Source organism: Nocardiopsis alba (genome assembly GCF_000710955.1).
GTDB classification, from domain to species: domain Bacteria; phylum Actinomycetota; class Actinomycetes; order Streptosporangiales; family Streptosporangiaceae; genus Nocardiopsis; species Nocardiopsis alba.
On the sequence record NZ_BAZE01000004.1, the window covers coordinates 1 to 114,434 of the forward strand.

Genomic DNA, 114,434 nt, shown 5'->3' on the forward strand with positions numbered 1-114,434 from the left:
TAAAGGTCACTCAACCCGACCCGGCGACCCGAAGATCAGCCTGGGAAGGGTAAACCTAGAAGAAATCCTGACCGGTCACTCTCGTGACCAATCAAAGGAACCCTCCACACCGAAGTGTGGTCGGGGCCAAAACAAACATGGCTTAAAGAAAATCAAACACGCGCTGTTGAGTTCTCAAGAAACAATCACGCTTCCCGTACAAGCTCCGGAACCAGTGTCCCGCTCTGCTCTTCCGTGGAAGGCTTTGTTCGCGTTCGCACCGTTTCCGGTGTTTCCCGCTGTGTTGTGTCTTTACTTTATCAGGTCTTCCGTGTCCCGCAACTCGGCGGTTTTCGGTGTTCCCGATCGGGGTAAAACCCGATTTCGCTTTTCTTTCAAGTTCCGCGTTTCCGCGTCCCTTTTCGGAAGAAGCGACTCTGCGAGTTTACATGCTCCGAGCACTGCTCGAACCAGGCTTGATCGAAGAGGGTGTCGAAGAGCGCGGCCCGGGTCCGAGTCGATCATCGAAGACCGCTCACCGTTCCGCAGCGACTCGGTGAGTCTAGGCAACCGGTTCGGAGACGTCAAATCCGCCCGAACCCCTGGAGGAGAACCCCGTCGTGCCCGGACGTCCCGCGCGCTGGCGCGGTACGGCGCCCCGCTTCCTCCGGTCTCACGAGTACCGAGGTCGCATGCGCTCATTGGTCGTTCGACAGTCATCCTGCCCGGCGGCGAACCCGTCAAACACGATCCGGCGGATTTTTCTCAGGACCGTGGAACGCCCCGGGGGCGACGTGGAGTGAGCTCCGCGTCGCCCCCGGATGGAACGATTCAGACCAGTGTCGCCAGCTCACGGGCGAGTGCTCGGAAGGCGATCCCCCGGTGGCTGATGGCGTTCTTCTCCTCCGGGGACAGCTCCGAGGTGGTGCGCTCCTCCCCTTCGGGGACGAAGACCGGGTCGTAGCCGAACCCGTTCTCTCCTCGACGCTCCCTCACCAGGCTCCCGCGGAGCACGCCCTCGGTCTCCCGCTCGGTGCCGTCGGGCATCACCAGCACGGCCGCGCAGACGAACTCCGCCCCTCGACGCTCGTCGGGGGTGTCGGCCAGCTGATCCAGCACCAGGTCCAGGTTGGCCCGGTCCTGGTCCCCTTCACCGAAGCGCCCCGCCCAGCGGGCGGAGAGGACACCGGGCATCCCCCGCAGTTCGTCGACGCTCAGACCGGAATCGTCGGCGACCGCCGGCAGCCCGGTGTGCGCGGCGATCGCCCGGGCCTTGAGCCGGGCGTTGCCGACGAAGGTGGCCTCGGTCTCGGGGACCTCGGGCGCGTCGGGGAAGGAGTCCAAGGCCAGGACCTCGGCCGTCACCCCCGCGTCGGCGAGGATGGCGCGCATCTCCGGCACCTTCTTGGCGTTGCGCGTGGCCAGGACGAGTTTCACGGTCTCTCCCCCTACTCCGCCAGGGCCTTCTTCTGGATACCGGACAGTTCCTCGCACCCGGTGGTGGCCAGGTCGAGGAGCTTGTCGAGCAGGGCGCGGTCGAAGGCCGCCCCCTGCCCCTCGGCGGTGCCCTGGATCTCGATGAACCTTCCGTCCCCGGTGATCACGACGTTCATGTCGGTATCGGCGACGGAGTCCTCCAGGTAGTTCAGGTCCAGCCGGGGCTGGCCCTGGACGACGCCGACGCTCACCGCGGAGAGCGAGCCGGTGAGGGGGTTGTTCTTGAGCTTGCGCTTCTTGCGCAGGTACTTCATCGCGTCGGCGAGGGCGACGTAGGCACCGGTGATCGCCGCCGTACGGGTGCCGCCGTCCGCCTGGAGCACGTCGCAGTCGAGGGTGATGGTGTGCTCGCCCATCGCCTTGAAGTCGACCACGGCGCGCAGCGAGCGGCCGATGAGTCGGGAGATCTCGTGGGTGCGGCCGCCGATCTTGCCGCGGACCGATTCGCGGGCGCCTCGGGTGTCGGTGGCGCGCGGGAGCATCGCGTATTCGGCGGTGACCCACCCTTCGCCGGTCCCTCGACGCCAGCGGGGCACACCGTCCTCGACGGTGGCGGCGCAGAGCACTCGGGTGTCTCCGAACTCGATGAGTGCGGATCCTTCCGCCTGGCGGAGCCAGTTGCGGGTGATGTTCACAGGGCGGAGTTGGGTCGGAACGCGTCCGTCAGGTCGGGCCATGGGTACGAGCGTATATCCGGACCGGGGCCCGTGCCGCTCAGGCGCCGACCCGGTGCACCTGTCCGCCTCGTGCCAGTTCGATGGCGCCGTCGAAGGTGGAGCGGGCCTCGGCCAGGGTGATGTCGTCGTCGTTCCACGGGACCAGGTGGGTGAGCAGGAGCTTGCGCACTCCGGCCCGGTTCGCGTGCTCGCCGGCCTCGCTCCCGGTGAGGTGCATGTCCTTGGGGTGTTCCGTGTGGTCGTGGAAGGCGGCCTCGCAGAGGAACAGGTCGACGTCGCGGGCCAGTGCGACCAGGGAGTCGCAGGAACCGGTGTCGCCGGAGTAGGCGAGGCTGACGCCGTCGTGTTCGAGGCGGATCCCGAAGGCGTCGACGGGGTGGTTGACCCGGTCCACGCGCGCGGTCATCGGACCGATCGAGAATTCGCCCGGGGTGAGTTCGTGAAAGTCGAAGACCTCGGTCATCCCGGGTTCGGGGTCCAGGCCGTAGATCTCGGCCAGGCGGTCGGCCACCCCTCGGGGCCCGTAGACGGGGATGCGCGGTTTGGTGCCGTCGGGCGCGTACATGCGGGCGACCCAGTAAGCGCACATGTCGGCGCAGTGGTCGGTGTGCATGTGGCTGAGGTAGACGGCGTCGACGGAGTAGAGGTCCACATGACGTTGGAGGGCGCCCAGGGCTCCGTTGCCCAGATCCAGCAGCAGCCGGAAACCGTCGACCTCGACCAGGTAGCAGGAGGCCGGGCTGTCCGGACCGGGGAAGCTCCCGGAGGACCCGATAATCGTGAGTCGCACGTCGTCGTCGCCTTCTCGGTCGGCCGCGCTGCTTCCGGGCCCCGTCGGAGTGCTCGGGGAGGGCGGATGGCGGCTGGTTCTGCGGATGTCCCGTTGTTACGGGTGTACCCCAATGGCCGCCCGGGTGGTACAAAATGTGTCCTGCATCTCAGGCGACGTGCATCACGTGTGAATTTTTCACACCAAATGATCACATATGACCGTTTTGCTTGGTCCGAGTTCAGGACACTCCCCCACACTCAGACATGACCGGTTCGGGTGAACGAGACCTCTCGTGGGACTTCCGGGCACGACGAAGGCCGGTCGCGCGACGCGACCGGCCCCGTGTCGGGTGCTCTCTCGGCCTCAGGCCCAGAGCTGCCCCTCCAGCCGTTCCTCGGCCTCTTCGAGGGTGCCCTCGTAGGCGCCGGTGGACAGGTACTTCCATCCGGCGTCGGCGATGACGAACGCGATGTCGGCGGAGCGCCCCTCCCGTTCCGCCTTGCGGGCCATCCCCAGAGCGGCGTGCAGGGCTCCTCCGGTGGAGACCCCCGCGAAGATGCCCTCCTGATCCAGGAGTTCCCGGGTCCGTTTGAGGGCGGCGTCGGCGGGCACGGAGAAACGGGTCGTGAGCAGGGACTCGTCGTAGAGCTCGGGAACGAACCCCTCGTCGATGTTGCGCAGACCGTAGACCAGCTCGCCGTAGCGGGGCTCGGCCGCCACGATCCGCACGTCGGGCTTGTGCTCGCGCAGGTAGCGGCCCACCCCCATGAGGGTGCCCGTGGTGCCCAACCCCGCCACGAAGTGGGTGATCTCCGGGAGGTCGGCCAGCAGCTCGGGCCCGGTGGTCTCGTAGTGGGCCCGGGCGTTGGCCGGGTTGCCGTACTGGTAGAGCATCACCCAGTCGGGGTGGGCCTCGGCCATCTCCTTGGCGACGCGGACGGCCTCGTTGGAGCCGCCGGCCGCGTCGGAGAAGTGGACCTCGGCGCCCCACATGGCGAGGAGCTGTTTACGCTCGGCCGAGGTGTTCTCCGGCATCACGCAGACCATGCGGTAGCCGCGCAGCTTGGCGACCATGGCCAGGGAGATACCGGTGTTCCCCGACGTCGGCTCCAGGATCGTGCACCCCGGAAAGAGCAGGCCGTCCTTCTCCGCCTGCTCGATCATGAAGAACGCGGCGCGGTCCTTGATCGAACCGGTGGGGTTGCGATCCTCCAGCTTCGCCCACAGCCGGACCTCGGGCGAGGGTGACAGCCGCGGCAGACCGACGAGCGGTGTGCCGCCGAGGGAGTCGAGTAGGGAGTCGTAGCGCATGGCGTCCCTAGAGGCTTCCGCCGGCGACCGCCGGCAGGACGGTCACGTTGTCGCCGTCCTTGAGTTCGGCCTCCAGACCACCGACGAAGCGGACGTCCTCGTCGTTGAGGTAGACGTTGATGAAGCGGCGCAGCTTGCCGTTCTCCACGATGCGGGCGCCGATCCCGGGGTAACGGCTGTCCAGGTCGGTGAAGAGCTCGGCGAGCGTGTCGCCCTTGCCCTCGACGACCTTGGCGTCGTCGGTCAGGTTGCGCAGGATGGTGGGGATGCGGACCTCGATGGCCATGAAGGTGACTCCGTATGACGGTCGTTGTTGTGCGTTCATGTCCAACAGGCGTCCCACCGCCGTCATTCCGGGCGGTGGACCTGCCGGGGGCGTTACGGGCGGGCGTCGGTCCCGACGATCTCCACCGGCTCCTCGGTGACCTCGCCATCGACGATCCGGTAGGAGCGGAACTCGACGGTGTCGGCCTCCCTGGTGGAGACCAGGACGTAGTGCGCGTTGGGCTCGGAGGCGTAGGAGATGTCGGTACGCGAGGGATAGGCCTCGGTCGCGGTGTGGGAGTGGTAGATCACGACGGGTTCCTCGTCGCGGTCGTCCATCCCGCGCCAGACCTTGAGCTGTTCGAGCGAATCGAAGCGGTAGAAGGTCGGCGACCGTTCGGCGTTGAGCATCTCGATGAACCGCTCCGGGCGGTCGGACCCCTCGGGTCCGGCGACGACACCGCACGCCTCGTCGGGGTGATCGCGGCGGGCGTGGGCGACGATCTGGTCGTAGATCGAGCGGTCAATCCTCAGCATGGCTCCAGGGTACCCGCGCACTCTTTTCTACCAACCAAGTGGGTATTGTTGCGTCCGCCTCTCCTCCGGACGGGGCCCCGACCCTGGTGGGGCGACCGCCGACCGTCACTCCGCAACGCATAGGCTCGCCCCTATGAGCGAGGACAGCAGCAGCGCGCTGCTCACCGACCACTACGAACTGACGATGCTCCAGGGGGCCCTCCACAGCGGAGCCGCCACACGCCGGTCGGTGTTCGAGATGTTCGCCCGACGCCTGCCGGAAGGCCGCCGATACGGGGTCGTGGCGGGCACCGGACGCTTCCTGGACCTACTGGAGCGCTTCCGCTTCGGCCCGGAGGAACTGGACTTCCTGGCCGAGAACGAGGTCGTGGACGAGGCCACCCTGAACTGGCTCGCGGAGTACCGCTTCTCGGGGAACGTGTGGGGCTACGGCGAGGGCGATGCCTATTTCCCGGGATCACCGATCCTTGTGGTGGAGGCCACCTTCGCCGAGGCCGTGATCCTGGAGACACTCGCGCTGTCGGTGTACAACCACGACAGCGCGATCGCCTCCGCGGCCAGCCGGATGTCGGTGGCCGCGGGCGACCGCCCCCTCATCGAGATGGGGTCGCGCCGCACCCACGAGCGCTCCGCCGTGGCCGCCGCCCGCGCCGCCTACGTGGCCGGGTTCGCCACCTCCTCCAACCTGGAGGCGGGGCGCACCTACGGGGTGCCGACCGGCGGGACGGCCGCGCACGCCTTCACCCTGCTGCACGACAGCGAACGACACGCCTTCGAGACCCAGCTGGAGTCCATGGGCACGGGGACCACCCTGCTCGTGGACACCTACGACGTCGAACGCGCGGTGCGACACGCGGTGGAGCTGGCCGGCCCCGGCCTGGGCGCCGTGCGCATCGACTCCGGAGACCTGTCCACGACCGCCGCCCGGGTCCGTGCCCAACTGGACGGTCTCGGCGCCACCGAGACCCGGATCCTGGTCACCGGCGACCTGGACGAACACTCGATCCGCGCCCTGGCGGTGGCACCCGTGGACGGTTACGGAGTGGGTACTTCACTGGTGACGGGTTCCGGGGCGCCGACCGTGTCCCTGGTGTACAAGCTGGTCGCACGCGCGCGCGGCCTGGACCACGACGCCCCCTTGGAGCCGGTCGCGAAGCGTTCGGTCGGCAAGCCCAGCCGGGGCGGCCGTAAGTGGGCGGTCCGCCGACTGGACGAGAAGGGGATCGCGACGACCGAGGAGGTGTACCCCCACGACCCGGGCCGGGTGGTCGGAGGACGACCTCTGCTGCGTCCTCTCGTGGCCGACGGCGAGATCGTGGGGCGCGAGACGGTCCAGGACGCCCGCGAGCGTCACAGCGCGACCGTGGCCGAGCTTCCCGAGGAGGCGCTGCGCACCTCCCGAGGGGACACCGCCCTCCCGACGATCTTCCTCTGACCCGTGAACCACAGACCGACGTTCCGAGAAGGACGAGGTGTCCCGACATGACCAGAGCACTCATCGTGGTGGATCTACAGAACGACTTCTGTGAGGGGGGAAGCCTCGGGGTGAACGGTGGGGCCCGCACCGCGGCCGCCGTCACCGAGTACGCCCGCACCGGTGGCTACGACCACGTGGTGGCCACCCGCGACCACCACATCGACCCCGGGGACCACTTCTCCGAGAACCCCGACTTCGTGGACAGCTGGCCGCGTCACTGTGAGGCGGGCACCCCCGGGGCGGAGTTCCACCCCGAATTCGACTCCTCGGTGGCCGAGGAGGTCTTCAGCAAGGGGATGTACTCGGCCGCCTACAGCGGTTTCGAGGGCACCGCTTCGGACGGCGAGACGACGCTGGCGGCGTGGTTGCGCGACCACGGCGTGGACGAGGTGGACGTGGTGGGGATCGCCACGGACCACTGTGTACGTGCCACCGCGATGGACGCCGCCGAGGAGGGCTTCCGCACCCGGGTGTTGTTGGAGCTGACCGCGGGGGTGTCCGGCGCCGGCGTGGAGACCGCGCTGGAGCGACTGCGCGACGCGGGCGTGGCCCTGGAGGGCCGGCCGCCGGTCGGCTGAGCGCGGAGCCCGTCCTCGTGAACGGCCGTGTCCCTCGGGGCACGGCCGTTCGTGGTCCCACCGCCCGGGGTCATCCCCGGGACGCGGCCCGCCGTTCGAGCAGGGTGCGCAGGATCGACTCGGCGTGGGTCCACAGGACGGCGCCGCCGATCCCGGGAACGACATGGCGCACGGCCCCGGGTACACGCTCGGTGAGCGTCGCACCGAGGTCCGGGGAGTGGGACGCGTCCTGCTCTCCGTACCAGACGTCGACCGGGACGGTGATCGCGGAGAGGTCCAGGTTCCAGGGGCTCATGGCCAACACGGTGTCCCTCGCGTAACCCGCGCCGCCTTGGACGAAAGCCTCGGTCATCGCACTCCGATAGGCGTCGGCGAACATCGGGGCCTCGTAGACCTCCCGGTCGGACTCGGCGCTTCCCGCCAGGACCATCTCCTCCATGGCCGCGGGGTCGAACTCCGCGAAGAGCGCCTCGGCCCGGTCGGGGGCGGAGGCGGCCAGGGCGACCATGTCGCGCGGCCCCGGGGGGAGCACGTCGGCGAAGACGGGGGCGGCCACCTCGTCGGCGGCCGAGACCAGGGCGAGCGCGTCGGCCGCGCCCGAGGCCGCGCAGGCCAGGGCGAACGGTGCTCCCTGGGAGTTCCCGACGACCGCCGTACCGTTCAGGTCGCGCAGGGAACGGAGCTCGCGCACGTCGTCGGCGAAGTCGGCGAGGCTCCGCCCCGGCCGCGGGGAGGAGGCTCCCAGTCCGGGCCGGTCCACGGCCACCAGGCGTACACCGAGTTCGGCGAGCAGGTGCGTACCGAATCCGAGACGGCCGCTCGTGGCCGCGCCCGGACACAGCAGGACGGGCACGCCGTCTGGCGCGCCCCACTCGCTCCATCCGAGAGAGCGTCCGTCGGCCAGTGTGCTCCGACCCCGACGTTCCGGGGCGGTGACTCCGAGTTCCATTCCCCGAACCCTAACGAAGGGTCCGGGGAGGGTGCCATCGATATTCGTCGAGGTCGGGCCGGGTGATCAGTCGATGCCGATGGCGGAGCGGACGTCGCTCAGCACACGGCGGGCCCGCGAGCGGGCGCGCTCGGTGCCGGAGTCGAGGATCTCGTCGAGTTCGGTCTTGGAGGCCATGAGCTCCTCGTAGCGCTCGCGCTTGGGGCCGAGCTCGGCGTTCACCGCCTCGAACAACTCCTTCTTGAGGTCGCCCCAGCCCATACCGCCGGCCTCCAGACGTTCCCGCACCTCGGCGACCTTGGCGGCGTCGGCGAAGTGGGTGAGCAGCTGGAAGGGGATCGAGGAGTCCGGGTCCTTGGGGTCCTCGACGGGGGTCGAGTCGGTGGGGATCCGGTTGATGGCCTTGCGGAGCCTCTTCTCCGGCAGGAAGAGGGGAATGTGGTTGTCGTAGGACTTGCTCATCTTGCGACCGTCGGTGCCGGGCAGGATGCTCGCGTCACTGTCGTCGATGACGCCCTTGGGGATCGGGAAAGCGTAGGAGTCCCCGTAGCGGTGGTTGAAGTATCCGGCCAGATCGGCGGTGTACTCGATGTGCTGGGACTGGTCACGGCCGACGGGGACACGCTCCCCCTCCATGATGAGGATGTCGGCGGCCATGAGGATGGGGTAGTTGTACAGCCCCATGTTGATCCCGGCGTCGAGGTCGGTGTTGCCGGCCTCGGTGTTGCGGTCGCGTGCGGCCTTGTAGGCGTGCGCGCGGTTCATGAGCCCCTTGGGGGTGAGGGTGCTCAGGATGGTGGTGAGCTCGAAGGTCTCGGGGATGCTGGACTGGCGGTAGATGACGGTGCGCTCGGGGTCGAGCCCACAGGCCAGCCAGGTGGCAGCGCCCGACCGGATACTGTGCCGGAGCTCGTCCGCGTCCTTGATGATGTTGAGCGCGTGGTAGTCCGCGATGAAGTAGAACGTCTCGGACGCCTCGGCCGCGGCGGCGGCGAGGGCCGGCTTGATCGCGCCGATGTAGTTGCCCAGGTGGAAGTCACCGGTGGGCTTGATCCCGGTCAGGTAGGTGTTGGCTGCCATGGGCCAAGCCTATCGGCGTCATCCACCCTTTTTCCGCCCGCCGATGAGCTCGACCAGCGCCGCCGCGCGGGCCTCGTCCTCTCCCGGCCGCAGCCGGTGGTCGCGCCGGAGGGTGACCAGACCGTGCACCGAGGCCCAGACCACCTCGGCGAGGGTCTCGGGGTCGCGGCCGTCGGCGTGGGGGGCGACGACCTCCAGGATCACCGCGAACGCGGCCTTCAGCGGCTCCGGGGTCTCCTCCACCGCGAAGGCCAGTGGGAGGTCCCTGCCGAACATGGCCTCGTAGACCGCGGGGCCCGCCTCGGCGAACCTCATGTAGGCGCGGACGACCGCGGACAGTTCCGGCTCTCCCTCGGGGACCTCGGACCGGGCCTCGTCGAGGACGTCGGCCAGTTCCGCGAAGCCCTCGACGGCGATGGCGGCGATGATGGCGTCACGGTTGCGGAAGTGGTCGTAGAGCACCGGTTGGCTGTACTCGATGAGGGTGGACAGGCGCCGGGTGGTGACGGCGTCCCACCCTTCGGTCTCGGCCAGGGCCCGGGCCTTGTCCAGGATGAGTCGGTGGCGCAGTTCTCGCTCACGCGCTCGGCGGTCCGTCGTGCTCACCCCTGAATCCTAGCGCCGCTGGATTTCCCCCTCTCAGGGATCTAGCATCGCTAGGAATGCTGTCGTCGCTAGGAGAGAGTCATGGGTCCACGGGACCTGGCGTGGTGGGTCGCGATCGTCGCGGCCGCCTGTATGTCCGCGGCCATCATCGTGATCGGAGCCCGTTTCCTCCTCGCCCCGGAGAGCGGAGCAGAGGGCTTCGGGCTTCCGTCCGAGGCGGGTCCCTTTCTCGCGGCGAAGGGGGTCCGCGACATCGGAACGGGTCTCGTGGGGGCGGTCCTCCTCACGACCCGGAGGTTCCGGGCCGCGGGGTGGGCCCTGATCGCCCTGGCCTGGATCCCCTTGGGCGACGCCGTGGTGGTCCTGGCCTGGGACGGACCGGAGATACTCGCCTACGCGATGCACGGGGGCACGGCCGCGGCCATGATCGTGGTCGGCACGATCCTCGTACGCGGGCGGGCGCGGGACCGGAGCCCTTCGACGGCCCGGGAGACCTCCGTGGACGCCGAAGGGTGAGCCCCGACGTGAGGACGGCGCCTCGCGGGGTGCGAGGCGCCGTCCTTCGAGCGGTGTGCCCGATCAGGCCCGGGCGGAGCCGCCGCGGAAGGCGGTCCAGTGCTCGGCCATGCGAACGGCCTGCCCCTGGGTGAAGTGGGTCATGCAGGCGTCGTCGCTGTAGTTCATGAAGTTGGTGACCGGGTCCTTGCCGGGCCGGTCGGGGCAGGTGTCGCGTCCCACCGGACAGCCGGAGGCGGCCTCGCGCTCGTAGGGGGTGTCGTCCACGTAGTCCCCCGGGCTCTCGCACCCGTTCTGGAACGTGTGGAACAGCCCCAGCCAGTGACCGACCTCGTGGGTGCCGGTGTGCCCCTCGTTGAAGCGGTCACGATCGCCGCCCGGAAGGGTGTCGTGGGCGATCGCGACCCCGTCCCGTTCCGGTGCCGCCCGATAGTCCTGCGGGAAGGTCGAGTAGCCGAGCAGTCCGCTGCCCAGGTCGGCGGTGTAGATGTTCAGCGTCTCGGGTCCCCCTTGACGCAGTTGGGAGCGGATCGTGTCGTCGTACTGCCTGAACCGGTGGAACCAGTCGTCGTTCACGCTCCGGGTGACATCGGAGAGTTCGAACCGGAAACCGGTGTCGGTGCCCTCCGACCCCTGCGCGTAGTCGCCCCGGTAGGCCCGGTTCATGACATCGATCTGCTCGCGGACGCGGGCGTCGGTGACGTTCCCGCTGCCGTCCTCGGCGGAGATGACGTGCACGACCACCGGAACCGTGTAGGGCGGCGCGATCTGCCGGTCCCGTGAGGGACCCAATGCCTCACGGAGGCGTTCCTCGTACTCGGCCGCCTGTTCGGGGGTGACCTCCACCTCCCCCTCGGCGCCCACCCCCGGGTCGGCCACACGCATCGCGGCGGTCGACTCGGAGACGGGCTCCGTCCCGGGCGGACAGTGGGCGGCCTGCGCGACCGCCCCCGTCCTTTCGGGCTCCGCGCCGGTCGATGACACGGTCGGATCGGGCGGTGTGCCCACCACCAGGCCGGTCAACGCGAGCGCGCACAGGGACAGGCCGGACCAGAGCGCGGCTGAGCCGCCGCGAGAGCTTCGTCCAATCACCTCACGGACTGTAGTTATGACAGAACGCAACGAAGTCGAATCCAACGCGGTCTTGCGAAGTATTTGCCCGATTCGACCGATCAGTGACTATTTCTGCCCTACGGCCCAGGCACGGAGCTTGGCGATCCTCTCCCGGATCTGAGGCGGGCTGGCCTGCGCGACCGGCGGCCCGCCACAGGCGCGCCGCAGTTCGTTGTGGATCACCCCGTGCGGCTTACCCGTCCGGTGGTGCCAGGCCCCCACCAGGCCGCTGAGCTCTCGACGCAACTCGGCCAGGACCTCGTGCGTGGGACCCGACTCCTCCTCGGGTTCGCTCTCCCGCCTGGCCTTGGCCTTGAGCTCACTCGCCCGGATGTCCGCCTTGCGCTTGCGCAACAACTGCGAGACCTGGTCGGGTTCGAGCAGCCCCGGCAACCCGAGGAAGTCCTCCTCCTCACTGGAGCCGGCCGCGCCACCGCCGTACTCCAGACCGTCGTAGAGCGCGCGGTCGAACTCGGCCGCGGACTCCATCGTCTCGAAGGGGAGCTCCTCCCCCGCGTCCGGAGAGTCCTTCTTCTTGTTGGCCTCCCGGAGAAGGTCCTCCTCCGGGTACTCGTCGTCGGAGGGGGTCTTGTCCAGGACGTGATCGCGCTCGCGCTCCATCTCCCCCGCGTACTCCAGGAGCGTGGGGACCGAGGGCAGGAAGACCGAGGCGACCTCTCCTCTCTTGCGCACGCGCACGAAGCGACCGATCGCCTGGGCGAAGAACAACGGCGTGCTCGTCGAGGTCGCGTACACACCCACCATCAGGCGGGGCACGTCCACACCCTCGGAGACCATGCGCACCGCGACCATCCACCGGTCGTCGCCCGCGGCGAACCGGGAGATCTTCTTGGAGGCGGTCGGGTCGTCGGAGAGCACCACCGTGGCGCCCTTGCCGGTGATCTGACGCAGGATGCGCGAATAGGCCCGGGCGTTCTCGTGGTCGCTGGCGATGACCAGGCCGCCCGCGTCCGGATGCGTCTTGCGCACCTCGGTCAGACGCCGGTCGGCCGCCTGGAGCACCTTCTTGATCCAGTCGCCCTTGGGGTCGAGCGCCGCCCGCCAGGCCTGGGAGAGGGCGTCCTGGGTCAGGGGCTCGCCCAACCTGGCCGCGAGCTCGTCACCGGCCCGGGTCCGCCAGCGCATCTCTCCGGAGTAGGCCATGAAGATGACCGGCCGCACCACCCCGTCCTCCAGCGCCGGCGCGTAACCGTAGCTGTAGTCCCACGAACAGCGCCGCACCCCGGCCCCGTCCTGGACGTAGTCCACGAACGGGATGGGGTTGATGTCGGAGCGGAAGGGGGTGCCGGTCAGCGACAGACGGCGGGTGGCCGGGTCGAAGGATTCACGGACCGCGTCGCCCCAGGAGAGGGCGTCCCCCGCGTGGTGCACCTCGTCGAAGATCACCAGGGTCTTGCGGGCCTCGGTGCGGTTGCGGTGCAGCATCGGATGCGCGGCGACCTGGGCGTAGGTGACGGCCACACCGATGTACTGACGCCCCAGCGCCCCCTGCCCGTTCTTGAAGTCCGGATCGATGGCGATACCGAAACGGGCGGCGGCCTCGGCCCACTGCTTCTTCAGGTGCTCGGTGGGACACACGATGGTGATGGCCCGTACCGCGTGCCTCTGCAACAGCTCGCTCGCCAGGGTGAGGGCGAAGGTGGTCTTGCCCGCGCCCGGCGTGGCCACCGCGAGGAAGTCGCGCGGCTGCCTCCGGAAGTACTCCTCGAAGGCCTCCCGCTGCCAGGCCCGAAGGCCGCTCAGGCGGTCCTCCATCGTGGTCTGCGTCACCGTCATGCGTCCTGTCCCCCGTTACTCACCTGCTCGAGATTAGCGGCCGTCGGGCACCACGCCGGGAGCACCGAGCGTGGTGCCCCGCACAGCCGACCACCATCTCACCGACCCACGACGAGCGGCACGGTGCCCCTCGCACCGCGCCGCTCCGAGATTCTCCGTTAAAGCCCCTCCTCCGACACCGGGGCCTCCTCGGCCCCGGCCCCGTCCTCGGTCCCGGGAAGCCCTCCGTCCGCGGGAACACCCTCCTCGGGTGTTCCGGCCGGCTCTTCGCCACCGAAGCTCGACGTGTCCACCGCGCCGTCGTTGAAGGGCATGTGCGGGGAGATCGCCGGGAAGGCGAAGAACCACAACAGGGCCGCGGCCCCCGCCAACAGGCCCAGCGCCATGATGAACTTCGAGATCCAAGGGCCCGGCAGAATCCGCCAGATCAGACCGTACATTCGCGTCCCCCTCCTAGGCTTCCGGCGCCATGTGCGCGATGGAGTCCGGCATGCCGTCGGACTTGGGCGTGGTCTCGGTCAACTCGGCCCAGACGATGAGTCGATGGGTGTTGTTGAGCTTGGGCGCGCAGGTGGTGAGGGTGAGCAGCGCGCGTGCGGGGTCCTCCTCGGAGGCCTCTTCGAAGGGGTCGGGGGTGACCACCCAGAAGTCCTCGGGCAGGACGGTCTCCTCACGGAAGACCTCGTAGGTGTAGAAGTTCTCGCCGTCCTCCAGGACCATGACGTCGCCCTCGGCGAGCAGGTCCAGGTCCCAGAACAGGCCGGGGGTGCGGTGCGCGGCGATGCCGTAGTTGCCCAGTCCCCCGGGGGAGCTGTCGAACTGGGTGTAGCGGCCCGGGCTGTACCGGATGTCGTCGGGCTCGGTGCCGTTGACCACCACCCAGTCCAGGTCGAGGCTCGGGACGTACAGACGACTGTCCGCGCTCCCCGGGAGCGGCTCGGAGTCGGGCCCCCGCTCCTCGGACCAGGCGTCGTCGAGGCCGTCCGCCAACTGCTGCTGCTCGCGATCGGTCTCCCATTGAGAGCCGTACACCTCATAGGACGCGTAGAAGAGCATGAGCAGGCCGGCGGTCAGAAGGATCTCGCCGAAGAACCTGACGAACCCGCGGGCCACGTCTGCGCCCGTGGCCCTGCGTCGAGGGGCGCGCCGTCTTCCACCGCGTGACGGGCGGGGGCGGCGCCCTTCGTTCCCGGGACGGGGCTCGTCTAGCGACTGCCGTTCAGTTCTGGACACCAATACGACCTACTCCCGTGGACGCTTTCGTGCATCCGGGTGACCGGAGGGGGACGAGGAGCGGGACCCCCGAACGCGGATGCGGCAGGACTTCGACCTCATGTCGGATACACGGCGCCGGGCGACGGCACGGTGGACACGGGGTGTGGGGGCGCCCTGCCCGGCTACCTGTTCCTCCGGAGAGTACCGTCACACGAGGGGCGTACGCGGCGACGCGCCCCGAAACGCACGAGAACGCGGGGACCGTCCGCTCTCGTCCACGGCCGTCCCGGAAACGGAGCGGAACGGGCTCCCGAGGGAACGACCTCGACGAACGCCCTTCTCGGACACGACGAAGGCCCTGGCTCACCCGTGAGGGTGGGTCAAGGCCCCTCGTTCGCGATCACGGGGACCGCGATTACTTCATCATCTCCTCGTAGGCCTTCTTGCACTCCGGGCACACGGGGAACTTCTTCGGGTCGCGGTTGGGCACCCAGACCTTGCCGCACAGGGCGATCACCGGGTCGCCGGTCACCGCGCTCTGGGTGATCTTGTCCTTCTGCACGTAGTGGGCGAACCGCTCACGGTCACCATCGTCGTGCGAGACATCCGGCCGGGTCTCACTGTCCGGAAGCACCTTGTTCAGGACGTCCATCGACATCGTCCTCACACCTTTCAACGTCTGTTGTCCACGGTATAGGGTGCCGCGATCCGTCTCATCTCGTCACGTGGAACCCGTCAGTTCATCGTGGGATCGTCCGGATAGGTCGACAGCAGCGCCAGACGACCCCCTTGACGACGCAGCACCCGCGGCCACAACCCCTCGGGCGTCTCCCCGAAGAGGTCGCCGAGGTGGGCGTCGACCACGAACCAGGCACCCTCCTCGATCTCCCCGGCCAACTGTCCCGGCCCCCAACCGGCGTAGCCGGCGAAGACGCGAAGCCCGCTCAGGGAGGGGCCGAGCACCTCGGGGGGCGCGTCCAGATCCACCACGCCCACACCGTCCAGAACGCTCCGCCCGCCCGGGGCCTCCAACGGGACCCAGCCGGGAGGGGCCTCGTCGGGTGCGGCCCTCCCCAGCGCTATACCGGAGTCGGTACCCACCGGGCCGCCGGAGAACATCACCGCGGGAGAGCCGGCGTGGTCTCCCCAGCCCTTCATGACCTCGTCCACGGGCAGTTCCAGCGGACGGTTGAGGATCACCCCGAGGGCGCCGTCGGTGGCGTCATCGACGATGAACACCACCGAACGGCGGAAGGAGTCCTCCTGGAGCAGGGGCGCGGCCACCAGAAGGCGCCCGGTCAGTGTCGACTGGTCCATGCTCCACCTCTACCCGAAAAGAGGGGCGTGGGAGGCCCCTTCTCCTCGAAGGACGGGTACGGGATCAGTCCTGGTCGGCGACGCCGCGCTGGGCGACCTCGCGCACCGCGTTGGCCACGTGGTTGGAGAGGTCCGAGTGGAAGACGCTCGGGATGATGTAGTTCGGGCCCAGCTCGTCGTCGGTGACCACGTCGGCGAGGGCCTTCGCGGCGGCGACCATCATGTCGGAGGTGACGTTGTGGCTCTGGGCGTCCAGGAGACCGCGGAAGAAGCCCGGGAACACCAGGACGTTGTTGATCTGGTTCGGGTAGTCGCTACGACCGGTCGCGACGACGGCGGCGTGCAGGTGGGCGACGTCCGGGTCGACCTCGGGGTCGGGGTTGGCCAGCGCGAAGATGATCGAGTCCTCGTTCATCTCGGCGATGTCCTCGCCGGAGAGCAGGTTCGGGGCCGAGACTCCGATGAACACGTCCGCGCCGGCGACGGCGCCCTTGAGGTCACCGCTGTAACCGGTGGGGTTGGTGTTCTCCGCGATCCACTGGAGGTTGCTGTCCAGGTTCTCGCGACCCGCGTGCACGGCTCCGTGCACGTCGCTGACGATGATGTCGCGCGCGCCCGCGTGCATGAGCAGCTTGAGGATCGCGGTGCCCGCGGCGCCCGCGCCGGACATGGCGATCCGCACCTCGGACAGCTTCTTGTTGACCACGCGCAGGGCGTTGCGCAGGGCGGCCAGGACGACGATGGCGGTGCCGTGCTGGTCGTCGTGGAAGACCGGGATGTCCAGGAGCTCGCGCAGGCGGGCCTCGACCTCGAAGCAACGCGGGGCCGAGATGTCCTCCAGGTTGATGCCGCCGAAGCCGGGGGCGAGCAGCTGCACGGTGCGGACGATCTCGTCGACGTCCTGGGTGTCCAGGGCGATCGGCCAGGCGTCGATGTCGGCGAAGCGTTTGAACAGGGCCGCTTTACCCTCCATGACGGGCATGGCGGCCTCGGGGCCGATGTTGCCCAGGCCCAGGACCGCGGAGCCGTCGGTGACCACGGCGACGCTGTTGCGCTTGATGGTCAGGCGGCGGGCGTCGTCCTTGTTGGCCGCGATCGCCTGGGAGACGCGGGCGACACCCGGCGTGTAGGCCATGGAGAGTTCGTCGCGGTTGCGCAGCGGCACCTTGGACTTCATCTCGATCTTGCCGCCGAGGTGCATCAGGAAGGTGCGGTCACTGACCTTGTGGACCGTGACCCCGTCGACCGAGCCGAGGGCGTCGACGATGGCCTGGGCGTGCTCGGTATCGCGGGCCGCGCAGGTGACGTCGATGCGGATGCGCTCGTGTCCAGCGGCCGCCACGTCCAGAGCGGTGATCATGCCGCCGACCTGCTCGACCGCGTTGGTGAGGCTGCCGACCGCGCTGCCTCCGGCGTCCAATTCGAGGCGGACGGTGATGGAGTACGAAACGCTGGGAAGGGTGGCCACGTATTGCTCCTTGGCTTTTGCTGGTGTCATGCGTCCGCGGGGCGCACCGGCGGCCCCTCCCGTGGACGTACCGGCCGACTGTCACCCCGGGTCCGGGGACGGCCTGCACTCCGTGGCCCGCCCGTCGGGTTGTCGTCGGCGTCCGCGCGCCGGTCCCGTGACGGTGGCGCATCCCGCCGAGAACGCCCGATGATCGGGTGTTCTGAACGCGGGCTCGGCTGACGGCCGGGGGCTGGCCGGGATCCCACAACCGAGTCGCCTCACCTTACCCGAGTCAAGGGAGTGACGTCAGCACAAGGTGACAATTACCGCCATCGGAAAAAATCGCATAAATTCCCGACTATTCCGCAAGGGTTTACCCCGCGAACCTCGCCACCCGATCGGTGGCCGCGCGCACCACCAGATCGGCGCAGGCCCCCGTGGACAGCGCCGTGGAGTCGATCACCAGGTGGTAGTGGGCCGGATCGGCGGCGTCGGCCCGGTAGAAGCGGCGGACGTAGGCGGACCGGGCCCGGTCGTTGTCGTCCAAGAGGCGTTCCGTGGGAGGCCCCTCCTCCCGGGCACCGACCGAGAGGCCCTCCCCGTTCCCGTCCTCCCACAGCCGTCGGGCCTGGAGCAACCGGGCCTCGCGGTCACCGTCCAGGCGGACGTGCAGAGCACCCGGGCGCTCGGCCAGGACCACCGCGGCCGCCCGGCCGAGGATCACGCCGCCCGTGCGGGCGACGTCCTGGATGACGCGCTCGGTCTGCTCCACGAACTCGTGGTCGTAGAGGAGTCGCCCTTCGGCGTCCGTGGCCCCCACGTACGGGGTGTCGACGCTGCCGAAGGTGACCGTGGGCAGCCGGGCCGCGCCGGCGAGAAGACGTTCGAAGCCGCCCGCGGAACGGTCGTCGCGCTTGAGCGCCTCGGCGAAGGAACAACCGATCCGCGAGGCCACGACCGTCGGGATCGCCCGATCGAGGAAGGGGAGCTCCAAGGCGGCCGCCACGGCCGGACCGATCACGCTTCCGCCCGCCCCATAGGTGGCCGAGATCGTGACCACGGGGCCGTTCCCGTCGTTCGTCACCATGGGACACCTGCCCGATCACCACGCGGACCGCGCCTGCCGCGGGCCGCTGTCGTTGCTCTCCTACCCGGTGAGGCGACCACCACCCCACCCGTCTTCAAAACAGTAAATACGTGACGATTTATCACTCTTGGGCAGGAAAGACAGCAGATAACCAGCGGGTTTCCATCCACCAACATCTCGGTCGGCCGCGCGGACGGATCGACCCCTCGGGGTGAGGAAGGCTCTCACCCCGAGGGGTCGTGAACGATCGGACCTACGCTCCCGTCAGAACAGAGCCGAGGTCAGCCTGCGGCGGGCCGCGCCGACCCTCGGGTCGCCCGGGGGAAGGAGGTCGAACAGGGAGAGCAGGTGCTCTCGGACCTTGTTCCGATCATCGTCGGTGGTGCGCTTGACCGTGGCGATCAGACGGTCGAACGCCGCCTCGTAGTCACCGCCGTACAGGTCGATGTCGGCGACGGTGATCTGGGCGTCCACGTTCGCGGGGTCCTTCTCCGCCTCCTCACGCACGGCGGGCCCGTCCACGTTCTGAAGACGACCGATCAGCCGGATCTGGGCGATCTGAGCCTTGATCTCGGCGTTCTTCGGGTCCTCTTCCAGAGCCTTCTCGAAGACGCCGGCCGCGCCCTCGAAGTCCCCTTGGTCCAGGAACTCCCTGGCCCGCGCGGCGATCGGGTCGGCCTGAGGCTCGGGGACCTGCTCGTCCTCCTCCGGCAGGGCCGAGGGGTCGCCGTCGACCGTGCCGGGGTGGCCGGGGGGCAGCATGCCCTGCTGGGCGAGGGCCCCGAAGACCTGGGAGAGTCCGTCGCGGAGCTGCTCCTCGGTGGCGGGCCCCTGCATCAGGGGCATGACCTGACCCTGGATGGCGATGATGATGGTCGGGGCTCCCTGGACACGGAGCGCCTGGACCAGCTGTGGGCTGGCCTCGCTGTCGATCTTGCCCAGGATCCAGTTGCCACCGGAGCTCTTGGAGAGCCGGTCGAGGGCGGTCTCGACCTGCTTGGACTGCTCGGACCAGCCGGCCAGGACCGCCAGCACGACCGGAGCGGACAGCGATTGCTCCAGGACCTGTTGGAAGTTGGCCTCGTCGACGTTGACGGCGTAGGGGTTCGTGCGACCGGCCGACTCGTCGGCACGCTGCTTGGCCTCGCGTTCCAAGGCCGCCTTACGCGCCGCGAGGTCGACCGCACTGTTCGGTGAAAAGTCCGAAGGCTGCATACCTCTATCCTGCCGTATTCCGGGGAGGTACGGAGACCCCGTACCTCCCCGGACCGACCGGCGCTAGAAGCGGGGATCCTCGGTATAGGTACCGAACTCCTCGCCCATGGTGCCGCAGATCTCGCCCAGGGTGGCCTCGGCGCGGGCCGCGTCCATGATGAGCGGGATGAGGTTGCCGTCGCCGGCCCGAACCCCTTCGAGGAGGCGGGCGAGGGCGCCGTCGACCGCCTCGCGGTCACGTCCGGCCTTGCGTTCGGCGAGGACGCGCTTCTGCTCGTGCTCGACCTCGTGGCTGATCTTGAGGATGTCGAGTTCACCGGAGACGGTGTTGGTGTGGCAGTTGACGCCGACGATGCGCTTGTCGCCCTTCTCCAGGGCCTGCTGGTACTGGAAGGCGGACTCGGCGATCTCGGAGCTGAAGTAGCCGTTGTCGATACCGGCGAGGATGCCGGAGGTCATCGGGCCGATGGGGTGTTCGACGTCGTCACCGCCGCCCATGTACCGGATGTGTTCGAAGATGCGCTCGGCCTCGGCCTCGATCTCGTCGGTGAGGGCCTCCAGGTACCAGGAGCCGCCGAGGGGATCGGCGACGTTGACGACCCCGGTCTCCTCCATGAGGACCTGCTGGGTGCGCAGGGCGATCTCGGCGGACTGTTCGGTGGGCAGGGCGAGCGTCTCGTCGAGGGCGTTGGTGTGCAGAGAGTTGGTGCCGCCCAGGACCGCTGCGAGAGCCTCGACGGCGGTGCGCACCACGTTGTTGTAGGGCTGCTGGGCCGTGAGGGAGACCCCGGCGGTCTGGGTGTGGAACCGCAGCCACTGGGCCTTCTCGGTCTTCGCTCCGTAGACGTCGCGGATCCAGCGGGCCCAGATACGGCGGGCGGCGCGGAACTTGGCGATCTCCTCGAAGAAGTCGATGTGGGCGTCGAAGAAGAAGGACAGCCCCGGGGCGAACCGGTCGATGTCCAGCCCTCGGGACAGGCCGAGTTCGACGTAGCCGAACCCGTCGGCCAGCGTGTAGGCCAGTTCCTGGGCGGCGGTGGCCCCGGCCTCGCGGATGTGGTAGCCGGAGACGGAGAGCGGCTTGAAGGCGGGGATGTTCTCGGCGCAGTACTCCATCAGGTCGCCGATGAGGCGCAGATGGGGTTCCGGCGGGTACAGCCACTCCTTCTGAGCGATGTACTCCTTGAAGATGTCGGTCTGGAGCGTGCCGTTGAGGGTGCCGATGTCGACGCCCTGGCGTTCGGCGGCCACCAGGTACATGCAGAAGGCGGGGATGGCCGGTCCACTGATGGTCATGGAGGTGGTGGTCTCGCCGAGCGGGATCCCGTCGAAGAGCAGGTCCATGTCGGCGACCGAGTCGATCGCCACGCCACAGTGGCCGACCTCGCCGAGGGCGTGCGGGGAGTCGGAGTCGTGGCCCATGAGGGTGGGCATGTCGAAGGCCACCGAGAGTCCGCCGCCGCCGGAGGCGAGGATCATCTTGTAACGCTCGTTGGTCTGCTGCGCGTTACCGAAGCCGGCGAACTGGCGGATGGTCCAGGCACGGCCTCGGTAACCGGTGGGGTAGAGCCCTCGGGTGTAGGGGTACTCACCGGGCCAGCCGATCCGCTCGAAACCGGGCACCTCGGCGCCCGGGCGGGGCCCGTAGACGGGTTCGAGGGTCCGTCCGGACAGGGTCGTGAAGTCGGCGTCACGTTTGCGGGCGGAGTCGTAGCGGCGCTGCCAGCGATCGCGGCCGGCCTCGATCTCCTGTGCTCCGCCACCGCCGGTGGGGTCGCCTGTGGTTGTCGCCATACCAAGATAGTAGGACGTCCAACTAATGATGTACAGCAGCGCGGGGCGCCGCCCCCGCCGCCGTGACCGCCATGGCCGGGGACGGTGACGCACCGTCAGGACGGACGCGCCCCCTCGGCGACCGGCGCCGGGAAGTCACCGAAGTCCACCCGGAGCCGCACGAACATCTCGTGCATGTTCCAGAGCTCCTCGTCGGAGTAGCAGCCCAACCCGAACTCCATGTCGAGCAGGGCCCGGGTGGCCTCCTCGGTGACCCGGCGCCCCGACTCGGTGATCTCCGCGAGCACACCGCGACCGTCGCTGGGGTTGGGGCGGCGGAGCACCAACCCCTGCCCCTCCAACCGGTCGATGGTGTTGGTGACGCTGGTCGGATGCACCATGAGCCGCTCGCCGATCTTGCCGAGCGGAAGGGCTCCGGAGTTGCTGAAGGTGAGCAGGACCAGCGCCTCGTAGCGGGCGAAGGTCAGACCGAAGGGCTTGAGCGCGCCGTCCAGTTCCCCGATGAGGATCTGCTGCGCCCTCATGAGGGAGGTGACCGCCGCCATCGCAGGCGAGGCCCCCCATCTCTGGCTCCAGTTGTCATGAGCGCGTTCGATCGGGTCGAACGGAAGGTTCAAAGGGTTTCCCACGCCGTCACTCTAGGCCTTCCTCCCACCCCCGGAACCCGCCGTTCCGCCCTACCCCGGACGCTCCCCCTCGTCAACGGCCCGAACGTGGCCACAAGGGGACGCGGCCTCGGAAACGGGTGGTCCGGTCCGCCAACTCGACAAAGCCGGTCGCTCCCCGGGTTCCGAGCCGGGAACACGAAGAAAGTCGCCTTGGGCTCATTGACGACCCAAAAACGGATAGTTAAGTTTCCTAATAATTTAATGGCCCACGTCACAGGCGCGATGATGCACTCTTCCCCCTCCTCCGCGCACGCCCGTGCCCCTCCCCTCCTCCGTCGCCCCGTTCTCTCACGGCCCGGCCCTTCGGCTCGGCCACCATCCCCCCTTTCTCCCCCACAGCGCAGGAGAACATCGACATGAGAGCACGACCCCTCCGACGACGGCTCGCGGTCCTGGCGGCCGCCGCCCTCGCCCTCCCCCTCGCACTGGCACCCACCCCGGCCGCGGCCGAGTCCTCCGACGTCACCGTGACCTACGTCGAGACCAGCCGCTGGGACAACGGTTACGCCGGACAGCTGACCATCGAGAACGCCTCCGCGGCCGCTCTCGACGACTGGACCGTGGAGTTCACCCTCCCCGCGGGCACCTCCATCACCACCGCCTGGAACGCGACCCTGTCCGTCTCCGGCGGCGTCCACACCCTCAGGCCGCCCTCGTGGGGCGCCGTCGTCCCCGCCGGAAGCGGTTACTCGATCGGCTGGAACGGCGTCCACTCCGGAGGAGAGACGACCCCCGAGAACTGTCTGATCGACGGCTCACCCTGCTCCGGCGGCTCCGGCGAACCCGACGGGGAACCGCCCACCGCACCCGAGGGCCTGACCGTCACCGGGACCACGGCGACCAGTGTGTCGCTCTCGTGGGGCGAGGCCACCGACGACGTCGCCGTGGCCGGGTACGAGATCCTCTCCGAGGGCGGGGTGGTCCGCGCCGTCGACGCCGACACCCTCTCCGCCACCGTGGCGGGCCTGAACCCGGAGACCTCCTACTCCTTCACCGTCCGCGCCTATGACACCTCCGGCAACCGGGGGCCCGAGAGCGGCGCCGTCCAGGTCACAACGGAGGCGGACGACGGCGGGCCCTCCCTGCCGGCCGAGGACCTGCGGGTCGCCTACTTCACCCAGTGGGGGATCTACGATCGCGGCTACCTCGTGAACGATCTGGAGACCTCGGGCAGCGCCGAGAAGCTCACCCACATCAACTACGCGTTCGGCAACGTCAACGCGGGTGGCGAGTGCTTCATGGCCAACCAGGCCGGCCAGGGCGACGCCTGGGCCGACTACGGCCGCTCCTTCACCGCCGCCGAGAGCGTGGACGGGGTCGCCGACCAGTGGAGTCAGGACCTGCGCGGCAACTTCAACCAGCTCAGGAAGTTGAAGGAGATCCACCCCGACCTGAAGGTCAACCTCTCCCTCGGCGGCTGGACCTGGTCGGAGCACTTCTCCGACGCGGCGCTCACCCCCGAGTCCCGTGAACGCATGGTCTCCTCCTGCATCGACCTGTACCTGCGCGGCAACCTGCCGATCTTCGACGGCGCCGGCGGCCCCGGCTCCGCGGCGGGGATCTTCGACGGCATCGACCTGGACTGGGAGTGGCCCGGCTCCGAGGGGCACGAGCACAACACCGTGCGCCCCGAGGACAAGGAGAACTTCACCGCCCTGGTCCGGGAGTTCCGCGAGCAGCTCGACGCCCTGGAGGCCGAGACCGGGCGCGGGTTCGAGCTGACCGCCTTCCTGCCGGCCGACCCCGAGAAGATCGACCTGGGCTTCGAGATGGACCGACTCATGCCGGACTTCGACTTCATCACGGTCCAGGGCTACGACTACCACGGAGCCTGGGAGGACACGACCAACCACCAGTCCAACCTGCTGCCGGACCCGAGGGACACCGGGGCGAACGTCTTCTCCACCGAGACCACCGTCCAGGCCTACCTCGACCGCGGGGTGGACCCCTCGGACATGGTGCTCGGGCTGCCCTTCTACGGCCGCGGGTGGACCGGCGTCGCGCCCGGCCCGGAGGGAGACGGCCTCTTCCAGCCCTCGACGGGTCCGGCCCCGGGGAGTTACGAGGACGGCATCGAGGACTGGAAGGTGATCAAGGACCTGCCCGGGTTCGATCTGTACCGTGACGACGACCTGGGCACCGCCTGGCTCTACGACGGGAACACCCTCTGGACCTACGATGACGAGGTCTCCATGGGTCAGAAGACCACGTGGGCCGTGGACAACGGCCTCGGCGGCGTCATGATCTGGTCCATCGACGGCGACGACGCCTCCGGCAGCCTCATCACGGCGGTGGACGCGGCGCTCCGTTAGAGCCTTCTCGCACCGTTACGGGCCCCGGCCGCACGGCCGGGGCCTTTTATCTCCCCCGAAGCGAGGAGTCAATGGGTCGCCGTGGCCACAAGGGGACAATGTCCCCGCGGGCACTGGTCCGGTCCGTCAACTCGAAAGATCCGTCGTCCGCCCGACGGCCTCGGCCGCTCCCCCAGAAACTTCCTCACGGGGCGTTGACGCCGCCGGTAATTATTAGTTAAGTTTCCTAAAAATTTATCCCCCCACGTCAGTAGGGCCCGCCCCCGGGCCCGGCGCCTGACTCCGCCCCCTCCAGGAGACCCCCGACGTGAGCGCACGACGACTCAGGAAGACCCTCGCGGTACCCGCCGCGGCAGTGCTGGCGGCACCGCTCGCCCTGGCCGCCCCTCCCGTCGCGGCCGAGACGGTCGACACCGGCGACCTCACCGTGACCTACGTCGAGTCCGCCCGCTGGAACACCGGCTACAGCGGAGAGATCACCGTCCACAACGCCTCCGGCGCGGACCTCACCGACTGGACCCTCGAATTCGAACTGCCCGAGGGCGGCCGGGTGCACGAACTGTGGAACGCCACCATCGAGGGCACCGCCGAGGAGGGCTACACCGTCACGCCGCCGCGCTGGGGCGCCGTCGTCCCCGCCGGAGGGAGCTACGTCTTCGGCTTCAACGGCGTCCACGAGGGCGGCAACACCCACCTGCTCGGCTGTTCCATCAACGGCGCGAACTGCGCGGGTACCCCTTCCCAGGGCCCCGAGCACGACGAGCTCAGTGTCGCCTACTTCACCCAATGGGGGGTGAAGGAGCGCGACTACCACGTCCGCGACCTCATCGACTCGGGCAGCGCGGACAAGCTCACCCACATCAACTACGCCTTCGGCAACGTGGGCTCCGACGGTGAGTGCTTCATGACCAACGACCCCGAGGACGGCGACGCGCTCGCCGACTACGGTCGCGTCGTCCCCGCCTCCGAGAGCGTCGACGGAGCCCCCGACGGCCCCGGCCAGCCGCTGCGCGGCAACTTCAACCAGCTCAGGAAGTTGAAGGAGCTCTACCCGGAGCTGGTCATCAGCATCTCCCTGGGCGGCTGGAACTGGTCGGAGCACTTCTCCGACGCGGCGCTCACCCCCGAGTCCCGCGAACGCATGGTCTCCTCCTGCGTCGACCTGTACCTGCGCGGCGACCTGCCCGTCATCGACGGCGCGGGCGGCGAGGGCGCGGCCTACGGGATCTTCGACGGCATCGACCTGGACTGGGAGTGGCCCGGCTCCGAGGGCAACCCGCACAACACGGTGCGCCCCGAGGACAGGGAGAACTTCACCGCCCTGGTCCGGGAGTTCCGCGAGCAGCTCGACGCCCTCGGCGAGGAGACCGGCCGTCACTTCGAACTCAGCTCGTTCATGCCCGCCGGCGCCTGGCGTCTGGACAGCGGCTACGAGCTGGACGAGATCATGCCGGACTTCGACTTCATCACGGTCCAGGGCTACGACTACCACGGCACCTGGGAGACGACCACCAACCACCAGTCCAACCTGCTGCCCGACCCGAACGACCCGGGCGAGGTGATCTCCACCCTCACCAACGTGGAGGCCTACCTGGAGCGCGGCGTCGACCCGGAGAAGATCGTCCTGGGCGTGCCCTTCTACGGACAGGGATGGACCGGCGTCGAACCCGGACCCGCCGGAGACGGACTCTTCCAGTCCGCCTCGGGCCCCGCCCCCGGCCTCTACGCCGACGGGACCGAGGACTGGAAGGCGCTCAAGGAGCTGTCCGGTTTCGAGGTGCACCGCGACGACGACCTGGGCACCGCCTGGCTCTACGACGGCGAGACCTTCTGGACCTACGACGACGAGATCTCCATGGACCAGAAGACCACGTGGGCCATGGACAACGGCCTCGGCGGCGTCATGATCTGGTCCATCGACGGCGACGACGCCGACGGAAACCTCATCACCGCGATCGACGCGGCGTTGGGCCGGTAGGAAAGACCTCCGTCCGGCCTTCGGGACGGACGGGAGAGAACGGCGTCGGTGCTCTGATCCGGGGAGCACCGCCGCCGGGGCGGGGTGGACCGACGTGCGACGGTCCGCCCCGTCCGCCTTGTGTCCCGGCCCCCTCAGAGGCCGGAGGTCGCGCCCAGCTCCTTGAGCAACAGGTCGGCCGCGCCGTAGGGGTCGCGCTCTCCGGAGGCCACCTCGCGGGCCAGGGAGTCCAGACCGCCGTCGGTCTCCACCCCGCCCAGACGGGAGCGCAGCAGGTCCAGCACGATCGCCTGGACCTCGTCACGGGCTCGGGCGCTCCGGCGCGCGGCGAGCTCCCCGGAGGACTCCAGGTGGGCGAAGTGTCCGTCGATCCGCTCCCACAGCTCGTCGACGCCCTTGTCCTCGGCGGCCACCGTCATGACGATCGGCGGCTTCCACTCCTCGTCGGTACGGTCCTTCATCGCGATCATCTGGCGGAGTTCGCGCAGGGTCACCCTGGCCCCGTCCCGGTCGGCCTTGTTGATCGCGAACACGTCCGCCACCTCCAGGACACCGGCCTTGGCCGCCTGGACCGAGTCGCCCATGCCCGGCGCGCACAGGACCACCGTGGTGTCCGCCTGGCCCGCGATGTCGACCTCCGCCTGGCCCACGCCCACGGTCTCCACCAGGATGACGTCGAAACCGGCCGCGTCCAGGACCCGGAGCGCGTGCGGGGTCGCCCACGACAGCCCGCCCAGGTGACCGCGGTTGGCCATGGAACGGATGTAGACGCCCGGGTCGGTGGCGTGCTCCTGCATACGGACCCGGTCGCCCAGCAGGGCGCCTCCGGTGAAGGGCGAGGAGGGGTCCACCGCGAGCACGGCGACCGTCCTGCCCTGGGCGCGCACCGCACGCACCACGGCGTTCGTGGTGGTGGACTTGCCCACCCCCGGGGAACCGGTGAAGCCCACCACCCGGGCCCGACCGGTGTGGGGCGCCAGCCCCGCCATGATGGGGCGCAACTCCTCGGCGCCGTTCTCCACCAGGGTGATCGCGCGGGCCAGCGCCCTGCGGTCACCGCCGTGGACCCGTTCGACCAACTCGGGGGCGTTCATGTGACTCCTCGACTCGACCGCTCGGGGCGGGGGCTCATGGCCCCCGCCCCGTGGGTTCAGGTGCGTCGTGCCCCTCCGGGGGTCTCCCGGAGGCACGGTGTTCTTCTCGGTTGGTGGGTGCTGCTCGGTCCCGGCCGCCTCTGCCCGGGCGGCCGGGGTCGTACTCGGGTGTTCGGCGGCTACTCGGCGGGCACCGAGAACAGCAGGGCGTCGCCCTGGCCACCGCCGCCGCACAGGGCCGCGGCACCGAGGCCGCCGCCACGACGGCGCAGTTCGTGGATCAGGTGCAGGGCGATGCGAGCCCCCGAGGCGCCGATCGGGTGACCGATCGCGATGGCGCCGCCGTTGACGTTGACGATCTCCTCGGAGACGCCCAGGTCCTTGGTGGACTGGATGCCGACCGCGGCGAACGCCTCGTTGATCTCGATGAGGTCCAGGTCCTCCACCGAGCGGCCCGCCTTGGTCAGGGCGTGCTTGATGGCGTTGGAGGGCTGGGAGTGCAGCGAGTTGTCCGGGCCGGCGACGTTCCCGTGCGCGCCGATCTCGGCGAGGACGGGCACGCCCAGCTCCTCGGCCTTGGCCCGGCTCATCACGACCACCGCGGCGGCACCGTCGGAGATCTGCGAGGAGGAGCCCGCCGTGATGGTGCCCTCACGGTCGAAGGCGGGGCGGAGCCGGCCCAGGCTCTCCTCCGTGGTGTCCGGGCGGACGCCCTCGTCGTGCGAGAACACGATCGGGTCGCCCTTGCGTTGGGGGATCTCGACGGGGACGATCTCCTCGTCGAAGAGGCCCTTCTCCGCTGCTGCGGCGGCGCGCTGGTGGGAACGGGCGGCGAAGGCGTCCTGTTCGGGACGCAGGATGCCGAGCTTCCCGTTGTGCCGCTCGGTGGAGGCGCCCATGGAGTCGCCTTCGAAGGCGTCGGTGAGGCCGTCGTGCGCGGTCGCGTCGATGACCTCGATGGAGCCGTACTTGTAGCCCTTGCGGGACTTGGGGAGCAGGTGCGGGGCGTTGGTCATGGACTCCATGCCGCCCGCGACCACGATGTCGAACTCACCGGCGGCGATGAGCTGGTCGGCCAGGGCGATGGCGTCCAGACCGGACAGGCACACCTTGTTGATGGTCACCGACGGGACGTCCATGGGGATGCCGGCCTTGACCGCGGCCTGGCGTGAGGGGATCTGGCCCGCGCCGGCCTGGAGCACCTGCCCCATGACGACGTAGCCGACCTGATCACCACTGATACCGGCGCGCTCCAGGGCGGCCTTGATCGCGAAACCGCCCAGGTCTGCGGCGGAGAACCCGGCGAGGGAGCCGAGGAGTCGGCCGGTGGGGGTCCGTGCCCCACCGACGATGACGGAACCGGGCATCTTAACTGGCCTCCAAGTGATGGGTGACGCACCTGGTCTGCAACGATACCCACACAGCCCTCATCGACGTTCGGGAGGTTCGCCCCGTGAGCAACGCACCCAGCCCCACCGGCCCGTTCTCCGGCCTGACACGACTGGACCACGTCGGCATCGCCTGCCGGGACCTCGACGCCTCGATCGAGTTCTATCGGAGCACGTACGGCTTCGAGGTGGAACACGAAGAGGTGAACGAGGAGCAGGGCGTGCGGGAGGCGATGCTCCGGATCAACGGCACCGACGACGGCGGCGCCACGTATCTGCAACTCCTGGAACCGACCCGGGAGGACTCTCCGGTGGCGAAGTTCCTGGCCCGGAACGGCGAGGGCGTGCACCACCTGGCCTTCGGCACGGGCGACGTCGCCGCGAGCGCCGCCGGGATCGGTGAGCGCGGGGTCCGGGTACTGGACTCCGAGCCCCGTACGGGGACCGCCGGTTCCCGGATCGTCTTCCTCCACCCGAAGGACTGTGGGGGCGTCCTCACCGAATTGGTACAGAGCGCACATTGAGGACACGCTGAGCCGTCGAACGGCCTCTCCACGTCACGAGATCATTCCGGACGGATCACATCTTGCACACTATAGGCGTGGTTGACCTTCGACCCCACCGGAAGTTACCCGAAACCCCCTCCCCCAGGGGCCTGTGCTTGATAAAGTCGGCTAGCCGCCGGATGTCTTTCCTCCGGCGTCGATCCGTGTCCCGCGGTCCGGTCGTGAACCGGGTCGGTCGCGCCCACCGATGTCATCACACGGGGGCGACCCATTGGAGGCGATCAGGGTCCTACCGTCGTATCGACCGCCCGTATCCCGGCTCTCACGTCCCGGACTCACCCGCCCGTCCACCAGGGGCGTGCAGCCGCCCTCCCGCCGCCTCCGGCAGTTCGCAAGTAGCCGTCTCGCACCCGTTCAGGATTCCGCCACATGTCGTCAAACAACATTGACACCCAGCTCAACAACATCTTCGACGAAGACAACACCCCTCAAGAATTCGACGTGGTGCTGCGTGGCTATGACCGCACCCAGGTAGACGACTACGCGGCCGGCCTCCGCAACGAGGTCAAGCAGGCCAACAAGAAGGTCGAGAAGCTCAACTCCGAGCTCGCGGCCAAGGACCGTCAGCTCCAGGAGCGCGAGCGCCCCTCCTACTCCGGCCTGGGCTCGCGGATCGAGGAGCTGCTGCGTCTGGCCGAGGAGCAGGCCAACGAGCTGGTCCAGAGCGCCCAGATCGACGCCAACGACATCCGCTCGGCCGCCAAGATCGAGGCCGCCGAGATGCGCGCCGCCGCCGAGTCCGAGGCCACCGAGGTGCGCACCCTCGCCCAGCGCGAGGCCGACGAGCAGCGTCAGTCCGCCGAGTCCGAGGCGGAGGAGATCACCACCACCGCCCGCCGTGAGGCCGACGAGCTGGCCTCCACCACCGAGCGCGAGGTGCAGAAGAAGCGCTCCGCCGTCGACCACGAGATCGCCGAGAAGCGCGCGACCTTCGAGGGCGAGATCGCCAAGCTGCGCACCACCACCGAGCGCGAGTGCGCCCAGGCCCGTGCCGCCGCCAAGCGCGAGCGCGACGAGACCATCCAGGCCGCCAAGAGCCAGGCCGAGGAGCTGCGCAAGAACGCCGAGCGCGCCTACGCCGAGTCCGAGGCCCGCCGCACCGAGGCCGAGGACCAGTTCGAGCTCCAGCTGGCCGACCGCCGTGCCGAGGTCGAGCGTCAGGACGCCGAGCGTCTGGCCGCCGCCCAGGCCGCCACCCAGCAGATGGTCAACGAGGCCGAGGAGCGGGCCCGCAGCGCCGAGGACCGCGCCACCAAGGCCAGCCAGCAGGCCGAGCAGACCCGCCGCGAGGCCGAGAACCACGCCAAGCAGCTCCTGGGCAACGCCAAGAAGAACGCCGCCCAGATCGAGGCCGACGCCAAGTCCAAGGCCGAGCACCAGCTCAACGACGCCAAGTCCGAGGCCAACCGGATCATGACCGCCGCCAACAAGGAGGTCGACGAGCTCAACCGCCAGCGCGACAGCATCCAGTCGCACCTTCAGCAGCTCCGTCAGCTGCTCGGTGGCGGTGCCGCTCCGGCCGCGGCCGCCCCGGCCGCCCCCGCGGCCATCCAGCAGGAGTCCGCTCCGGCGGCCCCCGCCGCTCCGGCCCCGGCCGCCGAGGAGCCGAAGCAGCCCGCGCACTCGGGCAAGGGCTCCGACGACGAGGACTGGTGGCAGGAGTAGGCACGGCCGACCCGGCGGTGTCCCTCCGACACATCGAAGGGCCCGGCACCCCGCGTGGGGTGCCGGGCCCTTCGGCGTACCGGGTCGGGGAGACCTTCGTCGAGGGTGCCCGGGCTCCGGGAAGGCTCAGACGACGTCCTTCTCCCAAGGGCCGTCCCACTCGGTGGGCAGCGGGTAGGCCTTCGGGTTGACCCGACGGACGATCTCGTCGAGGACCCGACGCACGTACGGCTCCCCCACCCACAGGTGCTTGGCCCCGTCGACCGCGATGATCTCCGCCTGGGTGAGGGGCGCGAAACGCCGCCGGGCCTCGTCGGGCTTGAGGTAGTCGTCGTGTTCGGGCACCAGCGCCACCACCGGCTTGCCCGAGTCCGCCCAGACCTTCATGTCGGCCTCTCCGGCACGGTGCAGCGGCGGCGACAGCAGGAGGGCGCCCATCACCTGGGGGTCGCAACCCCACTTGAGCGCCAGTTCGGTTCCGAAGGACCAGCCCAGCAGCCACGGGTTCGGAAGTTCCTCGAACTCGGTGAACTCGATGGCGGCGTGGACGTCGAACCGCTCGGTCTCCCCCTCGCCGAACTCGCCCTGGCTGGTGCCGTGACGTGAGGTCGTGCCTCGGGTGTTGAAGCGCAGTACCGCGACGTTGGCCAGGGCCGGCAGGCGGAACGAGGCCTTGCGCAGGACGTGGCTGTCCATCATGCCCTCGGCCGTGGGCAGCGGGTGCAGGCACACGAGGGTGGCGTCGGGGCGCCCGCCCTCGGGCATCGCCAGCTCACCGACCAGCTCCAGCCCGTCGGCGGTGTGCAGTGTGATGGGGCGGCGCTCGGCGGGCAGCACCGTGGTGGCTCGGATCTCCATGGCTCTTCTCTTCAGTGCGGGGATCAGTGACGGGGTGCCCGGGGCGAACGTCGCGAGCGCCGTTCCCAACAGGAGGAGTGCCAGTGCCGTCGGTCCTCGCCGTCGCCGTAGGGGCGCCAGGCGACCACGTGCGCCATCCCGGTGGGGATCTCCTGGGCACAGCCCGGGCAACGATAGGTCTTGGTGGCGGCCGCGCCGGGGATGCTGCGTATGACGTACTCGCCGTCGGGCCCGGTCTCTCGACGCTGGCCCCCGGTTATGCGCAGCATGAGGGCGTCCTCGTCGGCGGGACCGGAGGCGTCTTTGCGGCCTCGGGCGGACTTACGGCGTGAACTGTTACGGCGCGGACTCACCCTTCAAGGGTAGGAGAGGAGCACCAGTGCCCACCGCCGCGCCCCGGCCGCCGGGAGCGTGACCTCGGCGGCCCCCGGCCCGTGTGCTCCTCCGGACATCGATCGGGCGCCGGCGGGATCACGTCCCACCGGCGCCCGGGTCCGGTCCGAGGAGCTAGTGTCCCTGGCAGGCGCAGCCTCCGCCGCCGTGCGAGTCGGACTCGTCGACGTCGGGCAGCATGTCCATGAGCAGCGGGGCGGGCACGGCGATCGTGGTGAGGCCGTACTCCGACATGGCGACCAGTGTGGTGATCACGGATTCGGCGCCGCGCTCCTCCAACAGCTCGGAGGGGCCCTTCGGGTAGCCGCAACCGAACCGCATGGCGGTGTCGACGTCCTTGGCGGAGGCGTACCCGTCGCCGATCATGCGCAGGGCGTCGTCGATCTGCGGGGCGATGAGCATCTCGCCGAGGTCGAGGGACTCCTCCTCGCGCACCATCTCCGCGAGACGGCCGGTGGGGAGCGGCTCGGGGGCGTCGTCGGCGGAGGTGTAGAAACCGCCACCGGTCTTGCGCCCCAGACGGCCGGCGGCGACCATCCGGCGCAGCAGCGGGGAGGCCGAGTAACGCGGGTCGTGGAACTCGTTCCAGAGCACGTCCATGACGGCCAGGCACACGTCGAGCCCGACCAGGTCGGCCAGGGTGAGCGGGCCCATCGGGAGACCGGCGGCCTTCTTGACCGCCTCGTCGATCTCCTCGCGGGTGGCGATCCGGCGCTCGTAGAGGCGGATCGCGTCGTTGATGTAGGGCACCAGGAGGGCGTTGGCCACGAACCCGCCGCGGTCGGCGATGGTGATGGGCGTCTTACCGACGCGCTTGGCCACCTCGGTGACGACATCGACGGTCTCGGCGCTGGTGGAGACGGTGGTGACGACCTCGGCCAGCTTCATGACCGGGGCCGGGTTGAAGAAGTGCAGACCGACGACCTTCTCGGGACGGTCGGTCAGCGCGGCGATCTCGGTGACCGACAGCGACGAGGTGTTGGTCGCCAGGATCGTGCCGGGAGCGCAGATCCGGTCGAGGTCGCCGAACACGTCACGCTTGATGTCCATGCGTTCGGGGACGGCCTCGACGACGAAGTCCACGTCCGAGAGGTCCTCCCGGGACGTGCTGAACGTGAGGCGGGCGTCGATAGCGGCGCGCTCGTCCTCGGTGATCTTGCCCTTGTCGACCGCCCGTGTGAGGGACTTGTCCACGTGGCCCCGGCCGCGGTCGAGGGCGGCCTGGTCGATCTCGACCCCGACGACGTTGAAGCCCGCTCGGGCGAACACCTCAGCGATGCCCGCACCCATCGTGCCCAGTCCAACGACGCCGACCTTGTCAAATTCCTGCACCATGAGCCCCACCTTAGACGCCCGGTCCCCCCACGTCGCGCACGGGGACCGGGACTCCACCGCCGTCGGATCACACGTTCCCCCTTCCGTTCCGGTGCCCGACGGGGACGACGGCGACCGCGGCGGCCGCGAACAACGCGCTCACCGCGAACACCCAGGGAAGACCGGCGAACGTGATCACCACCGCCATGAGCAGAGGGGTGAGGGTGGTACTGACCGCCTGGAGCCAGTTCTGGACCGCCAGGGCCCGCCCGGCCCAAGAGGTGCCCGCGATCTCCGCCACCGAGGTGAAGGTGAGCCCGTTGTGCCACATCGTCAGGACCAGGCAGAGCGGGAGCAGCACCAGGGCGCTCCAGGGCAACGACGCGGGCAGAAGCGTCAGCAGGAGCAGGGCGACGGTGGCGACGATCGCGAGGAGACGGACGGGACGCATCCTCTCCCCGTCGCGGTCGGAGACCGCGCCCAGGACCAGACGGCCCACCGCACCGGGCACCTGTGCGACCGCGACCATCACACCGGCGGCGGGAGGACTCCAGCCCTGTTCCTGCACCAGGTAGAGCGCGGCGTAGGTCATGAGGGTGATCTGAGGGACGCCCAGGAGCATGCTCACGCCGTGCACACGCCAGATCGGCCACCGACGGTAGGGAGAACCGGTCTCCGTCTCCGAAGACGCCTCGGGCCCCTCTCGCGTCGGTCCTCGGTCCGTCATGGTCGCGGGCGGTCGCGGCGGTGACGCGGGCACCGCGGCCACGAGCGGGACGGCGAGGAGCGCGAGGATCCCGGGAAGCGACATCGCCCCCACGAACCCCCACGCCTCGGCCGCCCGGGGCAGGACCAGCGCCGCCAGCCCCACCCCCAGGGGAAGCCCCGACTGGCGGATCCCCATCGCCAGCCCGCGTTCCTCCACCGAGAACCAGGTGAGGACCAGACGACCGCTGGCCGCGTTGACCGGGCCGCCGACCGCGCCCAGGAGCGTCAGAATCGCCGCCACCCCCCACAGGCCGGGCGCGACCCACAACAGTGCGAGCGTGACCGTCGTCGACACCAGGCTGATCACCATGGTGGTGCGTTCGCCCACCCGATCGATCACCACGCCCCAGAGGAGGAGGGTGAGCAGCAGCCCGAACGACGGAAGTCCGGCGAGGATCCCCGCCTGGGCCGTGCTCACCCCGAAGTCCTCGCGCAGGCTCGGCAGGACGACCGGGATCCCGAAGATCGCCGAGACCCCGGCCACCTGCGCGACCATGCCGATGGACAGGACCACCCAACGATTCCGCACGAGCATCCGGTCAGCCTAGATCGTCTCTGTCCGGGGAACCGTCGCCGGGATCCCACCGGAGGAGGTAACGTGACCTCCCGTGCGTCTCGTCATCGCGCGGTGCAGCGTCGACTATGCCGGCCGGCTCACCGCCCACCTGCCCATGGCCCCCCGTCTGATCCTCATCAAGGCCGACGGAAGCGTGTCCATCCACGCCGACGACCGGGCCTTCAAACCCCTGAACTGGATGAACCCCCCGTGCAAGCTGCGCGAGGAGATCGTCCAGGACGGACCCGACGTCTGGACGGTCACCCACAGCAAGTCCGGTGAGAAGCTCGTGCTGACGATGGAGGAGATCATGCACGACTCCTCGCACGAGCTCGGCAAGGACCCCGGCCTCCAGAAGGACGGGGTCGAGGCCCACCTCCAGGAGCTGTTGGCCGAGCACATCACCACGCTCGGCGAGGGCTACACGCTCATTCGGCGCGAATACCCCACGGCGATCGGCCCGGTCGACATCCTGTGCCGTGACGGCGAGAACAGGACCGTCGCCGTCGAGCTCAAGCGTCGCGGTGAGATCGACGGGGTCGAACAGCTCACCCGTTACCTCGAACTCCTCAACCGGGACCCCTCCCTGGCCCCCGTGACGGGCGTGTTCGCCGCCCAGGAGATCAAGCCGCAGGCCCGGGTCCTGGCCGAGGACCGCGGTATCGCGTGCGTCGTCCTGGACTACGACGAACTGCGCGGTATCGAACCCGACACGCTCCGGCTGTTCTGACCCCGGCCCCTTCGGCGGGGGTGTGCGACCCCGACGTGTCCGCACGCCCCCGGGCGTCCTCCGATCGGAGGACAACGGTCGGTCTCCCCGACGGATACCCCCCGTGCCCCGGGCCCGGAACCCTGGAGGCATGAGCGGAACAGTCATCGAGGTCGAAGGCCTCACCAAACGCTACGGCGACAACGACGCGGTCGCCGGCATCGATCTGAGCGTCCCCCGAGGAGAGGTCTTCTCCTTCCTCGGTCCCAACGGAGCGGGCAAGACCACCACGGTCGAGATCCTGGAGGGCTTCCGTACCCGGACCGGGGGCTCCGCCCGGGTCCTGGGCCGGGACCCCGGCACGGCCGGCGCGGACTGGCGCGCCCGGATCGGGATCGTGTGGCAGAAGGAGACCATGGTCCCCAAGCTGCCGGTGCGCGACGTGGTGCGACACTTCGCGGGCTACTACCCGCTCGCCCACGACCCGGACGAGGTCGTGGAGATGGTCGGACTGGCCGAGAAGGCCAAGGCCATGCCGGACTCCCTCTCCGGAGGTCAGCGCCGCCGCCTGGACGTGGCCCTCGGCATCATCGGCCGTCCCGAACTGCTCTTCCTCGACGAGCCCACCACCGGTTTCGACCCCCGGGCCCGACGCGAGTTCTGGGAGCTGATCCAGGGGCTGGCCCGAGAGGGCACCACCATCGTCCTCACCACCCATTATCTGGAGGAGGCCGAGTTCCTCGCCGACCGGGTGTGCGTGATCGCCGCCGGCCGGATCAGGGCCCTGGACACCCCCGCCTCCCTGGGCGGGCGCGCCTCCGCGCAGGCCACGGTGGCCTGGTCGGAGGAGGGTGCGCGTCGGGAGGTCCGGACCGAGGAGCCCACCCGGACCGTCGCCGAGCTGAGCGCGCGCTTCCCCGGGGAGATCCCGGAGCTGAGCGTGCACCGCCCCACCCTCGAGGAGATCTACCTCGGGATGATCGAGGACGCCCACGTGCCCGAGGAGACCGCGGTATGAGCACCCCCACGACCGAGACCACCGCCGTCCACCGCACCGAGGGGACGGTGGCCGACATTCCGCGCGGCCGTCCCGTGGGAGCGCTTCGCATCGGCCTGTCCCGGGGATGGATGGAGATCCGATCCTTCGGCCGTGAGTGGGAGAGCGTGGTCTTCACCTTCTCCCTGCCGACACTCATCCTGATCATGTTCGCGGCGATCTTCGACGGCATGTTCGACATGGGGATGCCCGCCGTCGACTACTACCTGCCCGGGATCATCGCCATGGGGCTGATGTCGGTGAGCTTCCAGACGCTGGGCACCGCGATCGCCGCCGAACGCGACCACGGGGCGCTGCGTCGTGTGCGCGGCACCCCGATGCCGCCGAGCTCCTACTTCATCGGCAAGACCGTCCTCATCATGTTCCTCGCGTCGGGGCAGCTGATCCTGCTGTTGGGCGTCGCGGCGCTGTTCTTCGACGCCTCCCTGCCCACCGACGCCTCCTCGTGGGCGACCATCGTCTGGGTGTTCGCTCTCGGCACCGTCGGCTGCGCCCTTCTGGGGATCGCCGTCAGCTCGCTGGCCCGCTCGGCCCAGGCCGCCTCCGCCGTGGTCGTCGTGCCCTTCCTCGTCCTTCAGTTCACCTCGGGCATCTTCGTCCCGGTCATGGCCCTGCCGGACTGGGTGCTGACCGGCGCCTCCCTCTTCCCGCTGCTGTGGATGGCCCAGGGCATGCGCGCCGGTTTCTTCCCCGACGCCATGGCCGAGATGGAACGCAACGGGGCCTGGGACCTCCACATGGTCGCCATCGCGCTGGGCGCCTGGTGTGTGGTGGGCTTGGTCGTGACCCTGGCGACGTTCCGTTGGAAGACCCGGAAGGACGGCTGACCACCATGACCGCACAGGCCCCGGAACACGGCACCGTGCCGGACCGGGAGGGGGAACACGACCCGCTCTCGGCCCCTCCGGAACGGCACGCCTGGGACGTGGGCCTCTGGTGGGACCTGTACTTCACCGGGACGATGCTCGCCATGACGGTGCTGGCTCTGCTGACCGGTCCGGAACGGTGGCGGTGGGCGACCGCGGGACTCATGCTCGCCGTCATCGCCCTCCACTACGCCCTGGTCCGGCGGTACTTCCAGACCGGCGGGGCCGAGCCCTCCTGGGTCGGTCCCTTTCCTGTGGCGCTCCTGCTGCTCCTGCCGACCCTGCCGGCGGTGATCCTGAACCCGGCCCTGACCTTCCTCCTCATCGCGCTCTCCCCGTTGGCCTTCATGACCCTGGGGAGCATGCTCGCCGTGCCCACCGTGGGGATGATCCTGATCGTCCCGACCCTGTGGTCCGGTCTGCTCGGCCGACAGGAATGGGGGGACGTCGGGATCTCCCTCCTGATCAACGGCACGTTGCTGGCCTTCGCGTTCTGGTTCGGGAGCTGGTTCGAGCGGATCGTGGAGCAGAGCTATGAGCGCTACTCCCTCATCGAACAGCTCCAGCACAGCCGAGAGGAGGCCACCCGCCTCTCAGAACAGGCGGGGGCGATGGCCGAACGGGAACGTCTGGCCCGGGAGATGCACGACACCCTCGCCCAAGGGTTCACCAGCATCATCACCCTGGCCCAGGCGGTCGAGTCGGAGATGGACACCGACCCCGACACCGCCCGCCGTCACCTGGTGCTCATGCGCGAGACCGCGGCGGAGAACCTGGCGGAGGCGCGGGCGATGGTGGCCGCCCGTCAGGCGGTCGGGGTGGAGGGCGGCGACCTGGGCTCGGCCCTGACCCGGATCTGCGGGCGGCTGGGCAGGGAGCTGGGCATCGAGGTGACCCCCACCGTGACTGGGACCCCCGAGGAGCTCCCCAACGACCTCCAGGTGTGTCTGCTGCGCACGGCGCAGGAGGCCCTGGCCAACGTCCGCAAGCATGCGGACGCGGACCGGACCGGGGTCTGTCTGGCCTACACCGACGTCGGTGTCTCCCTGAGCGTCTCCGACAACGGACGCGGCTTCGACACCGCCCTCCCCGGTCACGGCAACGGGCTCGCGAACATGCGGCACCGGGCCGAGTCGGTCGGTGGGACGCTCGACCTCGAAAGCGTTCCCGGGCAGGGCACCACCGTCCGTCTGACCATTCCGAGCGAGGAGACCTCGACATCATGATCAGAGTCCTGTTGGTGGACGACCACCCCGTGGTCCGCGAGGGCATCCGAGGCATGCTCAGCACCGAGCCGGACCTGGACATCGTCGGAGACGCCGGTTCCGGACCCGAGGCCGTGGTCCGCGCCGCCGAGCTGGCCCCGGACGTGATCCTGATGGACCTGAGGATGCCCGGCGGCGACGGCGTCGAGGCCACCGAACGGATCCGCGCCGCGCACCCCGGTGTCCATGTGCTCGTCCTCACCACCTACGACACCGACACCGACATCCTGCGCGCGGTCGAGGCCGGCGCCACGGGCTACCTGCTCAAGGACACCCCTCGGGGGGAGTTGGCGGAGGCGGTCCGGTCGGCGGCGCGCGGCGAGACCGTGCTCAGCGGACACCTGGCGGGGAAGCTGCTGACCGGGGTGCGTCGACGTTCCGAACCGGAGGGCCCCTCGCTCTCCCCTCGGGAGGTGGAGGTGCTGCGCCTGGCCGCCGACGGGCACACCAACGCGGTGATCGGGCGCACCCTGCACATCAGCGCCACCACGGTGAAGACGCATCTGATGCGCATCTACGAGAAACTGGGTGTGGGAGACCGCACCTCGGCCGTGACCCGGGCTCTCCGACGCGGACTGCTTCCGGAGCGTTAGGAAACCCCGAAATCAGGGCACTCTCAGGGATTTCCCGGGGTTCTCCAGGCCGTTTTCCACGGAAGAATCGTCATATGATGAAGCCGATGAGCGAGATCACCCCCAGCGATGACCCGAACCACCTGATCCGGGCCTCCGACGCCGACCGCGACGCCGTCGCGCACCGTCTGCGCGAGGGACTGGCCGAAGGCCGCCTGGACCCCGACGAGCACGGAGAGCGCCTCGACGCGGTCTACCGGGCCAAGACCCTCGGTGAGCTGGTGCCGCTCACCAAGGATCTACCGGACACCACCTCCGCCTCCGGTTCCGCCCCCGTCCCCGCCGACTTCCGTTCGCCGCGCCCCGTGTACGGGGCGGGACGGGTCGTGAACGGCTCCTCCACCAGTTCGTTGGCCGTGGCCTTCGTGGGCGGCGCCGACCGCTCCGGGGACTGGGTCCTTCCGAAGAACTTCTACACCTCCGCGGTGATGGGCGGCGTCGACATCGACCTGCGCGAGGCCCGGTTCACCCATCGTGAGACCACCATCTGGATCTGCGCGACCATGGGCGGGGTCGGGATCATCGTGCCCGACGACATCCAGATCCGCGTGCACGGGCTGCCGATCATGGGCGGCTTCGGGATCGAGGAGGGAGCTCCGCCCAGCGTCGTGGATCCGGAGGCTCCGATCGTGCACATCCGCGGTCTCGCGTTGATGGGCGGGGTGGGGATCAAGTATCGGCCTCGCCGCTACCAGGGTGAGAAGTAGTCCTCACGACCGGCACTCGGAATCGGACTCGAAGATCAAGACGATCCGTCCATTCCGGACCTAATATCCAATCACAGTGTGCATCACCACGTAAGACCTGTGGCTGATTGTGGCAATGTCCCTCGGACTCCCTTGCCGCCCTCCGCGGTGAATGCGAGGCTTCTCCGGTACCTCGTCCACCCCTGCGTCCATTCCCCCGCCATGGCGAGATGGACCCTTCTCAGCGGAGGAAGCATCGTGCGTCCGAGCCACCCCGGACCTTCCCTCACCGGCTCGTCCCCCAGACGTCGACGTACCACCACGGCGGGACTCACCGCCCTGGTACTGGCCGCCGGCACCCTCGCCGGCGGCCCGGCCCACGCCGACGAGATCCCGCTCTCCGAGCGGGTGACGGCCGAGGCGATCGAGGCCCATCTGCTGAACCTCGACACCATCGCCTCCTACAACGGGGGCAACCGGGCCAGCGGCACCCCCGGCTACGACGTCGCCGCCCAGTACGTCGAGAACCGTCTGGAGCGGGCCGGTTACGAGCCCTACCGTCACGAGTACGAGTACGAGGCCTGGCGGGCCGAGAGCCCCACCGTCCTGTCCCGTGTGGCCCCCGACGAGAACCCGTACCGGGAGGGGGAGCACTTCGAGACCATGTCCTACTCCGCCTCCGGCTCCGTCCGCGACGGCGAGATCGTCCTCGTCTCCACCGACACCGACGACAGCGGTTGCGCCCCCGAGCAGTTCGCCGACTTCCCCGAAGGCCGGATCGCGCTGATGAAGCGCGGAAGCTGCGCCTTCGGTGAGAAGGTGCAGAACGCCGCCGACGCCGGAGCCTCGGCCGCCCTCATCTACAACAACGAGGACGAGCTGCTCATGGGCACCGTCGAGCCCGGCTCCGAGATCCCCGCCCTCGGGCTCACCCCCGCCCTCGGTGAGGAACTGGCCGACCAGGCCGACGAGCTGCGTCTGGACATCGAGGTGGACACCAGCCTGACCACCGAGCGTTCCTACAGCATCCTCGCCGACACCCCCGGTGGCAGCGACGACAACGTGGTGGTCGTAGGCGCCCACCTCGACAGTGTCGAAGAGGGCCCCGGGATCAACGACAACGGCAGCGGCTCGGCCTTCGTCCTGGAGAGCGCCGTCCAGTTGGCCCAGCAGGAGGACCCGAACAACAAGGTCCGCTTCGCCTTCTGGGGCACCGAGGAGTCCGGCCTGGTCGGCTCCAACGAGTACGTCGCGAGCCTCGACGAGGATCGACTCGACGACATCGCGCTCTACCTGAACTTCGACATGATCGGCTCGCACAACTACGGCCGCTTCGTCCTCGACGGCAGGATGGAACTGCCCGGGTCCGGCGGAGCGCCCTCCGGCTCCGGCGCCATCGCCAAGATCTTCGAGGACTACTTCGCCTCCCAGGGCCAGGTCAGCGAGCCGGGCGTACTGAGCGGACGCAGTGACTACCTGGCCTTCATGCAGGCCGGTATCCCCTCCGGCGGTCTGTTCAGCGGGGCCGACGGCACCAAGACCGCCGAGCAGGTCGAATGGTACGGCGGTACCGAGGGCGAGCTGTTCGACCCGTACTACCACACGGCCGAGGACACCCTGGAGAACATCAACATGGACTCCGTCGCCGAGCTGTCCGCGGCGGGTGCCCACGGCATCGAGTTCCTCGCCGAGAACACCCTGCCGGTCAACGGCGTCACCCCGCTCTCGCAGCCCGTCGTGGATCTGCCCCGTCTGGGCGATGCCTGGGTGAGGTAGGAGGAGCGGCGTCCGGCACGTCCTCTCGTTCGAGACGGACGACCGGCCCACCGGCACACTGAGGGGCGGGTGGCGTGAACCCCCCGGTTCCACGCCACCCGCCCTGTACGGTGTCTCCCCCCGCGCCCGTCCACCCGGGCGGCCCCCCTCTGTTCCGCCCGGGGGTGTCGCGGCGCGAACACCATGGAGAACTACTGTCCGTAGCTCCCTTGTCTCTCACTGTATCAGTGATACACATCACCAACACCATCCGATATCGAACGGTGATCCTCCGTGACGGAACGCACCACTCCGAGAACGGACGGCCCCCGGGGCATAGGCTGATCCCCATGACCAAACGGGACACGGACAAGCCGGTCGTGCTGTCGAAGATCTACACCCGCACCGGTGACGCCGGCACGACGGCGCTCGGCGACATGAGCAGGACCTCCAAGAACGACACCAGACTCATCGGCTACGCCGACGCGGAGGAGGCCAACGCGGCCATCGGCGTCGCCCTGGCCATGGGAGAACTCCCCGAGGACGTCCGCGCCCTCCTGGGCCGCGTGCAGAACGAACTCTTCGACCTGGGGGCGGACCTGTCCACCCCCATCGTCGCGGACCCCGAGTTCCCGCCCCTGCGCGTGCTTCCGGAGTACGTCACCCGGTTGGAGGAGGCCTGCGACACCTACAACGCGGACCTGCCGACGCTGCGCAGCTTCATCCTGCCCGGCGGCTCCCCCACCGTGGCGTTGATGCACACGGCCCGTATCGTGGTCCGTCGGGCCGAACGCTCCGTCTGGGCGGCCATCGAGGAACACGGTGACAGCGTCAACCCGCTCACCGCGCAATACCTCAATCGGCTCTCCGACCTGCTGTTCATCCTCGGCCGGTACATCGCGCGCGAGGGCGACGAGGTGCTCTGGAGGCCCGGCGGCGAACGCTAGGACGTCGGCCGCCGGGAGCGGATCAGGCCTGGTCTCCGAGTTCGCGTTCGACCGCCTCGACCTTGCCGCGCAGGCCGTCGGTGACGCCCTCACGGATGTCGGCCTTGAGGGTCAGACTCACACGCCCGGCCCCCTCACCGGCGGCCTCCACGGCGCGCTTGACCACGTCCATGACCTCGTCCCACTCCCCCTCGACCGAGGTGAACATGGAAGTGGTCTCGTTGGGCAGCCCGCTGTCCCTCACGACCTTGACCGCGCGCGCGACCGCGGGGGCCACGGACTCACCGGTACCGAGTGGGGACACTGAGAAAGCGACGATGGTACTCATGGGGCCATCGAAACACATGAGTCCACGACTGTGAACCTTCTCAGGCCTCCCACTGAGTGCCCGGAGGCATGGACTCGGTCCAGGACAGGAAGCCGGTGAGCTGGCGTTCGCCCATGGCGACCTCGTAGACCGGCTCCTCTGGGTCGCTTCCGTCCTCGGCGTACCAGCCGATCTCCAGGATGGTCAGATCGGGGGTGAGGGGCGCGTCGCCGGGGCCGGGCTCACGACGTCCGACAACGACGAGACCGCGGCGCGACAGTCGTACTGTCGGCCGCGGTCTGAGCGAGAGGACGGGGAACCAGCCGAGGTCGTCCGTGCCGTATCGGCCGAAGCCGACACGCCAGGCCCCTCGGCGGCCTTTGGCCCCGCGAGTCCGCAGGTAACACTCGATGGCGCCGCCGCTGCGCACCAGGACCAGACGTCGCAGCACACCGACGACGAGCGCCAGTGAGAGGGCGGCGACGAGCGCGAGGATCACCCACCACAGGGATCCCGACCACGGTGCTCCCGGCAGGAGTTCCACCACTCGTTCCGCCTTCCCGTTCGTTAGGCGACTTCCTCGCCTGCGGCGCGCAGACGGCTGCGGGCGCGCCCGATGGCGGCGCTGTCGCCCGCCTCGGTCGCGCTCGTCAGAGCCTGACGCGCACGGTTCACATCGATGTCCTCGGCGAGCTCGGCGGTCTCGGCGAGGATGGAGATCCGACCCTCACCCGAAACCGAGACGAACCCGCCGTGGGCGGCGGCCCTGACCTCTCCGGTCTCACGGGCCCCCAGCACGCGGACGACCGCGTCCTCGGCGAGCAGCGACAGCACCGGGACGTGCCCGGGCATGACACCGATCTCACCCTCGACGGTCTTCGCGATGACCATGTCGCCCTCGCCCGCCCAAATCTCACGTTCGGGAGAGACGATCTCGACGAAAAGCTTCTTCGACACTGCCACAAACTCCTCGGCTAGCGGGTGGGTTCGACGGGGCCGAGTACGAACCGATACCCGGCCCCGTCTGGGAACTAGCCCCGCCCGTCGCCCTCCACCTCACGATGGGGGGACACTGACGCGCAGTCCTAGCCTTCCTGCAGCTTCTTGGCCTTCTCGACGGCCATATCGATGTTGCCGACGTCGAGGAAGGCCTGCTCGGGCAGGTGGTCGTACTCACCCTCGCAGAGCGCCTTGAAGGACGCGATGGTCTCCTCCAGCGGCACGAACACGCCCGGGTTGCCGGTGAACTTCTCGGCGACGAACATGTTCTGCGAGAGGAAACGCTCGATCCGGCGGGCCCGGTTGACGATGATCTTGTCCTCTTCGGACAGCTCGTCCATACCGAGGATCGCGATCTGGTCCTGCAGGTCGTTGTTGCGCTGCAGGATCTCCTTGACGCGCTGAGCCACCTGGTAGTGCTCCTCGCCCACGTACTGCGGGTCGAGGATCCGGGAGGTGGAGGCCAGCGGGTCGACCGCCGGGTAGATGCCCTTCTGCGAGATCGGGCGGGAGAGCTCGGTCGTCGCGTCCAGGTGGGCGAAGGTGGTCGCCGGAGCCGGGTCGGTGTAGTCGTCCGCGGGGACGTAGATCGCCTGCATCGAGGTGATCGAGTGACCACGCGTCGAGGTGATCCGCTCCTGGAGGAGACCCATCTCGTCGGCCAGGTTGGGCTGGTAACCCACGGCGGAGGGCATACGGCCCAGCAGCGTGGAGACCTCGGAACCCGCCTGGGTGAAACGGAAGATGTTGTCGATGAACAGGAGCACGTCCTGGTTCTGAACGTCGCGGAAGTACTCCGCCATCGTCAGAGCGGACAGCGCCACGCGCAGACGGGTGCCCGGGGGCTCGTCCATCTGGCCGAAGACGAGAGCGGTGTCCTGGAGGACCTCCATCTCGTCCATCTCCAGGAAGAGGTCCGTACCCTCACGGGTGCGCTCACCGACACCGGCGAACACGGACACACCACCGAAGTTACGGGCGATACGGGTGATCATCTCCTGAATGAGCACCGTCTTGCCCACACCCGCGCCACCGAACAGGCCGATCTTGCCACCACGCACGTACGGCGTGAGCAGGTCGATGACCTTGATGCCCGTGACCATCATCTCGGTCTTGGACTCGAGCTGGTCGAAGGACGGGGCCTTGCGGTGGATCGGCCAGTACTCGGTCGCGCCGAGCTCGGCCGCGTCCACGTCCAGGGGCTGGCCCAGGGTGTTGAACACGTGGCCCTTGACGACGTCGCCGACGGGGACGCTGATCGGGGAGCCGGTGTCGCGCACCTCGGCGCCACGGACCAGGCCGTCCTGCGGGGCGAGGGAGATGGCGCGCACCAGGTTGTCACCCAGGTGCTGGGCGACCTCCAGGGTGATGACCTTCTCCTTGCCGCCGACCTTCACGTCGGTGTGCAGAGCGTTGTAGATGGCAGGCATGGAGCCGACGGGGAACTCCACGTCGACGACCGGCCCGGTGACCCGGGCGATCCGACCGGTGGCGGTGCCGGCGCCGGTCGTCCCTTCAACTGTCGCAGTCACTTCTGTTACTCACTTCCCGCGCTGGAAGCAGCGAGCGCGTCGGCACCGCCGACAATCTCACTGATCTCGTTGGTGATCTCGGCCTGACGTGCCTGGTTGGCCAGACGCGTCAGCTTCTTGGCGAGTTCCTCGGCGTTGTCGGTCGCGGCCTTCATCGCCGCGCGACGGGACGCCTGCTGGGAGGCGGCGGACTCGAGGAGGGCGAAGTAGATCCTGTTGGTGACGTACTGCGGGAGCAGCCGGTCCAGGACGTCCTCCGCGGAGGGCTCGAACTCGTACAACGGCAGAGCCTGGCCGCCGTGAGCCTCTTCCAGCTCCGCGGCGTCCACCTCTTCCACCTCCAGCGGCAGGGCACGAACGGCCGAGGCGCGCTGGGTCAGCATCGAGACGAACTCGGTGGAGATCACGTGGATCTCGTCGACACCGCCCTCGGCGGTGTCCTTGGAGAACCGCTCCATCAGCGCGGAACCGATCTCCTGAGCGTGCGCGTAGGTCGGACGCTCGGTGATGTTCTCCCACATGGCCTCGACCTCACGGTCGCGGAACCTGTAGAAGTTCACCCCCTTACGACCCACCATGTAGGTGACGACCTCCTTGCCCTGCTCCTTGAGGAGCCGGGTGAGGGACTCGGCCTCCTTCAGGACGTTGGTCGAGAAGGCGCCCGCCAGGCCCTTGTCACTGGTGATGACCAGGACGGCCGCGCGGGTGGGGTTCTCGGCCTCGGTCAGCAGAGGGTGATCGCTCACCCGGCTGGCCAGGGCCGAGACGGCCCGCGTGATCTCCCGCGCGTAGGGTCCGGCAGCCTCGGCCGCACGCTGCGCCTTGGTGATACGCGTGGCGGCGATGAGCTCCATCGCGCGGGTGATCTTCGCTGTCGACTTCGTCGAGCGGATCCTCCGGCGATAGACGCGAAGCTGTGCACCCATGGGTTACTTCCCGCCCTTGGCGACCTTGATGGTCTCCTGGCCGACCTTCTCCTCGGAGAGTGCCTCGGCCTCGGCCTCGGTGCCCAGGAGGGTGCCGGCGGAGGTCTGGAAGCTCTGCTTGAACTTCTCGATGGCGGTCTCGAGGGTCTGCTGGGTCTCGCTCTCGAACTTGCCGGTCTCACGGATGGTGTCGAGAACACCCTTGTGCTCGCGCTCGAGGTAGGCCAGGAAGTCCTCCTCGAAGCGACGCACGTCCTCGACCGGGACCTCGTCGACCTTGCCGGTGGTACCGGCCCAGATCGAGACGACGGTCTTCTCCATGGCGAACGGCGAGTACTGCCCCTGCTTGAGCAGCTCCATCATCCGGGCACCGCGCTCCAGCTGCTGCTTGGAGACGGCGTCCAGGTCCGAACCGAAGGCGGAGAAGGCCTCCAGCTCTCGGTACTGGGCCAGGCCCAGACGCAGGGTTCCGGACACCTTCTTGGTGGCCTTGGTCTGCGCCGCGCCACCCACACGGGAGACGGAGACACCGACGTCGATCGCCGGACGCTGGCCCTGGTTGAACAGGTCCGAGTTCAGGAAGACCTGACCGTCGGTGATGGAGATGACGTTGGTGGGGATGTACGCCGAGACGTCGCCCGCCTTGGTCTCGATGATCGGCAGAGCGGTCATCGAGCCCTTGCCCAGCTCGTCGGAGAGCTTCGCGCAGCGCTCCAGGAGCCGGGAGTGGAGGTAGAAGACGTCACCCGGGTAGGCCTCACGGCCCGGCGGGCGGCGCAGAAGGAGGGAGACCGCGCGGTAGGCCTCGGCCTGCTTGGTCAGGTCGTCGAAGACGATGAGGACGTGCTTGCCCTCGTACATCCAGTGCTGGCCCAGGGCCGAACCGGTGTAGGGGGCCAGGTACTTGAAGCCCGCCGGGTCGGACGCCGGGGCGGCCACGATGGTGGTGTACTCCATCGCGCCGGCCTCTTCGAGGGCGCCACGCACACCGGCGATGGTCGAGCCCTTCTGGCCGATCGCGACGTAGATGCAGCGCACCTGCTTGTCGGGGTCGCCGCTCTCCCAGTTGGCCTTCTGGTTGATGATCGAGTCGATACCGAGCGCGGTCTTACCGGTCTGCCGGTCACCGATGATCAGCTGTCGCTGACCGCGGCCGATCGGCGTCATGGTGTCGATCGCCTTGATACCGGTCTGAAGGGGCTCGTGGACCGGCTGGCGCTCCATCACGGTCGCCGCCTGGAGCTCCAGCTCGCGGCGGCCGGTCGAGGCGATCTCGCCCTTGCCGTCGATGGGGGCACCCAGGGGGTCCACCACACGGCCGAGGAAGTCGTCACCCACCGGCACGGAGAGGAGCTGGCCGGTGCGACGCACCTTCTGCCCCTCCTCGATGCCGTCGAAGTCGCCCAGCACCACGGCACCGATCTCGCCGACCTCAAGGTTCTGGGCCAGTCCCAGGGTGCCGTCCTCGAACTTCAGCAGCTCGTTCGCCATCGCCGAGGGAAGGCCACCGACGCGGGCGATGCCGTCACCGGAGTAGGTGACGGTTCCGACCTCTTCCGCGCGGGTGGCATCAGGCTCGTACGACTGGACGAAGCGCTGTAGCGCGTCCCGGATCTCGTCCGGCCGGATCGTCAGCTCCGCCATCTCTACGTTGTCCTTGCTCTCAAATGGCGCCGGGCCGGCGCCGTGCGTGCTTGCCTTGCGTTTATTCGCGTGTTCAACCGGCCAGACGACGCTGGACCTCGGCGATGCGCCCGGCGATGGTGCCGTCGATGACCTCGTCGCCCACCTGGATGGAGAGTCCACCCAGGATTTCCGGGGCGACCTCGATGTTCAGGTGGATGTCACGGCCGTACTTTCGGCTCAACAGGGCGCGCAGGCGCTCCTGCCGGTCCTCGCTCAGAGCGTGTGCGGTGCGTACCACGGCGATGTAGCGCTGCGCGCGCTCGGCCACCAACTGGCCGAAGTTGTCGAGCGCCTGCTCCAGGGTACGTCCCCGCGGGTTGGTGACCGCCTGGGCGACCAGGGCCGACGTCGCGGCGTTCACCTTGCCCGAGAGCAGGTTCTCGACCAGCGAGCGCCGGTGCGAGTGGTCGACACCGTCACGGGTCAGAGCCGCGCGCAGGTCCGGCTCGGCGACGACGATCCGCTGGAAGCGGAACAGTTCGTCCTCGAGCTCGTCCAGCCGGCCGCCCTCGACGGAGGCGACGGTCGCGTAGACCGCCATCCGCTCCAGGGCGTCCTGCATGTCACGCGCGGTGGACCACGGCTGGGCCACGACGTCGCTGACCACGATGACCGTGGACGGCGACACCTTGCCCTCGAGGATGCGACCGATCAGGGCGGTCTTGTCCTCGGAGGAGTTGGCCTGGTCCGCGAGCCAGCGGCGGAGCGTGTGCTCGCCGCCGAGCAGGGTGACGACCTCGAAGAGTTCGCCACCGAGCGAGAGCGCGTGCTGCGCGGCGTCGGCCGACGCCAGGACGTTCGTGTCCAGGCGCCGGGTCACCTCGGCCAGGGAGCTGCGGCTGATACCACGCATCAGCGCACCTCGGCTTGCTTCGCGCTCTCGTCCTGCTCCAGCTCCTCGAGGAACCGGTCCACCACCCGGGTCTGGGCGGCGCCGTCACTGAGCGTCTCACCGACGATGCGGCTCGCGAGCTCGGTGGACAGGGTGCCGATCTCGGCGCGGAGCTGGGCCACCGCCTGCTGGCGGTCGGCCTCGATCTGGGCCTTGGCGGCGTCGATGATCCGCTTGGCCTCGACCTGGGCCTCGTCGCGAGCCTCGGCGATGATCGCCGCGCGCTGCTCCTTGGCCTTCTCGATCTCCTGCGCGTACTCGCGGTGGGCCTCTTCGAGCTTCTCGCGGTACTGCTGGCGGATCTCCTCGGCCTCGGACTCGGCGTTCTTCGCCCGCTCGATGCCGCCCTCGATGGCGTCATGACGCTCGTCGAGGACCTTCATCACCTTGGGGACCGCCTTGCGGGCCACAAAGAAGTAGACCACGGCGAGCGCGATCACACCGAAGGTGAACTTCACCCAGTCGATCCGCAGAATGTTTGGTTCGGCTGCCAACTCGTGCAACATGGTCAGCCCTCCTTCACGTCGTCAGTAGCCATCGGAAAACGGTTGGCGATGGCTGTTTAGTTGACGGCGAAGGCGAGGACGAAGCCCAGGATGGCGAGGGCCTCGACCAGGGCCATACCCAGGTAGATGTTGGTCTGGAGCGGGCCGCGGGCCTCGGGCTGACGGGCGATGGCCTGCATGCCGAGACCGAAGATGATACCGACACCGATACCGGCGCCGATGACGCTGATGCCGTAGCCGACGGTGTTGATGCTGCCGGAGATAGCGGCGATGTCCATGGTGTTTCCCTTTACTCGACGTCCGGCGTTGCGGTTCGCAATTGGTCAGTGCGCCGGTGTGGACGGGTTTGAAGCACTCCTCGAGCCCGGTCCGATCACGGGATCGGGGGGACGGGGAGGGGGTCTAGTGGGCCGCCTCGAGCGACTGGCTGATGTAGAGGCTCGCGAGCAGTGTGAACACGAAGGCCTGGATCAGCATGATCAGGATCTCGAAGAGGAAGAAGAGGACGTAACCGATCAGCGCGGCGCCGGAGAAGAGGACCGAGACCGCGGCGAGCATCGGCTCCGCCGTCAGGTTCAGCATGTACCAGCCGCCGTAGGCGAACACGGCCAGCAGCAGGCTGCCCGCGAACATGGTCGCGAACAGACGCAGAGCGTGCGTCGCCGGGCGGATGAGGAAGACCGAGAGAAGCTCGATCGGGGTGACGATGATGTAGAAGATCTTCGGCATCCCCGGCGGGAAGAGCTGGTTGCTGAAGTAGCCCCAGCCGCCCTGGTTGCGGACACCGATGACGATCGTCATCACGTAGATCGTGAGAGCGAACATCGCCGTGAAGGCGAGGTTGCTGTTGACCGGGATCATGCCGGGGATGAGCCCGGTGAAGTTCATGGCCAGGATGAGCGTGAATACGGCCGTGAGGAACGGGATGAAGCTGTCGCCCTTGGCGCCCATGGTCGGGCGGGTGATGTTGTCCCGGATGAACAGGATCAGCATCTCGCCGACACTCTGCCTGCGGCCGGGGACGAGGCTCAGCTTCTTGCTGAACCACGACCACAGAAGCAGGACGGCACCGACCGCGACGAGCAACAGAACCAGGTACAGGTCGATGCCCGCACTACCAGGGATCCCATCGAACCAAGGTTCGGGGAAGAACATCTTGATGGTGGGTGCCTGGAACCCGCAACCGTTGTCGCCGAAGAGATGGCAACCCGGTTCGGCCGCGAGAATGCGCACGTCAGCACTCACGGCGAATCCTTTCGTCGTGACGCAAGAAAGCCTCGTTGATGGTTGTTACTGCTAGCGTCGTCGCGAGATGGGCGACGCGGGACTGCGGGGGGCTCAGAGGTGGCGTGTCCTGGTGACGATCAGATAGATCGCGCCGGCCATGCCGAGAACCGCCCCGATGGGCAGGAAGAGTGCCTGGAAACCCAGGAGCCTGTCCGCGCCCCAGCCGATCGCGCTCCACACGAGCACACCCGAGAGCAGAGTCGAGAAGAGTGCCCAGCCATCGGACTCTCGCGGCATGGGAGGCGCGCTGGAGCCCTTCTTCTCGGCTGGTTCGCTGCTCATCTCGCTCCGGAATATAGCATGTGGGGCTTGGCTGGAAGGTGGCCGTTCGCCTGCCGTGGAACAGGTTATTACGCCCATTTCGACGGGTCGCGGCGGGGCACCCCATCACGTGCTCTCCGAGCTCTCACTCGGGTCCACGTGGAGGATCTTCGCCCGGGAGGTGGCCCAGGTCTGCCCACCCAGCCAGACCAGCACCACCGCCAACGCGCTGTAGACGAAGGAGTTGCTGCTGAGATCGGCGATGAGGGGGCTACGGCCCAGTGTCACCAGCAGAATGCCCAGCAGCGCCATCTTCACGACGAAACCGAGCATGTTCGCGGCGAGGAACAGGTCCTTGTTCCGCCGGGTGACCATCATGACCGCCCACTGCCCCAGACCGAAACAGGCGAGGATGATGACCACCGCCAGGGCCGACCCGAGAGCTCCGGCCATACCCGCGAAAAGGGCCGAGACCGCGATGGCCAGGACCCCGCACGCGGCGCTCGGAAGCGCGGCGCCGCGGAGGATCCGGGCGTCGTGTTCCTGCATGACGAAGCTCCGTGGGGTTCAGTGGGTACCTGCTCGTGAAAGCTATCACAAGGTTTTCGGTACCAAATCCAGGGTCTCCTTAACGCGGCCTTAACGCCCTGCGAAAGCCCCGCCCTCGTACGGCTTCGGGCCTTGTGTCACTTTGCACACACTCTTTCCGGCCTTCACACCTGCGCACATACGGACCCCCTCTCGGGACCTCCGTCGTCAACGTGATCGGGCATTTATCCATCGGTTGACGGATGGTGATCTTTCGAGCGTTCCGTCCCCTTCTCCCGGTCCCAGGGGAGCAGCCCGCGACGGCGCAGTCGGGGCAGCGCGATGAGACCGACCGCACACGTGGCGACCAGGACCGTCACCGTCAGGACGATGAACGCCGAATCGAAGATCGACAGCGCCACCGCGGCGAAGGCGACGATACCCGCCCACAGGTACATCAACAGCACCGCGCGAGCGTGGGTGTGTCCCATGTCCAACAGACGGTGGTGCAGGTGACCGCGGTCCGGGGCGAACGGGGACTTGCCCGCCAGGGTCCGGCGCAGGACCGCCAGGACCAGGTCGGCCAGCGGCAGCGCGATCACCAGCAGGGGCAGCGCGATGGGCAGGAAGACGACCAGACCGGAGGAGTTGAACTCCTCGCGGGCCGTGTTCGCGTCGAACTGGCCGGTCACCGTGATCGTGATGGAGGTCAGCAACAGTCCCAACAGCATCGACCCGGTGTCGCCCATGAACACACGGGCCGGGTGGAAGTTGTGGAAGAGGAAACCGACACAGGTCCCGGCCAGGATGATCGCGATCATCGCCGGATAGGACTGACGCACGAACCCCTGCTCGACCGCGACCACGTAGTAGTACGCGAAGAAGGCCAGGGAGGAGATGCCGACGATCCCCGCGGCCAACCCGTCCAGCCCGTCGGCGAAGTTGACGGCGTTGATCGTCACCACGATGAGCAGGATCGAGACCATCGCGCCGAGCCAGGGGCCCAACGACAACTGGGTGCCCGGCAGTGGCAGCCACAGGAGCTGCACGCCCTGCCAGACGAGGATGCCAGCGGCCGCGACCTGACCGGCCAGCTTGCTCAGCGGGTCCATCCCCCACCGGTCGTCGACGACCCCGATGACGGTGATGAGCCCGCCGGCCAACAACAGACCGATCCAGGTCTTGGCGACGAACACGTTCTGTAGGTGCGGAAGCTGCGCGGAGATCAACAGCGCGGCCGCGAAGCCTCCATAGATGGCCAGACCGCCCAACCTGGGGATGGGCTCGGTGTGCACATCACGTTCACGTACCGGGGGTGCCGCGCCGAAGGCGATCGCCAACCGGCGGACCAACGGCACGAGCAGGTAGGTCACCGCGGCGGCGATGACGAAGGTGAGCGCGTACTCCCGCACGGGCCGGCCCCTCTAGCTCTCTGAGCGGTCTCCTCGAGGCCCCTCGGCCTCCGTTTCGGAAGCGGGACCCCGGGAGGTCTCCGCGCCGCTCTCCTCGGTCTGTTCCTCGGTCCCGGACTCGGCGGCCTCCTCGGCCCCCTCGTCCTTCTTGGGCTTGGTGCGCCCCTTGCGCAGCTCACCGATGACGGTGCCGCACACGGCGCGCAGTTGCTCGATCGACACGGCGCCGGAGCGCAGGACCCTGGGAACCGCGTAGGTCAGGTCGACGATGGTCGAGGGAACGGTGCTCTCGTTGCTCCCACCGTCCAGGTAGACCGCGACGTCCTCGTCACCGAGCTGTTCGATCGCCTCGCCGGCGGTGGTGGCGGCCGGCTCCCCGGACTTGTTGGCGCTGCTGACCGCCATGGGCCCGGTCTCCTTGAGCAGCTCCAAGGCCACCGGATCCATCGGCATGCGCACGGCCACGGTGCCCTTGGTGTCGCCCAGATCCCAGGACAGGCTGGGGGTGGCGGTGCACACCAGGGTGAGCGGGCCGGGCCAGAACTCCTCCATCAGGTCACGGCCGTGGTTGCCCAGGTCGTCGATGAGGGCGGTGGCGGCCCGGATCGAGCCCACCAGCACCGGCGGCGGCATGTCCCGCCCTCGTCCCTTGGTCTCCAGCAACCGCGCGACGGCCTTCGGGCTGAAGGCGTCGCTGCCGATGCCGTACACGGTGTCCGTGGGCAGTACCACGAGTTCGCCTCGACGCACCGCGGACGCGGCGTCGGCGATGCCGTCCTTGCGCGCGGACTCGTCCGCGCAATCGTAGATACGGCTCACCCTGTGTTCACCTCGATCTCGAACGGGTCGACCGGCCTCGGGTGTCGGTTCGACGATGGGGATGTGGGTGGTGGTCCGAGGGCGACACGAGGGCCGTCAGTCGTCCTCGTCGGCCCGACGCATGACCACGAACCGGTCGCGTCTGGCCAGATCCTTACGGTTGAGGACGTCACGCCAGCCCTTGTCCTCGGGGAACAGCCGGGGGATGTCGATGCCCTGGCCGTCGTGGTGTTCGATCGCCATGGATCCGCCGGGACGCAGGAGCCGGCGACCGACCGCCTCCAGGTCGCGGATCATGTCCAGACCGTCCTCACCCGACCACAGCGCGGGGGCCGGATCGTAGTCCCGCACCTCGGGGGGGATGGTGTCGGCCTCCCGGGTGGGCACGTAGGGAGGGTTGCTGATGAGCAGGTCGACCCGGCCGTCGAGCTCGGGCAGCGCGGCGCGCATGTCCCCCTGGTGGGCGGTCACCCGGTCGCCGTGCCCGGCGGACTCGATGTTGCGCCGGGTCCAGCTCAGCGCCTCGGGGTCGATCTCCACGGTGTGCACGCGTGAACGCGGCACCTCCTGGGCGATGGAGATCGCGATGGCCCCCGAACCCGCGCCCAGGTCCACGACCAGGGGGTCGGCCACGTCCATGGCGCGCAGGGTCTCGATGGCCCAGTCCACCATGATCTCGGTCTCGGGCCGGGGCACGAACACCCCCGGCCCCACCTGGAGCTCGAGATAGCGGAAGTAGGCGCGTCCGGTGATGTGCTGAAGGGGCTCGCGGGCCTCACGGCGGGAGACGCACTCCCAATAACGGGCGTCGAAGTCGGCGTCGGCCACCGCGTGGAGTTCCCCTCGACGAACACCGTGCACGAACGCCGCGAGCTCCTCGGCGTCCGTGCGGGGTGAGGCCACGCCCGCCTCCGCGAGCCGGAGCGTGGCGCGGGCGACCTCGTCGAGTAGGAAGTTCATGATGACTGGGCCGCTTCGAGCCTCTCCTTGGTGTCCGCGTCCACCAGGGCCTTGATGACCCCGTCCAGTTCCCCGTCGAGGACCTGGTCGAGGTTGTAGGCCTTGTATCCGACCCGGTGGTCGGAGATGCGGTTCTCCGGGAAATTGTAGGTGCGCACGCGCTCGGAGCGGTCCACGGTGCGGACCTGGCTCTTACGCTCGGCGGAGGCCTCGGCGTCGGCGCTGGCCTGGGCCTCGGCGTAGAGACGGGCCCGGAGGATGCGCATGGCCTGCTCCTTGTTCTGGAGCTGGCTCTTCTCGTTCTGGCAGGAGGCCACGATGCCGGTCGGCACGTGGGTGATCCGGACCGCGGAGTCGGTGGTGTTGACGCTCTGTCCGCCGGGGCCGGAGGAGCGGTAGACGTCGATGCGCAGATCCTTCTCGTGGACCTCGATCTCGATCTCCTCGGCCTCGGGCACGACGAGCACGCCGGCCGCGGAGGTGTGGATGCGGCCCTGCGACTCGGTGACCGGGACGCGCTGGACGCGGTGCACGCCGCCCTCGAACTTGAGCTGGGGCCACACGCCCGAGCCGGGCTCGGGGGTGCCCTTGTTCTTGAAGGCGATCGTGACGTCCTTGTACCCGCCCAGGTCGGAGAGGGTGGAGTCGATGACCTCGGTCTTCCATCCCTGGCGCTCGGCGTAGCGCAGGTACATCCGGACCAGGTCCCCGGCGAACAGGGCGGACTCCTCGCCGCCCTCGCCGGCCTTGACCTCCATGATGAGGTTCTTGTCGTCGGCGGGGTCGCGCGGGATGAGCAGGAAGCGCAGGCGTTCGGTGAGCTGCTCGGCCTCGACGGTCAGCCGGTCGGCCTCCTCGGCGAAGGAGGAGTCCTCGGCCGCGAGCTCACGCGCGGCGTCGATGTCGTTCTCGACCTCTTTGAGCTGACGGTAGGTCTGGATGATCGGGGTGAGCTGTGAGTAACGCTTGCCCAGCCTGCGCGCCTCGGCCGGGTTGGCGTGCACCTCGGGGTCGGCGAGCTGCTGTTCCAGCTCGTAGTACTCCCCAAGTAGGTCGTCCAGCTTCACGTTCCCATTCCCGTCTTCTCGTCTGCCCTGTGCGTCGATCTCCCCGATAGGGGTGCGTCCCGTCCGGTGGGGTCCCTCGCGGGAGCCCCGCCGGACGGGAGGGCGGCGCTACTTGCGCTTGCCGAAGCGCTTCTCGAAGCGGGCGACCCGACCACCGGTGTCGAGGATCTTCTGCTTGCCGGTGTAGAACGGGTGGCACTCGGAGCACACCTCGGCGCGGATCTTGCCCCCGGTGAGCGTGCTGCGCGTGATGAAGTGGGCCCCGCAGGTGCAGGTCACCTCGGTGGCGACGTACTCCGGGTGAATGTCGGCCTGCATGTGTGTCTCCTTGTGTGAGCGCGACCGCCGGACGCATGACGACCGCACCACCGTCGGAGGGGTGGGGCGGTGTCGTGGCCATGCGCGAACCGGTGTCGCGGCGATCCAGGTAACGGACCGGCCTGCTCTCCCTCACGGGCGGACGGCCGTGTCCCGATACCAGTTTGCCAGACCGACAACCATGCCGGGACCAGTACCTATTCCCGGCTCCCCTCCGGCACCTCCCCGTCGCCCCTCGTCGCGGCCCTCGGTGGGGCCGCGTCCCGACGTCGGATGAACAGGACCAGGCCGACCAGGGCCGCGAGGACGAGGGCCAGCGCGACCGTCCCGACGTTGGGTCCGAACCCGTAGACGAAGACCTGGCTCACCGCTCCCGCGAGGAGCACGTAGTAGGTCATCGGGATGATCGTCTGACGGATGAGGTCGCCCTCGCGTCCGGCCAGGCCCACCACGGCGGAGGCGGCGACCACGTTGTGCACGGTGATCATGTTGCCCGCCGCGCCGCCGACCGCCTGGGTGGCGACGACCGTCTCGGGGGTCACCCCGATGTGCTCGGCGGTGGAGAACTGGAAGAGGGAGAACATCAGGTTGGAGACGGTGTTGCTGCCCGCGACGAACGCGCCCAGCGCCCCGATCCACGGGGCCAGGAGCGGCCAGTTCGCGCCGCCCAGTTCGGCCGCTCCGACGGCGAGGGTCAGCGGCATGCTCTCCAGGGAGGTGTCGCCGAACCCGGGGCCGGTGTTGATGAAGACCCGGACCAGGGGGACCGCGAACAACAGGGCCACGGCGGCCCCCGCCAGTTGGGAGCCCGCGACCTTCCAGGAGGCGAGGATCTCCCGGCGCCGCATCCGATGCAGACCGTAGGTGATCAGACAGACGAGGATGAAGGCGCCGCCGGGCGAGTAGAGGGGTTCGACGGTCTGGCCGACGGAGGTCCCGAAGATGTCGGTGGCACCCACCTTCACGCCGGTCAACCACTCCTCCAGCGGGGTGATCATGCGGGTGGAGACCAGTACGACGACGATGAGCAGATAGGGCGCCCAGGCGCGGAACAGTCCCATCCCGCGCCCGGCGGTCTCCTCCACGCCCGTGCCGGATTCGAGCCGTCCGGTCCAGCGGTCGAGCCAACGCTCGCGCGGCGGGAAGTCCCAGGTCCGCTTCGGCATGAGGAGACCCCTGCGAGCGGCGAACACCACGATGACCAGTCCGGTGAGTCCGCCCAGGAGGCTGGTGAACTCGACGCCGAGGAAGTGGTTGTACAGGACCGAGGGGATCGTCATGGCGAAGGCGCTGAAGAGGGCGAACCTCCAGACGCCGAGCCCGTCGGAGAAGCGCCGTTCCCCTCCGTAGAAGCCACAGAGCATGCAGCAGATGAAGAGCGGGACGAGCGTTCCGGGCACGGCGTGCAACAGCACGGTCTGGAGGCCGATGACGTCCACGTACCCGGGAAGGGTGAGGCCGAGGACGGAGGCCCGTTCGGCGACCGCCTCCGACCCCTCCAGTCCTCCGGAGACACCGACCAGGACGGGGGTCCCCACGGCTCCGAAGCTGACCGGGGTGCTCTGGATGACCAGCCCCACCATCACGGCGGCCATGGCGGGGAAGCCGAGGGCCAGCATCAGCGGGGCGACGACGGCGGCGGGGGTACCGAAGCCGGAGGCCCCTTCGATGAAGCTCCCGAAGAGCCAGCCGATGATGATCGCCTGGATGCGACGGTCGGGGGTGATGTCGGTGAAGGTCGCCCGGATGGTGGCGATGGCGCCGCTCCCGCTGAGGGTGGCGAGCAGGAGCAGGGCGCCGAAGATGATGTAGAGCAGGCCCGCGGCGAGGATCAGGCCTTGGACGGTGGAGGCCGCGACGGCCCTCCATTCGGTCCCCCAGAACAGGACCGCGATCCCGACCACGACGACGTACCCGGCGGGCATGGCGTACATGGCGGGCAGGCGGAACCCGACGAGGAGGACACCGACCACGAGGATCGGGGTGAGCGCGAGGAGGCTGAGCAGGGCGAGGTTGTCCATTCCAGACGGCTCCCTGGTACGGGTGGTGCACTCGGGTGGCGCGACCCTAAATCGCCGGGGGCCGCCCCACCATCCCCTTTATGTGATCCGCAACACATTGGTGACATCCGCTCGAAACCCCGCCGCCTCCGAAGTCCCCGCATACGGAACGGCCCCCTCCCGTTCCCGGGAAGGGGCCGTCGCGTTCGTTCACACCGCCGTCACGGCGGGGCCGCGGCGCCGATCAGCGCTCGGGGCCCACCGTGGTCTTCTGGATCTGCATCAGGAACTCGGCGTTGCTCTTGGACTCCTTCATCTTGTCCAGGAGCAGCTCGATCGCCTGCTGGGTGTCCAGGGCGTGCAGCACCCGGCGGAGCTTCCAGACGACGTTCAGCTCCTCGGCCGACATCAGGATCTCCTCCTTACGGGTGCTGGAGGCGTCCACGTCCACGGCCGGGAAGATCCGCTTGTCCGCCAGGGACCGGTTGAGCTTGAGCTCCATGTTGCCGGTGCCCTTGAACTCCTCGAAGATCACCTCGTCGGCGCGCGAACCGGTCTCGACCAGCGCGGTGGCCAGGATGGTCAGCGAGCCGCCGCCCTCGATGTTGCGGGCCGCGCCGAAGAAGCGCTTGGGCGGGTAGAGGGCCGTGGAGTCCACACCACCGGACATGATGCGTCCGCTGGCCGGGGCCGCCAGGTTGTAGGCGCGCCCCAGACGGGTGATGGAGTCGAGCAGGACGACCACGTCCATACCCATCTCCACGAGCCGCTTGGCCCGCTCGATGGCCAGATCGGCGACGACCGTGTGGTCCTCGGCCGGACGGTCGAAGGTCGAGTGGATGACCTCGCCCTTGACCGTGCGCTGCATGTCGGTGACCTCCTCGGGACGTTCGTCCACGAGGATCACCATCAGGTAGCACTCCGGGTTGTTCTCGGTGATGGCGTTGGCGATCGCCTGCATCACCATCGTCTTGCCCGCCTTGGGCGGGGAGACGATGAGCCCGCGCTGACCCTTACCGATCGGTGCGACCAGGTCGATGATGCGGGTGGTGAGGATGTTCGGCTCGGTCTCCAGCCGCAGGCGCTCCTGCGGGTAGAGCGGAACGAGCTTGGAGAACTCCTGACGCCCCCTCGCCTGGTCCGGGGACATACCGTTCACCGAGTCCAGACGCACCAGGGCGTTGAACTTCTCGCGGCGCTCGCCCTCACGGGGCTGACGGACCGCACCGATGATGTGGTCGCCCTTGCGCAGACCGTGCTTGCGGACCTGGGCCAGGGAGACGTAGACGTCGCTCTGACCGGGCAGGTAGCCGGTGGTACGGACGAAGGCGTAGTTGTCCAGGATGTCGAGGATTCCCGCGACCGGCAGCAGGACGTCGTCCTCGCCGATCACCGGCTCGGCCTCCTGGCCGCCACCGCGCCCGCGACGGTCGCGACGATCCCTGCGCCGACCCCGACGGCGGCCACCGCCGCCGAAATCGTCGTCGTCACCGGAGTTACGACCCTGGTTCTGGCCGCCACCACCCTGCTGGCGGTCGGAGTTGTTGTTCGCGTTCTGGTCGTCACCGCCACGGTTGCGGTTACGGCGGTTACGCTGGCGCTCGCGACCCTGCCCGGACCTGTTCTCACGGTCCTCGGAGTCGGGGCCGTTCTTCTGGGGGGTGCTGGATGTCTTCGTCACGCTGCTCGCGGAGGTTGAGGAGTCGGTGCCGTCCACCGAACGGGGCTGGTCACCGGACTCGTCGCCGCGCCTGCGGGACGAGCGACGGCTACGGGAGGGCTTCTCACCCTTCCCACCCTGGGACTCGGTCACGGCCTGGTCCGACGACCGCTCTCCCGCGCTCTTGCGCGGGGCCTCGTCCGTGCCCGACTTGGCGGGAGACTGGGCTTCGGTCGGGCCGTCATTGTTCTCGACCTTACCGGCCTTGGGAGCGCTGTCGGCTTTCTTTGCGGATTTGGCCTTCGCGGGGGCGACGGGGCCGCCCTGCTTGGCCTCGATGGCCGCGATGACGTCGCTCTTGCGCATGCGCCCCGTACCGGTGATGCCCATGCTCGACGCGAGCTTCTGGAGCTCGGGGAGTTTCTGGGCGGCGAGTCCGGTACCGCGCGAGGCCGCGCGGGACCGGGACGCACCCGACGGCGCGGCTTCGCCGGTCTCCGCGGAGGCGTCGGCGCTCTTCTTGCTGTCGACCGCCGCGTCCGTTCGGAGTTCGGTGGTGTCGCTCACTAAGGGTCCTTCCCAAGGAGCGGGCTTCGGCCGTCGGCTTTGTGCTCGATCGGCCGGCCCGATGGTGCGAACCGGCAGGGGCCGGGTAGGGCGTGCCCCACGTGGATGTCGGAAACCGGCGTAGTCGGTCCCCTACCCAATCGCGGCGGGCTCTGGGTACAGCCAGACGTCGGGGCGGATGGCTCGGAGGTGATGCCTGTCGACCATGACGAAACGCTCATCCGAGGAGGAGCGGACTTCGAAGACGTGGGCACAGTCGCGGAGATTCCGCGGACTCGACACTTTGGCCACCGCTTCCGGTTGATCGCATGATCGGACCGCCGGAGTATGGGACGCGGAAGCCGCTGTGGCGGATGAGCACACGCCCCGCAACGGGGCATCTGGTGCTTCACCAAGCCTAACATCACCAGAGGCCACGGCTATTCCTCGACACAGATGCTACGGATGGGGAGATGGGGTCCGCACCCCCGCCGGCTCGATGTGCAGGGGGCGTATGTCCCAATCATTACCCGCCCATCGAGCGATCGAATCAATCTGCCCGATGATTTCCGGCGATTCCGTCCCCGCGTGTCCCTCGGGGATCGCGCACAGGACCAGAACGGTGGGTCCCGCACCCGAGACCACGGCCGCGAGTCCCTCCTGTTCACGCAGGTCACGCACGAGATCGAGGGTACGGGGCATGGCCGGGGCCCGATAGGACTCGTGCAACCGGTCCTCGGTCGCCGCGAACAGGGATTCCGGTTGGCCACAAACGGCCGCCGTCATCAGCGCGGCGCGTCCCGCGTTGAAGGCCGCGTCCGCGTGCGAGACGGTCTCCGGCAACAGGCCGCGGGCCCGTTCGGTGGACAATCGCCATCCCGGAACGCACAGCACGGGCAGGATCCGCTCGTCCGGCAGGGAACGGGAGACCCCCCAGGAGGCGCCGTCCCGATAGGCGATCGTGTATCCGCCGTAGACGCAGGGGGCCACGTTGTCGGGGTGACCCTCCAGGTCCGCGGAGACCTGATAGATCCAGTCCCGGTCGGGGCCGCCGTCGGGCCCCCGACGTCCGAGCAGGGCCGCGGCCGCCGTGACACCGCCGACGATCGCCGAGGAGGACGAACCGAGACCACGCGAGTGCGGGATGCGGTTCTCACAGCGCAGGTCCAGACCGGGGAGCTTCTCCCCCGCCCGGTCGAAGGCCTCGGCCATCGCCCGGACCACGAGGTGGCGTCGACCGAGCGGGACCTCGCCCGCCCCCTCGCCCTCCACCGTGACATAGAGCTCGTCGTCCGTACGAAGCGCGACGTCGAAGCGGTTGTACAGGCGTACGGCCAGCCCTAGGGCGTCGAAGCCGGGCCCGAGGTTGGCGCTGGTCGCCGGGGCGTCGACGGACACCCGTTCGGGGCGTGCTGAGGTCACTCGACTCTCCAAGTGGTCGTTCCCGCGGCCCGGACCGCCGTGGACGCGGTTCGGGCCGACGGGACGAAGGAGCTGCTGATCAGGCGAGGTCCAGGGCCTTGGCGGCGGCCTGGGCGTCGACGGGAACGGTGGTGGCGGAGGAGGCTCCCGCCAGCGCCCAGTCCGGGTCCTTGAGGCCGTTACCGGTGACCGTGCAGACGATACGGCTGCCCTTGGGCACCTGTCCGGCCGCGGAGGCCTGAAGGAGACCGGCGACGCTCGCGGCGGAGGCGAGTTCGACGAAGACGCCCTCCTCAGCGGCCAGGAGCTTGTAGGCGGCCATGATCTGGCGGTCGGTGACCTTGTCGATGGCCCCGCCGGACTCGTCCCTGGCCTGCTCGGCGAGCTTCCAGGAGGCCGGGTTGCCGATCCGGATGGCGGTGGCGATGGTGCTGGGGCTGGTCACCGGGGCGCCGTCGACGATGGGGGCCGAGCCGCTGGCCTGGAAGCCGAGCATGCGCGGGGACCCGGTGGAGATACCGTCCCTGGCGTACTCGGTGTAGCCCATCCAGTAGGCGGTGATGTTGCCGGCGTTGCCGACGGGGATGCAGTGGATGTCGGGAGCGTCGCCGAGGGCGTCCACGATCTCGAAGGCGGCCGTCTTCTGCCCCTGGAGACGGTAGGGGTTGACCGAGTTCACCAGGGCGACGGGGTAGTCGACGCTGAGCTTGCGGGCGAGTTCCAGACAGTCGTCGAAATTGCCGTCGACCTGGAGCAGCCGGGCGCCGTGCACGAGCGCCTGGGCGAGCTTGCCCATGGCGATCTTGCCCTGGGGCACCAGGACGGCGCAGGTCATGCCGGCGCGAATGGCGTAGGCGGCCGCACTGGCGCTGGTGTTGCCGGTGGAGGCGCAGATGACGGCCTTCGCGCCGTCCTCGGCCGCCTTGGAGATGGCCATGGTCATCCCGCGGTCCTTGAAGGAACCGGTGGGGTTGAGCCCCTCGACCTTGAGGAAGACCTCGCAGCCCGTGAGCTCGGACACACGCGTGGCGGGCAGCAGGGGGGTGCCGCCCTCCTGGAGGGTGACGACGGGGGTGTTCTCGTTGACGGGAAGGCGGTCTCGGTACTCCTCGACGATGCCTCGCCACGCCCGTGCCATGCTCACGACGGTGTCCCTTTCGGGTGGATGCGGTTTCGCTGGACGCGCCGCCTCGTACGGCGCGCGCGGGAATGCGGGTGAGGTGTCACGGAGACGCTCCGGCCCCCACCTGCCACGAGTCTATGACCCGCCCCGGGTGTCTTGTATCCCGGGCACTGTGATCTCACGATGTGGACGCACCGGGGCCGCCCCCGACCCTGTCGGAGGCGGTCCCGTGTCCGGTCAGTCCTGGAAGGTCTCCACGCGCATGACGCTGGCCACCTCACGGACCATCGGATGCGCGCTGAGCAGCTCGACCGTCGCGCTGAGGGCCGAGTCCGGAGCCGGGTGACTCACCAGCACGAGCTGGGCGTCGTCTCCGCTGCCCTCCTGGCGCACGTTCTTGATGGACACCCCGTGGTCGGCGAAGATCTCGGCGACCTTGGAGAGCACGCCCGGACGGTCGGCCACGTCCAGCGCCACGTGGTAGCTGGTGATGGTCCGACCCATGTCGTGCACCGGCAACCCGGTGTCGTGCGCGCCCTCGGCCACCGAGGTGTGGGCGAGCCGGTTCCGGCACACCGCCACGATGTCGCCCAGGACCGCGGAGGCGGTGGGCGTGCCCCCGGCGCCGGCCCCGTAGAACATCAGGCGCCCGGCCGACTCGGCCTCCACGAAGACCGCGTTGTAGGCCTCCTTGACCCCGGCCAGGGGGTGCTCCACGGGAAGCATCACCGGGTGGACGCGCACGCCCACGGACTCGCCGTCCTCCGACCGCTGGCAGATCGCCAACAGTTTGACGACGCAGCCCATCGCCCGGGCGCTGGCGATGTCCCCGGAGGAGACCCCGGTGATGCCCTCGCGGTGGACGTCGGCGGCGGTCACCCTCTGGGTGTGGAAGGCCAGACGGGCCAGGATCGCGGCCTTGGCGGCCGCGTCGAAGCCCTCCACGTCCGCGGTGGGATCGGCCTCCGCGTACCCGAGGGCCTGGGCCTCCTCCAAGGCCTCGGTGAACCCCGAGCCCAGGGAGTCCATCCGGTCCAGGACGTAGTTGGTGGTGCCGTTGACGATGCCCAGGACCCGGTTGACCCGGTCCCCGGCCAGAGAGTCGCGCAGCGGACGCAGCAACGGGATGGCCCCGGCCACGGAGGCCTCGTAGTACAGATCCACCCCGGCGGTGCGCGCCGCCGTGTGCAGGGTCTGGCCGTCCTCGGCGAGCAGCGCCTTGTTGGCCGTGACCACCGACTTGCCCGACTTGATCGCGTCGAGGATCAGCGAACGCGCCGGTTCGATCCCGCCGATGACCTCCACCACGACATCGATGTCGGGACGTGTGACCAGCGCCGTGGCGTCGGTGGTCAGCAGCGACGGGTCGACCCCGCGGTCACGGTCCAGGCGGCGTACCGCGATGCCGCCGATCTCGATCGACGTGCCGATCCGCGCGGCCAGTTCCTCGGACTGCTCGTTGACCAGGCGGACGACTTCCGAACCCACAACGCCGCATCCGAGCAGCGCCACCTTCATCGCCATTTGGGCGTGACTCCCACTTCTCTCGTGTCCGACCTCGTGGACGCCGGACGGCGCCCGAGGGGCGAACTGTTCAGCCTACGTCGAGGCGGAGGAGGTCCTCCTCGTTCTCCCTGCGCACGATGACCCGTGCGTTCTCGTCCCGAACCGCCACCATGGCGGGACGGGGCAGGTGGTTGTAGTTGCTCGCCATGGAGTAGCAGTAGGCGCCCGTGGCGGCCACCGCCACCAGGTCGCCCGGCCGCAGGTCGGCGGGCAGGTACAGGTCGTGCACGATGATGTCACCGCTCTCGCAGTGCTTGCCGACCAATCGGGAGAGCATCGGTGCGGCTCCGCTCTCCCGGGAGACCAGTTGCCCGGTGTACTCGGCCCCGTACAGGGCTGTACGGATGTTGTCGCTCATGCCGCCGTCGACGCTGACGTAGGTGCGGATGCCCTCCACGTCCTTGACGGTGCCGACCTCGTAGACGGTGATCCCCGCCGGTCCGGCGATGGCACGGCCCGGTTCGACCGCGACGCGGGGCGTCGGCAGGCCCACCTCCTCGCATTCGCGGCGCACGATCTCGGTGAGGCTCTCGGCGATGGTCTGAGGGTCGAGCGGGGTGTCCACGGAGGTGTAGGCGATGCCCAGACCGCCGCCCAGGTCCAGCTCGGCGAGGGTGACGTCGAGTTCCTCGTGGATCCGGGTGAGGAATCGGGTCACCCGACGCGCGGCGACCTCGAACCCGGAGGTGTCGAAGATCTGCGAGCCGATGTGCGAGTGCAGACCCACCAGATCGAGGTGGTCGGCGCCCAGGACCCGACGGACCGCCTCCGCCGCGGCGCCGGTGCTCAGCGCGAAACCGAACTTCTGGTCGTCGTGCGCGGTGGCGACGAACTCGTGGGTGTGCGCCTCCACTCCGGTGGTCACACGGATGAGGACCTTGGGGCGGGCTCCGGCCTCGCGGGCGATGCCCTCCAGGCGTTCGATCTCGTCGAGGGAGTCCACGATGATCCGGCCGACGCCGACCTCCACCGCGCGACGCAGTTCGGCCACCGACTTGTTGTTGCCGTGCATGCCGATGCGTTCGGTCGGCACCCCCGCCGCCAGGGCGACGGCCAGTTCGCCGCCGGAGCAGACGTCGAGCTTGAGCCCCTCCTCGACCACCCAGCGGGCGACGGCCTTGGTCAGCAGGGCCTTACCCGCGTAGTAGACGTCGGCGCCCGTGAAGGCGGTGGAGTAGGCACGGGCCCGGGAACGGAAGTCCTCCTCGTCCATCACGAAGAGCGGGGTGCCGTATTCGGCGGCGAGGGAGCGCACCCCGACACCGCCGACGGTGAGCTCGCCGTCCTCGCGTCGCGCGGTGGCGGGCCACACGCGCGGGTCCAGGGCGTTGAGGTCTTCGGGCGGCAGCGGCGGGTTGTCCTCCGGCAGGACCTCCGCGTGGCGGGATCCGGCGGGGTGGGCGTAGCGGCTCATGGCGGTCTTTCGGCTGGGACTTCGTACGTCTTGTGGTGATGCTGTGCCCGCGACGGGGTGAGGTCGCACGACGACACCCCCGGTGGCGGCGAGGGGACCCCTCACCATTGTCCACTAAGCCGATCGGAACACAGGGGTCGGGATCGTCCCACGGGATCCATGCGATCGGGGGGTCTACAGCCTTGTGGGCGCCGATACCCCGAGCAGGAAGAGTCCGGTGTCGAGCACCCCCGCGACGGCCGCGGGCAGGGCCGGGTCGAGAGCGGCCCGCGCGGGTTCTCCCCCGTCGGCCCCTCCGGCCCCGGCGGTGGAACCCGTTCGCCACTCATCGTAGGCACTGGTCAACGCTTCCAGGTATCGGACCAGGATATGGGGTTCCTCTCGGCGCGCGGCCGTCTCCAGGACACCGGGGCCGTCGAAGAGCAGCCCGCGCACCGCCGCGTTCTCCCGATGCCGGCACCCGGCGCCGACGTCCTCGCATCGCCCGCTCTCCCGACCCTCGCGGGCCCAGCGCAGACTGCTCAGAGCGTGAGCGTGCGCGTAACGCATCCGAAAGGCCGGGTTGGCGTCGGTGAACCGGACCCAGGCCCCGGGATGTTCGGCCGAGGGGAGCGCGGGCAGGTCACGGCCGGTGGTCTCGTTCTCCCGGGGGCGTTCGGGGATGGAGCGGCAGAAGGCCACCCGGGCGCTGTCCTCGCCGATCCGCCCCAACGCGCGGCCGGCCGGGGTGTACAGATCCAGGCGATCGGCGTCCAGGTAGCGATCGCGCCAGGAGACCTCCCCCTCGGGCCCCGGCGGCGGAGGCGTGGCGCCCACCGCCATCGCGATGCGGGCCCGCGCGTCGGCGCGGGCGTAGCGACGGGCCTGGGCGACGGGTCCGGCCTCGTGCAGTTCCGTCCGGGGCCACTCCCCCGTCCCGGTCCAGGCGCGGCCGGTGAGGAAGCGTGGGCCGTCGGCGGCGGCCCGCAGCAGGTTCTCGCGTTGAAGACAGGTGAAGGTGACGTCGACGAACCCGCGGGCGTCGGCGACCACCTCGGCGAAACCGGCGTCGGTGTCGCCCTCCTCGGCCATCGTGTCGACCTGGGCGACGATGCGTCCGGAGACCAGGAAACGAGGATCGCCGTCCCCCTTCTCGGGCAGTCGATCGCGGACCCGCCCCACCAGGCGGAGCGGCAGGGCGATGGAGGCGTCGGCCCGGCCTCCGGCCTGATCGGCTCGCGGCCAGACGAAGGGGACGTCGGCGTCGTCGATGTCGAAGGCGCGTCTCGCGGCGCGACGGACGACCGCCTCCAGAGAGCGAGGGGTCACGCGGCTCCCCCCACGCCGCCGTCGCCGTCGCCGAGCAGGGCCCGAATGAGGTCGACCAGCTCGTCGGGGTCGAAGGGCTTGGTCAGGTAGTCGTCGACTCCGATGCGTTCACCACGTCTTCGGTCGTCGGCCTGGGCCCGGGCGGTCACCATGACGATGCACCGGTCGTACCCGTCCGAACGCAGACGCTCGACGGCCGCCCAGCCGTCGAGTCGGGGCATCATCACGTCCATGGTGATGACGTCGGGTCGGATGTGGCCGACCCGTTCGAGGCAGTCCTGCCCGTCCATGGCGGTGAACACCTCGAACCCCTCCAGTTCGAGGTTGAGGCGGATGAGTTCGCGGATCACCTCGTCGTCCTCGACGACGAGAACCCGGGCGGGAAGGGCGTTCACGGCCGTGACACTACCGTCGCCGGGCGCGGCGGCACCACTGGAACCCGGTATCGACCACCTCCCCGGCCCGGTCTCGAAAGCGATGGGACGAACGGCCCCCGACCCCTGCTACAGTTGTTCTCGCAGCAGCGCCCCCTTAGCTCAGGGGATAGAGCACCGGCCTCCGGAGCCGGGTGCGGAGGTTCGAATCCTCCAGGGGGCACGGAACGAACGGGAACATCCATCGGATGTTCCCGTTCTCGCGTTTCCACCCCCGTGACGTCCGTGTTCGCCCTCGGCGTGAGGATCATCCGTCGACGCGGCCCGAGGCGGGCGCGGGGGCCGGCCTCGGGCGGGGTCCGGATCAGACGGTCGCGGGGGTGTAGGGCCAGGCGCCGTCGACGACGGCCTCGGGGTCGCGACGGCGCAGATACTCCTGGAAGCTCGCGGCCTGCTCCGCCTTCCAGGCGATCTGGGCGGTGTGCAGTTCGGCGGCGGACATCTCGGCGATCTCCGGGTGGGTCGCGGCGATCCGCCAGGCCAGCCGTGCCGCCGCCAGGGCGTCGGCGGCCGCGCCATGGGCCTCCTCCGCCGCCAGGGGCACCTCGTAGTGGGCGCACACGTCGACGAGCTTGCGCGATCCGCGCCGGTAGGTGTCGACCCTCTTGTCCAGGACGAGCGGGTCCACGACCAGCGGTTGCGCGGGCAGAGGGCGACCCGGGCGGTGACGGGCGATCTCCCGGTCGAGCAGGGTCAGGTCATAGGGGGCGTTGTAGACCACCACGGGCAGCCCCTCGGCGACGACGGCCTCCAAGGCGTCGGCGATCTCCGCCACGACCTCGGCTGCGGGCCGACCCTGTTCACGGGCCCGTTCCGTGGTGATGCCGTGGATCTCCGCGGCGTCGGCGGGGATCTCGACACCGGGGTCGGCCAGCCAGGAGAGGACCTCCTTGCTCCGACGTTCGGGGTCGATGCGCCACAGGGCGGCGGTGACGATCCGGTCGCCCTCGACGTCCAGTCCGGTGCTCTCGATGTCGAAGGCGGCCATGGGACGTGTGTGCCATGCAGTGTTCACTGGGTTCCTCGCGGTTCCGGTTCGTCGATGCTGTCGGGCTGTGCGGTCGGGACCGCGTGGTGTCGGCCGGGACCGTCCGAAGACGTTCCCGAGGGTTCGAAAGGGGTGTCCGTACCGAGGAGGGCTCCGACACACGCCCGGACGGCGGGCGTCTCGGTGTCGGATCGCCAGACCGCCCGGACCACCCGGCTCAAGGGAGGATCGGTGGGGAGGAAACGCACCCCCGCGGGGGCCGTGCGCCGTCCCAGGTCGGGTACCAGGGCGACGGCCAGGCCCGCGGCCACCAGCTCGAGCTGAGAGGGGATCTCGGCGAGTGTGTACCTGATGTCGGGTTCCACCCCGCGGGAGCGCAGGGCCTGGAGGATCGCCTCGTAGGGTTCGGTCCCCTCCGGGCAGCTCGCCCACAGGACCCCGTTCGTCCCGTCGCCGTCCCCGAGTTCGGCGAGGTCGACGGAGTCGCGTCCTCCCAGGGGGTGCTCGGGCGGAAGCGCCAGGTAGACCCTCTCGTCCACGAGGTCGGCGGTGCGGACCCCGGCGGGCAGCGCCACCGGTCGGCTGGACCAGCTCTCGGCCAGTACGAGGTCCAGGTCGCCGCGCAGGAGATCGGGCAGCAGGGACACCACCTCTCCGTCGCGCAGAGTGGGGGCCAGCCGAGGGTGCCGGGCGAGCAGGTCGGAGAGGGCTCCGGGCAACAGGCTGCGGACCGCGCTCCCCACCCCGCCCAGCCTCAGCGGTCCGAGGATCTGCCGGTCGAGGGCGGCCAGATCGGTCTGGGCCGCGTTCACCTGTTCGAGGACGCGGGAGGCGTGCCCCGCCAGGACCCTGCCCGCGTGGGTGAGTCGCACACTCCTGCCCTGGGGTTCCAGCAGTCGCTGGCCCGCCTCTCGCTCCAACTTGGTGAGCTGCTGGGACATCCCCGACGGTGTCACGTGCAGAGCCCGCGCCGCGCTCGCGATGGAACCGTGCGTCTGCACGGCCACCAGCGCTCTCAGTCGTTCGATACTGAACACATAAGGAACACTACCGAGTATCGACGACAAAACATTGCTTTTGTTTTCCAGTCGCTCCCGACAAGCTGTTCCCATGGCACGACAGGAGAAGAGCCGGGAAGAGCGGGAGACGTCACGTTCGTCCCCGGGTGGACTGGGAGCCCTGCTGGAGCGGGCCGAACCGACGACGCTCGCGGTGATCGGTTCCGGCTGCACCTCGGCGACCGGGGTCTTCGTGAAGCTGTCCGGGGCGAACGCGGGAACCGCCGCCTTCCTTCGCTGTGCTCTCGCGCTGGTCGCCCTCGTGCCGATGGCCCTGTCCGAACTGCGTCGTGTCGGGCCCCGTCCCGGGCGTCTCCTGGGCCTGGACGCGGCCGCCGGACTGCTCCTGGGCGTGGACTACGTGTTCTGGGCCGCGAGCATCCACCACGTGGGGGCCGGGATCGCGACCGTACTGCTCAACGTCCAGGTGGTGGTCTTCCCGCTGTTGGCCTGGATCCTGTTGGGCGACCGGATCTCGCGGAGCTTCCTCGCCGCGCTGCCGGTCATGCTCATGGGGCTGGCCCTGGCGGCCGGCGCCGTGGGAGCGGGAGGCGTCGGCGTCGAGGACGGCGAGGGGAACCCGTGGCTGGGACTGGCCTACGGCGTGGCCGCCGGTGTCACCTACGCCGGCTACCTGTTCCTGTCCCGACTCGCCGGAGGCCGGGGCCACACGGTCACCCCGGTGTGCGTCTCCACCCTGACCGCCGCCGTCGCGGCCGGGACCCTGGGCGCCCTGTGGAGCGGGATCGATCTGATGTCACTGGACGCCATGGCCTGGCTCTGGCTGTCCCTGCTGGCGCTGACCGGACAGGTTCTGACCTGGCTGCTGGTCGGCTCGGCCCTGCCCCGCCTTTCGGCCACCACCGGCGCCGCGGTCCTGGTCCTGCCTCCCGTGATGGCGGTGCTCTTGGGCGCCATCGTGCTGGGCGAGAGGGCGACCCCGCTTCAACTGGTCGGCTGCGCGCTGGTGGTCCTGGCGATCTGGCTGTCCCAGCGGCGCGCCCGCGCCTCGTGAGCGAACACGTGCCCCTCCGGCTATCGGTGAGTCGGTCGGGTGGACTAGCTTCGGGGCATGAAATTCCTGGTACGCGAACGCGTCTTCGACATCGGCGACGACTTCTGGGTGACCGACGAGCAGGGCTCCAAGGTGTTCTGGGTGGACGGCAAGGCCCTGCGGCTGCGCACCACCTTTGAGCTCAAGGACCCCCGGGGGAACGTCCTCATGGTGATCCGCAAGAAGCTCTTCAAGGTCCGTGACCAGATGCGGGTGGAGCACGACGGCAAGACCGTCGCCACCGTCCGCAAGCGGCTCTTCAACCCCATCCGGGACAAACTCGAGGTGGAGATCGAGGGCGGCCCCGACTGGGAGGTCGTGGGGAGCTTCTTCGACAAGGAGTACACGATCGGCGATAAGGAGGGCACCGTCGCCGTCGTGTCCCGCAAGTGGTTCCGGATGCGCGACACCTACGCGGTCGACGTCAACACCCACCGCCACGACCTCGGCGGGGACCCCGCCCTGGTGCTCGCCGTCGCGGTCGCCGTGGACGCGCTCACCGGTGACGACGGCGACGACGACTGAGGCGGATACGGTGGCCCGCTGTAGTGCTCGAGGCGGCCCGGCTCGGCCAGACTGACGGCACGTCGTCGAGAAGAGCGGGGATACGGAATGCGGTACGCGTGGGGCCGGGCGTGGAGAGCCTGTGGGTATCTCCTCCTGGCCGGGGCCTCGGGTCTGGCCACTCTGGTGATGATGCCCTTGGGCGTGGCCGTCGTTCTACTGATCGTGGTCGGCGGGGTGGGCCTGCTCCTCCTCCCCCGCTGCCTGGTCCTGTCGGTGCGCTGGACCGACCTGCACCGGCGAAGGGCCGCCCGCTTCCTGGGCGAGGAGGTTCCGGAGCTGCCGGCCCCCGCCGCCACGTACCTGCGGGAGATGTGGCGCGAACCCTCCGTGCGCCGTTCTCTGCGCTGGATGCCGGTGTTCACTCTGGTGAGCGTGGTTCTGGGGATGGTGGCGGTGTTCCTGCCCGGGATGGTGCTCAACACCGTCCAGACCCTGATGTGGTGGGCCCTCCCCGTCGCTCTGCGCCCGGAGCCCTATGGAATCGCGATCGACGGTTGGGGCATCGCCCTGGTCACGGTCGCCGGCCAGGTGCTGTCCTTCGTCGTGCTCGCGCTGTGGGTGGTCCCCGCGTCGGCCAGGGCGCACGCCCGCCTGTGCCTGCGTCTGTCCGCCCCGACCGAGGCGGAGCTGTTGACGGAGAGGGTGGACCGGTTGAGCCGGACCCGGGCCGAGGTGGTGGACTCCCATGGTGCCGAGCTCCGGCGGATCGAACGCGACCTGCACGACGGTACTCAGGCCCGGCTGGTGGCGATCGCCATGCAGCTCGGGGTCGCCCGTGAGGCGGTGTCGGATCCGGCCGTCGCCGCGCTCCTGGAGCGGGCCCATCAAGGGGCCGAGGAGGCGATGACCGAGCTGCGCGAGGTGATCAGGGGCGTCTACCCGCCGATCCTCGCCGACCGCGGGCTGGTGGGGGCGTTGACCGCGTTGGCCGCCCGAAGCGCGGTACCGGTGCGGCTGGACCTCGATGATCCGGGAGAGCTGCCGGTGTCGGTGGAGACCGCCGCCTACTACGTGGTCACCGAGGCGGTCTCCAACGCCTCCCGGCACGCGGACGCGGAGACGATCTCGGTGGTCCTGTCCCGAAGCCCGGGACTGCTACGGGTGGAGGTCCACGACGACGGCCGGGGCGGGGCCGACGAGAACTCGGGGAGCGGGCTCCCCGGGCTGCGACGCCGGGTCGCGGCCTTGGACGGACGGGTGTCGGTGCACAGCCCCGCGGGCGGGCCGACCGTGATCGAGGCGGAGCTGCCGTGCGCATCGTGATCGCCGAGGACAACGTGCTGTTGTCCGAAGGGTTGAGGTTGCTGTTGGGGACCAGGGGCCACGAGGTGGTGGCGGTGGCCGAGGACGCGCCCTCCTTCGCCGAGGCCGTGCGTCGACACTCCCCCGACCTGGCCGTGGTCGACGTACGGCTGCCGCCGGACTTCCGGGACGAGGGGATCCGCGCCGCCATCGCGGCCCGGGTCGAACGTCCCGGGCTTCCCGTCCTGGTGCTGTCGCAGTACGTGGAGCAGGACTACGCGGGCGAACTGCTCTCCGACGGTCGTGGCGGTGTGGGCTACCTGCTCAAGGACCGGGTGGGTCGGGTGAGCGAGTTCGTCGACGCGCTGGACCGGGTGGCCGCGGGCGGCACCGTGATGGACCCGGAGGTGGTGTCGCAGCTGCTGACCCGCCGGCCCCGGGATCCGTTGGAGTCGTTGACCGCGCGAGAGCGCGAGGTGTTGGCCCTGATGGCCGAGGGACGCGACAACGCCGGGATCGCCGAGCGCCTGGTGGTGACCACCAACGCGGTGCACAAGCACATCGGCAACATCTTCGCCAAGCTGGGTCTGGCGCCCACCGACAGCGGTCACCGTCGGGTCCGCGCCGTCCTCGCCTACCTGGAACATCGCTAGTTCGTGCTTCTGTGGACCGTTCCTCCCACGCCGGCCGCACGATCCCGTGTCTCACGGCGGGCGAGCAGGAGTCCGGCCCCCGCCGCGGTGAAGAACATCAGTACCCCGTAGACGGCGGAGGGGACGGCGATCTCGGTGCTGCCCAGGACCGTCACCGCGATGGTGAGCGACAGCGTGGTGTTGTGCAGGCCGATCTCCATACAGGAGGCGACGGCCTCGGGGCGGCGGGTGCCGATCATACGGGGCGCCCAGTAGCCGACGGTGAGGCTGACCAGGTTGAAGATCAGCACCATGAGCCCGACCGCGACGATGTACCTCGGCAGATTCGCCCACTCGGCGGCGATCGCTCCGACGATCACCGCGACCAGCACGAGGACGGAACCGATCTTGACGGGCCGTTCCATCCGGTCGGCGAAGGCGGTCGCCCTGGCCCGGACGGCCATTCCGATCACGACGGGGATCAGGACGACCGCGAAGACCTGGAGCAGCTTCCCTGTCTGGAGACCGATGGAGCCGCCGTCGGTGAAGTACCGGAGCGAGAGTCCGGTGACGATCGGCAGGGTCACCATGGCGGTGAGCGAGTTGATGGCGGTCAGGGAGATGTTGAGGGCGACGTTGCCCTTGAACAGGTGGCTGTACAGGCTCGCCGTGATACCTCCCGGAGAGGCCGCCACCATCATCATGCCGACGGCGAGCATGGGCGAGAGGTCGAAGCGGGAGACGAAGAGCAGGACCAGCCCGAAGCAGACGATCGGCAGGAGGACGATCTGGCACCCCAGGACGAGGACGATCGTCCAGGGCATCGAGAGCAGGCGGGTGAAGTCCCGCGTGGTGAGGCCCAGACCGAGGCCGAGCATGATGACGCCGAGGGCGATCGGCAGGCCGATCGTCGTGAGGACCGAGTCCATGGGGGCACCTTGGGGGGAGGGCCGACGGGGCGGCGGGACGGTCGAGGCGTCGACGGACCGCACCCGGAACGCAAAGCGCGTGATCCATGCCACATCTCGCCTTCAGGCTGAGAATGGTGGCACGTGGCGCGGCCTCTGACAAGCCCCCTCATCGGCTCGACCGGGGCCGCGCGGACCGGGCCCTCTCCCTCGGGAGACCCTCAGGCGGCGGGCCAGGAACTGCCGGTCAGGTCGTAGGCCAGGTGGAACCACACCTTGCGGATGCTGGGGTGCCCGTTGTCCCCCCAGGTGGTGGCGAAACTGTCGATCAGGGCCAGGCCCCGCCCGTCCTCGGCGGTGAGTCGTTCCTCGGGCGCCGCCGCGAACAGACGCCCCCCGCCTTCCTCCAGGGCGCTGGAGGGCATCCCGTTGTCCCGACAGGTCACCGTCATCCCGTTGGGTCCCCGGTCGACGCGGATCACGAAGGTCTGGCCGGGCTCCCCCGAACGGCTGTGCCGGATCGCGTTGGTGGCCAGCTCGGCCCCGAGCAGGGTGAGCACGTACCGGTAGTCGGCGTCACGGCCGGCCGCGCAGGTCTCCAGGAAGGCCCGCACCAGCGGCACGCTCACCGGTTCCCCGGAGAACTCCCATCGCCGTTTGGTGAACGGCACCGGCACCCGCCCGTTGAAGTAGTGCCGGTACTCGCCCGGAACCCTCGCGAGGACGTTGTCCTCGGTGCTGGTGAGGGTCGGCACGGCGACGAGCATGGGCATGGGAATGGCTCCTTCGGCGGGCGATTCGGTGGACGGGCGAGCCGAGGCGGGGGCGGCCGCGAGGGGTCCGAGGGGAGGGGGAGGCTCGAACCGGTATGACCTTACGCGATCCCACCGCCGCCGAACAGGGGCCTCGGGTGTGGTGAGTTCCCCGGAACGGCGTGTCGTCTCCGCGCCGCGGGCGGCCCCGGTCTCCCCGCGCCGCCCGTACTACCGCCCCACCTCGGACAACGCCCGCTCGGCCGCGGCCGCGGCCCGTTCCCCGTCGGCCGGGACCAATCCGATCCTGGTCCTGCGTTCCAGCAGGTCGGACACGTCCAGAGCCCCCTCATGGCGCACGCCGAAACGTAGTTCGGCCGGGGTGATCCCGCGGACGACCGGAGTCAGCGACGCCGGGTCGTCGTCCGCCTCGGCCACCACGTCGAGCGCCTCCATGCCGTACCTGGCCACCAGGTGACGCGGAGCGTCCAGTGAGTCGAGTTCCTCGTGCGAGGCGGCGCCCACCAACGGGATCTCGCGGGTCCGGCAGGGAGCGGCCGCGAGCCGGTGTTCCGCGACCACGGCGTCCACCGTCTCCTCCGCCATCGCCCGATAGGTGGTGAGTTTGCCACCGACCACCGTGACCGTCCCCTGGGGGGACACCGTCACCGAGTGCTCGCGGGACAGGTTCGCGCTGTCCCCGTCCCCGTCCAGCAGAGGGCGCAGACCGGCGAAGGAGCCGATGACGTCGTCCTTGGTCAGTGCGGTGGCCAACGCGCCGTTGAACCGTTCCAGAAGGAAGTCGACGTCCTCCTCGGGGACCTCCGGGACCCGGGGGGTCGGACCGTCCAGGGGTTCGTCGGTGAGACCGGCGAAGACACGGCCGTCGGGTTGCGGCATGGCGAAGACGAAACGGTCGACGCTGCCGGGAAGCGGCACCGTCAACGCGGCGCGAGGGTGGCCGAGCGCGGCCCCCTCCAGGACCAGGTGGGTGCCGCGGCTGGGCCTGAGACGGATCCGGGGGTCGAGGGCGTCGGCGTGCACCCCGGTGGCGTTGACGACCGCCCGAGGCCGGACCGGGATGATCCGTCCATCGATCTCGTCGCGCAGGACGGCCCCGTCGGCGGAGACGCTCTGGGCCGAACAACGGGTGATGATCGAGGCCCCCTCGCCCGCCGCGGTACGGGCGATCCCGATGACCAGGCGGGCGTCGTCGATCAGTTGGCCGTCGAAGGACAGGATCCCGGCGAACAGGCCCTCCCTCCGTACACCGGGGAGCAGACGCAGGGTCTGGCGCGCGCTGAGCACTCTCGGGCCGCGCAGGACGGAGGAGGGGGTCCCCGCCAGCACGCGGAGGAGGTCGCCGGCCCCCATTCCCGCGCGGACGATCAGGGCGCGCATCGGCGCGTCGCCCCGGTACACGGGGACCACCATGGGCAGGGGGCGGACGAGGTGGGGCGCGGTGACGCGCATGAGGACGTCGCGTTCGCGGGCGCTCTCGTAGGCGATACCGATCTGTCCCTTGGCGAGGTAGCGCAACCCGCCATGGACCAGTTTGGAACTCCACCTGCTGGTGCCGAAGGCGAGGTCGTCGCGTTCGACGAGGACGGTGCGCAGACCGCGCGAGGCGGCGTCCAGCGCCACCCCGGCCCCGGTGACCCCGCCCCCGACCACCAGCACGTCGATGTCGGGTCGGGCTTCCAGTGCGGCGAGTTCGGTCTCGCGGCGGGCCGCGTTCAGGGAGGTGGACCGGCTCATGGGGCGTCCTTTCAGGGGCGCAGGTAACCGTCCAGAAGGGTGGTCAGTTCGGCGACCAGGCCCTCGGGGTCGAGTACGTCGGCGAACAGGCGGTGAGAGGTGACGGTGTTCTGCACGGTGACCATGACCAGATGGGCCAGGACCGCGGGATCGCCCTTCCTGATCGAGCCGTCGGCCTGGCCTTCGACGATGGCCGGTTCGACCAGTTCGAGGGCGGCCCGATGACTGCTTCCGAGGCGTTGGAAGGTGTAGGTGGCCAGGAGTTCGGGTTCGGTGTCGACGATGCGCCCGACCAGTGGGTGGGCGAGCATCGCGCGGGCCACGCCGGCGGCGTGCCGCACCAGACGTGGACGGACGTCCTCGCCGTGGTCGTGTTCGGCGTCCACCTCCTCGGCGATGAGGATGCGGCGGAGTTCGCGGGTGAGCAGATCGGCGACCAGGGCGGTCACGTCGGGCCAGCGTCGGTAGACCGTGGGGCGGCTGACCCCGGCCCTGCGCGCCACGTCGGTCAAGGTGGTGCGACGCACCCCGAAGGCCTCGACACAGTTTCGGGCCGCGTCCAGGATCTCGTCCTCTACGTTACGCTTTGACGCCATATGTAAAACTGTAGAGCATGAACCACGATGCGCAAGCCTCCCCCGCCGACACCGCTCCGGAGATGAGCTGGTTCGCCTGGGGCGACCCCGACAAGGCGACCGAACTCGACCCCGGACTGCGCGACCTCATCGCCCGGGTACTGCGGACCGACCCTCGGGCGATGCCGCCCGTCCCCGAGGAACAGGTGGAACTTCCCGCGTCCCGTCTGGACGAACGTCTGCGCGCGGAGTTCGCCGGGATCGTCGGCACCGAGCACGTGCGCACCGACGACCCCACGCGACTCCGGCACAGCGGCGGCAAGAGCACGCCGGACCTGCTCGCCCGCCGAGCCGGCGAGGCCGTGCCCGCGCCCGACGCCGTGCTCTTCCCCGCCGACCACGACCAGGTGGAGCGGTTGCTCGCGCTCTGCTCGGACGAAGGGGTGGCCGTGGTGCCCTTCGGAGGCGGGACCAGCGTGGTCGGCGGGCTCACCCCGCTCGACGGAGGTCTGGCCGCCGTGGTCACGATGGACCTGCGCCGGCTGAACCGACTGATCTCCCTGGACCGCACCTCGCTGACCGCGGTCCTGGAGGCGGGCGTGCGCACCCCGCACGCCGAGGCGATGCTGGCCGAACACGGTCTCACCCTCGGGCACATGCCGCAGAGCTACGAGTACGCCACCATCGGCGGTTACGCCGCCACCCGCTCCAGCGGACAGGCCTCCGCCGGCTACGGTCGCTTCGAGGACATGGTGGTGGGCATGAAGGCCGCCACCCCGCGCGGCACCCTGGAGGCGGGCGGTCATCCGGCCTCCGCCGCCGGCCCGGACCTGCGCGGCCTACTGGTGGGTTCGGAGGGCACCCTGGGCGTGATCACCGAGGTGGCCGTCCGTGTCCGTCCCCGCCCGGAGAAGGTCGTGGACGAAGCGTGGTCCTTCCCCGATCACGCCACCGGGGTGGACGCGCTGCGAACGTTGGCCCAGTCGGACGTGCGGCCCACCATGGCGCGTCTGTCCGATGAGACCGAGACCTTCGTGAACGCGGCCCTCGGCGGACGTGAGGCCGTCCCCGGCTGCCAGGCGGTACTCGGCTTCGAGGGGACCGAAGAGGAGGTCGAGGCCCGCGCGAGGACGGTCCGGGCGACCATGGAGGCGGCCGGCGGCACCCTGGTGGGGCCGGATCCGGTGGCGCACTGGCGCGAGAACCGGTTCAACGCGCCCTATCTGCGCGACACCCTACTGTCCGCGGGCATCCTCGCCGAGACCTTGGAGACCGCCGCCTCCTGGAGCGATCTGCTTCCGCTGTACCGGGCCGTGGTCGCCGCGCTGACCGAGGCCTTGGACGACGACGAGAGCGGGGTCCTCGTCCAGTGCCATGTCTCCCACACCTACGCCACCGGAGCCTCCCTGTACTTCACGGTGGCCACCGGCGCGGGCGACGATCCGGCCGGGCGGTGGGGTCGGGCCAAGCGTGCCGCCTCCGACGCCATCGTCGCCAACGGCGGGACCATCACCCACCACCACGCCGTCGGCACCGACCATCGGCCGTGGATGACCCGGGAGCTGGGCCCGCTGGGGGCCGAAGTACTGCGTGCGGCGAAGGCCGCCCTGGACCCGCGGGGGGTGCTCAACCCCGGCAAGCTCCTGCCGGACGCCTGACCGTTCGAAGGGCCGGCTCCCCGGTCCGGTGGAGTGGGCCCACCGGACCGGGACCGCTCACTTCTCGGCCACTCGGGAGATCTGACGCTCCAGGTCCGAGGCGGCGCTCTCGGCCATGGCGTAGACCTCCTCGATGCTCTTGTCACCGCCCTGCTCGGCCACGACGACACCGCTGACGACGTTCCCGGAGATGAAGGCGCTCATAGCCATGGTCCCGCCGTCCGTGAAGTCGCCACCGGGCATGAGGGTGGCGAAGGTCGTGCCCTGGTCGCCGATCGAGTTCTCGTCCCACAGGATCTGCTGGGGCTCACCGAAACCGAGATCGATCTCGGAGACCTCTCCCTGAGGCATGTCCTGCCCGTCGAACCGATCCTGCGAGTCGAACGCCTCGTCCAGCTCCTCCCGCATCATCTCCTCGGTGTCCGGGTGGGCCATGTCGTAGAGCCCGACGTAGAACGAGACCATCACCTCGCCCGATTCACCGTCACAGGTGAGTTCGCCGTAGACACCGTCGGAGTCGGGGTCGTCCCCCTCCTCGAAACCTCCGTCGAAGGAGGTGACCACGCCGGCGGAGGTGTCCTGTAGGGAGTTGCCCTCGAACACGGTCGCGCAGTCGTCGGGCAGGGCGACGTACTCGCCGCCGGAGGAGGCCCAGATCGCGATACCGCCGACCACACCGATCAACGCGACCGCACCGACGGCGGCGCCGACGATCAGACCGGTCTTCTTCTTGGGCTCGGGACCCTGGGGGCCGTAACCGGGCGGGGGCTGCTGTGGCGGGAACCCGGGCGGGCCCTGCGGCGGCTGCTGACCATAGCCCGGAGACGGCGGACCCTGAGGCGGCTGTCCTTGGGGGACGTATCCGGGCGGAGGCCCCTGCGGGGGCTGTTGACCGTAACCGGGGGGCGGCCCTTGGGGACCGGGACCCTGGGGAGGCGTCCCGGGAGGCCCGGGGAAGTGACCCTGCGGGTCGTACGGGGGCGGGGGCTGTCCCATTCGGGGGTACCTCGTAGCTCATATCGATGACGAACACGGCCTTCCGAAAGAGTCGAAAGGCCTTCTCCGTTCTATCCGACGCATAAGACCTCAGATCCGCTCCTTCTCGACGGAACACACGCCCTCCTTCTCGTGAGAGGAACGAGAGCGCCTCTCCACCGGGGGTTCCGCCACCGTCGGCGACGCCGGGCGTCGGGAAGATCACCCTCCCCACGGCCTGTCGTCACCCGACTTTCGCCCGCGGGCCCGGGAACCGACCCACAATGGGGGACGTGAAAGGAAGACTCCGCATCCACCTGGGCTCCGCCCCCGGTGTCGGCACCACACACCACGCCCTGGACGAGGCCCGCAGACGCGTCGAACGCGGGGCCGACGTGGTCGTCGGCGCGGTGCACACCCACCGCAGGGTCCACACCTCCGCCCTGCTCCAGGGCCTGGAGGTCGTGCCCGCCCACCCCTCGGGTTCGGTGGACACCGCCGCCGTGATCTCCCGCGCTCCCGAACTGGTCGTCGTCGACGACCTGGCCAGGCCCAACCCGCACGGCGCGCCCAACCCCACCCGGTGGCAGGACGTGGAGGAACTCCTCGACGCGGGGATCGATGTGCTCTCCACCGTCGGTATCCACCACTTGGAGTCGTTGTACGACGTCGTCCATCAGATCACCGGGGTCCGCCCCGAGTACACCGTCCCCGATCGGGTGGTGCACGCGGCGGCCGAGGTCGAGCTGGTCGACGTCACCCCACAGGAACTGCGCCGCCGGATGGCCCACGGCGACCTGCACCCGGCCGAGCGGGTGGACGCCGCCCTGGCCGCCTACTACCGCGAAGGCAACCTCGCCGCGTTGCGCGAACTCGCGCTGCTGTGGACCGCCGACCGGGTCGAGGAAGGGCTGTCCCGCTACCGGGGCGAGCATGAGATCCGCCAGACCTGGGAGGCCAGGGAGCGGGTCGTGGTGGCTCTGACCGGCGGCCCCGAAGGCGAGACCCTCATCCGCCGGGCGGCCCGGGTCGCGTCCCGTTCACGGGGCGGCCGCCCCCAACCCAGCGACCTGCTCGCGGTGCACGTGCTCCCCCCGAACGGGATCGGCGAACGTCCCAGCGGGGACCTGCTGCGCCAGCGCCGCCTGTTGGCCGAGCTCGGCGGCACCTACCATCAGGTGGTCGGGACGGACGTGCCCTCGTCGCTGCTGGAGTTCGCCCGCGGCGCCCACGCCACCCAGATCGTCCTGGGCTCCTCCCGCAGACGTGCCTGGCAGTACGTGTTCGGGCCGGGTGTGGGCACGATAGTGGCGCGCGAGTCCGGCGACATCGACGTGCACATCGTCACCCACGAGGAGGTCGGCGGCGGACGTTGGCTCCTGCCCGCTCCCGGCCGGGGCCTGAACCACCACCGGAGGATCTGGGGCTGGACCCTCTCGCTGCTGGCGCCCCTCCTGGTCTCCCTGATCCTGACCCTGCCCTTCTTCGACGGGGTGGGACCCGCCTCGGACCCTCTGTTCCTCCTGCTCATCACGGTGGCGACCGCGGCCGTGGGCGGGTTGCGTCCGGCGCTGGTCTCGGCGTTGTGGAGCGCGGTCCTGCTCACCGTCCTGCTGTCGCCGTTGCACGGCAGACCGTCGATGTCGTCGGACAACTTCCTGGCGATGACGGTGTTCGTCCTGGTGGGCTCGCTCGTGGCGGTGATGGTGGAGATGGCCGCCCGGCGCTCGTCACAGGCGGTGCGCGGCCGGGCGGAGGCGGACGCGGTGGCCCTGTTGGCGGCGAGCGTCCTCTCCGGGAACGAACCGCTCCAGGCCCTGCTGCGGCGGATCCGCGAGACCTTCGGGCAGCGTTCGGCCACCCTGCTGGAACGGCTGGAGGACGACCGCTGGCATCCGGTGCACAGCGTGGGCGCCCCCGCCTGCGAGACACCGGAGGAGGCGGACGCCCTGGTGACGGTCTCCGACACGGTCGCCCTGGCCCTGCGCGGACGCATGCTGCCCGCCGCGGACCGGGGGGTGTTGAGCGCCTTCGCCACCCACGTGGGTATCGCGATGGAGCATCAACGGCTGGCGTGGGACGCCGCCGAGGCACGGGGCCAGGCCGCGGGCAACCGGATCCGGACCGCCCTGTTGGCGGCGGTCTCGCACGATCTGCGCACCCCGCTGACCTCCATCAAGGCGAGCGTCTCCAGCCTGCGCGCCACCGACATCGCCCTCTCGGAGGAGGATCGTTCCGAACTCCTGGAGACCGTCGAGGAGTCCACCGACCGACTCGACCGGCTCATCGGGAACCTGTTGGACATGAGCCGGGTCCAGACCGACAGCGTGGTACCCCGAATACGCTCGGTGGGGCTGGACGAGATACTCCCCTCGACCCTGTTGGGGGTTCCGAGGGAGGCCGTGGTGGTCGACGTTCCCGAGGATCTGCCCCGGGTACGAGTGGACGTGGGACTGTTGGACCGGGCCGTCGACAACGTGGTGGCCAACGCCGTGCGCTACAACCCCGACCCAGGCACGCCCGTGCTGGTCTCGGCCAGCGCGCACGGCGACAGCGTCCAGCTCCGTGTGGTGGATCGGGGCCCGGGCGTCTCCGACGAGGCCAAACAGCGGATGTTCGAGGCCTTTCAGCGCCTGGGGGACGCGCCCCAGGGGACGGGTGTGGGGCTGGGTCTGGCGGTGGCCCGTGGATTCGTCGAGGCGATGCACGGGACCCTCGATCCGGAGGACACCCCGGGGGGCGGTCTGACGATGGTGTTCACCCTGCGTGCGGTCACGCCGGAGGACGAGGAAGAGGAGAGGCGGGTCGATGCGGGTCCTGGTCGTTGACGACGATGTACAGATCATCCGGGCCATGCGGATCAACCTGAGGGCCCGGGGCTACGACGTGGTCACCGCGGGGGACGGAGAGTCGGCGCTGCGCCTGGCACGGGAGCAACCCCCCCAGGTGGTCCTGTTGGATCTGGGCCTTCCCGACATGGAGGGCGTGGAGGTCATCCAGCGGCTGCGCGGGTGGTCCCGGGTACCGATCATCGTGCTGTCGGCCCGGCACTCGGCGGGTGAGAAGGTGCGCTGTCTGGACTCGGGCGCGGACGACTACGTGACCAAGCCGTTCGGGATGGACGAGTTGTTGGCGCGGATGCGCGCGGCCGAGCGTCGGGCGGACCGGATCGAGGAGGCGCCGGTGGTCCGGACCGACACCTTCGAGGTGGACCTGGGCGCCAAGCGGGTGACGCGGGACGGCGAGGAGGTCCGGCTGACCCCCACCGAATGGCACATCCTGGAGATCCTGGCCCGTAACGCCGGTCGGTTGGTCAGCCAACGCCGGCTGCTGCACGACGTGTGGGGTCCCGCCTACCAGAACGAGACCAACTACCTGCGCGTCTACCTGGCCCAGCTACGTCGGAAGCTGGAGCCCGACCCCTCGCACCCCCGGTACCTCATCACCGAGGCGGGCCGGGGTTACCGGTTCGAATCGGCGTCCCGAGGAGACCACGCCCGACCTTGAAGGGGGCGGGCCCGGTGGAACGTGTCCCGGGCCCGACCTCAGGCGGGGATCTCGCACAGGTTCATGAGCAGGTCGAACTCGACCGTCCCGCCCTGGCCCCGGTTGGCCTTGGAGACGGCGAGGCAGGGGGCGAAGGCCCGCACCCACTCCATCATCCGGTCCCCGTCGACCCCCATCGTCCGGGAGAGCCCCTCCACCCGACGTTCCACCTCGGCCACGTCGTCGGCCTTCCACAGGGCCCAGTCGACCGCGTCCACGGCGGCGTCGCCCAGACAGGCCCGGGGGTCCAGGACCACCAGTCCGCGAGAGCCGCCGTCGATGACGTTGCCGGGGTGCAGGTCTCCGTGCAGGGGCACGATGTCGACGTCGCCGTTGGCCAGATCCCTGGCCTTGGCCGCCCCTCGGTGCATGAGGGTGGCGGGGACGATGTCGGCCGCGGGCCCCTCGATCCGTTCCCGATTCCACATGTCGAAGACGAACTGCACCCGGGCGATGAGCGGGCGCAGTTCCCGGTGGAGGGCCTCGGAGACCTTGACCCCGTGCAGGGAGGAGATCAGGCCGCCGATGACCTCGGAGGAGGGGACCACGCCCTTGGCCGCGATCGTCTCGCCGTCGACGCGTTCCATCAGGAAGGCCCCGTGTTCGCCGTCGAGCTCCCACACCTCGGGGACCCTCCGGGAGGGGCTCCACATGCGCAGCGAACCGGCCTCGGCGACGGCCAGGCCGTTGTCCGGGGAGATCTTGAGCACCCCGGCCTCCTCGGCGCGCCGAACGTAGAGGACGACGGAGGTACGGCCCTGCGGGGCCGGTCCCTCCACGGTCAGTCCCCAGCGGTCGGACAGCTCTTCGACGAGCGCGGGCAGATCCTTCAACCATTCGACGACGTGGCCACCGAAACGGTGTTCCAGTCGGCGACGGTGTCGATCGTCGACGAACCGCGCTGTGACGTCGTTCATACATCCACCTTCAGGTCCGCTCGTCTCGACGCCCACCCGGTTCCCGCCCCGTCCGTGGGCCCATACCCATCCTCGTACCTCGGGTAACGGTGGTGACGGTCCGTGACTCGTTCGTCATCGACCGGCCCCGCTCCGCGTTTCACGAAAGGCGCCCCTTGGCGGCGCGGTGCTGGGCCAGGAGGGTGTCCACCACCAGATCCGAGGGCCACAGAGGTTCGGTGATGGTGGTGACGTCGAACCCTCGGAGCAGGTCGAAGTCGGGGCCGTCCACCAGGCGCCAGGCGGCCACCGAGACCCGCTCGTGTCCGCTGCGGCGCAGCCGGTCGACGGCGTCGGAGACCGAGGGGGCCCAGGTCCGCAGGTAACCGACCTGGACCGGAGAGGAGAGGCGCCGGCTGAGCATTCGGGCCACGTCCATGACCACTTGGCGCTCCTCAGCGCCCGTGGTGCCGTCGGCGGCGAGGATCACCCCGTCGTCGTGGTCTCCGGCGACCTCGGACAGACGGGCCGCGAGGTCGGCGACGATCGAGGGGACCGCTCCCAGGGGGGAGGTCTGGCAGGAGTTCTCCAGACCGCCCAGGCCGAGGCGGGAGAGGAGGTGCGCGCTGGCCACGTCCCCGCCGGCGACGAAGGCGGGGACCACCACCTTGGGCCCGGGGACGGCGCGGATCGCGGCGCCCACCTCGTCCGGGCTCCCGAAGGCCGCCTCGACCGGCGCCTCGCCTCGTTCGGCCACCGCCTCCGCCAGGCCGTGCAGGGCCTCTCGTCGGTGGGCGTCACGGGAATCGTCGGCTACGAGGACCATGGTGGGGACCATGCACGGCTCCTTGGGCGTCGCGGCGGAATCCATCGTCGACCGAGTATCGCGGGGTGTTGTTTCGAGGGAGCACACCCGTGTTACGCGGAGGGGAACAACGGACCATGGCTGTGTTGGTTATCTCCTGAGAAAGTCTTGGTGAACCATAACGATCCACTAAAAGACAGGAAGTGTCCACATCACGAAAAAACACACGACGGTACAAAACTTCACGGAAACCACGGAAGCACCGCCTCCACAGCCACCTCGACCTGTGACATCATCGACTCCAGCGGACATTTCAAAAAAGCTACCCCTGGGTAGAACATGAGGGACACCACACTCCGACGAAGTCGCCGCCCCTCCGAAGCCGACCTCTCCAGAGAAATCCCCTCGACCGCGTTCGAATGCAAATGCACGGAACATCTGCACGTGCCGAGGAATACCCGTCGACTTTTCCGCCGCACTCGCGAAGACGTCGACGTGGGCACCCGACGGACCACGAGACACACTCGCCTTGCACATGCGAGCCCCTCTTGTCAAGGGTGCGCACTCCCCCTCCCCGCCATAGCCGCACACCACTTGACGTGGGGAGACAGGATGCGGGTCCGGCGTGATCACTTGCCATTCCCCCCGACCACGATCACACTTGGACCAAACGGAGGAACCCACGTGGGCCCCTAACGCCCCTGAAGCCCCTCCGTTCACACGAGCATCCGACGGTGCGATCGGCCCACCACGTCCGGTTCCCTCGCACCGACGCGCGACCCGAGAACCGTCCAGACTGGAGTGAGCATGGCCGTCCACCCCCGGGTGCAGACGCTGACCCAGGCCTTCCTCGCCAACGCTGATCAAGAGGCTCCCGGGCTGGTCCAGGGTCTCTACCTGACCGGTTCGGTCGCCCTCGGCGACTTCCGACCGCACGCCAGCGACGTCGACTTCGTCGTCGTCACCGAGCGCTCCCCCGAGGGCGCGGAGCTGGACTCCCTGCGCCGGATCCACGCCCGCACCCGGCACCAGGTGTCCGACCCGCAGTTCAACGGGATCCACGTCACCTGGGAGGAGCTCAACCGGGACCCCGGCGAGTGCGGCCCCGTCCCGTCGGTCATCAACGGCCGTTTCCGCCCCCGCGCCGGCGCCGACGTCAACCCGGTCACCTGGCACGTCCTGGCCGACCGGGGCGTCACCGTCCGCGGCCCCCACCCGATCGAGCTGGACGTGTGGGACGAACCCGAGAGCCTGCGCACGTGGTCCCTCGGCTCCCTGGACGAGCACTGGCGCCGCTGGCGGGAGAAGGCCGGACGCCTGGTCACCCCGCGCGGACTGGCCGTACTGGGCTCCCTGGCCCCCTCCTGGAGCGTGCTCAGCGTCAGCCGACTGCACTTCACCCTCAAGACCGGCGAGATCACCTCCAAGTCGGGCGCCGGCGCCTACGCCCTCCACGCCTTCCCCGAGCGCTGGCAGCGCATCGTCAACGAGTGCCTGCGCGTGCGCAGGGGGGACCGTTCCCCGTCCCTGTACCAGAGCGCCCTCGCCCGCCGCCGGGCCGCTCTGGACTACATCGAGATGGTCCTGGACGAGTCGCTGCGTCCGGGGTTGGCCACCTGATCGCCCTCCCGCCCGGATCCTCCCGACCCGTACACCTCGGCCGCGGCCTTGACTAACCTGGGCTCATGACCATGCGCCCCATCGTCCGCTTCGGCGATCCAGTACTCGTCACCAGGACCACCCCCGTCACCACGTTCGATCAGCGTACGGAGAAGCTGGTCCGCGACCTGCTCGACACCGTGGACGCGCCCGGACGCGCGGGTGTGGCCGCCACCCAGATCGGTGTGGGATCACGTGTGTTCAGCTATGCCGTTGAGGGGCGCGTCGGCTATGTGATCAACCCCGAGATCGTCGAGCTCTCCGAGGAGCTCCAGGACTGTGACGAGGGCTGTCTGTCCATCCCCCGCCTGTGGTACCGGACCCGGCGGGCCGAACGGGCCGTCGTCAAGGGCGTCGACCTGCGCAACGAGCCCGTGACGGTAGAGGGGTCCGGCCTGATGGCCCAGTGCCTCCAGCACGAGACCGACCATCTGGAGGGCATGCTCTACATCGATCGGCTCGACCCCGAGAACCGCAAGGCCGCGATGCGCGACATCCGCAGATCCGACTGGTTCCTGCCCTCGGACCTCCCGGCGCCCAGCACCTCCGTGCGGCTCCCCAGCGCCTTCGGCGGGGGCTCCTGACCTCGTTCCCTCCCGTGCCCCGGGGCCGCCCTCTCCCCCGGGGTGATCTCCGTCCTGCTCAGGGCGTCCGGTCCGGTCCACCACCTTGGGTATCTTCGGACAGAGCCCGCTCTCTCCCCCAGAACCTCACGAATCAACACACTGTGCACATAACACCAAGATCTCGTATGGTCGACCGAGTATCCTTCCGCCCCTCTCGTGACGGCAGGACCGTCGCCCCGGCGTAGCCGATGCGCTCAGACCATCGACGGAGCAGACATGACATCCACTCCTCGTAACGCCCCCCGCCGCGCCCGGACCCCGCTCTCCCTCGCGGCCCTCACCTCGGCCCTTCTCGTGGGCCTGTCCGGGGTGGCCCAGGCCGACCCGGACGACGACGTGGACATCGACGAGCTCACCCAGCGGGCCGAGGAGCTGGAGGAGACCTACGACGGCGAACTGCTCCAGTTCACCGAGATCAAGGACCGTGTCGAGGAGGCCGAGGAGTCCCTGGAGAAGATCGAGAAGCGGTTGGAGGACTCCCGGACCGGTGTCTCCACCATCGCCGCCGCCCGTTACAAGAACGACGGCTTCGATCCGACCCTCCAGGTCGTCTTCTCCAGCGACCCCGAGGACATGTTCGCCGACGCCGCGAACGTCGACTACCTCGGTCGTAGCCAGGCCGAACAGATCTCCGACCTCATCACCCTGCGGGACGACCAGGCCGAGACCACCCGGAACCTCAAGGAGGAGCTGGAGGAGGCCTCGGAGCTGATCGACTCGCTGGAGGAACAGCGCGAGGAGGTCGAGCAGCGCATCGCCGAGTACGAGGAGGAGCAGGTCCCCCCGGAGCCCGACACACCCGGCGGTGGCGGCGGCAGCGGCGACGGCAGCATCCCGGACAGCGCCCGAGGCGGCGGCTGGGACCAGACCCAGCCCCGTATGGCGGCCATCCGCGACGAGATCATCAGGGAGTTCGGCGCCCCCTACCCGGTCGGCTGCTGGCGCTCCAGCGCCGACGACCACGGCGAGGGTCGGGCCTGCGACTTCATGATGAGCGCCAACGGCGCCCACCCCTCAGAGGCCAACCGGGCCCTGGGACAGCAGATCGCCGACTACGGCATCGCCAACGCCGACCGGCTGGGCATCAAGTACATCATCTGGGAACAGCAGATCTGGCAGTCCACCGCCCGCCAGTGGACGTGGATGAACGACCGGGGCGACGCGACCCAGAACCACTACGACCACGTGCACATCTCCTCGTACTGATCACCGGCGACGGTCCAGGGTCAGGGGGACGACGGCCACCAGCGCCAGGGCCAGCAGGGCGAAGGCCGGTCCGTAGCCCGAGAGCTGGATGACCAGTCCCAGGGCGACCGCGCCGACCCCGGTACCCGCGTCGTAGCCGATGTTCCACACCGCGCTGGCCCGACCATGACCGGTCGGGCCGGCGCGGTTCAGCATCATCGTGACGGTCTCGTTCTGCACGGCTCCGAAGCCCGCTCCGAACAGGGCCGCCCCGCCCAGCACCAGGGCCGCCGTCCCCGCCCCCGGCACCCCGTCGCCGTTGGACCACAGGGCCACCGCGATCAGGACCATGCCCAGCACCGCGGAGAGCGCTCCGGGCAACAGCAGGAGAGTGCGGCCGTACCGGTCGAACAGCATCCCGGCGCTCCAGCGTCCGATCACCAGCATCAGGGCGTAGGCGGCCAAGAGGGCGCCGACCAGCCAGGCCGCCCGCTCCAGGGGGATCGCCAGGAAGGTGACGATCGCCCCGGCTCCGGAGGCGATCAGGAGCATGACCGCCAAGGGCGCGGCCAGGGCGACCAGCAGCGGCAGGCCGCGCGGTGAATCGGTCCGGTCCGGGGTCTGTTCACCGGTCGAGCGCAGCGCCTCCCGGTTACGTCCCCCGTCGGCGACCAGGATGCCCGACGCCAGCGCCGCCGACACCACACCGGAGATCCCGGTGAGCCAGAAGGCCGTGTCGAAGCCCAGAGCGAGCGCCAGGGCCACACCGCCGGGCAGGATGACGATCTGGGGCAGCCCCACGGCCAGACCGTAGTATCCGGTGGCTCGACCGACCTGCTCCCTGGTGACCAGCCGGGCCGCGAGCGCGGTCCCGGCCACCGTCACCATGCCGAAACCCACCCCCCGGACGGCGGAGACGACCAGGATCGGCCCCAGGTCGGTGGTCATGGCGAACAGCGGGGTGGGCAGCCCCATCACCAGCGCGCCGACCGGAAAGGTCCACCTGTAGCCGCCGGCCCGATCGAGCAGCCAGGGCATGCACAACTGGGTGAGGACGGTGGTGAGCATGAACACGGCGGTCGTGGCGCCCGCGCCGAACTCCCCCGCGCCGCCCCGGCTCGCCCAGAGGGGGACCAGGGGGAGCACCGCGGCGAACCCGCAGAGTCCGACCGCCGTGGCGGCGATGAGCAGGGCGAAGCCCCGCCCCTTCAGTCCCGGGGGGCCGGTGGGCGTGGTCTCGATGGAGGTGACGGGAGATCGGGTCATCCGTCCTTTCTAACGGAGCCCGGATGACCTGTCGACGCCTCCCTCACCTCCCCGTCCGTGCCCTCACTCCTCGGGTTCGGCGGCGGAGAGCCGCGGCTTCAGCCAGTCCCGCACCCTGACCACGAGATCGGGGGCGACCGCCCGTTCCGCGTGTCCCATACCGGGGACGATCCACAGGTCCTTGGGGTGCCGGGCCGCGTCGTAGACGGCGGTGGCGTGCGAGACCGGGAAGTAGGAGTCCGCGTCTCCGTGGATCACCAACAGCGGCGTCGGGGAGATCTCCCCGGCGATCTCTCGGGGCTCGGCGGGGGTCGGGTCCCAGCGTCGGTCGGTGACACGGACCTTGCGGAAACGGCGAAGGAAGGCGCGTCCCATCGATCTCCCGATACCGAGGTGGAGCAGGCGCATGGAACGGGTGCCCTGGTAGTACCAGCGGCTGGGACCGCTGATGGAGACCACGGCCGAGACGCCGCCGTAGATGGCGCCATGTCGGACCGCGACGGCGGCCCCCATGGAGAACCCGACCGTGGCGATCCGGGAGTAGCCGAGTTCGCGCAGGCGGGACACGACCGCCTCCAGGTCGTGGATCTCGGCGTTGCCGACCGTGCTCTGCCCACCGGAGCCGTGGTGGCCCCGGAAGTCGAAGGTCATGACGTCGCCGACGGACATCAGTCCCTCGGCGATGGCGCGGGTGTGCGGGCTCCGGTAGGTCCCGGTGAAGCCGTTGGCGAGCACCACGGCGGTGGTACGGGGCTCGGCGCGGCGCAGCAGCACGGCGTCGATCCCCACCCCGTCCGAGGTGGTGAGCCAGAAGCGTTCCTCCTGGGGGCCGGCGATGGAGTGGTCAATGGCGTCGGACACCACTCCATCGTGCACGATCAGTTCCGGTACGGGGAGCCCGGCCCCGGTGTGTCGCCTTCGTCCCGGTACCTCGGGTCGCCCCATCCGGGAGCGTTCGAGGGCGGACCCGTGTGACGTCCGGGCGGCGGCCCTTGGGAGGGGCCGGACGGCGGGAACGGAGGAGCCTGGGCCGGCCCACCGGGTGGGAAGGGCGGCGGCGGTCCCTGCGCGGGGCCCGTGGGAGGGAACGGCGGCGGAGGAGCCTGGGCCGGGCCGGACGGCGGGAACGGAGGCGGCGGACCCTGAACGGGGCCGGGCGGCGGAGGCGGAGCGGGCATCGTCCGGGTCTCGTGGGAGCCGGGTTCCTCGAAGGTCGGTGCCGGGTCGAACCCCTCGGTCCGGGGGGCGTCGTGGTCGTCGTACCCGTACTCGTCGTCGTACCCGTCGCCGCGATCATCGTACTCGCGGTCGTCGTAGGCGTCACCGTCGTGATCGTCGTACTCGCGATCGTCGTACTCCTCCTCGGCGCGGGCACGCTCGACGGCCGGAGCGAAGACGAGCGAACGCAGGTTGAGCGCCACGTGCACCAGGATCGGCACGAGGAGACTGCCCGTGCCCAGGTAGAGAACGGTGAACAGGGTGCCGGAGAAACCGGCGCTGAGCAGCCCCCACCAGCCCTGGTAGACGTGGGCGACGGAGAACAGCAGCACCGAGAGCACGGCCGCGATCCACAGCGGGACGCCCATGCTCGTGACCAGCACGATGAACAGACCGCGGTAGAGCAGCTCGCCGAACACACCGCCGGTGACCGCCATGCCCGCGGCCAGGGCCCGCTCGCCGCCCGTACGCGGCAACAGCAGGTGCTGTCGACGGCCCGGGTCCGGCAGGGTCATCGGCTTGGCCGGGGCCCTACGGCCTCGACGACCCTGACGGCCGGCCGACGCCTTCGCGCTCTCGGCACGGGACGACCGCTTCGACCCGCGACCGCCGATCAGTGGCAGTCGGTCCCTCGTCGGTCGGCCGTTGACCAACAGCCAGAAGGCGATCAGCGCGACCAGTCCGCCGAGCGCGCCGCCCGCGACGGGCGCCCAGGCCTCCGGTAGCCGCAGCCCGAGGTCCGCCGGGCGCAGCTCGGGAGAGGTGAGCACGACGGCGAGGACCAGGAGCCCCCACAGGAGGTGGATCGTGATCGTGACGATGTACAGCCGTCCGAGGGCGCGCTCGTCGTCTTCCTTACGGGAGAGCCAGGCGAACGCGCGCCGACCGAGGAAGGGTTCACCGAGAGCCGCGAAGAACAGCAGGAGGACCGTCAGCAGGGTCCCGGTGAGACTGAACTGGGGAAGAATCTCCGACCATGGCACGGGGACAGCCTAGAAGAACAACTCGGGTCGATAGGACACGTCATGATCCCCTGAAACCCTCTTGCCCTGATATCGACCTTCTCGCCCCTTGTGAACAGCGCTTCGAACAGCGACGGTGGGAAGTGTCGTAGGCCACACTCACGGTGGTGGCTCTGGGATCACCACCGGATCCCGAAGGGCTGGGCAGCAGGGATGGTCGATCGGACCGTAGCCGCGCCGAGGGCCGAAGAGCCCCGTGACATCCGCAACGTCGCCCTGGTCGGACCGTCCGGTTCCGGCAAGACGAGCCTGGTCGAGGCGTTGCTGGCCGAGAGCGGGGAGATCAGGCGCCCCGGCAACGTCGAAGAGGGCACCACCGTCAGCGACCACGACGGGATCGAGATCCGACGGCACCGCTCGGCGCGCCTGACCCTCGCCCCGGTGATGGTGGACGGGGTCAAGGTGAACCTGCTGGACACCCCGGGCCACCCCGACTTCCTCGGGGCCGCCCGCGCCGGGCTGCGCGGAGCCGACGCCGCTCTGTTCGTGATCTCCGCCATGGACGGGGTGGACGGGCGGACCCGGAGCCTGTGGAGGGAGTGCGCCGCCCTGGGCATGCCCAGGGCGGTCGCGGTCACCGGGATCGACCACCCGCGCGCCGACTTCGACGCCGTGGTGGCCCGCTGCCGGGAGGCCTTCGGGCCGGGGGTGCACGCCGCCTACGTACCCGCTTTCGAGGGGAGCGGGGATCGACGCTCCCTGGTGGGGCTGTGGGGACTGATCTCCGAGCGCTACTACGACTACTCCGGTGGGGAGGCCGTGCCCCGCCCCGTCCCCGCCCGGCTGCGCGAGGCCTCCGGGCCGCTCCGGGAGATCCTCGTCGAGGAGGTGATCACCGAGAGCGGGGACGAGACGCTCATGGAGCGCTACATGGAGGGCGGAGAACTCGACCCGGACCTTCTGATCGCCGACGTGCAGAGGGCGGTGGCCGCCGGCGGGTTCCACCCCGTGCTGGCCCTCGACACGATCCGGGGCGTGGGGGTGCGCGAGCTGCTCCGCGAGCTGCCGCTGTCCTGCCCCGACCCGACCCGGCGGCCGCTCCCCCACGTCGAGAGGCCCGATGGGAGGGAGGTCGAGGGGATGTCCTGCGACCCGGAGGGGCCGCTGGTCGCGGAGGTGCTGAGTACGGAGAACGACCCGTACGTGGGGCGGATGAGCCTGGTCCGGGTCTTCTCCGGGACCCTGGCGCCCGAGGTCGACGTCCACTTGTCCGGAGCCGTCTCCGACGAGGAGGAGCGGGCGGGCGAACGAGAGCACTCGGGTTCGCCGTTCGTCCCCGCGGGCCCGCGGGCCCTCCCGGTGGGAGAGGTGTTCGCCGGCGACCTGTGCCTGGTGTCCAAGCTGATGTCGGCCCGTACCGGGGACACCCTCTCCTCCACCGAGAGGCCCCTGCGCGTCCGTCCCTGGGCCTTCCCCGACCCGATGATGCCGGTGGCGATCGCCGCCGCGTCCTCCGCCGACGAGGATCGGCTCTCCCGCGCGGTGGCCCGCCTGGTCTCCGAGGACCCCTCCCTCCGGGTGGAGGTCGATTCCGAGACCCGCCAGATGGTCCTTTGGAGTCTGGGCGAGGCCCACTTGGAGGCGGCCCTGGACCGGTTGGAGAGCCACCACGGTGTCCGGGTGGACACCGAGGAGCCTCGGGTACCGCTCCGGGAGACCTTCACCGTGCCCGGACAGGGGGTCGGTCGCAACGTCAAGCAGAGCGGCGGCCACGGAGAGTACGGGGTGTGCCGGATCCGGGTGGAGCCGTTGGAGTCGGGTGCCGGGCTGGAGTTCGTCGACCGGATCGTCGGTGGTGTCGTTCCGCGTCGGTACGTCCCCGCGGTGGAGAAGGGGATCCGCGCCCAGATGGCCGACGGGATCGGCGACGGGTTCCCGTTGGTCGACCTGCGCGTGACGCTGTACGACGGCAAGGCGCACGCGGTGGACTCCTCCGACATGGCCTTCCAGAAGGCCGGGAGGCTGGCGATCCGGGACGCCGCCACCACCTGCGAACCGGCGCTGTTGGAGCCTCTGGACACCGTGACCGTCGAGGTGGAGGGGTCCGATCTGGGCGCCGTCCTCAACGATCTCTCGGCGCGCCGCGGTCGCGTGGTCGGTACGGAGACCGTGGACGACGGCCGTGTGGTGGTCAGGGCCGAGGTACCGGAACTGGAGATCGTGCGTTACGCCGTCGAGTTGCGGGCCCTGTCCCACGGAACGGGGACGTTCACCCGTTCCTACCTGCGTCACGAGCGTCTTCCCGGACACCTGGAGCACCGGGTGGCCCGACCCCGTTCCGGCGACCGGGACACCTGACCTCCGGCCCCTCCCGCCTCACAGCACCCTTCCGGGTCTGGTGCGGTCGGCCAGGGCGGCGAAGCGGAACGTGTTGATCGGGTGGCTGGAGAGCAGGTTGACCAGGGTCACGAAGAACCCGGTGTCGGTCCGTGCCCGGTCGGCGATGTCGTCGAAGTCCACGTCCCGGTAGAGGTACTTGCCGGCGGCGAGGATCCGCATCCCTTGGACCCCTTCGGGGCAGTACTCGTAGGCGTGGTTGTCGGCGGTGTACTCCTGGGCCCGCCCCAGAGTGCTGCCCACCCCGGGGATCACGTTGGCCACGGACACGGCGAACTGGCGCCAGAAGGAGGTGTGTCCGGCGGCGATGTGCCCCACCTCGTGACCGATCACGAAACGCAGGGCGTCGGGGTCGGAGAGCCGACCGCCCACCTCGAACAGGTCGCTGTTGATCGCCACGTAGCGACGGAACCCGTGTCCGGAGGCGAACGCGTTGAGCACACCGTTGCCGAGCACCACGTAGGCGTCGGGAACCTGACGCATCCCGAGGCGTTCCGAGGCCTCGACCACCATCCGGTACGCCTCGGGGAACTGGTGCTCGGTGATACGCACGCCGTTGACGCGTTGTCGGGCGTAGAGCTGCCCGCGCACGAAGTACACGAGCGCGGGCAGGCTCAGCAGCAGCAGGGGTTCGTTCGGGTCTCCCGATAGGGCACGACTGACCGCCCCCGCGACGGTGAACAGGGTGACCAGGACACACCCGATGAGGATGGGCGTCTCCCTCGGGTGTCGCAGAGAGCGACGCACATGGGGGTCGCCCCATCGCCATGAGACGACCCCCATGGACCCTCAGTACCGGTAGCGGGCGTCGGGCCGGTCGTCCTCCGGCCCGGGGGGCGGAGGCGCGTCGTGCGCGCTGCCGGCCGGCGGCGGCCCTCCGTAGGCGGGGCCCGCGGGCGGGGTCGCCGGAGGCCCGGGGGGAGCCGGGGGCGCGCCGACCTCGTCCATGATCGCGGCCATGTCGGCGGACAGGGTCGACTCGTCGATCTTGTCGTCGAGCCACTCGTCCTGGATCTCCTGGTCCTGCTCCCCCATGACCGAGCGGATGTCGGACTCCCGGGTGGACTCGCCGAAGGGCTCGTCGGGCGCGGGCCAGGAGGAGGCGAGGTAGGCGCTGTCGTAGGCGTCGTTGTCCGCCGTGTAGGGCTCCGGGTCCGCGGTCGGGGCCGCCGGAGCGGGGCCGACCTGCGGGGCCGAGGGAGGCTCCTCCGGCGGGAAGGGCGTTTCCTGGGGCCCCGAGAGCGGGTCCTCGTAGGAGGGGACCTCCATGGATCCCGCGACGACCGGCGGCCCGACGGGCGCCGACGACGGCGGTTCGGCGTGGTTCTCCACCGGACCGGGGTCCTCCTGGGAGAACGAGGGCGTCTCCACGGGTTCGGGAACGCCCGGCGTCCCCTCGGGGACGGAGGTGTACTGCTCGCCCTCGCCCGTGGTGGCGCGCGGGTCGGCGACCCCCGTGGGGTCCGGCCCCACGAAGGCCGGTCCGACCGGGGCCACGTTCGGCCTGGACGGGTTCTTGTTGTCGCTGCCCAGGTAGGACAGGGCGGCCACCGTCAGGGCGGCGAGTCCGGCCCGCAGGGTGGGCTCGCGGGCGGGCGAGAAGAACGGGGAGTGGTTGCTCGGGACGTTGCCCATCTTCTCGTAGGGCGTGTCGCCGGGTGCGGACTCCCACACGTCGTGGGGGGTGGCGCCCACGAACCAGAAGACGTAGGGGATCGGCTGCGGGTCGTCGGGCAGACCGAAGCGGCAGAAGTCCTCGGTGGACGGGGAGGGGTCCGGCAGGTGGATGACGTACTCCTCGCCGAAGTAGGCGAGGTGTGCGCCGGCGACGTCGGCGGTGGCGGTCGGGTCGTTGTGGGTGACCCCGCCGCCCTGGAAACGCTCGACCTCGGGTTCGCGCCCGGCGCCCGAGGCGGCCGCCTCGGCGCGCACGACGCGCTCGATGGCCTTCTCCAGCTGGTCCGCGACGTTCTCGTTGAGCGCCCGGGTGCTGATCTCCAGGTAGGCCTCGTCCGGGATGATGTTGGCCTTGGTGCCCGCCTGGATCCGGCCGACCGTGAGCACCGCCATCTCGCTGGGGCTGATCTCACGGGAGACCACGCCCTGGAGTCGGCTGACGATGTTGGCGGCGATGAGCACCGGGTCGACGGTGGTGTGGGGCTGGGAGGCGTGTCCGCCCTCACCGTGGATGCGCACCCGGTAGGCGTTGGCGGCGCCGAGGATGATCCCGGCGCGGTGGGAGATGAGACCGGCGGGCTGCGGTCCCAGGTGCTGCCCGAGGATGATGTCGGGCCGGCCGAAGCGGTCGAACAGACCGTCGTCGATCATCCCTTGGGCGCCGTCGAGGGTCTCCTCGCCGGGCTGGGCCACGATCATGACGGTCCCGGCCCATTCCTCGCGGGTCTCCGAGAGCAGGTCCGCGACGCCGACCAGGCACGCGGTGTGCGCGTCGTGGCCGCATGCGTGCATGACGGGCACCTCGACGCCCTCGCCGTCCACCGCCTTCGCGGTACTGGCGTAGGGGAGCCCGGTCTTCTCCTCCAGGGGAAGCGCGTCCATGTCGGCGCGCAACATCACCGTGGGACCGGGGCCGTTACGGAGGATGCCGACCACGCCGGTACCACCGATGCCCTTGTGGACCTCGTAGCCGGTCCGGTTCAGCCATTCCGCGACGACGCTGGCGGTCCGTTGTTCGGCGTGGGAGAGCTCCGGGTTCTTGTGCAGGTCGACGTAGACACCCTCCACGAGCGGGAAGATCTCGTCGAGGAGTCGCATGACCACGCTTCCGTGCTGAGCGGCACGGTTCGGGTCCACCGCGTGCGGCACGGTTTCCACCGCCTTCTTCGTTCTCGTCCTGGCAGACGCTGCAAGGGGAACAGCCGCCTCGGTCAGACTATCTTCGCGGGCCTCGCCGGTTCACACCGACGCGTTCGGTTCGACACGTCGGATGATGTGGCCCATGGGCGTCTCGCTGTGAGCTATGGGTTAGGGTCTGCACACGATAGGCGACCTTCGCTCTCCTTCGTGTGAGCCCACAGGGGCCTTCTCACGCCCTGTTTCGGGCGAGGAGATCGACTCCGCGAACTTTTGCCTGATTTGCGCGAACCACTGGCACATTCCAACATGTCTCAGTAAGGTAACGGACCATGTTCGCCGCCATCACCTCTCCGGTATCCCCCCTCGCGTGCCACGCGGCGCCGGATCGGTCGGTCCTCCGGTATCGCCCGGCGACCCGACCACGTTCCCTCGGACGACGTTCGGGAACACCGCCCACACCCCGCAACCCGTGACCTCGGAGTCCCTAGTGGCCTCATCCTTGACCAGTACGACCGCCCGATCCGCGACGGATGGACCCGAGAAGACCGTCCGTCCCGAAGCGAAAGCCCCCTCGGGAGACGCACCGGGTCGTGACGCCCGCCTGGACAACGCCAAGTTCATCCTGATCGCCCTGGTCGTCGTCGGCCACGCGATCGAACCCCTCACCGACTACGGGCCCGCCGGCGCCCTCTACTACTGGATCTACTTCTTCCACATGCCCGCGTTCATCATGATCAGCGGGTACCTGTCACGCTCCTTCGACGCCTCGTCGAACCGGGTGGAGAAGCTGGTCCTGTCGCTGGCGGTCCCCTACCTGATCTTCTGGACGATCCACCAGGCCATCTACACCGTCGATCGCGGCGGACTCCCCGACTCCCTGTCGGTCCTCAAGCCGACCTGGACGCTCTGGTTCCTGGTCGCCCTGTTCCTGTGGCGTCTGAGCGTGCCCGTGTGGAACCGTCTGCGCTGGCCCGTGGCGATCGCGATCGTCATCTCGTTGTTCGCGGCCACCGCCGACCTCGGCTCCACCCTGTCGATGGGGCGCGTGCTCAGCTTCCTGCCCTTCTTCGTGCTGGGCCTGAGCCTGCGCCGTGAGCACTTCGCCCACCTGGACCGACTCTGGGTACGGATCGCCTCCGTCGTCGTCATGGTGGCCACCGCGGTTCTCGCCGTGCCGATCTCCGAGCACCTCAGCCGGGACTGGCTGTTCTGGCGGGACAGCCTCACCGACCGGGACATCGACCCCCTCCTGCCCAGCATCGGCATCCGGTTGGCCTTCATGGGCCTCGCCCTGGCCATGACCGTCGCCGTGCTCGCGCTCACCCCCAAGCGACGTACCTGGTTCACGTCGCTCGGCGCCTACACCCTGTTCATCTACCTGGGGCACTCGGTGGTCCTGATCGTCTTCAAGGCCTCCCCCTGGTACGACGTGCTCACCGGACCGGTGGCCTTGGCCGCCACCATCGCCTTGGGCGTGGGACTCACCTTCCTGCTGTGCGCCCCCTGGGTACGCGCGTGCATGAAGTGGGCCGTGGAGCCCCAGCCGACCTGGTTCCTCCGCAGGGAGGACCGCGAGGTCCAGGGCAAGAGGACCCCCGAACGCGAGAAGGGGCCGGACCCGGCGAAGACCCCCTCTCAGGGGTGAACGCCGGGCCCGGCCCCGAGGCCGGGACCGAGGTCGTCAGCTCCCGTCGGCGGACCCCGCCGGCGGGACGGCGGCCGCTTCACGGCGACGCGTCTCGAAGCGGCGGGTCTCCTTCCACAGGCGCAGGACCAGCACCATCTCGAAGAAGGCCAACGCCAGTACGGAGAAGACCGCCACCGGGATGATCAGGCTGTCGAGCGGTGAGACGAAGGCGATCAGCACGGTCAGCGGCGCCACCACGCACAGGAACATCTCGAACTCGATCCCGCTGAACAGGTGCGGACGCACCCGATGACGCAGCAGGGCGTCCCGGACCCGGGGGTAGAACCCCTTGGGGGCCGGGGAGCCCGCGGCCGGGGCCGACGGGGCGTCGGGGCCCTCCTCGTCCTCGGGATCGACGGCGCCGCCGACCGCCTCCTCGCGCAGGCGTTCGGTGTCGCCGCTGGCCAGGGCCAGGGCCTGCCTCATCGACTTGCGGGTCTTGGCGACCTGGGCGCCGTTGAGGTAGCGCAGCAGGTCGAAGAAGACCACCACCGGCGCGACGATCAGGTAGGCGGCGTTACCGGTGATCAGCCACTGACCGATCAACAACGCCATCACACAGCCGAAGAACCGGATCCGGTCGAAGACGAAGTCGACCCAGGCCCCGAAGATCGAGCCGTTGCCCTTCAGACGGGCGATCTTGCCGTCCATGCAGTCGAGCACGAAGCTCAGGTGGAACAGCAGCGCTCCGGCCACCAGCCACGCCCACCCCAGGTCGCCGGCCCACACCGGGGCGATGAAGCACAGCGCCGAGAGCAGACCCAGGACTCCGGCCCCCAGCGTGAGCTGATTGGGGGTGATACCGGTGCGGTTGGCCGTCCACACCACCAGCCGGCCGGCCAACGGGTCGACCAGGAAGACCGTCCACCAGGCGTCCTTGGCCTTGTAGGTCTCTTCCTTGACTTGCGCGAGCGTGAAACGCGACATTGCGGAGTTCTCCTGGGGCGGCCCACGACCTCGCATGCCCACGGCTCACGGCGTTCGAGCGCCGGAGAAGGGCATGGGTCAGGGCCGGGTAGAGGCGGGAATCGGGTCATCATGCCAGACCGGGGTACCTCCACGGTAATCGGCCACGGCATAATTGACAGGTAAGAGGGGGATCAACAGGGTGCCGCCGGCGACCAGCCCGCGGAGTGGTCCACCCCCTTCGGTCTCGACCGAGGTAGAGGCATTGCGTTTTCTCAACGACCAGGTCCCCAGCCAGGACCTGACCTACAGCGACGTGTTCATGGTCCCCGGCCGCAGCGCCGTGGGCTCCCGGCTCAGCGTGGACCTGTCGTCGCCGGACGGCACCGGCACCACCATCCCCCTGGTCGTGGCGAACATGACCGCCGTCGCGGGGCGCCGGATGGCCGAGACGGTCTCCAGACGTGGTGGTATCACCGTCATCCCGCAGGACATCCCCATCGAGGTGGTGTCCGACGTCATCGCCTGGACCAAGCGGCGCGACCTGGTGTACGACACCGCCATCACGCTGAACCCGACGAGCACCGTCGGTGAGGCGCTCAACCTGCTGCCCAAGCGTGCGCACAACGCCCTGATCGTCGTGGACGACGAGCGTCGTCCGCTCGGTGTGGTCACCGAGGCCGACTGCGCGGGCGTGGACCGCTTCTCCCAGCTCCGCGACGTGATGTCCGCCGAACTGCTGACCATCCCGGCGGGCACCGAGCCGCGCGAGGCCTTCGGCATCCTGCACGAGTCCCGGCACCGGCTGGCACCGGTGGTGGACGGGCAGGGCGCCCTCGTCGGCGTGCTCACCCGGACCGGCGCTCTGCGCTCGACCCTGTACACGCCGGCCGTGGACTCCGAGGGGCGTCTGCGCGTGGCCGCCGCCGTCGGCATCAACGGCGACGTCGTGGGCAAGGCCTCCGAGCTGCTGGCCGCCGGTGTGGACACCCTGGTGATCGATACCGCGCACGGCCACCAGGAGAAGATGATCTCCGCGATCGAGAAGGTCCGCGGGCTCTCGCCCGACGTGCCCATCGCCGCGGGCAACATCGTGACGGCGCAGGGGACCCGCGACCTCATCGAGGCCGGGGCCGACATCGTCAAGGTCGGCGTGGGCCCGGGCGCCATGTGCACCACCCGGATGATGACCGCGGTGGGCCGTCCGCAGTTCTCCGCCGTCCTGGAGTGCGCGGCCGCGGCCCGCGAGATGGGCGGCCACGTGTGGGCCGACGGCGGCGTGCGCCACCCGCGCGACGTGGCCCTCGCTCTGGCGGCCGGCGCCTCCAACGTCATGGTGGGCTCCTGGTTCGCGGGCACCTACGAGTCGCCCGGCGACGTCATGCGCGACGCCCAGGGACGCCAGTACAAGGAGAGCTTCGGGATGGCGTCGGCGCGCGCGGTGCGGCTGCGCACCTCCGACGACTCCCCCTTCGACCGGGCGCGCAAGGCCCTGTTCGAGGAGGGCATCTCCACCGGGCGCATGTACCTGGACGCCGAGCGTCCCGGCGTGGAGGACCTCATCGACCAGATCATCGCCGGTGTGCGCAGCTCGATGACCTACGCGGGCGCCACCACCCTGGCCGAGTTCCACGAGCGGGCCGTGGTGGGCGTGCAGAGCGCCGCCGGTTACAACGAGGGCCGTCCCGTGGAGAACGGTTGGTGACCGAGGATCGCGCCACGATCGGGTGAGGGGAGGGGGCCCGGCCCCCTCCCCTCTCCGTTTCCCGCCTCTTCCTACTTCGCCGCTCCACCGGCCTCGTGCTCCTTGCGGTACAGACCGCACAGACGGTCGGCGTGCCTGATGGGCTCGGGGATCCGGTACTTGGGGGAGACCCGCATGATGAGGTCGGCGGCCCCCTCCAGATCGACCCGGTGGCCCACGGAGACGTAGACCGGGCGGGTCCGGGAACGGGTGCGCAGGGTGCGGCCGATCACCTCGGCCCCCTCCTCCGCGAGGGCGAAGGTGTCGTCCACGATCTCGGAGCGCCCGGCGACCATCGGGGTCCAGGAACCGCGCTCCTCGCCGGGCGGGGTGTTGCGGCCGTACAGCACGGACTTGGCGGAGCCGACCACCCGCGCGTCGATCAGCACGCCCAGGTGGCTGGCGACCCCGAACCGGCGGGGGTGCGCCAGGCCGAAACCGTCGCTGACGAACACGTCGGGGGTCAGTGACAGTCCCTCGATCGCCTTCAGGACCGGCGGCAGCTCACGGAAGGCGAAGAGACCCGAGACGTAGGGGAAGGAGGGTGTGTCGGCCACCAGGGAGGTCTCGACCACCTCCAGCGTGCGGGCGTCGAGGACGACGGCGGCCGCGGCGAGTTCGGTGTCGCCCACCCCGTAGCTGACGTCCAGTCCGCAGACGAGTTCGACCCCTTCGGCGTCGAGGGGCTCGGTACGCACCCGGTCGGCGAGCAGACGTTGCCGGACCACCGCCTCCTTGGGGTCCTCCGGCCAGTTCTCCGGATCGTCCAGCGCAGCGGCCGCCCGTTCGGCGATCTCCGTCATGTCCTCGGTCCCCCGTCGTCTTCCTTCGTGCGTCCAGGCGCAGTCTAGGTTTTCGCGAGACGCCCCGCCGTCAGGAGCCCGTCGCGTCGGCCCCGTTGCCGGTGGCCGGGACGGTGAAGACCTCGCCGTTCGGGGGGAGACCCACCCCGGTCCAGGTGAAGGGGAGCCCGGCGGCCCACTTCGGGTTCGCGTCGTCCATGAGTTGGAAGTGCAGGTGGGGCTCGCTGGAGTTGCCGGAGTTCCCGCACAGGCCGATCGGCGTGCCCTTCTCGACACGGTCTCCGACCCGCACGCTCGCGGAGCCCCGACGCAGGTGGGCGTACAGAGCGTGGACGCCGTCCCCCAGATCGAGGATCACGTGGTTGCCGAGGACGCGGCGCGGGCCTCCCAGGGAACGGGCGAGCCCCTCCAGCATCAGGTAGGCCAGACCGGGATAGGTGTCGCGGCCTCGGTGGTCGCGTTGTCCGTCGTCGACGTGGACGACCGTGGCGTCGGCGACGGCGAGCAGCGGCTCTCCGAAGGACGGATAGGCGGTCGCGGGGCGTCCGATCGGGCTCCAAGGGGAGGCGTCCTCACGCCCCTCGACCACGAGGACATCGATCGCGTAGGCCTGTCCGAGCGAGCGGACCCCGTGGCTGGGCACCTTGTCGGCCGGACCGTTCAACGCCTGCCAGGCCCCTCGGACCGGAGGGCCCACCTCCACGGGGGCGGAGGGCTCACGACGCACGGCCATCCGGTCGGCGCTCCAGGTGGACAGTACCGACGTCCCCCAGATCACGAAGCCGATCAGGGCCAGGAGGAGGGGCGAGTGATCGGGAACCGGGACATCGGTGAGCCAGGCGACGATCAGCGCCAGCAGCACGACCATGTACAGCAGGAAGAGTCTCGTCGTCGCCGATCCGATCCCGCGCAGTGTTCTCTCCCGCATGGCCGCTCCCCGCTGTCGATGTGACGTCGCTCCTACACCTTCATTATTACGAGATTACGTATTTTTTCAAATTACACGAAGAACCTGGCAAGCGCCCCGTCAAATCCCGATTCGGATCCCCCCTGCCCCTGGAGCGCCTCTTTGTGCCGGAGGCCACAGGGCCCAACGCTCAGGAGCACCGACTCCGGGGAGTACCGTGGACCCGGAATTTGTACTGACCGGTCAGTTCAAAAAGGGAGGCCGCTAAGGATGCGTCGGGCCACCGGAGCACGTGTGCACGCCGAGGACGTCACACTCACCACCCGAGAGGGCCCCGTCTACACGGGGATCGACTTCACCGCGCGCCCAGGAACGCTCACCGTCTTCCAGGCCGATTCCGGCGGTGGACGCAGCGCCCTGTTGCTCACCCTCACCGGGAGGATGCGCCCCAGCCGGGGCACCCTGCACGTGGACGGCTTCTCCCTCCCGAAGCAGGCCCGCAAGGTCCGTCGAATCAGCTCTCTGGGGCTCATGAACGACGTCAACGACCTCGACGAACGCCTCCGGGTCCGCGAGCACCTCTCCGAGGCACGCCTGCTGCGCCTGCGCCCCTCCGCCCGTTCCGTGGCGGACGAGGCCATGGAGGCGGTCGGACTGGCCGACCTGGACCGCAAGACCCTGATCAAGGAACTCCCCCTGCCCGAACGCAGGCGCCTCGGCATGGCCCTGGGACTGGTCTACGAACCCCGCCTCCTGGCCGTCGACGACGTCGACGGCGGCCTGAGCGGCGAGCATCAGGCCGAGATGTGGCGGACCCTCAAGGACCTCTCCGAGGAGGGACTGACCGTCATCGCCACCTGCGCCGACGCCCGCGAACTCGGCACCGTGGCCGACGACGACACCCAGGGCCCCATCCCCATCCGCCAGGAAGAGGCCCCCGAAAGCACCGAGGACGAAGGCGTGATCGGCATCTCCGACCTGCTCCACGGCGAGAAGGACGACACCGACGGCGACAAGAGGAACGGCCGTAAGGGAGGCGCCCACCGTGCCCAGAGCTGACAGAGCCCCTCGCTACCGCTTCCTCGCCGTCCCCCGCCTCGGACTGCTCACCATGCGGTCCTTCCTGCGCTCGCCGCTGCCCACCGCGGCGCTGGCCGCCCTCATGCTCATCCCCCTGCTCTACTCGGGGATGTACCTGTGGTCCTTCTGGGACCCCTTCGACCGCATGGAGCACCTGCCGGTCGCCCTGGTCAACGAGGACACGGGGGCCGAGGTCGACGGGGAGGAGGTCGACATCGGCGGGGAACTGGCCGACACCCTGTTGGAACGCGGCGACCTCGACTGGCACCTGGTCGACGCGGCCGAGGCCGCACGAGGCCTGGACGACGGCGACTACTACGTCACCCTCACCATCCCCTCGCACTTCAGCCAGGCCCTCACCTCACCCTCCCGAGACCGTGAGAACCCCACCCCCGCCCTCCTGGTCGCGAACTACAACGACTCCAACAGCTACATCGTCCGGCAGTTGGCGGGCAGCGCCTTCAAGGAGATCCGCGAGACGGCGGCGAGCACCGCCATCGGCGACTATCTGGACCAGATCTTCCTCGGCTTCAACGAGATCCACGGCAAGACCGAGGAGGCGGCCGACGGCGCCGGACAACTCGCGGACGGGGCGGGCGACGCCGAGAGCGGCTCCGGCGAGCTCTCCGAGGGCATCGGCGAGGCCCACACGGGCGCCGGTTCGCTCAGCGGCGGACTCTCCGAGCTGTACTCGGGCTCCGAGGAGCTGGCCGAGGGCGCGGGCAGCGCCTCGGACCAGGTCTCCGCGAAGGTCGAGCGACTGGACGAGCTCGCCGACGACCTCCTCCCCCGCCTGGAAGAGGACATCCCGGACATCCAGGCGCGCGCCGAGACCATCGCCGACGTCACCGACGGCGTCTCCCAGGCCCTCACTCGACTGCCGGAGGAGATCGACGTGAGCGGCATGGAGGCGGTCGACGGACGTCTCGACACGTTCTTGGAGGAGAACCCCGACCTGGAGAAGGACCAGCCCGACCTGTACGCGCTGCTGACCGACCTGGACGACGCGATGGGCACCGCCCTGTCCGTGGCGGGGTTCGTCAACGACAACCGGGACGAGATCGACTCCACCGCCGCCGAGGCCGCCGCGCTGAGCGAGAGGGCGGTCGAGGTCGCCGACGACCTGCCGAACACCGTGAGCAAGGCCGAGGACGCCCGCGACCAGATCGACGCCCTGGCCGAAGGCCTGGAGGAACTGGCCGAGGGTTCCCGGAAGATCCGGGACGGCCTCTCCGACGCCTCCAGCGGTGCGAGCGACCTCGACAGCGGACTGGGCGAGCTCAGCGGCGGCGCCGACCGTCTGCACGACGGTCTGGGCGACCTGTCCTCCGGCTCCGAGGAGCTGGCCGACGGGCTCAACGACGGCGTCGACGAGATCCCCACCTACTCCGATTCCGGCCGGACCGACGCCGCCGACATGATGAGCGAGCCGGTCCGTTTGGACAGCGAGGTGGACAACGAGGTGCCCAACTACGGCACCGGCTTCGCCCCGTTCTTCGTGCCCCTGTCCCTGTGGGTCGGCGCGATGGTGGTGTTCATGGTGCTGCCGGCCCTGTCCAACCGGGGTCTGGCCTCCTCCTCGCCGTCCTGGCGCGTGGCGCTGGCCGGCCGTATGGTCCCGATGATGCTCGGTTGGGCGCAGGTGCTGGTCATGATGGGCGTGCTGCACGTGGGCCTGGGACTGGAGTCACGGAACTGGCCACTGATGCTGGCGTTCCTGCTGCTCACGGCATCCGCCTTCGCCGCCACCGTCCAGTTCCTCACCGTGCGGTTCGGTGCGGCCGGACGGGTCATCGCCCTGGCTCTGCTGGTGCTCCAGTTGACCTCGGCGGGCGGTACCTATCCGATCGAGACCAGCCCGACCTTCTTCCAGGCGATCGCCCCGTACCTGCCCCTGCACTGGGGGGTGACCGCCATGCGGCACCTCATCGGCGGCGGTGACATGAACGTGGTCGCGCAGGCCTTCGGCGTCATGGGTCTGTGGCTGGTGGTCCCGCTGCTGCTGACCTGGCTGGCCGTGGCCCGCAAACGCGTCTGGTCGATGTCCACCCTCTACCCCGCCTTGAAGGTCTAGAGAGGAACGGCGTCCTTCGGACCGTGTTCCTCCGGTGTCGGTCGCACCGGCACCGGAGGAACCGAACAAAGGACGTCCTCCGAACAAAGGGCACAATGGAGCCGATGAACATGAGGACCCCCACCCCGGAGAAGCCCGTCGGCGGCCGCCGCGAGGCGACCCGACGCAAGTTGTTCGACGCGGCCGTAACCCTGATCTCCGAACAGGGTTACGGCTCCACCACCGTGGACGAGATCGCCGAGCGGGCCGGGGTCGCCAAGGGCACGGTCTACTACAACTTCGGTGGCAAGGACGAGCTCTACGCCGCCCTCATGAAGTGGGGCGTGACCCGGCTGGCCGACACCCTGCGCGAGGCGGTCCCAGCACCCGGAATGGAGCCCCGTCGGGCACTGACCGAGGTGCTGCGCGCCGGGGTCGTGTTCATCGGCACCCACGAGGCCCTGGCCCGGCTGTTGATGGCCGAGGCCTGGCGCACCAACCGCTCCTGGTACGCCACCGTCCGGCAGATCCGCACGCAGGCGATCGGGGTCATCACCGAGCGTCTGGACGTCCTGGTCGAACGCGGTCTGACCCGGCCGGACCTGGACACATCGCTTGCGGGATCGGCTCTGTTCGGCATGGTGGTGACGGTGGCCCTCGACTGGCGGACCCTGCAACCCGAACGCCCGATCGAGGAGATCCACACCACCCTGGCGCACATGGCCGACGGTCTGATCGGTTCCCCCGCCTCACCGCGTTGAGCGCCCGGCCCGTCCCGAACATCCCGGAGAGGACCCCCTTGCCATGGCCGATCTGTACCCTCTGCTCCCCCTGATCGCCGGCGCGATCCTGCTGTGGATCGTCATGCGCGACACCCGTCTGGAACTACGCCTGGTCCGGCACGGCGTGCGTGCCAAGGGAAGGGTGATCGGCTACCACGAGACGTCGGTCGCCTCACGCATGATCGTGCAGTTCCAGACCGAGGAGGGCAAGGAGGTGCACGCCGAACACGAGAACACGGGTTGGACCGCCTCCCGGGCGGGCGAGATCGTCACCGTCTCCTACGACCCCGATCTTCCCGAGCGGGCCCGGATCGTCGCCGCCCCTTGGTTGAGTCACTGGGTGCGCGGGCTGTTCGGCGGGCTCGGTCTCGCCCTGGTGGCGGCGGGGCTGTTCCTCGGCTACCTGCACTGGAGCGACCTGGCCGCGCCGCTCTCCGAGGATCGGGGGACGACCCGTCTCCTCCCCGTGTGAACGTTCGGAAGGGCCCCGTGGACATCACGGGGCCCTTCCTCGCCCACGTGGGGCCCGCACCGTTCAGACGGAGGCCGGGGCCCGTGTCTCCGGAGGCGAATAGCGCACCAGGCGGCCGGGAAGGGCACCGTCGATGGTGGAGCGGGTGCGCACCCTGACCCCGCAGAGCAGGTCGACCAGACCGGTACCGTCCGGACGGACCACCGCGGCGGAGGCGTGCACGGCGACCACGGCCAACGCCCACCAGCCGTGGCCCGAGGCGATGAGCAGGACCACCGGCAGGGACAGCAGCGCGGTCCGGGCCAGGACCAGGTGGCGCCCGGCCGGGCGGGACATGGAGCGTTCGGTCAACGCGAGGTGCACGGCGGCGCGCCCCGGCGAGCAGCGGTCACGACGGAGCATGGGCACCAGGACCCCGAGGAGCAGGGCGACGCCCGAGAGCACGGCGATCCGCGCCCGGGCCTCGAGATCCGACGGGACCGGACCGTAGACGGCGATCAGGGCGAGGACCAGCTGCGATCCGAACCACCACGCCCCCAGGTCCAGGAGAGTGCCCAGAGCCCGCCGGAGGAGGTCGGGCGCGGCCCGGTCGGGGACCGCTCCGGGCCAGGACCGGTGCGGACCGTACGGCCACAGAGTCGGGACCCAACGGGCCAGGAGCCAACCGAGCAGGACCCCGGCCACGGCGACCCCGGTGAGTTCGGGCGCGTCCACGTTGTAGGAGCACGGGTACAGGCCGAGGACCCCGGTGGCGCGGATCGCCGTCACCGCCAGTGCCAGGGCGGTGCCCAGGGCGAGCGTGACCAGGAGCCCGCGACGGAATCGGGCCCGGGCCAGGATCCCCACCGGGAGGAAGAGCCCGAGGGTCAGGGCGATCGAACGCGGATCCGGTGGCGGGGCGGCCTCGGGGACGACCGGGCAGAGCCCGTCGATGGAGGCGGGCAACGGCCAGACCGCGTAGGCGACCAGGCCGGCGCCGACGAGGAGCGCGGCCCGTGTGAGCGTCCCCGACCAGCCCGTCGGGCGTCCATAGCGGCGATGCTGGCCGTTCAGATAGAGGGCGGCGCCGATCACCGTCAGCAGTGGTACGGCCGCGACCGCCACGTCGATGGCCGCCTGTCCGCCGCCGAACGGTTGCCCCATCACGTCTCCTCCCGATTCGGCCTGTTCCGCGCCGTAACGCTAGTACGGCCGGAACCCGTGTGTGCGGGGAACCGGGATTCGGGCCCCGATCCGTTCCCGAGACCCCGCCGTTCAGGGGCGATAAGGAAGCAAGATCCACCTATACGGTCACATGTGAAGTTCGTCCTATGGCTTTCCATAACACCGACCCCACAGGGCACAGCAAGCCCCAGAGCTGCACTTCTATGAACATTCCACCAGTTCATGGCAGACTGCCTACGCCCCCGGATAAACCGGCGTTTCCCAGCCGAGATACGATCCCCCACGCCGAAAAGACCCGCCAGTGGTCACCCCGGCGGCGAATCCGCGTCACCCCGTCCGGGAGGAACGCGGTGTCCGGGCGGGAGTCCGCGTACCCGTCCCCCGTCGCCATCGGCGACCGGGCGACCACGGATCCGGCTCCCCGTAAGACCTCATGACGCGGATCGACAGGAGCACCGTGCAGGAAGTACCGAAGAAACGTGGGCGGACGATCACCGCCCGTATCCGCGCCATGGTCACGATCCCCACGGCCGCCCTGATCGCGCTGTGGCTGATCCTCACCGTCGCGCTCGGTGGCGAAGCGGTCTTCCGACTCCTCCGCGCCAAGGCCACCCACGAACTGGTCACCCCGGCCGCGATCGGTCTGGTCGACGCGATGACGGAGCGGTCGGCGACGATCGCCTACATCGAGAACCCCGACGACGCCGACCTGACCCAGCGCCTCACCGAGGCCCGTCACTCCACCGACGAGTCCCTCGGCACGGTCGTCTCCGAGCTCATCACCTTCGTGGACATCGCCCCCGAAGAGGCGGGCATGCACATCGAGATGCTGTACGACATGTACCAGGACGTCGACGAGATCCGAGAGGCCGTCGACTCCGGGAACGCGAGCCGTGACGACGTCCTCGACTACTACAACGAGCTGGTCCTGCACGGCGCCGACAGCTTCGACAGCCAGGGGCGTCTGAGCAGCGACGGCGGCCCCTCCGTCAACCCCAGCTTCACCGCGGTCTACATGTTCCGCGCGGTGGACGCCTTCTCACGTTCCGACGCCCAGCTCTCCCGGGCCTTCGCCACCGACGAACTCTCGGTCGAGGACCAGCGCGAGTTCACCCGTCTGGTCGGCACCTACCAGGCCTTCCTGGACGCCAACGCCGGCTACCTGGGCGGCCCCGGTCAGGCCGAGCGGTTCGAAGCGGTGCTGGACGGCCCCGAGTACGCCTCGCTCCTCGAGATGCAGGAGCGGATCACGGAGCGCGAGGTCTCCTCCGAGACCATCACCGATCCGGTCACCCTGGCCCCTCAGACCGTCGACGACCTGTCCATGCCGGTGGACCGGGACGAGTGGGACGCGGCCTACGGCCACGTCCTGTCCGAGCTCACCGACATCGGCGCCGATGAGGCCCGTTACGCTGCCTCCCTGACCACCGAGGGCGCCAACCGGTCCGTGCTGATCGCTCTCGGCGGCAGCCTCGGCGTGGCCGCCGTGACCGGACTGGCCTTCTACCTGGCCCGCCGTTCCTCGCGCAACCTCACCGACCGTCTCCTGGCCCTGCGCGACCAGTCCCAGGACCTGGCTGAGAAGCGTCTTCCCGCGATCATGGAGCGCCTGCACCGCGGCGAGCGCGTCGACACCGGCGCCGAACTGCCCGAGCTCCGGGCGGAGGACGACGAGATCGGCGACGTCGCCCGCTCCTTCAACACCGCCCAGCGCGCGGCGGTCGAGGAGGCGGTCCAGCAGACGGAGCTGCGCCAGGGCGTCAACCGCGTCTTCCTGAACATCGCGCACCGGAGCCAGACCCTCGTCCACCGACAGCTCCGCCTGTTGGACCGGATGGAGCGCGAGCAGGAGGATCCCGAGCAGCTCGCACAGCTGTTCAAACTGGACCACCTGGCGACCCGTTCGCGGCGTAACGCCGAGAACCTGCTGATCCTCGGTGGCGAGGCGCCCGGACGTACCTGGCACCGCCCGATGCCGCTGATCGACGTCCTGCGCGGCGCGATCTCCGAGTCCGGCGACTACACCCGCGTCAAGCGCGAGCGCATCGCACGCGTCGACCTCAACGGGCCGGCCGTCGCCGACGTCATCCACCTGGTCGCCGAGCTGGTCGACAACGCCGCGATGTTCTCGCCCCCGCACACCAACGTGCGTCTGAGCAGCGAGTCCGTACCCAACGGCGTGACCGTAGAGATCGAGGACCGCGGTCTGGGCATGTCCGACGCCGAGTTCGCGTCGGCCAACGCCCTGCTGTCCGAGCCGCCCGAGTTCGACGTCATGCGTCTCAACGAGAAGATGCGCCTGGGCCTCTTCGTCGTCTCGCATCTGGCCCACCGTCACGGCATCGGCGTGCATCTGCGCCCTTCTCCCTACGGCGGCGTTCTGGCCATCGTCCTGCTGCCGCAGGAGCTGATCTCAGGGGATCGTGCCCCTCTGCCCGCCTCCGACGAGACCGAAGAGGACATCTGGGAGGTCCGCGAGATCGTGGACCGCACCCCCGAGGCCGCTCTGACGGACGGCGCGCCCTCGTCCTCCGAACCGGCCGGAAAGCCGGTCCTGACCTCGGTGACCACCACTCCGAGCGCCCCCGACCAGGGGAGCGACCTCCTCGGCGGGAGCACCGAGGACCGTCCCCCGCTGCCCACCCGCACCTCCCGGATCAGCGCGGTGCCCGACCGTCCGAAGACCTCGACCCCCTCCCCCGAGCCGGCCGCGCCCGCTCCGAAGCGCCCGAGGGACTCCGAGCCCTCTCCCGAGAACACCACCCCCGAACCCGCCGCCCCGCCCGTCCAAGAGGCGGAGCGGACCGAGAGCGGCCGTCCGCCGCTGCCCAAACGACGTCCCCAGGAGAACCTCGCCCCCCAGTTGGCCGGCGACCCCGCCGGCGAGGGCGGGAGCGGGCCCGCGTCCGGTGCCCCGGGCAAGGCCTCGTCCCCGCTCGACAGCTCGGAACGGCTGGCCCGCCTACGCCGCAACATGTCCGCCTTCCAGAAGGGCACGGACCGTGGACGGCGTGAGAGCAGGCAGAAGACCAACGACACCGACAAGGACGCTTAACCGTGACCAGTACCGAAAGCGCAGGCGGGAACGCCGCGGGCCGGAAGAACATCGACTGGCTGCTCGATGAGCTGCTGGAGCGGGCCGTCGGCTCCCGGCACGCGATCGTCCTCTCCGCCGACGGCCTGTTGATCGGCCGCTCCGAGAGTCTGGAGAAGGAGGACGCCGAGCACCTGTCCGCCGTGGCCTCCGCCTTCCAGAGCCTGGCCCGCGGCACCGGCCGCCACTTCGGCGGCGGCGAGGTGCTACAGACCGTCGTCGAGATGGAGAGCGCCTACCTCTTCGTCACCGGGGCCGGGCGCGGTGCCTGTCTGGCCGTCCTCGCCGAGGAGAGCGCCGACGTCGGCCTCATCGCCTACGAGATGAACGTCCTGGTCGACCAGGTCGGCCGTTACATGGACGCCGCTCCACGACATGAGAGCGCCACCCGGGAAGCCACTCGCTAGGGGTCGATATGCAAGAGCATGACGAGTTCGATCCGAACGATCCACGGCACGGTCTCGAGCATCGTGACCCGATAGACGGGTTCGACGACGACACCGGTGCCGGAGAGGACGACCGACTGGTCCGGCCCTACGTCATCGCGCAGGGCCGCGACCACGCCGACAGCGTCCGCCTGGACATGATCAGCGTGGTGATCGCGGCCAAGCGCGCCGAGGTCGACGAGTTGGCGCTCGAACCGGAGCAGCTCCGCATCCTGGAGCTGTGTCGTCGCCCCCAGTCGGTGGCCGAGGTGTCCGCTCACCTGGACATCCCGGTCGCCGTGGTCAAGGTCCTGCTCAGTGACCTTCTCAACCGCGGTCTGGCCTTGGCCCGCGCCCCCTACACAGCAAAGAGCCCGGTGAGCCGGGACGTACTCCAGGCGGTTCTCGATGGCATCCAGAGACTTTGACCCCGTCGCCGAGGCCCCGGTCCCCTCGGCGCTGAAGATCCTGATCGCCGGTGGCTTCGGCGCCGGGAAGACGACACTCGTGGGGTCGGTCAGCGAGATCGCCCCGCTCAGCACCGAGGAGGTGATGACCGAGGCCAGCTACGGGGTCGACGACCTGTCCGGGGTGGAGTCCAAGACGACCACCACGGTGGCGTTGGACTTCGGTCGGATCACCATCAACGAGAGCCTGGTGCTGTACCTGTTCGGAACACCCGGCCAGGAGCGCTTCTGGTTCATGTGGGAGGAGCTCTCGGAGGGCGCCCTGGGCGCGGTCGTCATCGCCGACACGCGCCGGTTGGAGACCTGCTTCGCCTCGGTGGACTTCTTCGAACGCCGGGACGTGCCCTTCGTGGTGGCGGTGAACTGTTTCGAGGGCGCCCACAGGTACGCGCCGGACGAGGTCCGGGAGGCGTTGAGCCTCAGCCCGGAGACCCCGGTGGTGCTGTGCGACGCGCGGGATCGGGCATCGGCCAAGGAGGTCCTGCTGTCCCTGGTGAACCGGGTCGCCGAACGCGTCGCCGCCTGAACCGCTCCGTCCGGGTCCGGGGCGTCGACCTTTCGCGTCATCGTTCCACGAGGTGTGCCGGTGAAGGACGGGCGGGGATACAGAGGACGAGAAGGAGAACATTCGGGACACGGTTCGGGATGTTCGAGGGTACGAAGCGCCTTCCTCTCCTGTACACGAAGGCCTCCCCGGTAAAGTGCGGGGCGGCGAAACGCCCATGGAGTGGTGTTTCACGTACCCGACGACCCTGGACCCGTCTCGGGCGGGTCCGGACGAAGGTGGAGTTCCCATGAAGCGTTTCGAATGGCGCGACAAGATCCGCACACTGGACGCCGAGGAGGACTACGAGGAGATCGTCCGCATCCTGTCGACCCGGGAGTTCCCCTGGGACATCGAGCAGGCCTTGGGGCTGGCCCTCTACCGCACCTACGCGGTTCCGAGCATCGGCGAACTCCTCGGCGGCACCCGTGAGTTCACCGCGCGCCCCCAACACCGCTACGACGACACCGTGCTCATCCTCAACGACATCCTGGAGCACGGCTTCGAGCCCGGCCGCGGCCGTGACGCCCTGCGCCGGATGAACCAGATGCACCGCTCCTACGAGATCTCCAACGACGACTACCGGTACGTGCTGAGCACCTTCGTCGTCATGCCGGTCCGCTGGCTCAACGACTACGGCTATGGCTGGCGACGACTGAGCGACCACGAGATCGCCGCCTCCACGAACTACTACCGCAAACTCGGCAGGCACATGGGGATCAAGGACATCCCCGAGACCTACGAGGAGTTCCGCGAACTCATGGACTCCTACGAGGCCGAGCACTTCGCCTACACCGAGGGCGGACGCGCGGTCTCCGACGCCACCCTCGACCTCATGGTCGACTTCTACCCCGCGTGGCAGCGGCCGCTGGTCCGCCCCTTCACCAAGGGGCTGCTGGACGACAGCCTGATCCGGGCCTTCCGCTACCCCGAGCCGTCCGCCTTCTGGCGCAGGGCCGGGGACGTCGCGCTCAAGGCCCGCGCCAAGGTCGTGCGCCGGATGAGGCCGCGCGAGGAACCGAAGTGGGCACGTTCCAGCTCCAACGTCCGCAGCTACCCCGACGGCTATCACCCCTCCCGG

General features: G+C 69.5%; 106 protein-coding genes and 1 tRNA gene (1 of these 107 running past the window's edge). 38 read left to right on the plus strand and 69 right to left on the minus strand.

What is annotated here, in order from left to right; translation table 11 throughout:
• Nucleotides 1–810: 810 nt before the first annotated feature.
• The 6 genes from rdgB to TR33_RS08815 all read right to left on the minus strand — a co-directional run bounded on the left by rdgB (nucleotide 811) and on the right by TR33_RS08815 (nucleotide 5,037).
• The gene (gene rdgB / locus TR33_RS08790; protein WP_017536364.1) at nucleotides 811–1,416 is read right to left on the minus strand and encodes an RdgB/HAM1 family non-canonical purine NTP pyrophosphatase; all 606 of its coding nucleotides are present in this window, start codon (nucleotides 1,414–1,416) and stop codon (nucleotides 811–813) included.
• Between the two features lie 11 nt (nucleotides 1,417–1,427).
• Nucleotides 1,428–2,111 (minus strand): ribonuclease PH, encoded by a 684-nt coding sequence (rph, locus tag TR33_RS08795; RefSeq protein ID WP_014912090.1) that lies wholly within the window; start codon nucleotides 2,109–2,111, stop codon nucleotides 1,428–1,430.
• A 79-nt stretch (nucleotides 2,112–2,190) separates the two neighbouring features.
• A complete protein-coding gene (locus TR33_RS08800; RefSeq protein ID WP_014912966.1) occupies nucleotides 2,191–2,943 on the minus strand; it encodes an MBL fold metallo-hydrolase in 753 nt (250 codons plus the stop codon).
• A gap of 345 nt (nucleotides 2,944–3,288) precedes the next feature.
• Entirely contained in the window at nucleotides 3,289–4,236 is a 948-nt protein-coding gene (locus TR33_RS08805) for a PLP-dependent cysteine synthase family protein (RefSeq protein WP_014909286.1), read from the minus strand.
• A 7-nt stretch (nucleotides 4,237–4,243) separates the two neighbouring features.
• Entirely contained in the window at nucleotides 4,244–4,522 is a 279-nt protein-coding gene (locus TR33_RS08810; protein WP_014911846.1) for a MoaD family protein, read from the minus strand.
• Nucleotides 4,523–4,614: 92 nt separating this feature from the next.
• Entirely contained in the window at nucleotides 4,615–5,037 is a 423-nt protein-coding gene (locus tag TR33_RS08815; RefSeq protein ID WP_014908175.1) for a M67 family metallopeptidase, read from the minus strand.
• 133 nt (nucleotides 5,038–5,170) lie between these two features.
• Between TR33_RS08815 and TR33_RS08820 the strand changes: the two genes are divergently transcribed.
• Together TR33_RS08820 and TR33_RS08825 are read left to right on the plus strand one after the other, a co-directional pair.
• Nucleotides 5,171–6,472, plus strand: coding sequence for a nicotinate phosphoribosyltransferase (locus TR33_RS08820; RefSeq protein WP_042282684.1), 1,302 nt, complete (start codon nucleotides 5,171–5,173; stop codon nucleotides 6,470–6,472).
• A 47-nt stretch (nucleotides 6,473–6,519) separates the two neighbouring features.
• Nucleotides 6,520–7,092, plus strand: coding sequence for a nicotinamidase (locus TR33_RS08825; protein WP_014913165.1), 573 nt, complete (start codon nucleotides 6,520–6,522; stop codon nucleotides 7,090–7,092).
• Between the two features lie 70 nt (nucleotides 7,093–7,162).
• On the opposite strand, the gene TR33_RS08830 is transcribed toward TR33_RS08825, so the two are convergent.
• The 3 genes from TR33_RS08830 to TR33_RS08840 all read right to left on the minus strand — a co-directional run bounded on the left by TR33_RS08830 (nucleotide 7,163) and on the right by TR33_RS08840 (nucleotide 9,727).
• Nucleotides 7,163–8,041: an alpha/beta fold hydrolase gene (locus TR33_RS08830; RefSeq protein WP_014909588.1), complete on the minus strand. Its 879-nt coding sequence runs from the start codon at nucleotides 8,039–8,041 to the stop codon at nucleotides 7,163–7,165.
• Nucleotides 8,042–8,107: 66 nt separating this feature from the next.
• Complete coding sequence (locus tag TR33_RS08835) at nucleotides 8,108–9,121, minus strand: tryptophan--tRNA ligase (RefSeq protein WP_014913460.1); 1,014 nt, start codon at nucleotides 9,119–9,121, stop codon at nucleotides 8,108–8,110.
• Nucleotides 9,122–9,139: 18 nt separating this feature from the next.
• On the minus strand, nucleotides 9,140–9,727 hold the full coding sequence (locus tag TR33_RS08840; protein ID WP_042282686.1) for a TetR/AcrR family transcriptional regulator: 588 nt from the start codon (nucleotides 9,725–9,727) through the stop codon (nucleotides 9,140–9,142).
• An 81-nt stretch (nucleotides 9,728–9,808) separates the two neighbouring features.
• Between TR33_RS08840 and TR33_RS08845 the strand changes: the two genes are divergently transcribed.
• Nucleotides 9,809–10,243: a DUF4267 domain-containing protein gene (locus TR33_RS08845; RefSeq protein ID WP_052358141.1), complete on the plus strand. Its 435-nt coding sequence runs from the start codon at nucleotides 9,809–9,811 to the stop codon at nucleotides 10,241–10,243.
• A gap of 63 nt (nucleotides 10,244–10,306) precedes the next feature.
• On the opposite strand, the gene TR33_RS08850 is transcribed toward TR33_RS08845, so the two are convergent.
• The 11 genes from TR33_RS08850 to TR33_RS08900 all read right to left on the minus strand — a co-directional run bounded on the left by TR33_RS08850 (nucleotide 10,307) and on the right by TR33_RS08900 (nucleotide 21,848).
• Nucleotides 10,307–11,335 carry a M43 family zinc metalloprotease gene (locus TR33_RS08850; RefSeq protein WP_169336184.1) on the minus strand — a complete coding sequence of 343 codons (1,029 nt, stop codon included), beginning with the start codon at nucleotides 11,333–11,335 and terminating at the stop codon, nucleotides 10,307–10,309.
• Nucleotides 11,336–11,422: 87 nt separating this feature from the next.
• On the minus strand, nucleotides 11,423–13,153 hold the full coding sequence (locus tag TR33_RS08855) for a DEAD/DEAH box helicase (RefSeq protein ID WP_026125340.1): 1,731 nt from the start codon (nucleotides 13,151–13,153) through the stop codon (nucleotides 11,423–11,425).
• A gap of 158 nt (nucleotides 13,154–13,311) precedes the next feature.
• Nucleotides 13,312–13,593, minus strand: coding sequence for a hypothetical protein (locus TR33_RS08860; protein ID WP_017536369.1), 282 nt, complete (start codon nucleotides 13,591–13,593; stop codon nucleotides 13,312–13,314).
• Between the two features lie 13 nt (nucleotides 13,594–13,606).
• Nucleotides 13,607–14,389 carry a class E sortase gene (locus TR33_RS08865; RefSeq protein ID WP_193789632.1) on the minus strand — a complete coding sequence of 261 codons (783 nt, stop codon included), beginning with the start codon at nucleotides 14,387–14,389 and terminating at the stop codon, nucleotides 13,607–13,609.
• Nucleotides 14,390–14,783: 394 nt separating this feature from the next.
• The gene (locus TR33_RS08870; RefSeq protein ID WP_014909169.1) at nucleotides 14,784–15,026 is read right to left on the minus strand and encodes a DUF3039 domain-containing protein; all 243 of its coding nucleotides are present in this window, start codon (nucleotides 15,024–15,026) and stop codon (nucleotides 14,784–14,786) included.
• 77 nt (nucleotides 15,027–15,103) lie between these two features.
• Entirely contained in the window at nucleotides 15,104–15,685 is a 582-nt protein-coding gene (locus TR33_RS08875; protein WP_014909303.1) for a YqgE/AlgH family protein, read from the minus strand.
• A 64-nt stretch (nucleotides 15,686–15,749) separates the two neighbouring features.
• Nucleotides 15,750–17,153, minus strand: a complete 1,404-nt coding sequence (locus TR33_RS08880) for an NAD-dependent malic enzyme (RefSeq protein ID WP_014913352.1) — start codon at nucleotides 17,151–17,153, stop codon at nucleotides 15,750–15,752.
• Nucleotides 17,154–17,508: 355 nt separating this feature from the next.
• Entirely contained in the window at nucleotides 17,509–18,222 is a 714-nt protein-coding gene (locus tag TR33_RS08885) for a cytidylate kinase-like family protein (RefSeq protein ID WP_017536370.1), read from the minus strand.
• Between the two features lie 264 nt (nucleotides 18,223–18,486).
• Nucleotides 18,487–19,437, minus strand: a complete 951-nt coding sequence (locus TR33_RS08890) for a tetratricopeptide repeat protein (protein ID WP_014908334.1) — start codon at nucleotides 19,435–19,437, stop codon at nucleotides 18,487–18,489.
• 63 nt (nucleotides 19,438–19,500) lie between these two features.
• Nucleotides 19,501–21,231: a coenzyme B12-dependent isobutyryl-CoA mutase large subunit gene (locus TR33_RS08895; protein ID WP_014908982.1), complete on the minus strand. Its 1,731-nt coding sequence runs from the start codon at nucleotides 21,229–21,231 to the stop codon at nucleotides 19,501–19,503.
• 95 nt (nucleotides 21,232–21,326) lie between these two features.
• Complete coding sequence (locus tag TR33_RS08900; RefSeq protein ID WP_026125341.1) at nucleotides 21,327–21,848, minus strand: MarR family transcriptional regulator; 522 nt, start codon at nucleotides 21,846–21,848, stop codon at nucleotides 21,327–21,329.
• Between the two features lie 407 nt (nucleotides 21,849–22,255).
• On the opposite strand from TR33_RS08900, the gene TR33_RS08905 reads away from it, so the two are divergent.
• Nucleotides 22,256–24,211 carry a glycoside hydrolase family 18 chitinase gene (locus tag TR33_RS08905; protein ID WP_017536371.1) on the plus strand — a complete coding sequence of 652 codons (1,956 nt, stop codon included), beginning with the start codon at nucleotides 22,256–22,258 and terminating at the stop codon, nucleotides 24,209–24,211.
• 307 nt (nucleotides 24,212–24,518) lie between these two features.
• Nucleotides 24,519–26,189 (plus strand): glycosyl hydrolase family 18 protein, encoded by a 1,671-nt coding sequence (locus TR33_RS08910; protein WP_042282688.1) that lies wholly within the window; start codon nucleotides 24,519–24,521, stop codon nucleotides 26,187–26,189.
• A gap of 134 nt (nucleotides 26,190–26,323) precedes the next feature.
• Here TR33_RS08910 and meaB read toward each other — a convergent pair whose 3' ends face one another.
• Nucleotides 26,324–27,283 carry a methylmalonyl Co-A mutase-associated GTPase MeaB gene (gene meaB, locus TR33_RS08915; RefSeq protein ID WP_014909551.1) on the minus strand — a complete coding sequence of 320 codons (960 nt, stop codon included), beginning with the start codon at nucleotides 27,281–27,283 and terminating at the stop codon, nucleotides 26,324–26,326.
• Between the two features lie 179 nt (nucleotides 27,284–27,462).
• Nucleotides 27,463–28,650 carry an acetyl-CoA C-acetyltransferase gene (locus tag TR33_RS08920; protein WP_014910138.1) on the minus strand — a complete coding sequence of 396 codons (1,188 nt, stop codon included), beginning with the start codon at nucleotides 28,648–28,650 and terminating at the stop codon, nucleotides 27,463–27,465.
• Between the two features lie 86 nt (nucleotides 28,651–28,736).
• Between TR33_RS08920 and mce the strand changes: the two genes are divergently transcribed.
• A complete protein-coding gene (gene mce / locus TR33_RS08925) occupies nucleotides 28,737–29,195 on the plus strand; it encodes a methylmalonyl-CoA epimerase (protein ID WP_014911239.1) in 459 nt (152 codons plus the stop codon).
• A gap of 411 nt (nucleotides 29,196–29,606) precedes the next feature.
• Nucleotides 29,607–30,902 carry a DivIVA domain-containing protein gene (locus TR33_RS08930; protein WP_014910537.1) on the plus strand — a complete coding sequence of 432 codons (1,296 nt, stop codon included), beginning with the start codon at nucleotides 29,607–29,609 and terminating at the stop codon, nucleotides 30,900–30,902.
• A gap of 126 nt (nucleotides 30,903–31,028) precedes the next feature.
• On the opposite strand, the gene TR33_RS08935 is transcribed toward TR33_RS08930, so the two are convergent.
• The 4 genes from TR33_RS08935 to TR33_RS08950 all read right to left on the minus strand — a co-directional run bounded on the left by TR33_RS08935 (nucleotide 31,029) and on the right by TR33_RS08950 (nucleotide 34,770).
• Complete coding sequence (locus TR33_RS08935) at nucleotides 31,029–31,760, minus strand: alpha/beta hydrolase (protein WP_014908444.1); 732 nt, start codon at nucleotides 31,758–31,760, stop codon at nucleotides 31,029–31,031.
• Between the two features lie 23 nt (nucleotides 31,761–31,783).
• A complete protein-coding gene (locus tag TR33_RS08940; protein ID WP_193789633.1) occupies nucleotides 31,784–32,113 on the minus strand; it encodes an Rv1322 family protein in 330 nt (109 codons plus the stop codon).
• Between the two features lie 154 nt (nucleotides 32,114–32,267).
• Nucleotides 32,268–33,488: a 3-hydroxyacyl-CoA dehydrogenase gene (locus TR33_RS08945; protein ID WP_017536375.1), complete on the minus strand. Its 1,221-nt coding sequence runs from the start codon at nucleotides 33,486–33,488 to the stop codon at nucleotides 32,268–32,270.
• 67 nt (nucleotides 33,489–33,555) lie between these two features.
• Nucleotides 33,556–34,770: an MFS transporter gene (locus tag TR33_RS08950; RefSeq protein WP_042282691.1), complete on the minus strand. Its 1,215-nt coding sequence runs from the start codon at nucleotides 34,768–34,770 to the stop codon at nucleotides 33,556–33,558.
• A gap of 73 nt (nucleotides 34,771–34,843) precedes the next feature.
• Between TR33_RS08950 and nucS the strand changes: the two genes are divergently transcribed.
• From nucS to TR33_RS08990, 8 genes are all read left to right on the plus strand, one after another.
• Nucleotides 34,844–35,521, plus strand: a complete 678-nt coding sequence (gene nucS, locus TR33_RS08955; protein ID WP_017536376.1) for an endonuclease NucS — start codon at nucleotides 34,844–34,846, stop codon at nucleotides 35,519–35,521.
• Between the two features lie 130 nt (nucleotides 35,522–35,651).
• Entirely contained in the window at nucleotides 35,652–36,518 is an 867-nt protein-coding gene (locus TR33_RS08960; RefSeq protein WP_017536377.1) for an ABC transporter ATP-binding protein, read from the plus strand.
• Entirely contained in the window at nucleotides 36,515–37,384 is an 870-nt protein-coding gene (locus tag TR33_RS08965; protein ID WP_042282693.1) for an ABC transporter permease, read from the plus strand. Before TR33_RS08960 ends, TR33_RS08965 begins: the two co-directional genes overlap by 4 nt.
• Complete coding sequence (locus tag TR33_RS08970; protein WP_017536379.1) at nucleotides 37,360–38,649, plus strand: sensor histidine kinase; 1,290 nt, start codon at nucleotides 37,360–37,362, stop codon at nucleotides 38,647–38,649. Before TR33_RS08965 ends, TR33_RS08970 begins: the two co-directional genes overlap by 25 nt.
• A complete protein-coding gene (locus tag TR33_RS08975; RefSeq protein WP_014908502.1) occupies nucleotides 38,646–39,281 on the plus strand; it encodes a response regulator in 636 nt (211 codons plus the stop codon). The genes TR33_RS08970 and TR33_RS08975 overlap by 4 nt, the downstream gene beginning before the upstream one ends.
• A 74-nt stretch (nucleotides 39,282–39,355) precedes the next feature.
• The gene (locus TR33_RS08980) at nucleotides 39,356–40,027 is read left to right on the plus strand and encodes a DUF1707 SHOCT-like domain-containing protein (protein ID WP_014908248.1); all 672 of its coding nucleotides are present in this window, start codon (nucleotides 39,356–39,358) and stop codon (nucleotides 40,025–40,027) included.
• 237 nt (nucleotides 40,028–40,264) lie between these two features.
• The gene (locus TR33_RS08985; RefSeq protein WP_017536380.1) at nucleotides 40,265–41,782 is read left to right on the plus strand and encodes a M28 family peptidase; all 1,518 of its coding nucleotides are present in this window, start codon (nucleotides 40,265–40,267) and stop codon (nucleotides 41,780–41,782) included.
• 329 nt (nucleotides 41,783–42,111) lie between these two features.
• Nucleotides 42,112–42,708 carry a cob(I)yrinic acid a,c-diamide adenosyltransferase gene (locus tag TR33_RS08990; RefSeq protein WP_017536381.1) on the plus strand — a complete coding sequence of 199 codons (597 nt, stop codon included), beginning with the start codon at nucleotides 42,112–42,114 and terminating at the stop codon, nucleotides 42,706–42,708.
• Nucleotides 42,709–42,730: 22 nt separating this feature from the next.
• Here TR33_RS08990 and TR33_RS08995 read toward each other — a convergent pair whose 3' ends face one another.
• From TR33_RS08995 to TR33_RS09115, 25 genes are all read right to left on the minus strand, one after another.
• Nucleotides 42,731–43,036, minus strand: a complete 306-nt coding sequence (locus TR33_RS08995) for an MTH1187 family thiamine-binding protein (RefSeq protein WP_020379975.1) — start codon at nucleotides 43,034–43,036, stop codon at nucleotides 42,731–42,733.
• Nucleotides 43,037–43,076: 40 nt separating this feature from the next.
• Nucleotides 43,077–43,562 (minus strand): DUF2550 domain-containing protein, encoded by a 486-nt coding sequence (locus TR33_RS09000; protein ID WP_017536382.1) that lies wholly within the window; start codon nucleotides 43,560–43,562, stop codon nucleotides 43,077–43,079.
• A gap of 20 nt (nucleotides 43,563–43,582) precedes the next feature.
• Nucleotides 43,583–43,972, minus strand: a complete 390-nt coding sequence (locus TR33_RS09005; RefSeq protein ID WP_014912009.1) for a F0F1 ATP synthase subunit epsilon — start codon at nucleotides 43,970–43,972, stop codon at nucleotides 43,583–43,585.
• Nucleotides 43,973–44,100: 128 nt separating this feature from the next.
• Nucleotides 44,101–45,546, minus strand: a complete 1,446-nt coding sequence (gene atpD / locus TR33_RS09010) for a F0F1 ATP synthase subunit beta (protein WP_014911428.1) — start codon at nucleotides 45,544–45,546, stop codon at nucleotides 44,101–44,103.
• A gap of 5 nt (nucleotides 45,547–45,551) precedes the next feature.
• Nucleotides 45,552–46,472, minus strand: coding sequence for a F0F1 ATP synthase subunit gamma (locus tag TR33_RS09015; protein WP_042282697.1), 921 nt, complete (start codon nucleotides 46,470–46,472; stop codon nucleotides 45,552–45,554).
• A 3-nt stretch (nucleotides 46,473–46,475) separates the two neighbouring features.
• Nucleotides 46,476–48,116, minus strand: a complete 1,641-nt coding sequence (gene atpA / locus TR33_RS09020; protein WP_014910078.1) for a F0F1 ATP synthase subunit alpha — start codon at nucleotides 48,114–48,116, stop codon at nucleotides 46,476–46,478.
• 73 nt (nucleotides 48,117–48,189) lie between these two features.
• Nucleotides 48,190–49,011, minus strand: coding sequence for a F0F1 ATP synthase subunit delta (locus TR33_RS09025; RefSeq protein WP_014908194.1), 822 nt, complete (start codon nucleotides 49,009–49,011; stop codon nucleotides 48,190–48,192).
• Nucleotides 49,011–49,556, minus strand: a complete 546-nt coding sequence (locus TR33_RS09030) for a F0F1 ATP synthase subunit B (RefSeq protein ID WP_017536383.1) — start codon at nucleotides 49,554–49,556, stop codon at nucleotides 49,011–49,013. Before TR33_RS09030 ends, TR33_RS09025 begins: the two co-directional genes overlap by 1 nt.
• Nucleotides 49,557–49,612: 56 nt before the next feature.
• Entirely contained in the window at nucleotides 49,613–49,834 is a 222-nt protein-coding gene (gene atpE / locus TR33_RS09035) for an ATP synthase F0 subunit C (protein WP_014911606.1), read from the minus strand.
• 124 nt (nucleotides 49,835–49,958) lie between these two features.
• Nucleotides 49,959–50,789, minus strand: coding sequence for a F0F1 ATP synthase subunit A (gene atpB, locus TR33_RS09040; protein WP_014908986.1), 831 nt, complete (start codon nucleotides 50,787–50,789; stop codon nucleotides 49,959–49,961).
• A 105-nt stretch (nucleotides 50,790–50,894) separates the two neighbouring features.
• The gene (locus TR33_RS25945; protein WP_026125345.1) at nucleotides 50,895–51,125 is read right to left on the minus strand and encodes an AtpZ/AtpI family protein; all 231 of its coding nucleotides are present in this window, start codon (nucleotides 51,123–51,125) and stop codon (nucleotides 50,895–50,897) included.
• 105 nt (nucleotides 51,126–51,230) lie between these two features.
• Nucleotides 51,231–51,653 (minus strand): hypothetical protein, encoded by a 423-nt coding sequence (locus TR33_RS09050; RefSeq protein WP_014911135.1) that lies wholly within the window; start codon nucleotides 51,651–51,653, stop codon nucleotides 51,231–51,233.
• 224 nt (nucleotides 51,654–51,877) lie between these two features.
• Nucleotides 51,878–53,044 (minus strand): MraY family glycosyltransferase, encoded by a 1,167-nt coding sequence (locus tag TR33_RS09055; RefSeq protein WP_017536385.1) that lies wholly within the window; start codon nucleotides 53,042–53,044, stop codon nucleotides 51,878–51,880.
• A 12-nt stretch (nucleotides 53,045–53,056) separates the two neighbouring features.
• The gene (locus tag TR33_RS09060) at nucleotides 53,057–53,863 is read right to left on the minus strand and encodes an L-threonylcarbamoyladenylate synthase (protein ID WP_014911858.1); all 807 of its coding nucleotides are present in this window, start codon (nucleotides 53,861–53,863) and stop codon (nucleotides 53,057–53,059) included.
• Nucleotides 53,864–53,959: 96 nt separating this feature from the next.
• Complete coding sequence (gene prmC, locus TR33_RS09065) at nucleotides 53,960–54,823, minus strand: peptide chain release factor N(5)-glutamine methyltransferase (protein WP_014912582.1); 864 nt, start codon at nucleotides 54,821–54,823, stop codon at nucleotides 53,960–53,962.
• Nucleotides 54,820–55,890 carry a peptide chain release factor 1 gene (prfA, locus tag TR33_RS09070; protein WP_014911216.1) on the minus strand — a complete coding sequence of 357 codons (1,071 nt, stop codon included), beginning with the start codon at nucleotides 55,888–55,890 and terminating at the stop codon, nucleotides 54,820–54,822. The genes prmC and prfA overlap by 4 nt, the downstream gene beginning before the upstream one ends.
• Before the next feature lie 108 nt (nucleotides 55,891–55,998).
• Nucleotides 55,999–56,208, minus strand: a complete 210-nt coding sequence (gene rpmE, locus TR33_RS09075; protein WP_014912523.1) for a 50S ribosomal protein L31 — start codon at nucleotides 56,206–56,208, stop codon at nucleotides 55,999–56,001.
• Between the two features lie 197 nt (nucleotides 56,209–56,405).
• Nucleotides 56,406–58,229, minus strand: a complete 1,824-nt coding sequence (locus tag TR33_RS09080) for an L-lactate permease (RefSeq protein WP_042282699.1) — start codon at nucleotides 58,227–58,229, stop codon at nucleotides 56,406–56,408.
• Nucleotides 58,230–58,452: 223 nt separating this feature from the next.
• Nucleotides 58,453–60,435, minus strand: coding sequence for a transcription termination factor Rho (gene rho, locus TR33_RS09085; RefSeq protein WP_042282701.1), 1,983 nt, complete (start codon nucleotides 60,433–60,435; stop codon nucleotides 58,453–58,455).
• Nucleotides 60,436–60,873: 438 nt separating this feature from the next.
• Entirely contained in the window at nucleotides 60,874–61,836 is a 963-nt protein-coding gene (thrB, locus tag TR33_RS09090; RefSeq protein WP_234305802.1) for a homoserine kinase, read from the minus strand.
• 79 nt (nucleotides 61,837–61,915) lie between these two features.
• A complete protein-coding gene (gene thrC / locus TR33_RS09095) occupies nucleotides 61,916–62,974 on the minus strand; it encodes a threonine synthase (protein WP_014909610.1) in 1,059 nt (352 codons plus the stop codon).
• A 222-nt stretch (nucleotides 62,975–63,196) separates the two neighbouring features.
• Nucleotides 63,197–64,483: a homoserine dehydrogenase gene (locus TR33_RS09100; RefSeq protein ID WP_017536388.1), complete on the minus strand. Its 1,287-nt coding sequence runs from the start codon at nucleotides 64,481–64,483 to the stop codon at nucleotides 63,197–63,199.
• A 70-nt stretch (nucleotides 64,484–64,553) separates the two neighbouring features.
• A complete protein-coding gene (gene lysA, locus TR33_RS09105) occupies nucleotides 64,554–65,939 on the minus strand; it encodes a diaminopimelate decarboxylase (protein ID WP_042282705.1) in 1,386 nt (461 codons plus the stop codon).
• 174 nt (nucleotides 65,940–66,113) lie between these two features.
• Nucleotides 66,114–67,247, minus strand: coding sequence for a DALR anticodon-binding domain-containing protein (locus TR33_RS09110; protein WP_042282707.1), 1,134 nt, complete (start codon nucleotides 67,245–67,247; stop codon nucleotides 66,114–66,116).
• Entirely contained in the window at nucleotides 67,244–67,642 is a 399-nt protein-coding gene (locus tag TR33_RS09115; protein ID WP_014912329.1) for a response regulator transcription factor, read from the minus strand. The genes TR33_RS09110 and TR33_RS09115 overlap by 4 nt, the downstream gene beginning before the upstream one ends.
• Before the next feature lie 130 nt (nucleotides 67,643–67,772).
• On the opposite strand from TR33_RS09115, the gene TR33_RS09120 reads away from it, so the two are divergent.
• Nucleotides 67,773–67,844: transfer RNA gene (locus TR33_RS09120), tRNA-Arg, on the plus strand.
• Between the two features lie 141 nt (nucleotides 67,845–67,985).
• On the opposite strand, the gene TR33_RS09125 is transcribed toward TR33_RS09120, so the two are convergent.
• Nucleotides 67,986–68,696 (minus strand): exonuclease domain-containing protein, encoded by a 711-nt coding sequence (locus tag TR33_RS09125; RefSeq protein WP_026125181.1) that lies wholly within the window; start codon nucleotides 68,694–68,696, stop codon nucleotides 67,986–67,988.
• Nucleotides 68,693–69,706: a LysR family transcriptional regulator gene (locus tag TR33_RS09130; RefSeq protein WP_042282709.1), complete on the minus strand. Its 1,014-nt coding sequence runs from the start codon at nucleotides 69,704–69,706 to the stop codon at nucleotides 68,693–68,695. The genes TR33_RS09125 and TR33_RS09130 overlap by 4 nt, the downstream gene beginning before the upstream one ends.
• A 73-nt stretch (nucleotides 69,707–69,779) precedes the next feature.
• Between TR33_RS09130 and TR33_RS09135 the strand changes: the two genes are divergently transcribed.
• From TR33_RS09135 to TR33_RS09150, 4 genes are all read left to right on the plus strand, one after another.
• Nucleotides 69,780–70,742 (plus strand): DMT family transporter, encoded by a 963-nt coding sequence (locus TR33_RS09135; RefSeq protein ID WP_042282710.1) that lies wholly within the window; start codon nucleotides 69,780–69,782, stop codon nucleotides 70,740–70,742.
• A gap of 57 nt (nucleotides 70,743–70,799) precedes the next feature.
• On the plus strand, nucleotides 70,800–71,306 hold the full coding sequence (locus TR33_RS09140; RefSeq protein ID WP_014908267.1) for an LURP-one-related/scramblase family protein: 507 nt from the start codon (nucleotides 70,800–70,802) through the stop codon (nucleotides 71,304–71,306).
• Between the two features lie 87 nt (nucleotides 71,307–71,393).
• On the plus strand, nucleotides 71,394–72,611 hold the full coding sequence (locus TR33_RS09145) for a sensor histidine kinase (RefSeq protein ID WP_042282712.1): 1,218 nt from the start codon (nucleotides 71,394–71,396) through the stop codon (nucleotides 72,609–72,611).
• Nucleotides 72,599–73,243, plus strand: a complete 645-nt coding sequence (locus TR33_RS09150; RefSeq protein WP_042282714.1) for a LuxR C-terminal-related transcriptional regulator — start codon at nucleotides 72,599–72,601, stop codon at nucleotides 73,241–73,243. The genes TR33_RS09145 and TR33_RS09150 overlap by 13 nt, the downstream gene beginning before the upstream one ends.
• On the opposite strand, the gene TR33_RS09155 is transcribed toward TR33_RS09150, so the two are convergent.
• From TR33_RS09155 to TR33_RS09170, 4 genes are all read right to left on the minus strand, one after another.
• A complete protein-coding gene (locus tag TR33_RS09155) occupies nucleotides 73,240–74,151 on the minus strand; it encodes a bile acid:sodium symporter family protein (RefSeq protein ID WP_042282716.1) in 912 nt (303 codons plus the stop codon). The two genes, TR33_RS09150 and TR33_RS09155, sit on opposite strands and share 4 nt — an antisense overlap.
• Nucleotides 74,152–74,351: 200 nt before the next feature.
• Entirely contained in the window at nucleotides 74,352–74,903 is a 552-nt protein-coding gene (locus tag TR33_RS09160; RefSeq protein ID WP_014909940.1) for an ATP-binding protein, read from the minus strand.
• Between the two features lie 210 nt (nucleotides 74,904–75,113).
• Nucleotides 75,114–76,640 carry a glycerol-3-phosphate dehydrogenase/oxidase gene (locus tag TR33_RS09165; protein ID WP_042282718.1) on the minus strand — a complete coding sequence of 509 codons (1,527 nt, stop codon included), beginning with the start codon at nucleotides 76,638–76,640 and terminating at the stop codon, nucleotides 75,114–75,116.
• A gap of 11 nt (nucleotides 76,641–76,651) precedes the next feature.
• Nucleotides 76,652–77,236, minus strand: coding sequence for a TetR/AcrR family transcriptional regulator (locus TR33_RS09170; RefSeq protein WP_042282720.1), 585 nt, complete (start codon nucleotides 77,234–77,236; stop codon nucleotides 76,652–76,654).
• Between the two features lie 17 nt (nucleotides 77,237–77,253).
• Between TR33_RS09170 and TR33_RS09175 the strand changes: the two genes are divergently transcribed.
• Nucleotides 77,254–78,873, plus strand: a complete 1,620-nt coding sequence (locus TR33_RS09175; protein ID WP_017535564.1) for an FAD-binding oxidoreductase — start codon at nucleotides 77,254–77,256, stop codon at nucleotides 78,871–78,873.
• A gap of 57 nt (nucleotides 78,874–78,930) precedes the next feature.
• On the opposite strand, the gene TR33_RS09180 is transcribed toward TR33_RS09175, so the two are convergent.
• Entirely contained in the window at nucleotides 78,931–79,869 is a 939-nt protein-coding gene (locus TR33_RS09180) for a hypothetical protein (protein ID WP_234305803.1), read from the minus strand.
• Between the two features lie 263 nt (nucleotides 79,870–80,132).
• Here TR33_RS09180 and TR33_RS09185 point away from each other — a divergent pair, with 263 nt between their 5' ends.
• The gene (locus tag TR33_RS09185; RefSeq protein WP_042282725.1) at nucleotides 80,133–82,676 is read left to right on the plus strand and encodes an ATP-binding protein; all 2,544 of its coding nucleotides are present in this window, start codon (nucleotides 80,133–80,135) and stop codon (nucleotides 82,674–82,676) included.
• Entirely contained in the window at nucleotides 82,657–83,355 is a 699-nt protein-coding gene (locus TR33_RS09190) for a response regulator (RefSeq protein WP_014910685.1), read from the plus strand. The genes TR33_RS09185 and TR33_RS09190 overlap by 20 nt, the downstream gene beginning before the upstream one ends.
• A 38-nt stretch (nucleotides 83,356–83,393) precedes the next feature.
• On the opposite strand, the gene TR33_RS09195 is transcribed toward TR33_RS09190, so the two are convergent.
• The gene (locus TR33_RS09195; protein WP_017535560.1) at nucleotides 83,394–84,311 is read right to left on the minus strand and encodes an aminoglycoside phosphotransferase family protein; all 918 of its coding nucleotides are present in this window, start codon (nucleotides 84,309–84,311) and stop codon (nucleotides 83,394–83,396) included.
• Between the two features lie 139 nt (nucleotides 84,312–84,450).
• Nucleotides 84,451–85,128 carry a sirohydrochlorin chelatase gene (locus tag TR33_RS09200; RefSeq protein ID WP_014912395.1) on the minus strand — a complete coding sequence of 226 codons (678 nt, stop codon included), beginning with the start codon at nucleotides 85,126–85,128 and terminating at the stop codon, nucleotides 84,451–84,453.
• 774 nt (nucleotides 85,129–85,902) lie between these two features.
• On the opposite strand from TR33_RS09200, the gene TR33_RS09205 reads away from it, so the two are divergent.
• From TR33_RS09205 to TR33_RS09215, 3 genes are all read left to right on the plus strand, one after another.
• Entirely contained in the window at nucleotides 85,903–86,715 is an 813-nt protein-coding gene (locus TR33_RS09205) for a nucleotidyltransferase domain-containing protein (protein ID WP_014913598.1), read from the plus strand.
• Between the two features lie 65 nt (nucleotides 86,716–86,780).
• Nucleotides 86,781–87,338: a peptide deformylase gene (gene def, locus TR33_RS09210; RefSeq protein ID WP_014910295.1), complete on the plus strand. Its 558-nt coding sequence runs from the start codon at nucleotides 86,781–86,783 to the stop codon at nucleotides 87,336–87,338.
• Nucleotides 87,339–87,596: 258 nt separating this feature from the next.
• Nucleotides 87,597–88,586: a coiled-coil domain-containing protein gene (locus TR33_RS09215; RefSeq protein ID WP_017535559.1), complete on the plus strand. Its 990-nt coding sequence runs from the start codon at nucleotides 87,597–87,599 to the stop codon at nucleotides 88,584–88,586.
• Here TR33_RS09215 and TR33_RS09220 read toward each other — a convergent pair whose 3' ends face one another.
• The 3 genes from TR33_RS09220 to TR33_RS09230 form a co-directional block, all read right to left on the minus strand.
• Complete coding sequence (locus TR33_RS09220; RefSeq protein WP_017535558.1) at nucleotides 88,587–89,831, minus strand: MFS transporter; 1,245 nt, start codon at nucleotides 89,829–89,831, stop codon at nucleotides 88,587–88,589.
• A gap of 63 nt (nucleotides 89,832–89,894) precedes the next feature.
• On the minus strand, nucleotides 89,895–90,692 hold the full coding sequence (locus tag TR33_RS09225; RefSeq protein ID WP_026125180.1) for an alpha/beta hydrolase: 798 nt from the start codon (nucleotides 90,690–90,692) through the stop codon (nucleotides 89,895–89,897).
• Nucleotides 90,693–90,709: 17 nt separating this feature from the next.
• On the minus strand, nucleotides 90,710–92,032 hold the full coding sequence (locus tag TR33_RS09230) for a CPBP family intramembrane glutamic endopeptidase (RefSeq protein ID WP_052358144.1): 1,323 nt from the start codon (nucleotides 92,030–92,032) through the stop codon (nucleotides 90,710–90,712).
• A gap of 192 nt (nucleotides 92,033–92,224) precedes the next feature.
• On the opposite strand from TR33_RS09230, the gene TR33_RS09235 reads away from it, so the two are divergent.
• On the plus strand, nucleotides 92,225–94,369 hold the full coding sequence (locus TR33_RS09235; RefSeq protein ID WP_017535556.1) for an elongation factor G-like protein EF-G2: 2,145 nt from the start codon (nucleotides 92,225–92,227) through the stop codon (nucleotides 94,367–94,369).
• An 18-nt stretch (nucleotides 94,370–94,387) separates the two neighbouring features.
• Here TR33_RS09235 and TR33_RS09240 read toward each other — a convergent pair whose 3' ends face one another.
• A complete protein-coding gene (locus TR33_RS09240) occupies nucleotides 94,388–95,191 on the minus strand; it encodes a M48 family metallopeptidase (protein ID WP_187294461.1) in 804 nt (267 codons plus the stop codon).
• Nucleotides 95,192–95,197: 6 nt separating this feature from the next.
• Complete coding sequence (locus TR33_RS09245; protein WP_042282728.1) at nucleotides 95,198–97,243, minus strand: amidohydrolase; 2,046 nt, start codon at nucleotides 97,241–97,243, stop codon at nucleotides 95,198–95,200.
• A gap of 481 nt (nucleotides 97,244–97,724) precedes the next feature.
• Here TR33_RS09245 and TR33_RS09250 point away from each other — a divergent pair, with 481 nt between their 5' ends.
• The gene (locus tag TR33_RS09250; protein WP_202421580.1) at nucleotides 97,725–98,870 is read left to right on the plus strand and encodes an acyltransferase family protein; all 1,146 of its coding nucleotides are present in this window, start codon (nucleotides 97,725–97,727) and stop codon (nucleotides 98,868–98,870) included.
• Between the two features lie 36 nt (nucleotides 98,871–98,906).
• Here TR33_RS09250 and TR33_RS09255 read toward each other — a convergent pair whose 3' ends face one another.
• Entirely contained in the window at nucleotides 98,907–99,839 is a 933-nt protein-coding gene (locus TR33_RS09255) for a CDP-alcohol phosphatidyltransferase family protein (RefSeq protein WP_017535553.1), read from the minus strand.
• A gap of 244 nt (nucleotides 99,840–100,083) precedes the next feature.
• On the opposite strand from TR33_RS09255, the gene TR33_RS09260 reads away from it, so the two are divergent.
• Nucleotides 100,084–101,523, plus strand: a complete 1,440-nt coding sequence (locus tag TR33_RS09260) for a GuaB1 family IMP dehydrogenase-related protein (protein ID WP_014909822.1) — start codon at nucleotides 100,084–100,086, stop codon at nucleotides 101,521–101,523.
• Between the two features lie 71 nt (nucleotides 101,524–101,594).
• On the opposite strand, the gene TR33_RS09265 is transcribed toward TR33_RS09260, so the two are convergent.
• Both TR33_RS09265 and TR33_RS09270 read right to left on the minus strand, forming a co-directional pair.
• Complete coding sequence (locus TR33_RS09265) at nucleotides 101,595–102,365, minus strand: endonuclease V (RefSeq protein ID WP_017535552.1); 771 nt, start codon at nucleotides 102,363–102,365, stop codon at nucleotides 101,595–101,597.
• A gap of 70 nt (nucleotides 102,366–102,435) precedes the next feature.
• Nucleotides 102,436–103,293, minus strand: a complete 858-nt coding sequence (locus TR33_RS09270; RefSeq protein ID WP_042282729.1) for a murein hydrolase activator EnvC family protein — start codon at nucleotides 103,291–103,293, stop codon at nucleotides 102,436–102,438.
• Nucleotides 103,294–103,542: 249 nt separating this feature from the next.
• Here TR33_RS09270 and TR33_RS09275 point away from each other — a divergent pair, with 249 nt between their 5' ends.
• The 4 genes from TR33_RS09275 to TR33_RS09290 all read left to right on the plus strand — a co-directional run bounded on the left by TR33_RS09275 (nucleotide 103,543) and on the right by TR33_RS09290 (nucleotide 107,659).
• On the plus strand, nucleotides 103,543–104,331 hold the full coding sequence (locus tag TR33_RS09275; protein WP_042282730.1) for an ATP-binding cassette domain-containing protein: 789 nt from the start codon (nucleotides 103,543–103,545) through the stop codon (nucleotides 104,329–104,331).
• Nucleotides 104,332–104,383: 52 nt separating this feature from the next.
• On the plus strand, nucleotides 104,384–106,426 hold the full coding sequence (locus tag TR33_RS09280; RefSeq protein WP_234305819.1) for a YhgE/Pip domain-containing protein: 2,043 nt from the start codon (nucleotides 104,384–104,386) through the stop codon (nucleotides 106,424–106,426).
• 95 nt (nucleotides 106,427–106,521) lie between these two features.
• Nucleotides 106,522–107,166, plus strand: a complete 645-nt coding sequence (locus TR33_RS09285) for a TetR/AcrR family transcriptional regulator (RefSeq protein WP_014911829.1) — start codon at nucleotides 106,522–106,524, stop codon at nucleotides 107,164–107,166.
• A gap of 43 nt (nucleotides 107,167–107,209) precedes the next feature.
• Nucleotides 107,210–107,659: a DUF3592 domain-containing protein gene (locus TR33_RS09290; protein ID WP_017535548.1), complete on the plus strand. Its 450-nt coding sequence runs from the start codon at nucleotides 107,210–107,212 to the stop codon at nucleotides 107,657–107,659.
• Nucleotides 107,660–107,722: 63 nt separating this feature from the next.
• On the opposite strand, the gene TR33_RS09295 is transcribed toward TR33_RS09290, so the two are convergent.
• Nucleotides 107,723–108,802 carry a hypothetical protein gene (locus tag TR33_RS09295; protein WP_017535547.1) on the minus strand — a complete coding sequence of 360 codons (1,080 nt, stop codon included), beginning with the start codon at nucleotides 108,800–108,802 and terminating at the stop codon, nucleotides 107,723–107,725.
• Nucleotides 108,803–109,256: 454 nt separating this feature from the next.
• Here TR33_RS09295 and TR33_RS09300 point away from each other — a divergent pair, with 454 nt between their 5' ends.
• The 5 genes from TR33_RS09300 to TR33_RS09320 form a co-directional block, all read left to right on the plus strand.
• Entirely contained in the window at nucleotides 109,257–111,878 is a 2,622-nt protein-coding gene (locus tag TR33_RS09300) for a nitrate- and nitrite sensing domain-containing protein (protein ID WP_042282736.1), read from the plus strand.
• A gap of 2 nt (nucleotides 111,879–111,880) precedes the next feature.
• Nucleotides 111,881–112,324, plus strand: a complete 444-nt coding sequence (locus tag TR33_RS09305) for a roadblock/LC7 domain-containing protein (protein WP_014908573.1) — start codon at nucleotides 111,881–111,883, stop codon at nucleotides 112,322–112,324.
• 8 nt (nucleotides 112,325–112,332) lie between these two features.
• Nucleotides 112,333–112,770 carry a DUF742 domain-containing protein gene (locus tag TR33_RS09310; protein WP_017535545.1) on the plus strand — a complete coding sequence of 146 codons (438 nt, stop codon included), beginning with the start codon at nucleotides 112,333–112,335 and terminating at the stop codon, nucleotides 112,768–112,770.
• Complete coding sequence (locus tag TR33_RS09315) at nucleotides 112,751–113,335, plus strand: GTP-binding protein (RefSeq protein ID WP_014911992.1); 585 nt, start codon at nucleotides 112,751–112,753, stop codon at nucleotides 113,333–113,335. Before TR33_RS09310 ends, TR33_RS09315 begins: the two co-directional genes overlap by 20 nt.
• Nucleotides 113,336–113,603: 268 nt before the next feature.
• Nucleotides 113,604–114,434, plus strand: the 5' portion of a protein-coding gene (locus TR33_RS09320) for an oxygenase MpaB family protein (protein WP_042282739.1). Its footprint extends 150 nt past the window's final position; only the first 831 of its 981 coding nucleotides appear in the window; its start codon is at nucleotides 113,604–113,606; its stop codon lies beyond the right edge, outside the window.

Bases quoted from the DNA above. Each gene is read 5' to 3' on its own strand.
- TR33_RS09050 (WP_014911135.1), bottom strand. From the start codon at position 51,653: ATGCAGGAACACGACGCCCGGATCCTCCGCGGCGCCGCGCTTCCGAGC.
- TR33_RS09200 (WP_014912395.1), bottom strand. From the start codon at position 85,128: ATGGTCCCCACCATGGTCCTCGTAGCCGACGATTCCCGTGACGCCCAC.
- TR33_RS09195 (WP_017535560.1), bottom strand. From the start codon at position 84,311: ATGAACGACGTCACAGCGCGGTTCGTCGACGATCGACACCGTCGCCGA.
- TR33_RS08825 (WP_014913165.1), top strand. From the start codon at position 6,520: ATGACCAGAGCACTCATCGTGGTGGATCTACAGAACGACTTCTGTGAG.
- TR33_RS09310 (WP_017535545.1), top strand. From the start codon at position 112,333: ATGCAAGAGCATGACGAGTTCGATCCGAACGATCCACGGCACGGTCTC.
- TR33_RS09030 (WP_017536383.1), bottom strand. From the start codon at position 49,556: ATGTTGCACGAGTTGGCAGCCGAACCAAACATTCTGCGGATCGACTGG.
- TR33_RS08905 (WP_017536371.1), top strand. From the start codon at position 22,256: ATGAGAGCACGACCCCTCCGACGACGGCTCGCGGTCCTGGCGGCCGCC.
- TR33_RS09205 (WP_014913598.1), top strand. From the start codon at position 85,903: ATGGCCGTCCACCCCCGGGTGCAGACGCTGACCCAGGCCTTCCTCGCC.
- TR33_RS09160 (WP_014909940.1), bottom strand. From the start codon at position 74,903: ATGCCCATGCTCGTCGCCGTGCCGACCCTCACCAGCACCGAGGACAAC.
- lysA (WP_042282705.1), bottom strand. From the start codon at position 65,939: ATGAGCCGCTACGCCCACCCCGCCGGATCCCGCCACGCGGAGGTCCTG.
- TR33_RS08975 (WP_014908502.1), top strand. From the start codon at position 38,646: ATGATCAGAGTCCTGTTGGTGGACGACCACCCCGTGGTCCGCGAGGGC.
- TR33_RS25945 (WP_026125345.1), bottom strand. From the start codon at position 51,125: ATGAGCAGCGAACCAGCCGAGAAGAAGGGCTCCAGCGCGCCTCCCATG.
- TR33_RS09165 (WP_042282718.1), bottom strand. From the start codon at position 76,640: ATGAGCCGGTCCACCTCCCTGAACGCGGCCCGCCGCGAGACCGAACTC.
- atpA (WP_014910078.1), bottom strand. From the start codon at position 48,116: ATGGCGGAGCTGACGATCCGGCCGGACGAGATCCGGGACGCGCTACAG.
- TR33_RS09155 (WP_042282716.1), bottom strand. From the start codon at position 74,151: ATGGACTCGGTCCTCACGACGATCGGCCTGCCGATCGCCCTCGGCGTC.
- TR33_RS09235 (WP_017535556.1), top strand. From the start codon at position 92,225: ATGGTCGATCGGACCGTAGCCGCGCCGAGGGCCGAAGAGCCCCGTGAC.
- TR33_RS09145 (WP_042282712.1), top strand. From the start codon at position 71,394: ATGCGGTACGCGTGGGGCCGGGCGTGGAGAGCCTGTGGGTATCTCCTC.
- TR33_RS08805 (WP_014909286.1), bottom strand. From the start codon at position 4,236: ATGCGCTACGACTCCCTACTCGACTCCCTCGGCGGCACACCGCTCGTC.
- TR33_RS09180 (WP_234305803.1), bottom strand. From the start codon at position 79,869: ATGGGACAGCCCCCGCCCCCGTACGACCCGCAGGGTCACTTCCCCGGG.
- TR33_RS08810 (WP_014911846.1), bottom strand. From the start codon at position 4,522: ATGGCCATCGAGGTCCGCATCCCCACCATCCTGCGCAACCTGACCGAC.
- atpE (WP_014911606.1), bottom strand. From the start codon at position 49,834: ATGGACATCGCCGCTATCTCCGGCAGCATCAACACCGTCGGCTACGGC.
- TR33_RS09135 (WP_042282710.1), top strand. From the start codon at position 69,780: ATGGCACGACAGGAGAAGAGCCGGGAAGAGCGGGAGACGTCACGTTCG.
- TR33_RS08860 (WP_017536369.1), bottom strand. From the start codon at position 13,593: ATGTACGGTCTGATCTGGCGGATTCTGCCGGGCCCTTGGATCTCGAAG.
- TR33_RS09215 (WP_017535559.1), top strand. From the start codon at position 87,597: ATGACATCCACTCCTCGTAACGCCCCCCGCCGCGCCCGGACCCCGCTC.
- TR33_RS08875 (WP_014909303.1), bottom strand. From the start codon at position 15,685: ATGGACCAGTCGACACTGACCGGGCGCCTTCTGGTGGCCGCGCCCCTG.
- TR33_RS08815 (WP_014908175.1), bottom strand. From the start codon at position 5,037: ATGCTGAGGATTGACCGCTCGATCTACGACCAGATCGTCGCCCACGCC.
- TR33_RS09080 (WP_042282699.1), bottom strand. From the start codon at position 58,229: ATGGACAACCTCGCCCTGCTCAGCCTCCTCGCGCTCACCCCGATCCTC.
- TR33_RS09300 (WP_042282736.1), top strand. From the start codon at position 109,257: ATGACGCGGATCGACAGGAGCACCGTGCAGGAAGTACCGAAGAAACGT.
- TR33_RS08855 (WP_026125340.1), bottom strand. From the start codon at position 13,153: ATGACGGTGACGCAGACCACGATGGAGGACCGCCTGAGCGGCCTTCGG.
- TR33_RS09170 (WP_042282720.1), bottom strand. From the start codon at position 77,236: ATGGCGTCAAAGCGTAACGTAGAGGACGAGATCCTGGACGCGGCCCGA.
- TR33_RS09220 (WP_017535558.1), bottom strand. From the start codon at position 89,831: ATGACCCGATCTCCCGTCACCTCCATCGAGACCACGCCCACCGGCCCC.
- TR33_RS09255 (WP_017535553.1), bottom strand. From the start codon at position 99,839: ATGTCGCGTTTCACGCTCGCGCAAGTCAAGGAAGAGACCTACAAGGCC.
- TR33_RS08935 (WP_014908444.1), bottom strand. From the start codon at position 31,760: ATGGAGATCCGAGCCACCACGGTGCTGCCCGCCGAGCGCCGCCCCATC.
- TR33_RS09190 (WP_014910685.1), top strand. From the start codon at position 82,657: ATGCGGGTCCTGGTCGTTGACGACGATGTACAGATCATCCGGGCCATG.
- TR33_RS09100 (WP_017536388.1), bottom strand. From the start codon at position 64,483: ATGGCGATGAAGGTGGCGCTGCTCGGATGCGGCGTTGTGGGTTCGGAA.
- TR33_RS09015 (WP_042282697.1), bottom strand. From the start codon at position 46,472: ATGGGTGCACAGCTTCGCGTCTATCGCCGGAGGATCCGCTCGACGAAG.
- TR33_RS08995 (WP_020379975.1), bottom strand. From the start codon at position 43,036: ATGAGTACCATCGTCGCTTTCTCAGTGTCCCCACTCGGTACCGGTGAG.
- def (WP_014910295.1), top strand. From the start codon at position 86,781: ATGACCATGCGCCCCATCGTCCGCTTCGGCGATCCAGTACTCGTCACC.
- TR33_RS08980 (WP_014908248.1), top strand. From the start codon at position 39,356: ATGATGAAGCCGATGAGCGAGATCACCCCCAGCGATGACCCGAACCAC.
- meaB (WP_014909551.1), bottom strand. From the start codon at position 27,283: ATGAACGCCCCCGAGTTGGTCGAACGGGTCCACGGCGGTGACCGCAGG.
- TR33_RS08820 (WP_042282684.1), top strand. From the start codon at position 5,171: ATGAGCGAGGACAGCAGCAGCGCGCTGCTCACCGACCACTACGAACTG.
- TR33_RS08895 (WP_014908982.1), bottom strand. From the start codon at position 21,231: ATGGCGACAACCACAGGCGACCCCACCGGCGGTGGCGGAGCACAGGAG.
- TR33_RS08885 (WP_017536370.1), bottom strand. From the start codon at position 18,222: ATGGTGACGAACGACGGGAACGGCCCCGTGGTCACGATCTCGGCCACC.
- TR33_RS08835 (WP_014913460.1), bottom strand. From the start codon at position 9,121: ATGGCAGCCAACACCTACCTGACCGGGATCAAGCCCACCGGTGACTTC.
- TR33_RS09175 (WP_017535564.1), top strand. From the start codon at position 77,254: ATGAACCACGATGCGCAAGCCTCCCCCGCCGACACCGCTCCGGAGATG.
- TR33_RS08965 (WP_042282693.1), top strand. From the start codon at position 36,515: ATGAGCACCCCCACGACCGAGACCACCGCCGTCCACCGCACCGAGGGG.
- TR33_RS09140 (WP_014908267.1), top strand. From the start codon at position 70,800: ATGAAATTCCTGGTACGCGAACGCGTCTTCGACATCGGCGACGACTTC.
- TR33_RS09315 (WP_014911992.1), top strand. From the start codon at position 112,751: ATGGCATCCAGAGACTTTGACCCCGTCGCCGAGGCCCCGGTCCCCTCG.
- TR33_RS09285 (WP_014911829.1), top strand. From the start codon at position 106,522: ATGGAGCCGATGAACATGAGGACCCCCACCCCGGAGAAGCCCGTCGGC.
- TR33_RS08950 (WP_042282691.1), bottom strand. From the start codon at position 34,770: ATGCTCGTGCGGAATCGTTGGGTGGTCCTGTCCATCGGCATGGTCGCG.
- TR33_RS09280 (WP_234305819.1), top strand. From the start codon at position 104,384: ATGCGGTCCTTCCTGCGCTCGCCGCTGCCCACCGCGGCGCTGGCCGCC.
- TR33_RS09270 (WP_042282729.1), bottom strand. From the start codon at position 103,293: ATGCGGGAGAGAACACTGCGCGGGATCGGATCGGCGACGACGAGACTC.
- TR33_RS08990 (WP_017536381.1), top strand. From the start codon at position 42,112: ATGACCAAACGGGACACGGACAAGCCGGTCGTGCTGTCGAAGATCTAC.
- TR33_RS09295 (WP_017535547.1), bottom strand. From the start codon at position 108,802: ATGGGGCAACCGTTCGGCGGCGGACAGGCGGCCATCGACGTGGCGGTC.
- prmC (WP_014912582.1), bottom strand. From the start codon at position 54,823: ATGAACTTCCTACTCGACGAGGTCGCCCGCGCCACGCTCCGGCTCGCG.
- thrC (WP_014909610.1), bottom strand. From the start codon at position 62,974: ATGGCACGGGCGTGGCGAGGCATCGTCGAGGAGTACCGAGACCGCCTT.
- TR33_RS08830 (WP_014909588.1), bottom strand. From the start codon at position 8,041: ATGGAACTCGGAGTCACCGCCCCGGAACGTCGGGGTCGGAGCACACTG.
- TR33_RS09025 (WP_014908194.1), bottom strand. From the start codon at position 49,011: ATGCGTGGTATCAGCCGCAGCTCCCTGGCCGAGGTGACCCGGCGCCTG.
- TR33_RS08890 (WP_014908334.1), bottom strand. From the start codon at position 19,437: ATGCAGCCTTCGGACTTTTCACCGAACAGTGCGGTCGACCTCGCGGCG.
- TR33_RS09185 (WP_042282725.1), top strand. From the start codon at position 80,133: ATGGGGGACGTGAAAGGAAGACTCCGCATCCACCTGGGCTCCGCCCCC.
- TR33_RS09240 (WP_187294461.1), bottom strand. From the start codon at position 95,191: ATGGGGGTCGTCTCATGGCGATGGGGCGACCCCCATGTGCGTCGCTCT.
- TR33_RS08930 (WP_014910537.1), top strand. From the start codon at position 29,607: ATGTCGTCAAACAACATTGACACCCAGCTCAACAACATCTTCGACGAA.
- TR33_RS08870 (WP_014909169.1), bottom strand. From the start codon at position 15,026: ATGTCGATGGACGTCCTGAACAAGGTGCTTCCGGACAGTGAGACCCGG.
- TR33_RS08945 (WP_017536375.1), bottom strand. From the start codon at position 33,488: ATGGTGCAGGAATTTGACAAGGTCGGCGTCGTTGGACTGGGCACGATG.
- TR33_RS09265 (WP_017535552.1), bottom strand. From the start codon at position 102,365: ATGACGGAGATCGCCGAACGGGCGGCCGCTGCGCTGGACGATCCGGAG.
- TR33_RS08920 (WP_014910138.1), bottom strand. From the start codon at position 28,650: ATGCCCGGTTCCGTCATCGTCGGTGGGGCACGGACCCCCACCGGCCGA.
- TR33_RS09290 (WP_017535548.1), top strand. From the start codon at position 107,210: ATGGCCGATCTGTACCCTCTGCTCCCCCTGATCGCCGGCGCGATCCTG.
- TR33_RS08960 (WP_017536377.1), top strand. From the start codon at position 35,652: ATGAGCGGAACAGTCATCGAGGTCGAAGGCCTCACCAAACGCTACGGC.
- TR33_RS09275 (WP_042282730.1), top strand. From the start codon at position 103,543: ATGCGTCGGGCCACCGGAGCACGTGTGCACGCCGAGGACGTCACACTC.
- rpmE (WP_014912523.1), bottom strand. From the start codon at position 56,208: ATGCAGGCCGACATTCACCCGGAGTACGTCGCCACCGAGGTGACCTGC.
- TR33_RS08845 (WP_052358141.1), top strand. From the start codon at position 9,809: ATGGGTCCACGGGACCTGGCGTGGTGGGTCGCGATCGTCGCGGCCGCC.